General features: G+C 67.6%; 105 protein-coding genes and 1 tRNA gene (2 of these 106 only partly in view). 63 read left to right on the forward strand and 43 right to left on the reverse strand.

Annotated elements, in window-relative coordinates:
• The 7 genes from G539_RS0119585 to argE form a co-directional block, all read left to right on the forward strand.
• On the forward strand, nt 1-983 hold the 3' portion of the coding sequence (locus G539_RS0119585; RefSeq protein WP_156912050.1) for an ABC transporter substrate-binding protein. It extends 595 nt beyond the left edge of the window; the window shows 983 of its 1578 coding nt (coding positions 596-1578); the start codon falls outside the window, past its left edge; its stop codon occupies nt 981-983.
• A gap of 70 nt (nt 984-1053) precedes the next feature.
• Nucleotides 1054-2007: an ABC transporter permease gene (locus G539_RS0119590; RefSeq protein WP_029076703.1), complete on the forward strand. Its 954-nt coding sequence runs from the start codon at nt 1054-1056 to the stop codon at nt 2005-2007.
• Nucleotides 2007-2840, forward strand: a complete 834-nt coding sequence (locus tag G539_RS0119595) for an ABC transporter permease (protein WP_029076704.1) — start codon at nt 2007-2009, stop codon at nt 2838-2840. The genes G539_RS0119590 and G539_RS0119595 overlap by 1 nt, the downstream gene beginning before the upstream one ends.
• Nucleotides 2841-2845: 5 nt before the next feature.
• A complete protein-coding gene (locus tag G539_RS0119600) occupies nt 2846-3676 on the forward strand; it encodes an ABC transporter ATP-binding protein (protein ID WP_029076705.1) in 831 nt (276 codons plus the stop codon).
• The gene (locus tag G539_RS25545; protein ID WP_035832095.1) at nt 3673-4473 is read left to right on the forward strand and encodes an ATP-binding cassette domain-containing protein; all 801 of its coding nucleotides are present in this window, start codon (nt 3673-3675) and stop codon (nt 4471-4473) included. Before G539_RS0119600 ends, G539_RS25545 begins: the two co-directional genes overlap by 4 nt.
• Complete coding sequence (locus G539_RS0119610) at nt 4470-5207, forward strand: DUF1028 domain-containing protein (protein WP_029076706.1); 738 nt, start codon at nt 4470-4472, stop codon at nt 5205-5207. The genes G539_RS25545 and G539_RS0119610 overlap by 4 nt, the downstream gene beginning before the upstream one ends.
• A gap of 31 nt (nt 5208-5238) precedes the next feature.
• Nucleotides 5239-6387: an acetylornithine deacetylase gene (argE, locus tag G539_RS0119615; RefSeq protein ID WP_029076707.1), complete on the forward strand. Its 1149-nt coding sequence runs from the start codon at nt 5239-5241 to the stop codon at nt 6385-6387.
• An 18-nt stretch (nt 6388-6405) separates the two neighbouring features.
• Here the strand turns inward: argE and G539_RS0119620 are convergent, their stop codons facing one another.
• From G539_RS0119620 to G539_RS0119635, 4 genes are read right to left on the reverse strand one after another with little or no spacing between them, the layout of a single operon-like run.
• On the reverse strand, nt 6406-7380 hold the full coding sequence (locus G539_RS0119620; protein WP_029076708.1) for an ABC transporter permease: 975 nt from the start codon (nt 7378-7380) through the stop codon (nt 6406-6408).
• Entirely contained in the window at nt 7377-8345 is a 969-nt protein-coding gene (locus G539_RS0119625; protein ID WP_084640087.1) for an ABC transporter permease, read from the reverse strand. The genes G539_RS0119620 and G539_RS0119625 overlap by 4 nt, the downstream gene beginning before the upstream one ends.
• Entirely contained in the window at nt 8342-9844 is a 1503-nt protein-coding gene (locus tag G539_RS0119630; protein WP_210162831.1) for a sugar ABC transporter ATP-binding protein, read from the reverse strand. Before G539_RS0119630 ends, G539_RS0119625 begins: the two co-directional genes overlap by 4 nt.
• Nucleotides 9845-9862: 18 nt before the next feature.
• Nucleotides 9863-10861: a substrate-binding domain-containing protein gene (locus G539_RS0119635; protein WP_245576923.1), complete on the reverse strand. Its 999-nt coding sequence runs from the start codon at nt 10859-10861 to the stop codon at nt 9863-9865.
• Nucleotides 10862-11153: 292 nt separating this feature from the next.
• Here G539_RS0119635 and G539_RS0119640 point away from each other — a divergent pair, with 292 nt between their 5' ends.
• The 3 genes from G539_RS0119640 to G539_RS0119650 all read left to right on the forward strand — a co-directional run bounded on the left by G539_RS0119640 (nt 11154) and on the right by G539_RS0119650 (nt 14011).
• On the forward strand, nt 11154-11954 hold the full coding sequence (locus G539_RS0119640; protein ID WP_029076712.1) for an IclR family transcriptional regulator: 801 nt from the start codon (nt 11154-11156) through the stop codon (nt 11952-11954).
• 95 nt (nt 11955-12049) lie between these two features.
• Nucleotides 12050-13060 (forward strand): LacI family DNA-binding transcriptional regulator, encoded by a 1011-nt coding sequence (locus G539_RS0119645; RefSeq protein WP_029076713.1) that lies wholly within the window; start codon nt 12050-12052, stop codon nt 13058-13060.
• Nucleotides 13061-13111: 51 nt separating this feature from the next.
• A complete protein-coding gene (locus G539_RS0119650) occupies nt 13112-14011 on the forward strand; it encodes a sugar phosphate isomerase/epimerase family protein (RefSeq protein WP_035831620.1) in 900 nt (299 codons plus the stop codon).
• A 78-nt stretch (nt 14012-14089) separates the two neighbouring features.
• Here G539_RS0119650 and G539_RS0119655 read toward each other — a convergent pair whose 3' ends face one another.
• Nucleotides 14090-14710: a GntR family transcriptional regulator gene (locus tag G539_RS0119655; protein ID WP_051231698.1), complete on the reverse strand. Its 621-nt coding sequence runs from the start codon at nt 14708-14710 to the stop codon at nt 14090-14092.
• A 512-nt stretch (nt 14711-15222) separates the two neighbouring features.
• Between G539_RS0119655 and G539_RS0119660 the strand changes: the two genes are divergently transcribed.
• The 12 genes from G539_RS0119660 (at nt 15223) to G539_RS0119725 (ending at nt 27415) form a co-directional block, all read left to right on the forward strand.
• Nucleotides 15223-16005 carry an SDR family oxidoreductase gene (locus G539_RS0119660; protein ID WP_029076716.1) on the forward strand — a complete coding sequence of 261 codons (783 nt, stop codon included), beginning with the start codon at nt 15223-15225 and terminating at the stop codon, nt 16003-16005.
• A gap of 29 nt (nt 16006-16034) precedes the next feature.
• Nucleotides 16035-17168: a pyridoxal phosphate-dependent aminotransferase gene (locus tag G539_RS0119670; protein WP_029076717.1), complete on the forward strand. Its 1134-nt coding sequence runs from the start codon at nt 16035-16037 to the stop codon at nt 17166-17168.
• 13 nt (nt 17169-17181) lie between these two features.
• A complete protein-coding gene (locus G539_RS0119675; protein WP_029076718.1) occupies nt 17182-18063 on the forward strand; it encodes an alpha/beta fold hydrolase in 882 nt (293 codons plus the stop codon).
• Nucleotides 18060-19352 (forward strand): hydantoinase/carbamoylase family amidase, encoded by a 1293-nt coding sequence (locus G539_RS0119680; protein WP_029076719.1) that lies wholly within the window; start codon nt 18060-18062, stop codon nt 19350-19352. The genes G539_RS0119675 and G539_RS0119680 overlap by 4 nt, the downstream gene beginning before the upstream one ends.
• Nucleotides 19349-20854, forward strand: coding sequence for an aldehyde dehydrogenase family protein (locus tag G539_RS0119685; protein WP_210162832.1), 1506 nt, complete (start codon nt 19349-19351; stop codon nt 20852-20854). The genes G539_RS0119680 and G539_RS0119685 overlap by 4 nt, the downstream gene beginning before the upstream one ends.
• A gap of 29 nt (nt 20855-20883) precedes the next feature.
• Complete coding sequence (locus G539_RS25550) at nt 20884-21711, forward strand: ABC transporter ATP-binding protein (RefSeq protein WP_051231820.1); 828 nt, start codon at nt 20884-20886, stop codon at nt 21709-21711.
• Nucleotides 21695-22516 carry an ABC transporter permease gene (locus tag G539_RS25555; protein WP_051231704.1) on the forward strand — a complete coding sequence of 274 codons (822 nt, stop codon included), beginning with the start codon at nt 21695-21697 and terminating at the stop codon, nt 22514-22516. The genes G539_RS25550 and G539_RS25555 overlap by 17 nt, the downstream gene beginning before the upstream one ends.
• A 61-nt stretch (nt 22517-22577) precedes the next feature.
• Nucleotides 22578-23588, forward strand: coding sequence for an ABC transporter substrate-binding protein (locus tag G539_RS0119705; RefSeq protein WP_169516673.1), 1011 nt, complete (start codon nt 22578-22580; stop codon nt 23586-23588).
• 74 nt (nt 23589-23662) lie between these two features.
• Nucleotides 23663-24610 carry an ABC transporter substrate-binding protein gene (locus tag G539_RS0119710; protein ID WP_029076722.1) on the forward strand — a complete coding sequence of 316 codons (948 nt, stop codon included), beginning with the start codon at nt 23663-23665 and terminating at the stop codon, nt 24608-24610.
• The gene (locus G539_RS0119715; RefSeq protein ID WP_029076723.1) at nt 24604-25755 is read left to right on the forward strand and encodes an NAD(P)/FAD-dependent oxidoreductase; all 1152 of its coding nucleotides are present in this window, start codon (nt 24604-24606) and stop codon (nt 25753-25755) included. Before G539_RS0119710 ends, G539_RS0119715 begins: the two co-directional genes overlap by 7 nt.
• 14 nt (nt 25756-25769) lie before the next feature.
• Nucleotides 25770-26018: a (2Fe-2S)-binding protein gene (locus tag G539_RS0119720; protein ID WP_029076724.1), complete on the forward strand. Its 249-nt coding sequence runs from the start codon at nt 25770-25772 to the stop codon at nt 26016-26018.
• The gene (locus tag G539_RS0119725) at nt 26015-27415 is read left to right on the forward strand and encodes an FAD/NAD(P)-dependent oxidoreductase (RefSeq protein ID WP_029076725.1); all 1401 of its coding nucleotides are present in this window, start codon (nt 26015-26017) and stop codon (nt 27413-27415) included. The genes G539_RS0119720 and G539_RS0119725 overlap by 4 nt, the downstream gene beginning before the upstream one ends.
• A gap of 21 nt (nt 27416-27436) precedes the next feature.
• On the opposite strand, the gene G539_RS27225 is transcribed toward G539_RS0119725, so the two are convergent.
• The 9 genes from G539_RS27225 to G539_RS0119770 all read right to left on the reverse strand — a co-directional run bounded on the left by G539_RS27225 (nt 27437) and on the right by G539_RS0119770 (nt 35462).
• Nucleotides 27437-27613, reverse strand: coding sequence for a hypothetical protein (locus G539_RS27225; protein WP_156912051.1), 177 nt, complete (start codon nt 27611-27613; stop codon nt 27437-27439).
• A gap of 200 nt (nt 27614-27813) precedes the next feature.
• The gene (locus G539_RS0119735) at nt 27814-28800 is read right to left on the reverse strand and encodes an acetamidase/formamidase family protein (RefSeq protein ID WP_029076726.1); all 987 of its coding nucleotides are present in this window, start codon (nt 28798-28800) and stop codon (nt 27814-27816) included.
• A 26-nt stretch (nt 28801-28826) separates the two neighbouring features.
• Complete coding sequence (locus G539_RS0119740; RefSeq protein WP_029076727.1) at nt 28827-29537, reverse strand: ABC transporter ATP-binding protein; 711 nt, start codon at nt 29535-29537, stop codon at nt 28827-28829.
• Entirely contained in the window at nt 29530-30246 is a 717-nt protein-coding gene (locus G539_RS0119745; RefSeq protein WP_029076728.1) for an ABC transporter ATP-binding protein, read from the reverse strand. Before G539_RS0119745 ends, G539_RS0119740 begins: the two co-directional genes overlap by 8 nt.
• The gene (locus G539_RS0119750) at nt 30246-31307 is read right to left on the reverse strand and encodes an ABC transporter permease subunit (protein ID WP_029076729.1); all 1062 of its coding nucleotides are present in this window, start codon (nt 31305-31307) and stop codon (nt 30246-30248) included. Before G539_RS0119750 ends, G539_RS0119745 begins: the two co-directional genes overlap by 1 nt.
• Before the next feature lie 18 nt (nt 31308-31325).
• Complete coding sequence (locus G539_RS0119755) at nt 31326-32198, reverse strand: ABC transporter permease subunit (protein ID WP_029076730.1); 873 nt, start codon at nt 32196-32198, stop codon at nt 31326-31328.
• Between the two features lie 197 nt (nt 32199-32395).
• Nucleotides 32396-33634, reverse strand: coding sequence for an urea ABC transporter substrate-binding protein (locus G539_RS0119760; protein ID WP_029076731.1), 1239 nt, complete (start codon nt 33632-33634; stop codon nt 32396-32398).
• A 20-nt stretch (nt 33635-33654) separates the two neighbouring features.
• A complete protein-coding gene (locus G539_RS0119765; RefSeq protein ID WP_029076732.1) occupies nt 33655-34314 on the reverse strand; it encodes an ANTAR domain-containing response regulator in 660 nt (219 codons plus the stop codon).
• The gene (locus tag G539_RS0119770) at nt 34311-35462 is read right to left on the reverse strand and encodes a transporter substrate-binding domain-containing protein (protein WP_029076733.1); all 1152 of its coding nucleotides are present in this window, start codon (nt 35460-35462) and stop codon (nt 34311-34313) included. Before G539_RS0119770 ends, G539_RS0119765 begins: the two co-directional genes overlap by 4 nt.
• A 402-nt stretch (nt 35463-35864) precedes the next feature.
• Here G539_RS0119770 and G539_RS0119775 point away from each other — a divergent pair, with 402 nt between their 5' ends.
• The 4 genes from G539_RS0119775 to G539_RS0119790 are packed head-to-tail and all read left to right on the forward strand — an operon-like array spanning nt 35865 to nt 40614.
• Nucleotides 35865-36137: a YtcA family lipoprotein gene (locus G539_RS0119775; protein WP_029076734.1), complete on the forward strand. Its 273-nt coding sequence runs from the start codon at nt 35865-35867 to the stop codon at nt 36135-36137.
• Between the two features lie 2 nt (nt 36138-36139).
• Nucleotides 36140-37183, forward strand: a complete 1044-nt coding sequence (mdtN, locus tag G539_RS0119780) for a multidrug transporter subunit MdtN (RefSeq protein WP_084640092.1) — start codon at nt 36140-36142, stop codon at nt 37181-37183.
• Nucleotides 37184-37187: 4 nt separating this feature from the next.
• Nucleotides 37188-39047, forward strand: a complete 1860-nt coding sequence (locus G539_RS0119785) for an FUSC family protein (protein ID WP_029076736.1) — start codon at nt 37188-37190, stop codon at nt 39045-39047.
• 43 nt (nt 39048-39090) lie between these two features.
• The gene (locus G539_RS0119790) at nt 39091-40614 is read left to right on the forward strand and encodes a TolC family protein (RefSeq protein WP_051231822.1); all 1524 of its coding nucleotides are present in this window, start codon (nt 39091-39093) and stop codon (nt 40612-40614) included.
• Between the two features lie 14 nt (nt 40615-40628).
• Here the strand turns inward: G539_RS0119790 and aspT are convergent, their stop codons facing one another.
• Together aspT and G539_RS0119800 are read right to left on the reverse strand one after the other, a co-directional pair.
• Nucleotides 40629-42320: an aspartate-alanine antiporter gene (aspT, locus tag G539_RS0119795; RefSeq protein WP_029076738.1), complete on the reverse strand. Its 1692-nt coding sequence runs from the start codon at nt 42318-42320 to the stop codon at nt 40629-40631.
• A 117-nt stretch (nt 42321-42437) separates the two neighbouring features.
• Entirely contained in the window at nt 42438-43154 is a 717-nt protein-coding gene (locus G539_RS0119800) for a LuxR family transcriptional regulator (RefSeq protein ID WP_029076739.1), read from the reverse strand.
• A 492-nt stretch (nt 43155-43646) separates the two neighbouring features.
• On the opposite strand from G539_RS0119800, the gene G539_RS0119805 reads away from it, so the two are divergent.
• The 9 genes from G539_RS0119805 (at nt 43647) to G539_RS25560 (ending at nt 51409) form a co-directional block, all read left to right on the forward strand.
• Entirely contained in the window at nt 43647-43949 is a 303-nt protein-coding gene (locus G539_RS0119805) for an urease subunit gamma (protein WP_029076740.1), read from the forward strand.
• 39 nt (nt 43950-43988) lie between these two features.
• A complete protein-coding gene (locus G539_RS0119810) occupies nt 43989-44492 on the forward strand; it encodes an urease subunit beta (RefSeq protein WP_029076741.1) in 504 nt (167 codons plus the stop codon).
• A 39-nt stretch (nt 44493-44531) separates the two neighbouring features.
• The gene (locus G539_RS0119815) at nt 44532-46253 is read left to right on the forward strand and encodes an urease subunit alpha (RefSeq protein ID WP_029076742.1); all 1722 of its coding nucleotides are present in this window, start codon (nt 44532-44534) and stop codon (nt 46251-46253) included.
• A gap of 31 nt (nt 46254-46284) precedes the next feature.
• The gene (locus tag G539_RS0119820; RefSeq protein ID WP_029076743.1) at nt 46285-46896 is read left to right on the forward strand and encodes an urease accessory protein UreE; all 612 of its coding nucleotides are present in this window, start codon (nt 46285-46287) and stop codon (nt 46894-46896) included.
• Entirely contained in the window at nt 46880-47596 is a 717-nt protein-coding gene (locus tag G539_RS0119825) for an urease accessory protein UreF (RefSeq protein ID WP_156912078.1), read from the forward strand. Before G539_RS0119820 ends, G539_RS0119825 begins: the two co-directional genes overlap by 17 nt.
• 18 nt (nt 47597-47614) lie before the next feature.
• Nucleotides 47615-48247, forward strand: a complete 633-nt coding sequence (gene ureG / locus G539_RS0119830) for an urease accessory protein UreG (protein WP_029076745.1) — start codon at nt 47615-47617, stop codon at nt 48245-48247.
• Nucleotides 48247-49155, forward strand: a complete 909-nt coding sequence (locus G539_RS0119835) for an urease accessory protein UreD (RefSeq protein ID WP_029076746.1) — start codon at nt 48247-48249, stop codon at nt 49153-49155. The genes ureG and G539_RS0119835 overlap by 1 nt, the downstream gene beginning before the upstream one ends.
• Nucleotides 49156-49229: 74 nt before the next feature.
• A complete protein-coding gene (yut, locus tag G539_RS0119840; protein ID WP_029076747.1) occupies nt 49230-50249 on the forward strand; it encodes an urea transporter in 1020 nt (339 codons plus the stop codon).
• A 59-nt stretch (nt 50250-50308) separates the two neighbouring features.
• Nucleotides 50309-51409: a hypothetical protein gene (locus G539_RS25560; protein WP_051231710.1), complete on the forward strand. Its 1101-nt coding sequence runs from the start codon at nt 50309-50311 to the stop codon at nt 51407-51409.
• An 88-nt stretch (nt 51410-51497) separates the two neighbouring features.
• On the opposite strand, the gene G539_RS0119850 is transcribed toward G539_RS25560, so the two are convergent.
• Nucleotides 51498-53471 (reverse strand): FUSC family protein, encoded by a 1974-nt coding sequence (locus G539_RS0119850; RefSeq protein ID WP_029076748.1) that lies wholly within the window; start codon nt 53469-53471, stop codon nt 51498-51500.
• 154 nt (nt 53472-53625) lie between these two features.
• Entirely contained in the window at nt 53626-54618 is a 993-nt protein-coding gene (locus G539_RS0119855) for a GGDEF domain-containing protein (RefSeq protein ID WP_029076749.1), read from the reverse strand.
• 310 nt (nt 54619-54928) lie between these two features.
• Here G539_RS0119855 and G539_RS0119860 point away from each other — a divergent pair, with 310 nt between their 5' ends.
• Complete coding sequence (locus G539_RS0119860; protein WP_029076750.1) at nt 54929-55924, forward strand: P1 family peptidase; 996 nt, start codon at nt 54929-54931, stop codon at nt 55922-55924.
• A gap of 114 nt (nt 55925-56038) precedes the next feature.
• Nucleotides 56039-56851, forward strand: coding sequence for a bestrophin-like domain (locus tag G539_RS0119865; protein WP_029076751.1), 813 nt, complete (start codon nt 56039-56041; stop codon nt 56849-56851).
• A 321-nt stretch (nt 56852-57172) separates the two neighbouring features.
• Here G539_RS0119865 and G539_RS0119875 read toward each other — a convergent pair.
• Nucleotides 57173-57247: transfer RNA gene (locus G539_RS0119875), tRNA-Val, on the reverse strand.
• A 103-nt stretch (nt 57248-57350) separates the two neighbouring features.
• The gene (gene cpdR, locus G539_RS0119880; RefSeq protein WP_244670002.1) at nt 57351-57713 is read right to left on the reverse strand and encodes a cell cycle two-component system response regulator CpdR; all 363 of its coding nucleotides are present in this window, start codon (nt 57711-57713) and stop codon (nt 57351-57353) included.
• 255 nt (nt 57714-57968) lie between these two features.
• On the opposite strand from cpdR, the gene G539_RS25565 reads away from it, so the two are divergent.
• Together G539_RS25565 and hisN are read left to right on the forward strand one after the other, a co-directional pair.
• Complete coding sequence (locus tag G539_RS25565; protein WP_156912052.1) at nt 57969-58817, forward strand: N-formylglutamate amidohydrolase; 849 nt, start codon at nt 57969-57971, stop codon at nt 58815-58817.
• A gap of 344 nt (nt 58818-59161) precedes the next feature.
• A complete protein-coding gene (gene hisN, locus G539_RS0119890; RefSeq protein WP_029076753.1) occupies nt 59162-59941 on the forward strand; it encodes a histidinol-phosphatase in 780 nt (259 codons plus the stop codon).
• Between the two features lie 52 nt (nt 59942-59993).
• Here the strand turns inward: hisN and G539_RS0119895 are convergent, their stop codons facing one another.
• The 3 genes from G539_RS0119895 to G539_RS0119905 all read right to left on the reverse strand — a co-directional run bounded on the left by G539_RS0119895 (nt 59994) and on the right by G539_RS0119905 (nt 62360).
• Nucleotides 59994-60731 carry an SDR family oxidoreductase gene (locus tag G539_RS0119895; RefSeq protein WP_029076754.1) on the reverse strand — a complete coding sequence of 246 codons (738 nt, stop codon included), beginning with the start codon at nt 60729-60731 and terminating at the stop codon, nt 59994-59996.
• Nucleotides 60732-60813: 82 nt separating this feature from the next.
• The gene (locus tag G539_RS0119900; protein WP_029076755.1) at nt 60814-61758 is read right to left on the reverse strand and encodes an alpha/beta fold hydrolase; all 945 of its coding nucleotides are present in this window, start codon (nt 61756-61758) and stop codon (nt 60814-60816) included.
• A 182-nt stretch (nt 61759-61940) separates the two neighbouring features.
• A complete protein-coding gene (locus G539_RS0119905; RefSeq protein WP_029076756.1) occupies nt 61941-62360 on the reverse strand; it encodes a hypothetical protein in 420 nt (139 codons plus the stop codon).
• Between the two features lie 280 nt (nt 62361-62640).
• On the opposite strand from G539_RS0119905, the gene G539_RS0119910 reads away from it, so the two are divergent.
• Nucleotides 62641-63105 carry an Hsp20 family protein gene (locus tag G539_RS0119910; protein ID WP_029076757.1) on the forward strand — a complete coding sequence of 155 codons (465 nt, stop codon included), beginning with the start codon at nt 62641-62643 and terminating at the stop codon, nt 63103-63105.
• Nucleotides 63106-63160: 55 nt separating this feature from the next.
• Here the strand turns inward: G539_RS0119910 and G539_RS0119915 are convergent, their stop codons facing one another.
• Complete coding sequence (locus G539_RS0119915) at nt 63161-64219, reverse strand: threonine aldolase family protein (protein WP_029076758.1); 1059 nt, start codon at nt 64217-64219, stop codon at nt 63161-63163.
• Between the two features lie 610 nt (nt 64220-64829).
• Here G539_RS0119915 and gltB point away from each other — a divergent pair.
• Complete coding sequence (gltB, locus tag G539_RS0119920) at nt 64830-69515, forward strand: glutamate synthase large subunit (protein WP_029076759.1); 4686 nt, start codon at nt 64830-64832, stop codon at nt 69513-69515.
• Between the two features lie 9 nt (nt 69516-69524).
• Entirely contained in the window at nt 69525-70946 is a 1422-nt protein-coding gene (locus tag G539_RS0119925) for a glutamate synthase subunit beta (RefSeq protein ID WP_029076760.1), read from the forward strand.
• Between the two features lie 346 nt (nt 70947-71292).
• Here G539_RS0119925 and G539_RS25570 read toward each other — a convergent pair whose 3' ends face one another.
• From G539_RS25570 to galE, 3 genes are all read right to left on the reverse strand, one after another.
• Nucleotides 71293-72579 (reverse strand): DUF459 domain-containing protein, encoded by a 1287-nt coding sequence (locus G539_RS25570; RefSeq protein ID WP_051231712.1) that lies wholly within the window; start codon nt 72577-72579, stop codon nt 71293-71295.
• Between the two features lie 60 nt (nt 72580-72639).
• The gene (locus G539_RS0119935) at nt 72640-73893 is read right to left on the reverse strand and encodes a lytic murein transglycosylase (protein ID WP_029076761.1); all 1254 of its coding nucleotides are present in this window, start codon (nt 73891-73893) and stop codon (nt 72640-72642) included.
• Nucleotides 73894-73961: 68 nt separating this feature from the next.
• On the reverse strand, nt 73962-74954 hold the full coding sequence (galE, locus tag G539_RS0119940; protein ID WP_029076762.1) for a UDP-glucose 4-epimerase GalE: 993 nt from the start codon (nt 74952-74954) through the stop codon (nt 73962-73964).
• A gap of 148 nt (nt 74955-75102) precedes the next feature.
• On the opposite strand from galE, the gene galU reads away from it, so the two are divergent.
• Nucleotides 75103-75981: a UTP--glucose-1-phosphate uridylyltransferase GalU gene (galU, locus tag G539_RS0119945; protein WP_029076763.1), complete on the forward strand. Its 879-nt coding sequence runs from the start codon at nt 75103-75105 to the stop codon at nt 75979-75981.
• 334 nt (nt 75982-76315) lie between these two features.
• Here galU and G539_RS0119950 read toward each other — a convergent pair whose 3' ends face one another.
• The 7 genes from G539_RS0119950 to G539_RS0119980 all read right to left on the reverse strand — a co-directional run bounded on the left by G539_RS0119950 (nt 76316) and on the right by G539_RS0119980 (nt 83064).
• Nucleotides 76316-76903 (reverse strand): NAD(P)H-dependent oxidoreductase, encoded by a 588-nt coding sequence (locus G539_RS0119950; protein WP_029076764.1) that lies wholly within the window; start codon nt 76901-76903, stop codon nt 76316-76318.
• A 4-nt stretch (nt 76904-76907) separates the two neighbouring features.
• Nucleotides 76908-77489, reverse strand: coding sequence for an NAD(P)H-dependent oxidoreductase (locus G539_RS0119955; RefSeq protein ID WP_029076765.1), 582 nt, complete (start codon nt 77487-77489; stop codon nt 76908-76910).
• A gap of 1 nt (nt 77490) precedes the next feature.
• Nucleotides 77491-78903: an FAD-binding oxidoreductase gene (locus tag G539_RS0119960; protein WP_035831629.1), complete on the reverse strand. Its 1413-nt coding sequence runs from the start codon at nt 78901-78903 to the stop codon at nt 77491-77493.
• A 2-nt stretch (nt 78904-78905) separates the two neighbouring features.
• Nucleotides 78906-80219: a cytosine deaminase gene (locus G539_RS0119965; RefSeq protein ID WP_029076767.1), complete on the reverse strand. Its 1314-nt coding sequence runs from the start codon at nt 80217-80219 to the stop codon at nt 78906-78908.
• Nucleotide 80220: 1 nt separating this feature from the next.
• A complete protein-coding gene (locus G539_RS0119970) occupies nt 80221-81012 on the reverse strand; it encodes an ABC transporter permease (RefSeq protein ID WP_051231824.1) in 792 nt (263 codons plus the stop codon).
• 83 nt (nt 81013-81095) lie between these two features.
• A complete protein-coding gene (locus tag G539_RS0119975; RefSeq protein WP_029076769.1) occupies nt 81096-81914 on the reverse strand; it encodes an ABC transporter ATP-binding protein in 819 nt (272 codons plus the stop codon).
• A 142-nt stretch (nt 81915-82056) separates the two neighbouring features.
• Nucleotides 82057-83064, reverse strand: a complete 1008-nt coding sequence (locus G539_RS0119980) for an ABC transporter substrate-binding protein (RefSeq protein ID WP_051231714.1) — start codon at nt 83062-83064, stop codon at nt 82057-82059.
• Nucleotides 83065-83428: 364 nt separating this feature from the next.
• On the opposite strand from G539_RS0119980, the gene G539_RS0119985 reads away from it, so the two are divergent.
• The 10 genes from G539_RS0119985 to G539_RS0120030 all read left to right on the forward strand — a co-directional run bounded on the left by G539_RS0119985 (nt 83429) and on the right by G539_RS0120030 (nt 94178).
• Nucleotides 83429-83821, forward strand: a complete 393-nt coding sequence (locus G539_RS0119985) for a RidA family protein (RefSeq protein ID WP_035831631.1) — start codon at nt 83429-83431, stop codon at nt 83819-83821.
• Nucleotides 83822-83959: 138 nt separating this feature from the next.
• Complete coding sequence (locus G539_RS0119990) at nt 83960-84895, forward strand: metallophosphoesterase (RefSeq protein WP_035831633.1); 936 nt, start codon at nt 83960-83962, stop codon at nt 84893-84895.
• Between the two features lie 116 nt (nt 84896-85011).
• The gene (locus G539_RS0119995; RefSeq protein WP_029076773.1) at nt 85012-86376 is read left to right on the forward strand and encodes an 8-oxoguanine deaminase; all 1365 of its coding nucleotides are present in this window, start codon (nt 85012-85014) and stop codon (nt 86374-86376) included.
• Between the two features lie 191 nt (nt 86377-86567).
• Nucleotides 86568-87374: a creatininase family protein gene (locus G539_RS0120000; protein WP_029076774.1), complete on the forward strand. Its 807-nt coding sequence runs from the start codon at nt 86568-86570 to the stop codon at nt 87372-87374.
• Between the two features lie 65 nt (nt 87375-87439).
• On the forward strand, nt 87440-88417 hold the full coding sequence (locus tag G539_RS0120005; RefSeq protein WP_051231719.1) for an NAD(P)-dependent oxidoreductase: 978 nt from the start codon (nt 87440-87442) through the stop codon (nt 88415-88417).
• Nucleotides 88418-88559: 142 nt separating this feature from the next.
• Nucleotides 88560-90149, forward strand: a complete 1590-nt coding sequence (locus tag G539_RS0120010; RefSeq protein WP_029076776.1) for an ABC transporter substrate-binding protein — start codon at nt 88560-88562, stop codon at nt 90147-90149.
• 109 nt (nt 90150-90258) lie between these two features.
• The gene (locus tag G539_RS0120015) at nt 90259-91269 is read left to right on the forward strand and encodes an ABC transporter permease subunit (protein ID WP_029076777.1); all 1011 of its coding nucleotides are present in this window, start codon (nt 90259-90261) and stop codon (nt 91267-91269) included.
• Entirely contained in the window at nt 91259-92170 is a 912-nt protein-coding gene (locus tag G539_RS0120020) for an ABC transporter permease subunit (protein WP_035831635.1), read from the forward strand. Before G539_RS0120015 ends, G539_RS0120020 begins: the two co-directional genes overlap by 11 nt.
• 2 nt (nt 92171-92172) lie before the next feature.
• On the forward strand, nt 92173-93180 hold the full coding sequence (locus G539_RS0120025; RefSeq protein WP_029076779.1) for an ABC transporter ATP-binding protein: 1008 nt from the start codon (nt 92173-92175) through the stop codon (nt 93178-93180).
• Nucleotides 93177-94178 carry a dipeptide ABC transporter ATP-binding protein gene (locus tag G539_RS0120030; RefSeq protein ID WP_029076780.1) on the forward strand — a complete coding sequence of 334 codons (1002 nt, stop codon included), beginning with the start codon at nt 93177-93179 and terminating at the stop codon, nt 94176-94178. The genes G539_RS0120025 and G539_RS0120030 overlap by 4 nt, the downstream gene beginning before the upstream one ends.
• 21 nt (nt 94179-94199) lie before the next feature.
• Here the strand turns inward: G539_RS0120030 and G539_RS0120035 are convergent, their stop codons facing one another.
• Nucleotides 94200-94703 (reverse strand): cytochrome b, encoded by a 504-nt coding sequence (locus G539_RS0120035; protein ID WP_029076781.1) that lies wholly within the window; start codon nt 94701-94703, stop codon nt 94200-94202.
• 203 nt (nt 94704-94906) lie between these two features.
• Here G539_RS0120035 and G539_RS0120040 point away from each other — a divergent pair, with 203 nt between their 5' ends.
• Both G539_RS0120040 and G539_RS0120045 read left to right on the forward strand, forming a co-directional pair.
• Nucleotides 94907-95992, forward strand: coding sequence for a CobW family GTP-binding protein (locus tag G539_RS0120040; RefSeq protein WP_029076782.1), 1086 nt, complete (start codon nt 94907-94909; stop codon nt 95990-95992).
• A gap of 83 nt (nt 95993-96075) precedes the next feature.
• Entirely contained in the window at nt 96076-97059 is a 984-nt protein-coding gene (locus G539_RS0120045) for a WD40 repeat domain-containing protein (protein ID WP_029076783.1), read from the forward strand.
• A 256-nt stretch (nt 97060-97315) separates the two neighbouring features.
• On the opposite strand, the gene G539_RS0120050 is transcribed toward G539_RS0120045, so the two are convergent.
• The 5 genes from G539_RS0120050 to G539_RS0120070 form a co-directional block, all read right to left on the reverse strand.
• Nucleotides 97316-97696: a hypothetical protein gene (locus G539_RS0120050; RefSeq protein WP_029076784.1), complete on the reverse strand. Its 381-nt coding sequence runs from the start codon at nt 97694-97696 to the stop codon at nt 97316-97318.
• A 379-nt stretch (nt 97697-98075) separates the two neighbouring features.
• A complete protein-coding gene (locus tag G539_RS26810) occupies nt 98076-98222 on the reverse strand; it encodes a DUF1127 domain-containing protein (RefSeq protein ID WP_084640095.1) in 147 nt (48 codons plus the stop codon).
• Between the two features lie 397 nt (nt 98223-98619).
• Nucleotides 98620-100065, reverse strand: coding sequence for a homospermidine synthase (locus G539_RS0120060; protein ID WP_029076785.1), 1446 nt, complete (start codon nt 100063-100065; stop codon nt 98620-98622).
• A gap of 123 nt (nt 100066-100188) precedes the next feature.
• Entirely contained in the window at nt 100189-100761 is a 573-nt protein-coding gene (locus G539_RS0120065) for a GNAT family N-acetyltransferase (protein ID WP_029076786.1), read from the reverse strand.
• 13 nt (nt 100762-100774) lie between these two features.
• The gene (locus tag G539_RS0120070) at nt 100775-101905 is read right to left on the reverse strand and encodes a type III PLP-dependent enzyme (RefSeq protein ID WP_029076787.1); all 1131 of its coding nucleotides are present in this window, start codon (nt 101903-101905) and stop codon (nt 100775-100777) included.
• A 750-nt stretch (nt 101906-102655) separates the two neighbouring features.
• On the opposite strand from G539_RS0120070, the gene G539_RS0120075 reads away from it, so the two are divergent.
• The 5 genes from G539_RS0120075 to G539_RS0120095 all read left to right on the forward strand — a co-directional run bounded on the left by G539_RS0120075 (nt 102656) and on the right by G539_RS0120095 (nt 108210).
• The gene (locus G539_RS0120075; RefSeq protein WP_425402367.1) at nt 102656-104245 is read left to right on the forward strand and encodes a gamma-glutamyltransferase family protein; all 1590 of its coding nucleotides are present in this window, start codon (nt 102656-102658) and stop codon (nt 104243-104245) included.
• Between the two features lie 113 nt (nt 104246-104358).
• Nucleotides 104359-105543 (forward strand): amidase, encoded by a 1185-nt coding sequence (locus G539_RS0120080; RefSeq protein ID WP_029076789.1) that lies wholly within the window; start codon nt 104359-104361, stop codon nt 105541-105543.
• Between the two features lie 8 nt (nt 105544-105551).
• Nucleotides 105552-106454, forward strand: coding sequence for a LysR family transcriptional regulator (locus G539_RS0120085; protein ID WP_029076790.1), 903 nt, complete (start codon nt 105552-105554; stop codon nt 106452-106454).
• A gap of 110 nt (nt 106455-106564) precedes the next feature.
• Entirely contained in the window at nt 106565-107209 is a 645-nt protein-coding gene (locus G539_RS0120090; protein ID WP_035831637.1) for a DUF1007 family protein, read from the forward strand.
• On the forward strand, nt 107206-108210 hold the full coding sequence (locus tag G539_RS0120095) for a nickel/cobalt transporter (RefSeq protein ID WP_029076792.1): 1005 nt from the start codon (nt 107206-107208) through the stop codon (nt 108208-108210). Before G539_RS0120090 ends, G539_RS0120095 begins: the two co-directional genes overlap by 4 nt.
• 2 nt (nt 108211-108212) lie before the next feature.
• Here G539_RS0120095 and G539_RS0120100 read toward each other — a convergent pair whose 3' ends face one another.
• Nucleotides 108213-108995 carry a gamma-glutamyl-gamma-aminobutyrate hydrolase family protein gene (locus G539_RS0120100; protein WP_029076793.1) on the reverse strand — a complete coding sequence of 261 codons (783 nt, stop codon included), beginning with the start codon at nt 108993-108995 and terminating at the stop codon, nt 108213-108215.
• A gap of 241 nt (nt 108996-109236) precedes the next feature.
• Between G539_RS0120100 and G539_RS0120105 the strand changes: the two genes are divergently transcribed.
• Nucleotides 109237-110364: a TRAP transporter substrate-binding protein gene (locus G539_RS0120105; RefSeq protein WP_029076794.1), complete on the forward strand. Its 1128-nt coding sequence runs from the start codon at nt 109237-109239 to the stop codon at nt 110362-110364.
• A 16-nt stretch (nt 110365-110380) separates the two neighbouring features.
• On the opposite strand, the gene G539_RS0120110 is transcribed toward G539_RS0120105, so the two are convergent.
• Nucleotides 110381-111892, reverse strand: coding sequence for a bifunctional metallophosphatase/5'-nucleotidase (locus G539_RS0120110; protein WP_029076795.1), 1512 nt, complete (start codon nt 111890-111892; stop codon nt 110381-110383).
• 170 nt (nt 111893-112062) lie between these two features.
• Between G539_RS0120110 and hemH the strand changes: the two genes are divergently transcribed.
• Nucleotides 112063-113121, forward strand: coding sequence for a ferrochelatase (gene hemH, locus G539_RS0120115; protein ID WP_051231721.1), 1059 nt, complete (start codon nt 112063-112065; stop codon nt 113119-113121).
• Between the two features lie 62 nt (nt 113122-113183).
• Here the strand turns inward: hemH and G539_RS0120120 are convergent, their stop codons facing one another.
• Nucleotides 113184-114182, reverse strand: coding sequence for a KpsF/GutQ family sugar-phosphate isomerase (locus tag G539_RS0120120; protein ID WP_029076797.1), 999 nt, complete (start codon nt 114180-114182; stop codon nt 113184-113186).
• Between the two features lie 184 nt (nt 114183-114366).
• Between G539_RS0120120 and G539_RS0120125 the strand changes: the two genes are divergently transcribed.
• On the forward strand, nt 114367-114513 hold the beginning of the coding sequence (locus G539_RS0120125) for an outer membrane beta-barrel protein (protein ID WP_029076798.1). It continues 1299 nt past the right edge of the window; only the first 147 of its 1446 coding nucleotides appear in the window; its start codon is at nt 114367-114369; the stop codon falls past the right edge of the window.

Raw genomic sequence — 114513 nt, forward strand, 5'->3', positions numbered from 1 at the left:
TCGGCAGCGGCCCGTTCAAGTTCGTGTCCTACACGCCGCGCTCGATGGTCAATTTCGAGCGCAACGCGGACTTCTACGAAGAGGGCAAGCCCTATTTCGACGCGATCGAGATGCATCTGATCGCCGACGTGACGGCGCTGACCAACGCGCTGATCTCCGGCACGGTGAACTTCTCGAACGAGATCCCGGCCAAGGACTGGGCGACGATCTCGGCCACGCCTGGCCTCGTCGGCCAGACGCTGGAAGGCTCGCGCTACTACTGGCTGCTGCCGAACAACACGACGGCGCCGCTCGACAATCCGAAGGTCCGCCAGGCCATCGCGCATGCGATCGACCGCCAGGCGATCACCGCCGGCACCTTCTTCGGCCAGGCGACGCCGATCCTCGGCGGCGTCATTCCGGAGTGGAACTGGGCCTATGCCGACCTGAAGGAATTCACGCCGGCCGCCAATCCCGAGAAGGCCAAGGCGCTGCTCGCCGAGGCCGGCTTCCCGGACGGCTTCGAGACCTCGCTCACCATGGCCTCCTCCTTCCCGGCCATGGTCGCGATGGCGCCGATCATCCAGGCGAACCTCGCCGCCGTCGGCATCAAGGCCAAGATCACGACCATGGAAATCCCGCGCTACTGGGATGAGGTCTGGGGTCCGAGCAAGTTCGACATGACGGCGATGTACTGGGTCAGCCCGCTCGCCGATCCGGACGATTTCGTCACCAGCAACTATTCCTGCAACACCGGCATCAACGTCCAGAAGAGCTGTTCGGACCCGATGACGGCGATCCTCGACGAGGCCAAGTCGGGCACGACGGAGGAAGCCCGCAAGGCCTCCTACAAGCGCCAGCAGGAATTGTCGCTCGAAGAGATGCCGATCGTGCCGCTGGTCAATGCGTGGATCCTGACCGCGCACACCGATCAGCTGAAAAACTACAAGCCGATGCGCACCGGCTTCCTGAAGACCATCAAGGACGCCTGGCTGGCTCCCTGATCCTTTCAGAGCCCGCCGTCCGGAATCGATCCGACGGCGGGCTTCCTCTTTTCCAGGTCGCTCCCTCTCCATGATCAGGCTCGTTCTGACCAGGCTGTCCGGCTTCGTGCTGACCTTGTTCGCGGCGTCCGTCGTGCTGTTCGTCACGATCAACGTCCTGCCCGGTTCCGCCGCCAAGTCCGCGCTCGGCATCCACGCCACCGCCCAGGCCATCCAGCGCTTCGAGGCGCAGCACGGCCTCGACCGTCCGCTCGTCGTCCAATACGGCGAATGGCTCGGCCGGACGCTGCGGGGCGATTTCGGCACGTCGTTCCAGAACGGAGTCGCCGTCGGCCCCGAGCTCTTGAAGCGGCTGCCGGTCACGCTGGAACTGGCCATCTTCGCCTTCATCATCGCCAACCTGATCGCCATCCCGCTCGGCGCCTGGGCGGCGCGCCGGCACCAGAAGGGTGCCGACCGCTCCATCACCTTCCTGGCGACGATCCTCGGCGCGATCCCGAATTTCTGGCTGGCGACGCTGCTGGTCCTTGTCTTCACGCTGACGCTGCGCTGGCTGCCGCCGGGTGGCTTCACGCCCTTCACCGTCAATCCGGTGATGAACTTGAAGCAGATGATCATGCCGGCACTGTCGCTCGGCATCGTCTCGTCGGCGCTGCTGATCCGCATCATGCGCGCCTCGATGCTCGAGGTGCTGTCGACCGACTATGTCCGCACGGCCGAGGCCAAGGGCGCCAACAGCCGGACGATCGTGTTCCGCCATTCGATGCGCAACGCCTTCATTCCCTATCTGAACGTCGCCGCCGTCGAGTTCGGCTTCCTGTTCGGCAGCGTCGTCGTCATCGAGGACATCTTCCTGCTGCCGGGCGTCGGCTCCTTCGTGCTGGTCGGCATCATCAACCGCGACTATCCGGTGCTGCTCGCGGGCGCGCTCGCCATCACCCTCTTCGTGCTGACGCTGAACCTGCTGGTCGACCTGATCGCCAGCCTGCTCGACCCGCGCCAGGTCAAGGCGAGGAATTCATGATGGCCGCGACTGCAGGCTTCGATTTCCGCCGCTGGCGGCTGGTTCTCCTCGGCGGCTTCTTCGTCGGCGTCATCCTCTTCGCGGCGATCTTCGCGCCGTGGGTCGCCCCCTATTCGCCGCTCGAGCTCGACGTCACGCAGATGCTGCAGGGGCCGAGCGCCGCGCACTGGCTCGGCACCGACGAGCTCGGCCGCGACGTGCTCTCGCGCGCCATCTACGCCGCGCGCGTTTCGATGCAGGTAGCGCTGCTCGCCGTCAGCGTCGGCCTCGTCGGCGGCACGCTGATCGGCATGACGGCCGCCTATTTCGGCGGCATCGTCGAGCAGGTGCTGATGCGGGCGATGGACCTCCTGTTCTCGTTCCCGGCCATCCTGCTCGCCGTCGTGCTGATGGCGAGCCTCGGCACCAGCGTGCTGAACGCGATGATCGCGATCGGCATCGTCTTCATCCCCGGCTTCTCGCGGCTCGCCCGCGCCTCGACGCAGGCCGTGCTGCGCCAGCAATATATCGAGGCGGCGCGTTCGATCGGCATGAGCGACGCGCGCATCATCTTCCGCGAGATCCTGCCCAACATCATGGCGCCGCTGATGGTCGAGGCGGCCGTCGCCTTCGCCTATGCGGTGCTGCTTGAATCCGCCCTCTCCTTCCTCGGCCTCGGCGCGCAGCCGCCGGATCCCTCCTGGGGCAACATGCTGAGCACGGGCCGCGGCTTCATGGCCCAGGCGCCCTGGCTCTCGATCGTCCCCGGCATGGCGATGTTCATCTGCGTGCTCGGCTTCAACCTGCTCGGCGACGGCCTGCGCGACGTCACCGATCCGCATATGAGGGAGTGACCGACATGGACATCCGCTCCCGCGCCGTCGAAGACGGGCGCCCCACCCTTTCGATCCGCGACCTGACGGTCGATTTCCCGAAGCGTAGCGGCTCGTTCCGGGCGGTCGACGGCGTATCGCTCGATGTCTGGCCCGGCGAGATCGTCGGCGTCATCGGCGAATCCGGCTCCGGCAAGACGATGACGGCGCTCTCGACGCTGCGCATGCTGCCGAAGCGCGCCATCGTTTCCGGCTCGATCGAGCTCGGCCAGCGCCGCATCCTCGACCTTTCGCCGGCCGAGATGCGCAAGCTTCGTGGCGACCGGCTGTCGTTCATCCCGCAGGACGCCATGCGGGCGTTGAACCCGACCATGCGGATCGGCCGCCAGGTCGGCGAACCCTTGGTGCTGCACCGGAACCTCTCCTTCAAGACCGCCATATCCCGCGCCGTGGATCTACTCCGGGCCGTGCATGTGCGCGAGCCGGAGCGCCGCGTCGCCGACTATCCGCACGGCTTTTCCGGCGGCATGCAGCAGCGCGCCATGATTGCCATGGGCCTCGCGCTCGAGCCGGAACTGATCATCGCCGACGAGCCGACCACGGCGCTCGACGTCACGGTGCAGGCGCAGGTGCTGAAGCTGCTCAAGGAGATCCGCGACCGCGAGAAGACGTCGATCCTGTTCATCACCCACGATCTCGGCGTCGTCGCGGAACTCTGCGACTGGGTCTATGTGATGTATCGCGGCAAGGTGGTCGAGCAGGGCTCGGTCGAGCGCATCTTCACGGAACCGCGCGAGGATTACACCCGCATGCTGCTGGCCGCGACGCCGACTCTGTTCCCGAAGGTGGCGTCATGAACGACACGGTGATCCAGGTTGCCGGCGTGACGAAATCCTTCGTGCGCGGCGTCAACGCGGTCGACGACGTGACCCTGTCGGTCGCGCGCGGCGAGACGCTCGGCATCGTCGGCGAATCGGGCTCCGGCAAGTCGACCCTGCTCCGGATGATCCTGCGCCTGATGCGACCGAGCGCCGGCACGATCACGCTGGACGGCGGCGACGTCTGGGCCGCCCATGGGCGCGACCTCAAAGCCGTCCGCCGGCAGATGCAGGCCGTGTTCCAGGACCCCGCCTCGTCGTTCAACCCGCGCCAGAGCATCGGCACGATCCTCTCGGCGCCGCTCGAGGTGCACGGCATCGGCGACCGCGCCTCGCGTGCAAAGCTGATCGGCGAGACGCTGGAGCGCGTCGGGCTGCCGGCCGCGACCGTCTCGCGCTTCCCGCATCAGCTTTCCGGCGGCCAGCGCCAGCGCGTCGCCATCGCGCGGGCCGTCATCATGCGCCCCGCCGTGGTGCTCGCCGACGAGCCGACCTCGGCGCTCGACGTCTCCGTGCAGGCGCAGGTCCTGAAGCTCTTCCGCGAGATCAAGGACGAGCTCGGCCTGACCTCGGTCTTCGTCAGCCACAACCTCGCGGTGATCCGCGAGGTCAGCGACCGCGTCGCCGTGATGCGGCATGGCAAGCTGATCGAGATCGGCACGGCCGAGCGCGTCTTCAACTCTCCCGAAAGCGACTATACACGGGCGCTGATCGACGCCGTGCCCGACCCCTTCCGCCGCTTCCGCGCGCCCGTTGAACTGGAATCCGGATCATGATCGAGCTGAACACCTTCTCCATCTCCGCCCGCTGCCCGCGCACCGGCATGCTCGGCGTCGCCGTCTCGACCGCGGTGCCGGCGGTCGGCGGCATCTGCATCTTCGCCGATGCCGGCGTCGGCGCGATCGCCACCCAGTCCTGGGTCAATCCCTATCTCGGCATCGATGGGCTGGAACTGCTGCGCAAGGGCATGTCGGCGCCGGAAGCGCTCGCCAAGCTGATCGCCGAGGATCCCGGCCAGTCGGTGCGCCAGCTCGGCATCGTCGACAACCAGGGCCGCACCGCCGCCCACACCGGCAGCGACTGCGTCGACTGGGCCGGCCACATCGAGGGCGACGGCTTCACCGTGCAGGGCAACATGCTGGTCGGCGCGGCGACGATAGACGCCATGGCCGAGGCTGCCGCCCGCAGCGCCGATTTCGACCTGCACGAACGGCTGATGCTGGTGCTCGAGGCCGGCCAGGCGGCCGGCGGCGACAAGCGCGGCAAGCAGTCGGCGGCGCTCAAGGTGTTCAAGAAGGAATCCTTCGCCTGGCTCGACATCCGCGTCGACGAGCACCGCAACCCCGTCGCCGAACTCCGCCGCGTCTTCGAGGTCGCCAAGCACCAGCTGCTGCCCTTCATCGACGGCATGCCGTCGCGCGAGGATCCGATCGGCGGCATCCCCGCGCCCGTCACTGCCATGCTGCTGACGCCGCCGCCCTACCGGCCCGGCGGCAGCGGCGGCGCGTGATCGCCTGGATGCAGCCTGAATAGTGAAGAGCATGACCAAGACCCAGACCACCCGCGAGATCCTCGCCGATCTCGTCGGCTTCGACACCACCAGCGCCCGCTCCAATCTCGCTTTGATCGAGCATGTCCGCGCCTATCTCGCCGGCCATGGCGTGACGGCCGAGATCTTTCCGTCGGAGGATGGCACCAAGGCCAGCCTGTGGGCGACCATCGGCCCGGCCGGTCCCGGCGGCATCATCCTGTCCGGCCACACCGACTGCGTCCCCGTCGAGGGCCAGGCCTGGTCGAGCGATCCCTTCACGCTCACCGAACGCGACGGCCGCCTCTACGGCCGCGGCGCCTGCGACATGAAGGGCTTCGACGCCGCCGCGCTGGCGATCGTGCCGGAGCTCGTCGCGGCGAAGCTGGAACGCCCCGTCCACATCGCCCTTTCCTATGACGAGGAAGTCGGCTGCACCGGCGTGCGCGGGATGATCGCCGCCCTTTCCGCGCGCGGCGAGAAGCCGGCGGCCTGCCTGGTCGGCGAGCCGACCAGCATGCAGGTCGTCGTCGGCCACAAGGGCGGCCGCGGCTATCGCTGCCACGTGACCGGGCAGGAAGCGCATTCGAGCCTGGCGCCGCGCGCCGTCAACGCGATCGAGTACGCGGCCGAGCTGATCGTCTATATCCGCGATCTCGCCGGCGAGCTGGCGATTGGTCCGCGCGACGACGAATATGACGTCGTCCACACCACGATCTCGACCGGCCTGATCTCGGGCGGCACCGCCGTCAACATCGTGCCGAACGCGTGCTCTTTCACCTTCGAATACCGCAATCTGATCGAGGTCGATCCCGACACGGTCATCGATCGGATCCGCGATTTCGCCGAGACCAAGCTGCTGCCGGAGATGCGCAGCCGCGCCCCACAGGCGAACATCACCTTCGAGCAGTTCTACGACTACCCGGCGCTGGCCATCGACCCGTCGCATCCGCTGGTGACGCGCCTGAAGGGCGTCGTCGGCCATAACGGCCACGGCAAGGTCGCCTATGGCACCGAGGCCGGGCTGTTCCAGCGCGACCTCGGCGTGCCGACGGTGGTCTGCGGCCCCGGTTCGATCGACATGGCGCACAAGCCGGACGAATACGTCGCGATCGAGCAGCTCGACCGCTGCGACGCGATGCTCCGCAAGCTGCTGCTCTGACGAAGGACCGGCGCGCCGTCAGCGGCGCGCCGCCTCGCGACCCGAGAGAAGCAACAAGACCAGGATCAGCGTTCCGAACAGGATGCTGCGCCAGCCGGGCGAGGCGTTCACCACCGTGATCAGCGCGGTGATCGTGACGAGCAGGATGGCACCCGGGATCGAGCCGGCATAGGTGCCGAGACCGCCGAGGATCGAGGTTCCGCCGAGCACGACGGCGGCGATCGAGGCGAGCAGGTACGGGTCGCCGATGCCGACATAGCCCTGGCCGTTCATGCCGAGCACGATGATGCCTGCGAGGCCGGCCATGAAGCCGCTGATGCCGTAGACGGCCATCGTCGTCGTCGCGATCGGTACGCCGGAAAGCTTGGCGGCAAGCGGCCCCGCGCCCATGGCGAACAGCCGCGCGCCGAACGGCGTCGCGTGCATCACCACCAGCACGACGACCGAAACCACGACCCAGACCAGGATGCCGGCCGGCACCCCGAACGGCCTGGCATTGCCGACCCAGCTGACCAGCGGATTGGAGGCGGTGACGGCGCTGCCGCCGGCGATGATGATCAAAAGGCCCTGCAGGAAGGTCGCCATGGCGAGCGTCATGATCATCGGATGCACGCGGAGCAACGCCACGCCGAGCCCGTTGACGAGACCGATCACCGTCGTCATGGCGAGCACCGCGAGGATCGGGGTCAGTCCGGTCGGGTCGGCGTCTATCGCGAACAGCGGCAGGCCGACGGCGGCAACCGTGACGATCGCCGCGACCGAGAGGTCGATGCCGCCGGCGATGACGACGAAGGTCTGGCCCGCCGCGACGATGCCGATCACGGCGGCGAGCTCGACCAGATAGCGCAGATGCCCATAGGCGCCGAAGCCGCGCGAGACGAAGCTCGCCACGATCCAGACCAGCGCCACGATGGCGAAGGTCAGGAAGGGACGACTGGTGACGATGGTCCGGATGCGGGACCTGGACAGGATTCCGGCGTCGCTGATGCTCATTTCGCCCTCATGCGGAACTGGGGAAGCGCGACGGCGCCGATGATGATCAGGCCCTGGGCGACATATTGCGCGACAGGCGTGAAGCCGAGGAAGAACATGACCGAGATCATCAGGCTGAGCAGCAGGCTGCCGGCGAGCGCGCCGCGCATGGTGCCCTGCCCTCCGAGGAAGCCGATGCCGCCGAGCACGGCCGCGGCGATCGAGTTCAGCGTGAAGGAATTGCCGATGATCGGATCGCCGGAGCCGGTCTGCGCCGCCACGAACAGGCCGGCGCCGGTGCAGAGCAGCCCGCTGATCGCGTAGGCCGCGATGCGCGCCGCGTCGACCGGAACGCCGGAACGATAGGCGCCGACCGGATGCTCGCCGGCGGCATAGAGGCTGAGGCCAAGCGGCGTCGCCAGATAGAGCTTCCAGGCGAGCACGATGACGACGAGGACGCCGAAGGCGGCCGGCGTGTTGCCGGCGAGCGAGTTGGAGAGCCAGTCGGGAATGGCGCCGCCCGGACGTGGCAGCACGAGCAGCGCAGCACCGGCGATGATGAACGAGCCTGCCAAGGTCACGACGATCGCCGGCAGGCGCAGCTTGACGACGATCAGCCCGGTCGCCGCGCCGATGCCGAGGCCGACGACACAGACGAGTAGCGTGCCGCCGGTGACGCCGAGCGGGCCCGTCATGGTAGTGGCGGCAACAACCGCGCCGAGGCTGACCAGCGCGCCGATGGCAAGGCTGATACCGCCGGTCAGCATCAGGATCGCCTGCGCCATGGCGACCAGCGCGAGCGGGAACCAGCTCTGGGTGAACTTGGCGAAGCCCGTCGCGGTGAACAGGCCCGGGAAGAGGACGCCATAGGCGACGAGGAAGGCGAGCACGACCAGGAACAGGCTGCGCACGCCGATGTTGCGCTTGCGCTGGATGGCGAGATAGAGCGCGGTCCCGCTCTGGGAAGCCAGTGACGTATCGCTCATGCAGCTTCCCTTTCGCGTTCCGCGCCCATGGCGGCGGCGACGATCGCCTCCTCGCTCAGTTCGCCATGATCGAGGACAGTGGCGATCTTCCCCTCGCGCACGACGGCGACGCGATCGCAGAGATGCACGAGTTCCGGCGTATCCGAGCTGAGCAGGATCACCGCCTTGCCCGAAGCCGCGAAGCCGCTCAGCATGTTGTAAATCTCGCGCTTGGTCTCGACGTCGACGCCGCGCGTCGGGTCGTTCAGGAGCAGCACCGACGGATCGTGCGGCATCCACTTCGCCAGCGCGACCTTCTGCTGGTTGCCGCCCGAGAGCGCCTGGGCGGCACGGCCGAGATCGCCCTTGATGGCGAATTGCGTGGCAAGCCGCATCGCGGTCTCGCGCTCGGCCGAACGGCTGCGCAGCTTCAACGCCGGCATGCGGGCAAAGGCCGGCAGCATCAGATTGGTGATGATCGGATGGATCAGGTGCAGGCCTTCGCGCTTGCGGTCGGCCGGCACATAGGCGAGCCCGCGCCGGTTGGCGTCGGGCACGTTGGCCGGCAGGCCCGGCGCGCCGTTCACCGTCGCCGAAGCCACCTTGGCGGGGATCGCGCCATAGAGCCCGAGCAGCAGGTCTTCCTGTCCCTGCCCGACCAGCCCGCCGATGCCGAGCACCTCGCCGGCCTTGATGTCGAGCGCGACATCCTGCATCGCGCCGGCCGAGAAGCCGGATATCGCGATCGCCGTGTCGGCCGTGCGCGTGCTGGTCCAGTGCGGGAACAGGTCACCGGGATCGCGCCCGACCATCAGGCGGACAAGGCCGGCGGCGTTGACGCCCTCGAGCGAACGGTCGGCGGTGCAGGTGCCGTCCTTCAGCACGGTGACGTGCTGGCACAGCCGCATCACCTCCTCGAGCCGGTGCGAGATGTAGAGGATGGCGACGCCCTCGGCGCGCAGCCGCTCCAGCAGGCCGGTCAGGATACGCGTCTCGGTCGCCGACAGCGAAGAGGTCGGCTCGTCGAGGATCAGCACGCGGGGCTTGCGATAGAGCGCCTTGGCGATCTCGACCATCTGCCGCCGGCCGAGCGACAGATCGCCGACCGGCGTCGCCAGCGGCTCGTGCAGGCCGACCAGATCACAGGCGGCCCCGGCGCGCGCGGCGAGCGCGCCATAGTCGACGAGGCCGTGCCGGCGCGGATAGGCGCCGAGGCCGATATTCTCGGCGATCGACAGCGAACTGGTCAGGCTCAGTTCCTGCTGCACGACGGCAATGCCCGCGCGCCGCGCCTCGGAAGGGCTGTGGTGGCCGACGGCCTGGCCGTCGATCTCGATGGTGCCGCTGTCCGGACGCAAGGCGCCGGACAGCAGGTTGATGAGGGTGGACTTGCCCGCCCCGTTCTCGCCGAGAAGCGCATGCACGCGCCCCGGCATCAGTTCGATGGAGACGGACCGCAGCACCGGATTGCCGAAGAAGCCCTTCGACACCCCGCGCGCGGCGAGAATGGGGGCGGACATCGTCACGACAACGCCGACTTACTGCTGCGCCAGGAGCTTGGCGAAGAGTTCGCGGTCATACGGCGAGTAGATATAGCCGTCGGCCGGGAAATCCTTGGCGCGGGCCAGGTACTCGTCGATGTTGGAGTTGTCGATGATCGGCAGCGGCACCTTGACGAAGGCCGGCACGTCCTTGCCTTCCAGCGCCTGCACCGCCGTATAGGCCGCGAACGCGCCGAGCCAGTTCGGCTGCATCGTCGCCCAGCTCTTCAGGCCCTTTTCCTTCCAGAGCTCGAGGAACTGGCGGGCGTTCTCGCCGGTGATCGGCACCTGCTCGCGGCCCTGCTTGTCGAGCGCCAGAACGGCGCCGGCCGACAGCGCGCCACCGAAGGAGAGGATGCCGTCGATCTCGGGATTGGCGAAGAGCAGGCTGGTGACGGCCTCCTGCGCCGGGGCGACGTTGTAGGCGGTGTTGGTCTCGGCCAGGATCTGGATGTCCGGATTGGCCTTCAGCAGAGCCTCGCCGCCGGCGCGGCGATCGTCGCTGACCGAGACGCCGGCCGGGCCGTTCAGGATCAGGATCTTGCCCTTGCCGCCGAGCGCGTCGATCATGAACTTGGTCGCCTGCTCGCCCCACTGGGCCGAGTCGGTGTTGACCTTGGCGGTGACGTCGTTGCTGTCGACCAGGCTGTCGAAATTGATGATGGCGATGCCCTTGGCGCAGGCATCGGCCAGCACGCGCGCCGGCGCCGTCGACGAGCCGGCGATCAGGATGATCGCGTCGACATCGGCGTCGATCATCGACTGGATCTGCTGGATCTGGACGTTGGAATCGCCCTGCGCGTCGGTGACGACGAGCTTGTCGACCAGCCCTTCCTTCTTCAGCTGCTCGACCTCGGCCTCGATCGTGCCCTGCGTCTGCTTCATCCAGGTCGGCACGGAATAGATGTTGGCCCAGCCCAGCGTATAGGGGGCCTTGCGGTCGCCCTTGATGCAATTGGCGGCGGCATCGGCCTGGGAAATGCCCGCCGCGCTCATGACGAGGCCGAGTCCCAGCAAGCTTGCGGATGCAAAGAGAGAGGTCTTCTTCATCACGTTCCCCTGAAAGGTTATGCCGCGATGCGCTGAAAACAGGACATGTCAGTACAGCGCCGCCGACGACGCCGCATTCCCCTGCCAAGTGCCCCAGATTCTCCGCCCGGGCCCCATGCTTGTCCGATATACTGTACACCTTGCTTATATATCGGACAAAGACGAAGCTAGACCCAGTCCTCGAATCTTTCAAGCGTCTTGCAGACGCCAACCCGATACATGAACGAGCAGGCCTGACATGAGGGAAACGGCGCATCTCAACGAAACGCGGCAAGAGGCTGCGGCATCGACAGGGGGCGAGCGCAAGCGCGGCATCGACCGGGTGATCATTCTGCTGGAGGCCTTGCTCCGCCAGCGCGCGCCGATGCGGGTCGGCGACATCGCCCGCCTGATCGGCGCGCCGCGCTCGACCACCTACGAGATCGTCAACCGCCTGCTCGAGGCGGACATGCTGGAGACGGTGGGCGGCGACGGCCATGTCTATTTCGGCCGCGCCATGCATCTGTTCGGCTGGGCCTACAGCCATCACAACGCCCACTACCCGCGCATCGTCGAGGCGCTCGACCGGCTCGCCGCCGAGACGGGCGAGACGGCCCAGCTCTGCGCGCTGCGCGGCAACAAATATGTCGTGCTCGACTGCCGCGATTCGACCGGCCCGTTCCGGATTTCGAGCCAGGTCGGCGTCGAGGTGCCAATTCCGTGGACCGCGTCGGGCCGCTTGCTGCTGACGCATATGAGCGACGCGGCGGTGCGCGCCTTCGTGCCGGCCGAGGATTACCGCCTGCCGGACGGTCGCGTCATTCCGCAGGATGAATTCCTCGCCGATATCGCGCTGGCGCGCCGGCAGGGCTACAGCGAAAGCGCCGGCCTGGCCGACCGCTTCACCTGGTGTCTCGCCGCGCCGATCCGGGATGCGCGCGGCGGCGTCCCGCTGACGCTCTGCTTCGTCCTGCCGGTCGATACGCCGCAAGAACGTCGGCTGGCCCTGCTCGCGCAATTGCGCGAGCGGGCGGCGAGCCTCGACCTGACCGGCGAGTGACCCTGCGCCGAACGAGCGCGACCTTGCTAGGATGAAATCAACGAGATAAAACGATTTACGTAAATCGATTTATCCATCCTCAGCAGGCGTGATCCGTGCCCAAGAAGCCCGCTTCCATCCGCGACGTCGCCGAGCGCGCCGGCGTCTCGCCCGGCACCGTCTCGAACGTCCTGAATGGCAGCCGGCCGGTCAACGCGGCGCTGGCGGAGCGGGTGCGCGAAGCCGTCGAGGCGCTCGGCTACCAGGCAGACCGCGCCGCCGCCCTGCTCAGGACCGGCAAGGCGCGGATCATCGCGGTTCTGGTGCCCGATCTCGACAACCCGTTCTTCACCTCGCTGGTCTCGGCGATCGAAGCCTGCCTGCGCGACCAGGGCTACGAGATCATCGTCGCCAGCTCCAACGGCTCGGACGCGACGGAGCAATCCCGCCTCGCCGCGATCCTCGCCTGGCGACCGGCCGGGCTGGTGGTCGTCCCCTGCTCGGATTCCTTTGCCCCCCGCGCGCTGATCGAGCGGGCCCGCGTTCCCTATGTCATCGCCGACCGCATCACGCAGGATCCGACCGCCGACACGGTGTCGGTCGACAATTTCGACGCCGGCGCCATCGGCATGCGCCATCTCGTCGAGAACAGCCATCGCGCCATCCTGATCGCCGCCTCGGAGCTTCGCCTCGCCAACATGCGCGCGCGCTGCACGGGCGCCAACACGGTGCTCGACCAGCACGGCCTGCCGCCGGCGCCGGTGATCGAGGCCGGCGGCGACGCCGCCCTGGCCGCGACGCGGATCGGCGGCTGGCTCGATGCCCACCCGCACCCGACCGCCATCCTGGCGCTGACGAACTTCACCACGCTGGGCGCCCTCGCGGCGCTCGCCGAGCGCAACATCGCCATCCCGCACCAGATCTCGCTGATCGGCTTCGACGACTATGCCTGGATGCGGGCGCGGGCGACGCCGCTGACCGCGATCCGCCAGCCGGTGGAGGAGATCGGCGCGAAGATCTGGGAGCGCCTCAAGGCGCGGATCGAGGGCGAGGACAGCCGTCCCGTCCATGTCGCGCTGCGCTGCGAGCTGCATCAGCGCGCTTCGACGGCGCCCCCGGCAATCTAGGACAGGGTTCATCGGGGCCGACGGCCCCATTGGATTGGAAACGAGGGAGGAATGACCATGAAGAACAAGCTCGGCGTCCACGCGCAGGTCTGGGTCGGCGGCTGGAGCCATGGCGAGGCGGAGCGCGCCATCGCCAGCACCGCGTCGCTCGGCTACGACTACATCGAGGCTCCGGCCCTCGATCCGTCGCGGATCGACATCCCCTTCACGGTGAAGGCGCTGGAAAAGCACGGCATCGGCATCACGACGTCGCTCGGCCTCGACGACAGCTGCGACATCTCCTCGGGCGACGCCGACAAGAAGGCGCGCGGCGAGGCGCAGCTGATGAAGGTGGTCTCGACGACGCGCGACCTCGGCGGCACCCACATCACCGGCATCCTCTATTCCGGCTTCCAGAAATACTTTACGCCAGCCACGCCCGACGGCGTCGCCGGCGCCGTCGAGGTGCTGCGGCGGGTGGCGGAGGAAGCCGCCAAGAGCAACATCACGCTCGGCCTTGAGGTGGTGAACCGCTACGAGACAAACGTCATCAACACGGCCGCCCAGGGCGTCGAGCTCTGCAAGCGCGTCGGCATGCCGAACGTGAAGGTGCACCTCGACTGCTACCACATGAACATCGAGGAAGCCGACGCCGAGCGCGCCATCATCGAGACCGGCGACTATCTCGGCTACTTCCACACCGGTGAATCGCACCGCGGCTATCTCGGCACCGGCTCGATCGACTTCACGAAGATCTTCCGCGGCCTGGTCAAGGCCAACTACCAAGGCCCGATCTGCTTCGAATCCTTCTCCTCCGCCGTCGCCGGCGAGCCGCTTTCCGGCATTCTCGGCATCTGGCGCAATCTCTGGACGGATTCGACCGATCTCTGCCGCCACGCCATGCAGTTCACGCAGGCGCAGATGAAGGCGGCCGAGGAAGCCCAGGCGATCCGCACCGGCGCCGACTGGTAGTCGGAACCGGCCCCGGACACGGCCCGATCCTTGCGAACCGGCGCGGAGCTCAGCTTCCGCGCCGGCCTATCGAGGCGCCTAAGCGCCGGTCTCGAACATGGCGGTGATGTCATCGCGGAGCGTCACGAGATGCTGCCGCATCGCCCTGCCCGCTTCCGCCTCATCCATGCTGAAAATCGCGTCAACGATCTCGCGGTGTTCCCGGTTCGATTTGCCGATCAGGCCGGGATGATAGGTCACGCGGTGGCGATAGGCGTCCAGACGCTGCCGCAGGCTGGTCGTCTGAGCGATCAGGAATTCATTGTGGCTGGCGCGATAGATCGCGTCGTGCAGGCCGCCATTGGCGTCATAGAAGGCGCGTGGGTCGTCATTGTTGACGGGATCCTCGCAGCGCGCCTGCCAGTCCGCGATCCGCTGCCGGTCCTCCAGCGTGTGCCGCCGCGCCGCGAGGGCGGCGCAGGACGATTCGAGGATCGCCATCACCTCGAACATCTCGATCAGCGCCTTCAGCGACAAGGCTGCGACATAGGCGCCCTGATGCGGTCGAAGCTCGACCAGATTGGCCGAGGCGAGCGCCTGGAACGCCTCCCGCACCGGCGTGCGGGACAGCCCGAACCGCGCCGCGATCTGCGTTTCGTCGAGCTTCTCGCCCGGGCGCAGCCGCCCCGTCAGGATCTCTTCCTCAAGCTGAAGGCGCAAGCTCTCCGCTCGCGTGCGGGAGGCAGGCAATGGAAGCGGAGACGTCACGTGGATGAACCCGGGTTCGAGGGCGCGGCGAACCAGGAGAGCCTCGCGCTCCTTGGCCTGCCCGACGCGAAATCCGGCCCGAGGCGCCGGCGCTTGTCAAGATGCCGGGCCCGCGCCGCGGGCGTCCGGCGGCGCGGGTCCGATTGGCGTAATTGATACAGGGCTGAGCCGCGACCCGGCGGCGGATGGATCGGAAAGGCGAGGCTGAAACGGACGTCCATCGGCAATCTGGGCTTCTCAAAAAACTGGTTGCGTCCATTCCATACAATGCTAACGTCATTGCATGCAATAATCCGATAAAGCATACAAAACGGATAATTTGCGGGGAACGGACAGACTTACGTCGTTGATTTGGTTTTGATTTCGTCGCCACGGGCGGCGATCTCCGCTGGTGCACGCCTGCACTCGACGACATCCAGGATCCATTCCTCGCGCACCATGTTCGACGAAGGGTGGATCAGTTTATGAAGCTTGAACTAGAGGGAAAGAGCGTCCTGATCACGGGCGCTTCCAAGGGCATCGGCCTGTCGACGGCGCGCGCCTTCGCCGCCGAAGGATGCTCGCTGCATCTGGCGGCGCGCTCGAAGCCTGAGCTGGAAGCCAACCGCGACAGCATCATGGGCGAGTTCGGCGTCGACGTTCAGGTCCATGCCGGCGATCTCTCGGACACGGCCGTCCTCGACAAGCTTGGCGCGGCCTGCGCCGATGTCGACATCCTCGTCAACAATGCGGGCGATATTCCCGCCGGCGACATCGTGTCGGTTTCGGACACCGCCTGGCGCAAGGGCTGGGACCTCAAGGTCCATGGCTACATCTATCTGACCCGCCTGCTCTATCCGCGCATGCAGGCCCGCGGCAGCGGCGTCATCGTCAACGACATCGGCAATTCCGGCGAGAACTGGGACGCCAACTACATCGCCGGCGCCTCCGGCAACGCCAGCCTGATGGCGTTCACCCGCGCGCTGGGCGGCGTCAGCCTCGACCACGGCGTCCGTGTCGTCGGCGTCAATCCCGGCCCCGTCGCCACCGACCGCATGATCAAGATGATGAAGCGCCGGGCAACCGACTGGTACGGCGACGACAGCCGCTGGGAAGAGCTGAACGACAAATATCCGGGCAAGCGCCCGGCGACGCCCGAGGAAGTGGCGGACCTGATCGTCTTCCTGTCCTCGGTCCGGGCCGGCTACATCACCGGCACCATCGTCACCATCGACGGCGGCATCGCCTCCCGTCGGTCGATCATCTGACCGCGCCGGATCACAGGAGGCCATTCCCCATGCAGCCCTTCGAACGGCGCAACGAGCACTTCGATCGCCTGGTCGCCAATCCCGATCTCCGGTGGATGGGCCAGAACACCAACCACTATCCCGCCCATCCGGATGTGCGCCGGGCGATGGTCGACTGCATCGAGAACGACCAGTTCCACGCCTATGCGCCGCCGGCCGGCCTCGAGGAACTGCGCCAGCTGATCCTCGACGATCTCGGCCTTGAGGGCCTGTCGCCGATCGTCACGGATGGCGCGGTCTCGGGCCTCTACCACCTGGTCAGGACGCTCTGCGGCCCCGGTGACGAATTCGTCACCACCGACCCGACCTGGGCCTGGCCGATGGCCTTCGCCAGGGCCGCCGGCGCCGACGTCATCCAGATCCCGATCTATGGCGAGGAGCATGGCTACCGGCTGGCGCCGGAACGGCTGCGCGCCGCCGTGACCGAGCGGACCAAGGTCATCTACATCGTCGATCCCAACAATCCGCTCGGCACCTGCTGCACGGCGGAGGAGATCGAGGCGATCGCGGCGATCGCCCGCGAGGCCGGCGCCTATCTGATCCACGACAGCACCTATCGCGACTTCGCCTATGAGCATCATCTCGCGGCCAAGCACTATCCCGAGCGCACCATCACCGTGTGGAGCTTCTCGAAATGGCTGGGCTTCGCCGGCCTGCGCGTCGGCGCGCTGATTGCGCATCCGGAAGTCGCGGCGAAGCTCGCGGCAGCGCCTCCGAACAATCTCGGCTCCAGCATCCTGGCCCAGCGCGGCGCCATCGCCGGGCTCAAGGTGAAGAAGGAGTGGTTCGCCAACGTGCTCGCCTCGCAGCGCCGCAACCAGCAGCGCGTCAAGGAAGCCGCCGAGGCGATCCCCGGCCTGCACGTGCCGGTCTATCCCTCGAACGGCAACTTCCTGATCATCGAATGCGACAAGGCCGGCATCCGGCCGGAGGCGATCGTCGCGGCGCTCGACCGTCACAACATCCAGATCCGCCACGGCAGCTACCACACCAAGGCGTTCGGCGACCGGTTCGTGAAGGTCAGCGTCACCGTGCCGGAAGAATGGGTCGACGAATTCTGCCAGTTCCTGCCGCAGGCCGTCGAAGAGGCGCGCGGCATGAACATGCCGATCGAGCTGTTCTGAGCGGAGCCGGACCATGCCCTTCATCACCGCCAGCGACGGCGTCCAGCTGCATGCGGAAGAGGCCGGCAGCGGCACGCCGCTGATCTTCGTCCACGAGTTCGGCGGCGATCACCGCAGCTGGGAACCGCAAATGCGGTTCTTCGCCCGGCGCCATCGCTGCATCACCTTCGCCGCGCGCGGCTATCCGCCGTCCGATGTGCCGACGGATCTGGAATCGTACTCGCAGGCCCGCGCCGCGCAGGACATCGCCGACGTCCTGACCGGTCTCGGCATCGACAAGGCCCATGTCGTCGGCCTTTCCATGGGGGGCTTCGCCGCGCTGCATTTCGGTCTCGACCATGGCGCCCGCGCCCTGTCGGTCACGGCCGCCGGCACCGGCTATGGCGCGGAGCAGGAGCACGAGGCGTATTTCCGCGGCGTATCGGAGAATGTCGCGCAGAACTTCCTCTCGCAGGGCAGCCGCGCCTTCTCCGAGATCTACGCCGCCGGCGCGTCGCGCGTGCAGTTCCAGAACAAGGACCCGCGCGGCTGGAGCGAGTTCCGCGACCGGCTTGGCGAGCACTCGGCAGAAGGCGCTGCCAACACGATGCGCGGCGTCCAGAGCCGCCGTCCCTCGCTCTACGCACTGGAAGAACGCTTCCGGCAGATGCAGGTCCCGACGCTGGTCATGGTCGGCGACGAGGATGATCACTGCCTGCAGCCCGGCATCTTCCTGAAGCGGACGATCCCGGCCTGCGGCCTGCTCGTCCTGCCCAAGTCTGGCCATACGCTGAACCTCGAGGAACCGGCCGCCTTCAACGCGGCGCTGGCCGAGTTTCTCGCCATGGTCGAGGCCGGCGCCTGGGCCCCGCGCGACGCGCGCGCCGATCCAACCCAGATCATGCGCACCAAATGACCGAGCTCGCCGCCCCCATCCAGCGTCTCGACGCGCATGTCAGCCGGGATCGCCTCTGGTCGCGCCACATGGCGCTCGCCCACCATGGCGCTTTCGGCGAGACCGGCGTCAACCGGCAGGCGCTGTCGGCCGAGGACATCGCGGCGCGCGCCGAGCTGGTGCGCTGGGGGCGCGAGATCGGGCTCGAGCCGGCGGTCGATCCGATCGCCAATTTGTTCCTGCGCCTGCCCGGCCGTGAGCCGGAACTGCCGCCGGTATTGATCGGATCGCATATCGACAGCCAGCCGACCGGCGGCCGTTTCGACGGCGCCTTCGGCGTGCTCGCCGCGCTGGAAGCGCTGGAGGCCATGGTCGAGGCCGGCATCCGGCCCCGTCGCTCGGTCGAGCTGGTGGCCTGGACCAACGAGGAAGGGTCCCGCTTCGCGCCGGGCATGATGGGCTCCGCCGCCTTTTCCGGAGCGCGAGCGCTCGCAGACATCGTCGCGCTGAAGGATCCGGACGGCGTTCGCGTGGCGGAGGCCCTTGACGCCGTCGCCGCTGCGGAAGCGGAGCTGCCGCGCCGCCCGCTCGGCTTCGCCGTCGCCGCCTATGTCGAGCCGCATATCGAGCAGGGTCCGATCCTGGAGGCGGCCGGCATCCCGATCGGCATCGTCAGCGGCATCCAGGGCAAGCGGACCTTTCGCGTCGAGATCGACGGCGCCGAGGCGCATGCGGGCACCGCCCCGCACAGCGGCCGCCGCGACGCGCTCATGACGGCCGTCGACACGCTGGCGGCGCTCCGGACGACGCTCCATGACGATGATGACGTCACCCGCTTCACGGTCGGCCGGTTCACCGTGTCGCCGAATGCGCCCTCCGTCGTTCCGGGCCGCGTCGTGTTCTCGATCGATCTCCGTCATCCGGACGCCGCGACGTTGCAACGGCTTGGCGACGCCGTGGCGCCGACCTGCCGCGCCGCGGCCGGGTCGTGTCAGGTCGGGGTGACGGAATTGCTGCACGACCAGCCGCTCGAGTTCTCCGCCGGCCTTCGCGCCGTGATGCGGACGCTCGCCGGCGAACTCGAACTGTCCCGGCAGGACATCGCCTCCGGGGCCGGACACGACGCGCGCCATCTCGCGCCGCTCTGCCCGGCCGGCATGATCTTCATCCCCTGCCGGGGCGGCGTCAGCCACAACGAAGCCGAATATGCAGCCCCCGACGATCTCCATGCCGGCGCCAGGCTCCTGGCCGCGACCGCGCTCTGGTTCGCCGAGGCATCCGATGACGAATTGAAGGAGATGTGCCGGTGACGACAGCCACGGACCCGCAGGTCCAGCACTACGACCTCCACTATGGCGGCGCCTGGCAAAAGCCGCTCGGCGGCAACCGCCTCGAGGTCCGCAGCCCGGCCAGCCGGACGCTGCTCGCCACCGTGCCGGATGCCGGCGATGCCGATGTCGCCGCCGCCGCCGCCGCGGCACAGGCCGGCTTCGAAACCTGGCGTGCGATCGATCCGTTCGAGCGCGCCCGCCACCTGCGCGCGCTCGGCGAGCTCATCCGCTCGCGCACTGGCGAACTGGCGGAACTCGAATCCGCCGTCACCGGCCGGCCGATCCGCGAGATGCGCGCCCAGATGGGCCGCATTCCGGAGTGGCTCGACTATTTCGCCTCGATCGCGCTGGGCCTCGAAGGGGAATCGAACCAGGTCAAGGGCGGGCTCGTCACGCTCACCCATTACGAGCCGCTCGGCGTCTGCGCCCTGCTGACGCCGTGGAACCACCCGATCCTGATCCTGGTGAAGAAGTTCGCGGCGGCGCTGGCGGCCGGCAACACCTGCCTGGTCAAGCCGTCGGAACTGGCGCCGGTCTCGACGCTGCTCTTCGCCGAATGGTGCCGCGAGGCGGGTCTGCCGGCCGGCGTCATCAACGTCGTCACCGGCGGCGGCGCGACCGGAGCCCGCATCTGCGCCGAGCCGCTGGTGCAGCGCATCGACTTGACCGGCGGCACGGCGACCGGCCGGCGAGTCGCCGCTGCCGCCGGCGAGCGCCTGGTGCCCTGCACGCTGGAGCTCGGCGGCAAGGCGCCGATCCTCGTCTTCGACGACGTCGACATCGATGAAGCGGCGGCGGGAGCCGCTTTCGCCGCCTTCGTCGCCTCGGGGCAGACCTGCGTATCGGCGACCCGCTTCATCGTCGCCGCGCCGATCTACGAGCGCTTCCTCGACGCCCTGAAACGCCGCGCCGAACGGCTTCTCGTCGGCGATCCGGCCGATCCGCGCACCGACATGGGCCCTGTGATCTCTGCCGTATCGCGCGCCCGCGCCAACGAGCACATCGCGGCGGCGACGGCGGAAGGCGCCCGGCTCGTTTCCGGCGGAAGGCCCCCGGACCTGCCCGCGCTCTTCGCCGACGGCTTCTATGTCGCGCCGACGATCTTCGCCGACGTCCGGCCCGAGATGCGCCTGTTCCGCGAGGAGGTCTTCGGTCCCGTCGTGGCGGTGACCCCGTTCCAGGACGAGGCCGAGGCGCTGGCGCTCGCCAATGACAGCCCCTTCGCGCTCGGCGCCGCGATCTGGACGCGCGACGTCGCCCGCGCCCATCGCCTGGCCGGCAAGGTCAAGGCCGGCGTCGTCTGGATCAACGACCATCACAAGAACGATCCGCGCTCGATCTGGGGCGGACATGGCGAGAGCGGCTACGGCAAGGAAAACGGCTGGGACGCCCTCAAGAGCTATCTGCGCAAGCGGAGCGTCGTGGTCCGGACCAATCCCGGTTTCGACGACTGGTTCGGTGGCGGGGCACGGTACGGATGAGAACGGAATCAAGGATGACAGGCGGCGCCATGACATCGACAGCAAAGGGCGTCGCGCCGGCAGGCGGACAGGCGCAGGTGGTCTTCGACGGCATCGACGTGGCCTATGCCACGGGCCGCGACAAGATCGTCCATGCGCTCGACGACATTCATCTGACGCTCGGCGAGGGCGAGTTCGTCTCGCTGATCGGCCCCTCGGGCTGTGGCAAGAGCACGTTGCTGCGCGTCGCCTCCGACATCATCACGGCGCGCAAGGGCATCTGCTCGGTCGGTGGCCGGACGCCGCGCACCGCCCGGCTGAAGCGCGAGATCGGCTTCGTCTTCCAGGACTCGGCCCTGCTCGAATGGCGCGATGTCCTGCAGAACGTCGCCCTGCCGCTCGAGATCGAGGGCATGGGCCGTCGCGAACGCGAGAGCCGCGCCCGCGAGCTGATCGCGACCGTCGGCCTGAAGGGGTTCGAGAACGCCTTCCCGCGCCAGCTCTCCGGTGGCATGCGCCAGCGCGCCTCGATCGCCAGGGCGATGTCGACCTCGCCCAAGCTGCTGCTGATGGACGAGCCGTTCGGCGCGCTCGACCAGATCACGCGCGACCGGCTGAACCTCGAACTGCTCGAACTGTCGCAGCGCGAGCGGATGACGGTCCTGTTCGTCACCCACTCGATCCGCGAGGCGATCCTGCTGTCGGACCGCGTCGTGGTGATGACGCCGCGACCGGGCCGCATCAAGCGGATCCTCGACATCGACCTGCCGCGCCCGCGGCAGCTCTCCGTCCGCGATTCCGCGGCCTTCCAGGCACTCGCACGCCTCGGCGTGGCCGAACTCGAGCAGGGCTACGAAGTTCATGACACAGACCACTGAAGTCCTGCCCCCGCAAGCGCCGTCCCGCCTCTCGGGCTTCGTCAGCGAGGCGCTGCCGCCGACGCTGACCTTCATCGCGATCATCGCGGTCTGGCAGGCCGGGGTCACCTGGGCCGGCACGCCGGCCTATATCCTGCCGTCGCCGAGCCGGATCTGGCAGGCGCTGTGGGCCGGTGGCGGCTCGATCTTCTACCATTCCGGCGTGACCATGGTGGAGGCCGTCGCCGGCTTCCTCCTCGGCTCGATGATGGGCGTGATCCTGGGAACGGTCTTCGCCTATTCGCGCCTCGTCACCCGCAGCCTGATGCCCTTCATCATCGCCGCCAACACGATCCCGGTCGTTGCCATCGCGCCGATCATCATCCTGTGGTTCGGCAACGGCCTCGTCTCGAAGATCGCGGTGACGGCCTTCCTCTCCTTCTTCCCGCTCGCCCTCAACATGATGAAGGGCCTGCAGTCCTATGACCGCACCGTGATGCAGGTGTTCCACGTCGCGGCGGCCACCGACGTGCAGCGCTTCCTGAAGATGCGCCTGCCGAGCTCGCTGCCCTATGTCTTCGTCGGCCTGAAGCTGAACGTGACCTTCTCGGTCATCGGCGCGATCGTCGCGGAGTTCGTCCAGGCCGATCGGGGTCTCGGCTTCGTCATCATGGCCGCCTACCGCACGCTGAACATGCCGCGCCTCTGGGCCGCCATGCTGATGTCGGCGGTCATCGGAATCGTCTTCTTCGCAATCGTCGCCCTGCTCGAGCGCTGGCTGATCCCCTGGCACAGCTCGATCCGGGACGACGCCAAGACCGGCTGATCACGGCCAAAGAGAAAACAAGACCGGCAAACGGCTTATCTCCAGAGCAAGGAAAAACATGATGACGACTTGGACAAGCAAGTTCGCCGGGGCGGCCTTCGCCGCCGCCATGGCTATCCCGATGGCGGCCCACGCGGAAGACACGCTGCGCCTCGAATGGTTCGTGCAGGGCCAGTTCGCAGGCCCGATCGTCGCCTACGACAAGGGCTACTACAAGGAAGCCGGCATCGACCTGAAGTTCCTGCCGGCCGGCCCCGACATCAAGCCGGCCGTCACCGTCGCCCAGGGCCTCGACACTTTCGGCCTCGGTCATCCCAACCAGGTCATCACGGCGCGCAGCAACGGCGTGCCGCTGGTGATGGTGCTGCAGGTCGGCCAGCGCAGTTCCAGCACCTACATCGCCCGCAAGGACAGCGGCATCGCCCGCGCCGAGGACATGCCGGGCCACAGCGCCGGCCTCTGGTTCGGCGGCGACGAGCACGAGTTCCTGGCGATGCTCGGCGCGGCCAAGGTCAACGTCAACGACGTCAAGATCATCCCGCAGGCCTATGACATCGTCGGCTGGCTCAACAAGGACTACGACGTCATGCAGGTGACGTGGTTCAACGAGCTGCTGCAGGTCTACGAGCAGGGCTACAAGAAGGAAGACCTGACCTTCCTCGATCCGGCTCAGTATGGCGTCGAAATGATCGGCAACGGTGTCTTCACCACCGAAGACACCATCAAGAACCATCCCGAGAAGGTGCAGGCCGTGGTCGACGCGACGATGCGCGGCTGGCAGGAGGCCCTGGCCGATCCGGCCGCCGCCGCCGACATCGTGCTCAAGTACAATGACGAGCCGAAGCGCGACCAGCAGATCGCCCAGATCGAGGCGATGGGCATGGTGATGTGCGCCGGCCCGACGCTCGAGGGCAAGTTCGGCCTGTCGCGCCTGGAGGCCTGGCAGACGATCCAGAAGGTGCTGCTCGCCGCCAACCTGATCGAGAGCGAGATCCCGCTGGAGGAAGGCTTCACCAACGCCTTCTGGGACAAGGCGCCCGCCGCCAGCAAGTCGATCGCCTGCAAATCCTAATGTCATCACGGGGCGCCCCTTCGGGCGCCCCGTTCCCCACCGCCTGTCCAGCCAGCCAGCAAGAAGACGCCACCATGACCCCGATCCGCATTCGCCTTCTCTGGCAGCCCCAAGCGCAATTCGCCGGCTATCTCCTGGCCCAGCATGCCGGGATCGCCGCCCGGCGCGGCATCGCGCTCGAATGCGTGCCACTCGATTTCTCGCTCGGCGGGATCGAGGCGGTCCTGCGGGGCGAGAGCCAGCTCGCCGTGACCAGCCCGTCGCACCTGGTCGAAAGCCGGGCGCCGGACCAACTGTCCCTGCTGCTCGCCATCCAGCAGGAAAGCCCGCTCGTCTATCCGGTCCGCCGGGCCGACGGCATCGAAACCGTGCAGGATCTCGCCGGCTGCCGCATCGCCGTCTGGCCGGGCGAGGAAGATCTCGAGATCCGCTGGATGCTGCACCGCGCCGGCGTCGACACCAGCGGCATCCGCCGCGTGCCTGTCCCCGACACGGTCGACGCCTTCGCCAGCGGCGAGGCCGATTGCGCCCAGATGACCGGCTATCACGAGGCCCACGAGCTCGAGCATCGCCTCGCCGAACTCGGCCAGACCTCGGCCGACGCACTCGTCTGGTTCCGCGCCTCCGACCATGGCGCCAGCCTGCTCAAGGACGGCCTGGTCGCGCAGAAGGACTGGATCGCGACCCATCCGGATATCGTCCAGGCCGTGGTCGACAGTATCCTGGAAGGCTGGACGCTCGCTTTCGATGACCCGGAAGCCGCCGTAGCACTTTGCAGCCGGCTTCGTCCCGACATGACGCGCGAACAGCAGGCGAGCCAGCTCGCCGATATCCGCGCCCTGTCGGTCCAGGGCGCCACCCTGACCGAAGGGCTCGGCTATCCGGACCGCGAACATGTCGTACGGGCGCTGGCGGCGCTCCGCGACGTCGAAGGTCACGCGCCCGCCGTCGAACCCGACGACGTCGTCGACGCGCGCTTCTGGCAGGCGGCGCCCGCCGCCGCGCGGCGCACGTCATGGTGAAGACGGTCGACGCCATCGTCATCGGCGGCGGCATCGTCGGCGCCATGACGGCGGCGACCCTGGCGCGCCGGGGCCTCGCCGTGCACCTGCTCGAACGCGGCGCCTTCGGCGGCGCCGTCTCGGGCGGCAGCCTCGCCTGCATCAACGCGCACATGAACTCGCTCGACGAGCTCGAAACGCTGAAATGGTGCGGCGACGCATGGGCCGGGCTCGACGATAGGCTCGGCCATTCTTTCGAGTACAACCGCAGCGGCAAGATCACCTTCATCCTGCGCCAGGCCGATGTGGCGCGGGCCGAAGCGTGGATCGCGGCCGAGACGCCGCGCGGTGTCGCCGCCCGCCTGCTGACGCCGGCCGAGGTGCGGGACGTCGAGCCCGGGCTGACCGGGCCGATCGTCGCCGCCACCTGGCATCCCGAGGCGGCCACCGTGAACCCGTTCTTCGCGGTCCGCGCGATGCTCGCGGATGCCGCCGACCACGGCGCGACGATGGCGTCGCACACCGCCGTCGACCGAATCCTCGTCCAGAACGGCAAGGTCAGGGGCGTCGCGACCGCGACCGGTACCGTCGAGGCGCCGCATGTCGTCATCGCCGCCGGTCCGTGGACCGCGGACGTTGCGGCGACGGCAGGCGTCACCCTGCCGATCGTGCCGCGCAAGGCCCAATGCCTCGCCACCACGGCGCAGCCGCCGACCATCCTGCGAGTCATCGGCGCCTGTGAGTCCGACGGCGGCATCGAGGCGGGCTACACGCAGATCCAGCAGGCCAGGAGCGGGCAGATCCTGTTCAACACCGTCCTGTCCGGCGGACAGGGCGACCCGAGCGGACGCAATGCCGTGCCCGAGGTCGACCGCCGCTTCGTCTTCGATTCGATCGAGATGCTGATGCACCTCTTCCCCGCCACGCGCGGCATCGAGCTGATGCGTTCCTGGGTCCGCTACGAGGCCGTGACCCCGGACGACCGTTTCGTCATCGGCCCGGCAGGGCCGGAAGGGCTGCTGATCGCGGCAGGCGATGGCGGCACCGGCTTCGTCCGTTCGCCGGCGATCGCCGAAATCATCGCCGACCGGATCGAGGGCCGGGAATCCCACTTCCGGACCGACATCTACGCCCCCTCGCGCTTCGACGCGCTCGTTGAGCCGTGAGGTAGGAGAAAGCCATGGCAGCCACTGTGAGGCTCATCGTCAACGGCAAGGCGATCGACGCACCCGAGGGCATCAGCGTCGGCGCGCTCCTTCATGCGCGCAATGGCGCGGTCTTGCGCCAGACGCAGCACGGCGCGCCGCGCGGCCTGTTCTGCGGCATGGGCGTCTGCTTCGACTGTCTCGTCAAGGTGGACGGGCGGCCGAATGTGCGCGCCTGCATGACGCTGGCCCGGGACGGCATGATCGTGGAGATACCGGCATGACGACGCTTCGCCCCGACATCCTGATCGTCGGCGCCGGACCGGCCGGATTGTCGGCGGCCCTTGCCGCCCGCCAGGCCGGCGCCACCGTGCATGTGATCGACCAGTTCCCGACCGCCGGCGGCCAGTACTGGATGCAGCCGCCGTCCGTGGCCGCCGAACAGAAGACGACGCAGAGCGCCGAGGGCGCCGCCGCCATCGCGGCGATGCGGGCGGCCGGCGCGGTCTGCCATCTCGGCACCGAGGTCTGGGGCGCGTTTCCCGACCTGACCATCTGCGCGGTGCAGAATGGCGAGCCGCTCGTCTTCGCGCCCCGCGCCCTGATCGTCGCGACCGGCGCGCATGATCGGGTCATTCCCTTCCCGGGCTGGACACTGCCCGGCGTGATGACGGCCGGCGCCGGCCAGCGCCTCGCCAAGACATCGGGCGTGGCGGCGGGGAGCCGGATCGTACTCGCCGGCAGCGGCGCGTTCCTGCTCGCCGTGCGGGGCGCCATCGCCAAGGCGGGCGCCGACATCATCGCCCATGTCGAGGCGCGCGGCCCGAGCCTCGCGATCGCCCGCCTGCTGCTGGGTCATCCCGAACGCTGGGGCGAGGCCTGGAAGCTGATGCGGCCGCTCTTGGCCAGGCGTGAGACCTTGCGTCTTGGCCACATCGTCACCGAAGCGCTCGGCCAGGATCGTGTCGAGGCGGCGCGGATTGCCCCGATTGCCTCCGATGGCGAGATCGACAGACGGCGCAGCCAGACGATCGGCGGCATCGATGCGCTTCTGGTCGGCTACGGCTTCCGGCCGTCGATCGAGCTGACTTCACTGCTGCGCTGCAAGCACGCCTTCGACGACGCGCGTGGCGGCTGGTACTGCGAAATCGACCGCGCGACGGGCAGGACCTCGGTCGCCGGCGTCTATGCGGCTGGTGAAATCACCGGCATCGCCGGCTCGATGCCCGCGCGCCTCGCCGGCGAAATCGCAGGCCTCGCCGCCGCCGCCGATCTCGGCTTCGCGGCCCATACCGACCGCGCCGACCTCCTGCGCCGGCTCGCCCGGGCACGCGGTTTCGCCGAGGGCCTCAATGCCGCCTTTGCGCCGATGCCCGCCTTCGACACGCTGGCGACCGACGCAACCCTGCTCTGCCGCTGCGAGGAGGTCACCAAGGGCGAGGTGATGGCGGCGATGCAGTCCGGCGCGTCGTCCGCCTATGCGGCGAAGCTCTGGACCCGCGCCTGCATGGGCCGTTGCCAGGGCCGTATCTGCGGCTGGGGCATCGCCCATATCATGGCGGCGGCCACGGGCCGCGATCCGGCCGAACTCGGCGTCAACCAGCCTCGCATCCCGATCCGGCCCGTGCCGATCGAGATCGCGGCGACGGCGCTTGATCCGGGCCGCGACGCCGCGGCGTGAGCCGTCGCCTCGAAAGCGCGGCTATCCCGGGCCGATGTCGATGCCCTTGGTATTGGGATCCGGCAGAGAGCCGGTGCCGGGCGTCTTGTCGTAGTCGGTCAGGTCGGGGCGCGCATGCGGTCCCTCCGGTGGCATCGGCGGGGTCTGGCTGGGCGTCTTTTCCTTCGGCTGCTTGCCCGCGTCCTTGGCGTCCGCCATGCGAAATCTCCTTTCGCCCCTCAGCACAGTCAACGCCGGCACGACCGAATTGTTGCGGGGACCGCCCGAAACGAAGCTTCAAAAGCGGAACGGCGCCGCGCTGCCGCGCGACGCCGTCTCCAGTCGTCCGAGAACTCGACCTCTCTTGTACGGTCGCGTCTTACTCACGCGAACCGGTACCCGCTTCGCTCGAAAACGCCCTAGACCAGGTACGACTTCAGGATCGAGGCGCCGAGCGTGTATTTCGGGTCGACCATGTTGCCGACGCGGACGCGGCCGCACTGGGTCAGCAGCATATAGGCCTCCATCTCGTCGAAGCCGTAGTCGGCCGCCATCCAGCGAACCAGATCGCGATAGGCTATGCGGGCCGCGTCTTCCATGGGACGGCTGGAGCCGATCGACATGATGAACTCGCTCGTCTCGAGCCGCGGCCACTTGATCGACCAGCCCTTGATCAGGTCAACCTGCACCGTCGTCACGGTCGGATGCTCGATGGCGACGCCGCAAAGCTCGCCGTCGCCCTGCGCCGCGTGGCAGTCACCGAGATAGAGCAGCGCGCCCTTGGTGTTGACCGGCAGGTAGATCACGGAATCGACGCCGACATCCGGCAGGTCCATGTTGCCGCCGTAATAGTCCGGCTGCAGCGCCGAGATCGCCTCGATCTCCGGCGAGGTGCCGATCGTGCCGATGAACGGCTCGTAGGGCAGCGTGATCTTGTCGTTCCACTTCGTGCCGTTCTCATCGATGTGGAGCTTCTTGACCCGCTCCGGCAGCGGCGCGTTCAGCATGGCGGTGTCGCCGGTCGGCACCAGACCGCCGAAGTCCGGCATGATCACCGTGGTGCCGCGCGGCTGTTCTCCGCGCGGAACGATGCTCTTGATGTAGACGGCGAGCGTGTCGCCCTTCTCGGCGCCATTGACGAAGATCGGGCCGTTCTGCGGGTTCAGGAACGGGAAGTTCAGGATCTCGGACGGCTTGTCGGTCTCGTGCCGGATCTGCCCCTCGAACGCGTCGTGCGTCTCGGCCGAAACGACGGCGCCGGGATCGACCGTCAGGACCGGCTCCACATAGGGACCGTAGACATAGTGGTACTTGCCCTGATCCGCCTCGGTGATCGAATGGGTCGACCCCACCTGCCCCTTGGCGAGACCCTTGCGGGCCATGATGGAATCCGCGAGCCACGACATCGTTTTCTCCTTGTTGATGGCTTTGTTCAGACGGCGAGGTGACGGCGCATGGCTTCGCCATCGGCGAGCGCATCCCGGTCGAGGGCGGCGACGATCCGGCCCTTGTCCAGGACGTAGCAGCGCTGGGCCATGGCCCGGATCATGTCGATGTTCTGCTCGACCAGCACGACGGTGACGCCGGTCGACCGGTTCAGCTCGACCATGATCCGCGCAATGTCCTGCACGATGTTCGGCTGGATGCCCTCGGACGGCTCGTCGAGCAGGATCAGCTCCGGATCGGCGATCAGCACGCGAGCGATGGCGAGCTGCTGCTGCTGGCCGCCCGACATGGTGCCGGCGCGCTGCGACCAGCGCTCGCGCAGGATCGGGAAATAGTCGAGCACGCGCTCGCGCTCGGTGTCGCTCGCGGCGTGGCGAAGCTCGCCGACGGCCATGTTCTCGGCGACGCTGAGGCGGGGAAAGACGTCCCGTCCCTGCGGCACATAGCCGATGCCGAGGCGGGCCCGCTTGTGCGCCGGCAGCGCGTCGATCGGCTGCCCGCGATAGAGGATGGAGCCCTCCATCGACGGGATCAGCCCGATCAGGCTCTTCATCAGCGTCGACTTGCCGACGCCGTTGCGGCCGATGACGGCGACGATCTCGCCCTTGCGCACGTCGAGATCGAGGCCCTGCAGGACCGGCTTGCCGCCATAGCCCGCGCGCAGGCCCTTCGTCGAAAGCAGCGTTTCGTTAACCATGGGCTTGCCCCAGATAGATGGCCGCCACGCGCTCGTCGGCGACGATGTCGTCGATCGACCCTTGCGCGAAGACCTGGCCGAGATGCAGGACGGTGACCTTGTCGGCGACCTGACGGACGAAGGCCATGTCGTGCTCGACCGCGAGCACGGTCATGCCGTCGGCGTTGAGACGCCTGACCATCTCGCCGGTGGCGTATGTCTCGTCCGGCGACATGCCCGCCGTCGGCTCGTCGAGCAGCAGCAGTTTCGGCTTCAGGCTGATCGCCATGCCGATCTCCAGCCACTGCTTCTGGCCATGGCTGAGATTGCCGGCGAGCTGCCGGGCTTCACCGGTCAGCTTCAGGAACTCGAGCAGCCGGTCGATCTCCTCGTGCAGCGACGCGGCGGGATAGTGGTGCTGCATCGCCGTCTCGAGGTTCTGCCGCACGCCGAGCGCCTTGAAGATGCCAGGCACCTGGAACTTGACGCTCATGCCGCGCCGGATGCGCTGGAACGACTTCAGCGCGGTGATGTCCTCGCCGGCGAACAGGATCTGGCCGCTGCTCGGACTATGCTCGCCGAGGATGAGGCGGAACAGCGTGCTCTTGCCGGCGCCATTCGGCCCGATCAGGCAATGCACCTCGCCGGCCTCGAGCGAGAGGTCGACATTGTTGGTGACGTGCAGGCCACCGAAGCGCTTGTTCAGCGCGCGGGTCTGAAGGATTGCCATCACGCGTCTCCCCGCTTGGACTTGCCGAGGCGGCCAAGGAAACCGGCCAGCGCCAGGATGATGCCGCGCGGCGCCAGCAGCACCGTCAGCACGAGCAGGAAGCCCATGACGACGAGCGCATATTGCGCGCCATGGATCGTGAGGGCCTGGAAGGCGGCGAGCACCACCAGCGTGCCGATCAGCGTCGCGGTGAGATCGGAGCGGCCGCCGACGGCGACCCAGACGATCGGCAGCGCCGCTGCCGTCATGCCCATGCTGGAGGGCGTGATGTACTGGCCCCAGCTCGTGTAGAGGACGCCCGAGAGACCGGCGAGGACGGCGCCGATGACGAAGGCGCCGAGCTGGAACTTGCGGATGTCGTAGCCGAGCATCTCGGCCCGCTCCGGATTTTCGCGAATGGCGACGAGGACGTTGCCGAAGGCCGAGTTCACCAGGATGCGCAGGCCGAGATAGACCAGCACCAGCAGGCCCAGCACGACGTAGTAGAGCTGGACGTCGGGGTAGAGCACGATGTCGCCGCCCGGCCACGGGATCGTCAGCGGCGGCATGTTGCTCATGCCGTTGAAGCCGTTGAGGCGTGCCTTGCCGATCGCCCATTCCGGTCCGGCGGTCTGCGCCATGAAGCGTTCGAGTACCAGCGTCACCGACAGGGTGACGATGCCGAGGAACACGCCCGAGATGCGGCCGAAGAACAGGAAGTAGCCGAGCAGCAACGCCGCGAGCGCGGCGATGACCAGCGCGATCACAACGGCGACGAGGGTAAAGCCGTAGGCGGCGCCGAAGTTCAGCGTCAGCACGCCGTAGCTGTAGCCGGCGATGCCGAAGAAGGCGGTCTGGCCGAAGCTGAGCGAGCCGCCATAGCCCCAAATCAGGCTGAGGCCCAGGGCCATGAAGACCCAGGTGAAGAAGTAGACCGTGTTGCCGACGGTGTAGCCGTCGCTGAACATCGGGTAGGCGCAGGCGCCGGCCAGGACGATCAGGAAGCCGGTCCAGAAGACGGGCCCCCTGCCGATCGTCTGCGGGCCTTCCAGCCTGGCGAAGAAACGAGACAATGCGTTCATGCTGATGTTCCCTCCGGCTCAGGCGCGTTCGCGCAGCAGGAAGCCGGAAATGCCCTTGGGCAGCACCCGGATGACGACGATGACGGCGAGCAGCAGGCCGATCTGGCCGAAGAGCTGGCCCTGCCAGGAGGTCATGGCCGACTTGACGATGGCGAGGATGACGGCGGCGGGCGCCGTGCCGAGGAAGACGTCGGCGCCACCGACGACCACGGTCACGAAGGCCTCCATGATGAAGGTCGTGCCCATGGTCGGCACCAGCGTCATGGTCGGCGCATAGAGACCGCCGGTGAGGCCGGCGAGACCGGCGCCGAGCGCGAAGGTCCGGCTGTAGACCGAGCGCGTGTCGACGCCGAGCGCGGCGGCCATGTGCGGCACCTGGATGGTGGCGCGCGCCATGACGCCGAAGCGCGTCCAGTTGAACAGGACATAGAGCCCCGCCAGCACCACGATCGCCATGACGAACAGGACGAGGCGATAGACGGAATAGGAGTATCCGCCGATCTGGAAGCTGCCGAGCGGCGTGCCGATGCCCGCCATTGTCGAGCCGAGCACGATCAGCGTGCCCTGGGTGGCGATCAGGCTGAGGCCCCAGGTGGCGACGATGGTGTCGAGCGGGCGCTCATAGAGGTGGCGCACGACCAGCCGCTCGACCAGCGCGCCGACCGCGGCGGCCACCAGCGCGCCGAGAAGGATCGCCAGGGGCAGCGGTAGCCCGGCATTGGCGCCGGAGACCGTCACATAGGCGCCGCACATGATGAACTCGCCATGGGCGAGATTGATCACGCCCATCATGCCGAAGATCACGGCGAGGCCGCAGGCGGACAGAACGAGAAAGGCGAAGGCGTCGCCAAATTGGTAGAGCGCCGCGAAGGCGACAGTGATGGCGTCCATCGTCAATGGGCCTTTGAGTTCGAAAGTTCGCTGCCGTGAAGGACCGCGCCGCTCCGGACAGCCGACATGGCACGACACGCCTAGCGGCGTCGGGCCATGCCGGGCAGTCCCGCGAAGTCGGGGTTCGGCTTCACGCCGAGGGCGGGCGTCCGGCGCCGGGCCGGGCACCCGCTCTCTTCAGTCGGAGCGCGTCGCGATCAGGACTTCGACGGCGGATTCGAGGGCGTGTACTGCTCACTCGGATCGCTCTTGGTCAGGTCGCAGCCGGCCTCGCCCAGCCAGTAGGGCTTGATGTCCTGCCACACCTTCGGGAAGGTGATCGAGTGATCCGCGCCGACCTTCGCCAGGTAGATGGTGTGCGACATGTGCTGGCTCTTCGGATCGAGGCAGACCTTGCCCTCCGGCGCATCCATGCAGACGTCGCCCTTGGCGATCTCGGCGCGCAGGTCGTCGCGCTTGGTCGACTTCGCCCGCTCGACCATCTGCTTGTAGAGATAGACGGCGAGGTAGGAGTTCTCGGCCTCCTGGTTGACATAGGGCTCGTCCGGATAGGCGGCCTTGAACTTCTCGACGAACGCCTTGCTCGCCGGCGTATCGACTTCCTCGATGTAGTTGGTGGTGACGTACATGTCCTTCAGGCTTGGCGGCTTGAAGCGCTTGTGCTCGTAGCCCTGGCCGACATTGACCGAAGAGGCCATCGGCAGGTTGAGGTTGGCGGCGGCGGCCTGTTCGTAATAGGAGGCCTGCGGCGTGCCGACGAGCAGCGTCACGACGAAGTCGGGCTTCGCCTTCTGGATGTTCTGGATCGATTGCGAGAACTGCGAAACGCCGAGCGGGATGAACTCCTCGCCGACCATCTCGCCGCCATGCTCCTTGACGATGTTGCGCACCCACTCGGCCGAGATCTGGCCGAAATTGTAGTCGGCGGCGAGCGTGTAGACCTTCTTGCCGTAGGTCTCCATCATGTACGGGATCAGCGTCGAGAACTGCTGCTCGGGCACGGCGCCGGTAACGATCATGTTGGCGTCGCAGACGCCGCCTTCATACTGGTTGTTGTAGAAGGCGAGCCCGTCGAACTGGTTGACGATCGGCCGGTAGGCCTCGCGCGAGGCCGACGAGAAGCCGGCGAAGACGGCATCCACCTTGTCGCGCTGCAGGACGCGACGCATGAATTCCTGGTAGCGCGTGTTGTCCGACTGCGTGTCGTAGATCACGAGCTCCAGCGGCCGGCCGTCGATGCCGCCGGCCTTGTTGATCTCGTCGGCGGCGATCTGGATGGCGTGCACCTTGCCGAGCGTCGCGGCGGCGAAGTCGCCGGACTGGTCCTCCAGCACGCCGAGCTTGATCGGATCGGCGGCGAAGGCCGAGCCGGCGCCGAGCAATATCGTCCCCGTGAGGGCCGCGGCTCGCAGCCCCCCTACAAACTTCCCTGACATTTTAGCTTCTCCTCTGTGGTCTAGTCCCGGTTGGCGCGTCTTTCCGGCATGTCGCCTTGCGCCAGTCGTGTGGGCTCGTTGGCCCGCCTGCGGAGGTATTCCTCGCAGTAGTCTTCGAGGCTCATTCGCGATCGCATGCTCTCGCGCCTGAGCAGGTCGTAGGCCGCATCGTCGTCGATGCCGGCCTGGCTCATCAGGCGAACGATCGCCTTGATGACGAAGCGGCGGCCGTGACGGCGACGCTCCATGTCTTCGATCCGCGCGCGCAGACCGCCGCGCAGCTGGAACTGGTTCACGCCCAGGAAGAGCGCCATGTAGACGGCGGCCCCATGCACGGGCTTGCGCAGAAACGACGTCGCGCCGAGATGGATCAGGCTTTTCAGCCGGCTCGGCGCCTCGACGCCGACGAGACCGATCACCGGGACGGCCGGCAGGCGACCGCCCGGGCCGCTCTCCAGATCGAGGACACCCTCGAGGTCGCCGTCGACGAACAGGATGTCGCGCTCGGGATCGAGCTGCGCGAGATCGAGCTGCGCGCGCCCGTCGCGGATCTCGGGGAACTCCGAGACCACACCGAGCTTGGCGAGCGTCGATTCCAGCGCCTCGACGGCGGCGCGGTTCGTCGTGACGACCAGCGCCCGGGCGCCCTTGAAGTTCTGAAGCAATCGCGAAACGGTCATTTCACCACCTTCAGCTCAGGCGTGCGCGCGAGCGCGTAGCGCGGCGACGATTGGACGAGATAGGGATCGGGCCGGGTTGGGGCGGCCTCCTCGACGATGACTTCGAAACGGGCATCCCGCGTCGACCGCCCGATGCGCGGCGTCAGCCAGGCATGCAGCGTCTGCGGATCGATCCAGACGTCGCCCTGCGGCGCGCTCAGACGCTGACGCGTCACCGCGGCCTTGACCGCGCGCACCTCCTCCGTCCCGGCGTCCGCGAGCGACTGGACCAGCAATCTGACCGCGTTGTAGGAGGCCTCGGCATCGGCCGACACGGCCGGCCCGTCGGGATAGGCAGCCTGGTAGCGCGCCGTGAAGGCGACATTGGCCGGCGTCGTCAAAGACGAGAAATAGACGCTCGAGCTCAGATGGCCGTCGACCGCATCCGCGCCGATCTCCTCCAGTTCGGGCTCGGACAAGGAGCAGCTGGCGATCGGAATCTGGCGCGGCTGATCGATGCCGCGCGCCACGCAGGCGGCGCGGAACAGCCGGAAGAACGAATAGGCGCTAGTACCGATCAAGGTGTTGAAGACGAAATCCGGCCGCGCCTCGAGAATCTCGTCGACGACATGCTGCAGCTCGGTGTCGCCGACGGCGAAATAGCGCTCGGCCAGAACGCGACCGCGCCGGCCGGTCAGCGCTTCGCGGAGGATCCGGTTGTTCTCCCAGGCCCAGATATAGTTGGAGCCGACGCAGAAGGCGCGCCGCCGCCCCTCGCCGAGCAGGTGATCGACCAGGAGGGCGACATGGTGATTGGGCGAGGCGCCGGTGTAGATGACGTTGGCCGAGCTTTCGAAACCCTCATAGTGCGAGGGATACCAGAGCAGCGCGTCGTGCTTCTCGAAACACGGGATCACCTCCTTGCGGCTCGACGAGGTGTAGCATCCGACGACATGGCGGATCCCCGAGGCGATCAGCTCCTGGCTCAGCTCCGCGTAGCGCGACAATTCCCCGTCCGGGTTGACCACGACGGGATCGACGCGAATGTCCGACTGCTCCGCCGCCTCGCCGAAGGCCAGCAGCGCGCCGTTCAGCATGGAGCGCGCGACGACGCTGTACGACCCCGTCGTCGAGAACATCACGCCGATCCGATGGTGCTGTGCCGACATTCCCCGTCCCAAAACAAAAAAGCCCGACGATCGAAAGATCGCGGGCTTCGGTGCCACCAACCAAGCCCTCGCAGGACTACAAGGGTCGTTGGGAATTTAATTCATATGGCGCAAAAATAGGCAGCTTTGCCCTGCGCTTGATTTTTAGACTATCCCGGCCAGCCGCATTGTCAAGCGGGATTCCACGCCGGCGATTCCTCCCGCGATGGCGGCCGCCAAGGAGGGGCGAGACCCGCCGGATGCCAGGCGGATCCAGCCGCCGCGTCCCCGGCGCCCGGCCCTGCGACCGCCGGACGCAGCAACAGGCTCAGGTTGCAGAGGCCGGACCGAAACGACTATTCTGCGCACACGACATGTACGAGCCGCCGGCTCGAAATCGGGGGCTGGCGGCTCGTGAAATCCATGAAATCCCTGTGTTGCGCGCGAATCGCGCCCTTGGCGGCGATCGTGCTGGGTGGCTGCGCCGAGGCGCGCGCGCCCTCCATCCCCCTGTTCGGCGCCTACTTCCCGGCCTGGCTCGCCTGCACGACCGCCGGCATTCTCGGCGCCGTCCTGTTGCGCGCCATCTTCGTCCCGCTCGGCATCGATGATCGCCTGCCCCTGCGCCTGCTGGTCTATGTCAGCCTGGCAGCGGCCATCGCCTTCGCCACGTCCCTCACAATCTTCGGTCGCTGAACATGGAAAAGCCCGGCTGGCTCGGCAAATCGCTCGGCGGCATCCTTGCCATCGCCATCGTCGCCGGCGCCGTCGCGCTCGGCTGGAAATATCTGCGCACGAGCGAGGAGAACCCCGCCTCCGAAGACGCCGTGGTGCAGGCCAATCTCATCAACGTCTCCTCCACCGTGCCCGGCCGTATCATCGAGATCGCCATCAAGGACAATGCGCGGGTGAAGAAGGGCGATCTCCTGTTCAAGATCGACCCTGTCCCCTATGAGCTGGCCGTCGCCCAGGCCAAGGCGGATCTCGGCATCGCCGAGGCGGCGCTGTCGGCCCAGGAGCGCACGATCCGCGCCGAGACCTCGAACGCGGCGATCGCCGTCGAGCAGGCCGCGCGCGCGCAGGTCAATCTGGACCTCGCGACCCAGACGCTCGACCGCCTCACCGCGCTCCGCCCCAAGGGCTATGTCACGGCCCAGCAGGTCGACGATGCGACGACGGCCAAGCGCGACGCCACGATCAGCCTGAAACAGGCGATCGCGCAGCGGCAGGCGGCCGAGGCGCTGGTCAGCACGGCCGACGGCGCCGAGGCGCTGGTCGCGGCGCGCAAGGCGGCGCTCGCGCTCGCCGAGCGCAACCTCGCCGACACCGTGGTGCACGCGCCGCAGAATGGACTGATCGTCGGCCTCAACATCTCGACCGGCGAGTTCGTGATCACCGGCCAGTCGGTCTTCACCCTGATCGATACAGATGAATGGTTCGTCATGGCCGCCTTCCGAGAGACGGATCTGAAGCAGATCGAGGTCGGCGACTGCGCCACCGCCTATGTCATGGCCAACCAGTCGATCCCGATTAAGGGTCGCGTCGTCGGCATCGGCTGGGGCGTCAGCTCGGACGAGCTGCTGCCGATTCCGCGCAACCTGCCCTATGTGCCGAAGACGCTGAACTGGGTGCGCGTCTCGCAACGCTTCCCCGTACGCATCCTGCTCGACAATCCGCCGGAGAACCTGATGCGGGCTGGCGCCTCGGCGATCGCCGTGGTCCACAGCGCCGGCTCCTGCTGATCCGATGGCCCATTCGGTCACCCGCCAGGTCCTGGACGACCTCAAGCCCTTCGAGGGACGGTTCGGCATGACCTGGCGGATCGCCCTGCTCTGCGCCCTCGTGGCCGCGGTGGCGATGATCTACAAGATCCCGGAGCCGGCCATCGGCTGCTACCTGATCATCTACCTGATGAAGCAGGACGCCTCGACCAACATCGTCATGGGGATCGGCTGCGCGATCCTGGTTACGATCTTCATCGCGCTCGTCCTGTTCCTGACCAAGCTGACGATCGAGGTCGCTTTCCTGCGGCTCGCGGTCATGGCGCTCGCCTCCTTCGCCTTCGTCTATCTCGGCGCGGTCAGCAAGCTCGGCGACCTCGGTTCCGACATGGCGCTGGTGATCACCTTCGCGCTCACCCTGGTCAGCGGCCTTCCGGTCGGCGAGGCCGTCACGCGCGGCCTTCTCTACGCCTGGCAGATGGTGACCATGCCGATGGCGCTGATGGTCTGCTTCAACCTGGTCGTCGGGATACCGCCGTCGCGCCTGCTACGCGCCACGGTCCGGGACCGGGTCAAGGCCGTGGCGGACGCCCTGACCGCGAACGATGCGGAGAGCCGGGACCGCCTGAAGGCCCTGCTCGACGAGGGCAATGCCGAGCACGACCAGCGCGCCCTGCTGACCCGCATCCTGCATTACGTGCCGAAGCGCGACACCAACTGGCTAGCGCGCTCGATCGAGCAGAGCTACCGGCTCCTGCTGGCGGCTTTCGCCCTGCCGAATACGACCGCGCCGGAGATGCGGGCGCGCCTCGCCGCCCATGCCGATGCCGTCGTGGCCGCGATCGCCGCCAAAACGCCGATCCCGGCGCCCGACGCGGAAGCGTCCGACGACACCGCCGTTCGCGAGATGTGGCAGACCTTCGCCGAACTCGCCGACCGCAACCCGACCTGGCCGAAGATCGCGCAGGAGCCGTTCTTCGTCGCCGACGCGCTCCGCAACCCGACCTATCAGGGCTTCGCCCTGAAGACGACGCTGGCGGCGATGCTCAGCTACATCATCTATGCCGGCATGGACTGGCAGGGCATCCACACGGCGATGATCACCTGCTTCGTCGCGGCGCTCGGCACCACCGGCGAGACGGTGCACAAGCTGACGCTGCGCATCGTCGGCTGCCTGATCGGCGCGGCGATGGGCATCGCCGCCATCCTGTTCATCATTCCGAACCTCACCAGCGTCGGCGGGCTGATGGTACTGGTCTTCGTGGCGCTTCTGCCGGCGGCCTGGGTCACGTCGGGCAGCGAGCGGATCTCCTATGGCGGCGTCCAGATCGGCCTCGCCTTCCTGCTGACGGTCCTGCAGGGCTTCGAGCCGGGCATCAGCATGGATTCCGCCCGCGACCGCATCATCGGCATCCTGCTCGGCAATGTCATGGTCTATGTGATCTTCACCCAGATCTGGCCGGTCGGCGTCATCGACGGGGTCCGCGGCCACCTGTCCAGGGCCATGTCGTCATTGGCCCGCCTCGCGGCACTGCCCGCCGACGACCGTCGCGGCGCCGTCGACGCCGCCTCGGCCGCGATGATCAACCTCCGGCAGGCCGAGGACCAACTGGCCCTGGCGCATTTCGAGCCGGACAGCCTGCGACCGGACGAGAGCACCATTCGCCGCCTCAAGGCGGTGATGGCCGAGGCCGATCACCTCGCCGCCGATCTCGTGGTCGGCCCGAAGGATCCGGGCGACGCGGCGCGCCTCCAGGGGCTGGCCGCGTCGATCGCGACCGCAAGGCCCTCCGCCGCCGATCCGGCCGCAAGCCTTCCGTCATCCATTCCGGATACACTGGCCGCGCAGCGCATTGCGCGAATCGAGCATGTCCTGGTGAATTGAGAGCATGATGGCGAGTCCTTCCGAAACATGCCGGCGCAACCGCGTGATCCTCCGCCTCGTCGCGTCGACCGGCCTGCTCGCCCTGATCTCCGGCTGCGCCCAATATGCGGAGCAACTGGCGCCCGATTCGCCGAGCGAGCCCTGGCAGCAGGGCCGCAAGACCGGCCCGAGCCTGCTGCCCCAGCCCGCCTCGGCCCGGCAAGGCCCCGCCGCGACCGATTTCGGCGTGCGCGGCATGACCGAGACGACGGCGCTGTCCGCGCCTCCGGAGACGCAGCCCGGCAAGGTCTACCAGCTCCCCGAGCTGATCGACATTTCGGCCCGGCACAATCCGGCGACGCGCGTCGCCTGGGAACAGGCGCGCCAGGCGGCGCTCGCCGTCGGCATCGCCGAATCGACCTTCCTGCCGACGCTCTCCGCCAACGTCATCGGCGGCTCGCAGCAGAACGTCACGCCCGTCGACGTCCTCGGCCAGACGCGGGACATCAAGACCACCGTCGACGGCTCGACCTCCGCCGTCGCGCTGCAATGGCTGATCTTCGATTTCGGGCAGCGCAGAGCCGCCGCCAATGTGGCGAAGCAGCTCTCGACGGCCGCCAACATCAACTTCAATGGCGCGCATCAGCTGCTCATCTTCAACGTCACCCGCGCCTATTACCAGTACGGCGCCACCCAGACGGGCGCCGAGATCGCCGGCCAGTCGCTGCGCAACAGCCGCGCGATCCTCGACGCGGCCGTCGCGCGCGAGAAGAACGGCCTCGGCACCACCGTCGAGGTGGCGCAGGCGCGCCAGCAGGTCGCGCAGTCCGAGCTGCGCCAGGTGACGGCGGCCGGCCTGAAGCAGGACGCCTACCAGGCGCTGCTGGCGGCGATGGGCGTTTCGCCCACGATGCAGATCAAGGTCGCCGGCTCCGGCAGCCGCCGCCTGCCGGCGCCTTCCGACGTCTCGACCGAGGAGATGATCGAGCAGGCCCTGGCGCGACGCCCGGACGTGCTCGCCAGCTACGCGGCGATGAAGGCCGGCCAGGCCGGCATCGACGTCGCCAAGGCCGACTTCATGCCGAAGGTCTACATGGCCGGCGTCGCCGGCCAGGGCACGGGCGGCTTCGACGCCTCGGGCCTGCCGACCATCGGCCAGCAGACCTCCGGCACCGGCATCCTCGTCGGCGCGGCCGTGCCGCTCTATGATGGCGGCCTGCGCGCCGCCAATTTGAAGGCGGCCGAATCGCGCGCCGCCGCCGCGCGCGCGACCTTCCACAAGACGCAGGAAGAAGCCGTCCGCGAGATGGTCGTCGCCTCGAACACGCTGCGCTCGGCGCTGGCCTCCTATCGCGCCGCGAGCAAGCTGACCGACGCGGCCAGCGTCACCTATGACGCCGCGCTCGACGCCTATCGCAACGGCCTCGGCACGGTGACGGCGGCAACGGCGGCCGACAGCGGCCTGCTGGACGCCCGCCAGGCCCGGACCGACGCGCACGCCGCCTCGCTGATCGCGGCGGCGAATCTCGCCTTCGTGCTCGGCACGATGACGTCGCCGCAGGCGGCCGATTCGATCCGCTATCGCTAGGTTTCGGCCGGCCTTCAGGACGCCAGCAGCACGATCAGGATGCCGCCGATCGTCAAAAGCGTGTTGGCGACGGCGCAGCTGACGGTGAAGCCGAGCGCCGGCGTCTGGCTCTTTGCCCGCGCCGTCAGCATGCCGAGCGAGGCCGTCGAGGCGCGCGCGCCGGCGCAGCAGCCGAGCACGATCGCGTCGTCGAATCGGAAGATGTATTTGCCGATATAGAGGGCGAGGATCAGCGGAACGGTGGTCACCGCCATGCCCCAGAGGAACAGGCTGAAGCCGAGCTGCTGGACGCCGGCGACGAAGCTCGGGCCGGAGGACAGGCCGACGACGGCGATGAACATGTTGAGGCCGAGCGTGTTCATCAGCCAGTTGGCGGCCGGCGGGATGCGCCCGAAGGTCGGATGGACCGAGCGCAGCCAGCCGAGCGCGATGCCGGCGAGCAGCACGCCGCCCGACGACGACAACGCGACCGGCACCGAGCCGATACGCAGCACGGCGCTGCCGATCAGCGCGCCGATGACGATCGCGGCGGCGACGAGCCCGATGTCGGTCTCTTCGGTGGCGCGGTCGGCGCGGCCGAAATCGGCGAGCGCCCGGGTGATCTCCTGCGGCCGCCCGACGACGGTCACAACGTCGCCGCGGTGCAGTTCCGTCGCGGGCAGGATCGGGATCTCGACTCCCGTCGCGCCGCGCTGGATCCGGCGCAGGAAGATGCCGCGCGTGCTCGGCAGTTCAGCAAGCTCGCCGAGCGTCTTGCCATTGGCCTTGCGGCTGGTGATGAGGATCTCGGTACCCTCGACGGGCACGTCCAGCAGATCCGCGTCCTCGACCTCGATCACATCCGCGCCGGCCAGGCCCATGACGCTCTGGCGACTGCCGGCGACGGCGATCCCGTCATCCACCTGCAGCACGAGGTCGGCTGTCGCCTCGATGATCTTGCCATCGCGCCGCACGCGCTCGATGAAGATGCGGGCATGATCCTGCGCGGCCTCGACCTGCACCGTCGTGCGGCCGACAAGGCCGGACCCCGCCTCAATCCGATAGGCCCGGGCAATGAAATGGTGCCACGCCGTCTGGCCATGGCCATGCCGGCGATGGCCGCCCATCTTGACCTCATAGGCCCGGCAGGCGGCGACGAGGTCGAAGCCGAGCAGCTTCGGCCCGATCACGCAGATGATCATCGTCGCGCCGATCGTGCCGAAGATGTAGGTCATGGCGAAGGCCGTCGGCACGGCGTGCTCGAGCTTTGTCGCCTCCGTGGCGGAGACGCCGAGCTGGCCGATCGCGTCAACGGAAAGCGGGAGCGCCGAGGAGATGGTCGCGGCGCCGGCGAACAGGCCCGCCGTCGAGCCGACATCATAGCCGGCGATCCGCCCCGCCAGCCACGCCGAACCCAGGCAGAGCGCCGAAACCATGACCGCGAACAACGCCTGCGGCAGGCCGTTCTTGGCGATGCCCTGCACGAATTGCGGACCGACGCCGTAGCCGATCGCGAACAGGAACATCAGGAAGAAGATGGAGCGGACGTCGTTGGAAACGGTGATGCCGAGCTGGCCGACGGCGAGCGCCGTGAGCAGCGTCCCGGTCACCGCGCCGAGACCGACGCCCCGGTAGGTCAGCTTGCCGACATAGGCGCCGATCGAGAGACAGACGAAGACCGCGATCTCCGGATTGGTCCGCAGCGTATCAACAAGCCAGTTCCACATGTGATTCATTCTCGACAATTGCGCGCGCCGGCACCGGCGCAACTCGAAGAAGGCCGCAGCCGGAATAGCAGCGCCGCATGACGGGCCGATATCGCCCGGGCCGCATGCGGCGCGGGGTCAGAGCGATGCGTAGATCGCCGCCGCCTGGGCGCGGGAGCCGACCTCCAGCTTCTTCAGGATCTCGATGACGTGATAGTCGACCGAGCGCTTGGATTGCCCGACGATCAGCGCGATCTCGGCATTCGACTTGCCATGCGCGACCCATTTGAGGATTTCGCGCTGCAGGCAGGAAAGCGATCGAAACTTGGCGCCAGCGCCGGATGGCTGTCCGGTCACCAGGCCGATCGCCGCGCCGCGGGACCTGGCCACCATGCCGAGGATCGACGCGGCGTGCAGCGCATCGGCAGGCGGCTCGCGGTCGGAGAAAGTCAAAAGCGTCAGCGCCCCGATCCGTTCCGCGCCGCCCCGAAGCGGGATGGTCAGCCCGCCCGTGATGCCCACATGCTTGATGTATTCGTGATATTCCGACCGCGCGGGATCGTCCCAGGTTCCCCGTCGCCAGCACAGCGGGCCAGCTCCGGTCGCGGCGTATTCGAGCAGCGGATCCCTCTCCGACCACCCCTCCCGCTCATAGGCGATCAGCTCATCGCAGGACCAGTTGGTCAGCGTCGGATCCGTCATGAACTCGTGCTTGGCGCGTTTCTCACAGGCCAGGTTGAAACTGTCGAACCCAAGCGCGCGAACGGCCGCATATACTACCGATTGCAACTCAAGCTTGTTTCCAGCATCGCATATACTTGAAACATACCTCGCGGTGACTTCAAGCAAATGCAATGCGCAGCTCCATTCAATGCCGCAGCAAAAAAGCCGCACCAACGAAATAATCAAGCCGAAATATTATTATAAGCAAACAAATATATCAAGGCAACCATTGGTTGGCAAGCGGTTGACCGATCAGTTGCTGCGCGACAGTTCCGCTCCTATATTGGCAAACCCGGGATGGAGCATCGTCCCGCAAAGCGGCGCGATTTCATAAGGTCGCTATAAAATAAATGTGACCGGGGTAATTGTGGGGATGTCGTGTTTTCCCACCGCTTTCGAATGGCTAGGAGCGACAAAACGTCGTATCTCTACCAGATGCGAGACGGGTAGCGGAGACCGATCGGAGGCGGCGAACGACTATCAAGCGATCGAGCGGCAGCTCCACTGCCTTCCCTGCGCCACCGCCAAGCTACCGCCGACTGTCACATACCCGAAGCACGCTATGCCTAAGCATAGTCAGATGTCGATCAGCGTAGATTAGCTGCAACTTGTTTGGAGACGACGATGCATTTGACACCGCGGGAGTTTGACAAACTCATCATCCACACGATGGCGGACGTCGCGCTCAAGCGTAAGGCCAAGGGGCTGAAGCTGAACCACCCCGAGACGGTCGCCGTGCTGTGCCAGTACGTGCTCGAGGGCGCGCGCGAGGGCAAGTCGGTGGAAGAAGTCATGGATGGCGCGCGCCACGTCCTCACCGTCGACGACGTCATGGACGAAGTCCCCGCCATGCTCGGCATGATCCAGGTCGAGGCCGTCTTCACCGATGGCAGCCGCCTCGTCAGCCTGCACAGCCCAATCGTCTGACCCGGCTCTAGGCCGTCTAAAACGTTTCAGGAGGTTGCCTTGGCCAAGAAATCCACGCCCGCCGACGCTCCGAAGGCCGCGGCGAAGTCCGCCGCTGCGAGCGCGCCGAAGTCCGCGGCGAAGGCCGCTCCCACGCCGCCCGGCGGCTATGTCGTCGCCCCCGGCTCGATCGAGCTCAACCCCGGCCGGCCGCGCACCGCGATCACCGTCCGCAACACCGGCGACCGGCCCATCCAGATCGGATCGCACTTCCACTTCTTCGAGGTGAACCGCTACCTCGAGTTCGATCGCGCCGCCGCCTTCGGCCAGCGCCTCGACATCCCCGCCAACACGGCCGTGCGCTTCGAGCCGGGCGACGAGAAGGACGTGACGCTCGTGCCCTATGGCGGCAAGCGCTTCGTCTATGGCTTCAACAATCTGGTCGATGGCTGGACCGGTGAAGGGCCGAAGCCCGGCTATACACCGAACCGGGACCATTCGATCGCGAAGGCAGAGGAACTCGGATTCAAGTCGCGCGCGCAGAAGTCGAAGCCCGCGAAGTAATCCCGCCTCCCTCCCACCAGATTCCAAAGGTACGGCGTCATGACCCAGATATCCCGTCAGCAATACGCTGATCTTTACGGTCCCACGGTCGGCGACAAGATCCGTCTCGGCAACACCGATCTCTATGTCGAGATCGAGCAGGACCTGCGCGCAGTCTACGGCGACGAGCTCCAGTACGGCGGCGGCAAGACCCTGCGCGACGGCATGGGCTCGGAGAACCAGCTGACCCAAGAGGCGGGCTGCCTTGATCTCGTGATCACCAACGTCACGGTCATCGAGCCCACGCTCGGCGTGGTCAAGGCCGACGTCGGCATCCGCAACGGCCGCATCGTCGGCCTCGGCAAGGCCGGCAACCCCTCGACCATGGACGGCGTCACGCCCGGCCTCGTCACCGGCGCCTCGACCGACGCGATCTCGGGCGAGCACCTGATTCTGACCGCCGGCGGCATGGACACGCACGTCCACTACATCTCGCCCCAGCAGGTCTACGCGGCCCTCTCCAACGGCATCACCACGCTCTGGGGCGGCGGCATCGGCCCGGTCGACGGCAGCAATGGCGTCACGACCACCAATGGCCCGTGGAACCTCGAGATGATGCTGCGCTCGATCGAGGGGCTTCCGATCAATATCGGCCTGCTCGGCAAGGGCAACTCGACCGGCCTGGGCCCGATGATCGAGCAGCTGCATGGCGGCGCCGCCGGCTTCAAGGTGCACGAGGACTACGGCGCGACGCCGTCGGCGATCCGCGCCTGCCTTTCCGTCGCCGACGACTATGACGTCTCGGTCGCCGTCCACACCGACACGCTGAACGAATCCGGCTATGTCGAGGACACGATCGCCGCGTTCGACGGCCGTACGATCCACACCTTCCACAGCGAGGGCGCCGGCGGCGGCCACGCCCCGGACCTGCTGAAGGTGGTCGGCCAGAGCAACGTGCTGCCGAGCTCGACCAACCCGACCCTGCCATGCGGCAAGAACTCGGTCGCCGAGCTCTTCGACATGATCATGGTTTGCCACAACCTCAACCCGAAGATCCCGTCCGACGTGGCCTTCGCGGAAAGCCGCGTTCGCGCGGAAACGATCGTCGCGGAGAGCGTGCTGCACGACCTCGGCGCGATCTCGATGATCGGCTCGGACTCGCAGGCCATGGGCCGCATCGGCGAGACCTTCCTGCGCGCCCTGCAGACCGCGGACGCGATGAAGAAGGCCCGCGGCCAGCTCGACGAGGACGCGCCGGGCAACGACAATTTCCGCGTGCTCCGCTACGTCGCCAAGGTGACGATCAACCCCGCGCTCACCGCCGGCCTGGCGCATGAGATCGGCTCGATCGCGCCCGGCAAGTTCGCCGACCTGGTGCTGTGGGAGCCCGCCTTCTTCGGCGCCAAGCCGAAGATGGTGCTGAAGGGCGGCTTCGTCGCCTGGGCCAATATGGGCGACCCGAACGCCTCGCTGCCGACGCCGCAGCCGATGTACTACCGGCCGATGTTCGGCGGCTTCGGCAGCGCGCTGCCGAAGAGCTCGATCACCTTCGTCTCGCGCGCCGCATATGACGACAAGATCGGCGAGAAGCTCGGCCTCGAGCGCAACATCTCCGCCGTCAACGGCACGCGCACGCTCGGCAAGCGTCACATGGTCCGCAACGACTACCTGCCCAACATCGACGTCAACCCGGAGACTTTCGCGGTGACCATCGACGGCAAGCACGTGACCGTCGACCCGCCGAAGAGCATTTCGCTGAACCAGCTCTACTTCTTCAGTTGATCACCCGCATTTCGGTGCGGCAGAGGCACACATGAAAATCATCGAAACCACCCTCGGCAACGCGCGCGATCCCGAATGGATCAAGACCCTCGAGGGCGCCACGATCGACTGGCTCGAACTGGATCAGTGGGAGGCTCAGAAAAGCCGCCTGCGCAAGGCCACCCAGCAGGAGGTCGAGCTGGCGCTTTCGCTCGACCGCAACACCCACCTGCATGATGGCGACATCCTCGCCTGGGACGCGGACAAGCGGGCGGCGATCGTCGCCCGCATCTCGCTGCGCGAGGTCATGATCATCGACCTCGCCGACGTCGTCGGCGAGAACATGGAGAAGATGGTGCAGACGCTGTTCGAGCTGGGTCATGCGCTGGGCAACCAGCACTGGCCGGCCGTCGTCAAGGGCACCAAGGTCTATGTGCCGCTGACCGTCGACCGCAAGGTGATGGCCTCGGTCATGAAGACCCACGCACTGCCGGGCGTCCGCTACGAGTTCACGCCCGGTTCGGAGGTGATCCCCTACCTGGCGCCGCATGAATCGCGCCGCCTCTTCGGCGGGGCCAGCGACACGCCGCATTCGCATCACAGCGACTCGCAGCGCCACGAACACGGGCATGGTCACTCTCATTCGCATGGCCATGGACACTGAGGCCCTGCCCGGCAGGTCCATGGCAGGTCTGCTGTATCTCCTGCAGTTCGGCGATTCCGCGTTTCCGGTCGGCGGCTTCTCGTTCTCTCACGGACTTGAATCCGCCATCCAGCTCGGGCTCGTCGACGGACCGAAGACGCTGCGGGCCTTCACCGAGACCACGATGCTGCAGGCGGCGTCGAGCGACGGCGTCGCCCTTCTCTGCGCCCACAGGGCGGTGGAGGCGGGCGACATCGACGAGCTCATCCGCATCGACCGGATGACGCATGAGCGCAAGCTCAACGAGGAGACGCGCCTGATGACGCTGCGCATGGGGCGCAAGCTCTGTGAGCTGGCATCGGGCATGATCGACGCCGAGCTTCCGCGCGACTGGTTCGCGCGGATCAAGGCCGGCGGCACGCCGGGCACCCACCCGGTCAGCCTCGCCATCGCGCTCGGCGCGCTCGGCGCCAACCGTTTCGACGCCTTCGGCGTCCAGCAGTACGGCGTCGCCAACGCCGTGCTCAGCGCCGCGCTCCGCCTCATGCGGATCTCGTTCGTCGATACCCAGAAGATCCTTCTGGACGTTACTGCCCTCGCGGGACCGGCGTATAATCGGGTCGCCGACGCGACCATCGACGAGATGGCCAGCTTCGCCCCGACCGTCGACATCCTCGCGGCCGTGCACGTCAAGGGTCACGTGCGCATGTTCATGAACTAACTCTGGCTGGATAGCACAATGAAAAAGATCCCCCGTATCGGCATCGGCGGCCCCGTCGGATCCGGCAAGACCGCGATCATCGAAGCCGTCACGCCCCTGCTGGTGAACCTCGGCTACCGGGTTCTGGTCGTTACCAACGACGTCGTGACCACCGAAGACGCCAAGCACGTGCAGCGCACGCTGCGCGGCATCCTGCACGAGGATCGCATCATCGGCGTCGAGACCGGCGGCTGCCCGCACACCGCGGTCCGCGAAGACCCGAGCATGAACCTCGCCGCCGTCGAGGAGATGGAAGCCAAGTTCCCTGATTCCGACATTGTGCTGATCGAGAGCGGCGGCGACAACCTGACGCTGACCTTCAGCCCGGCGCTCGTCGACTTCTTCATCTACGTGATCGACGTCGCCGCCGGCGACAAGATCCCGCGCAAGAACGGCCCCGGCATCAGCCATTCCGACATCCTCGTCATCAACAAGACCGATCTCGCCCCCTATGTCGGCGCGAGCCTCAAGGTCATGGACGATGACTCGCGCATGATGCGCGGCAAGAAGCCGTTCGTGTTCACCAACTGCAAGACGAATGAAGGCATCGAGGAGCTGACCAAGCTCATCCGCCAGAACGTCCTGTTCGAGACGATGGAAGCCAGCGCGTAATGATCAGCGGCGCCAGGGAGCTGGGGGCTTACCAGGACGAGCCCCCGCAGTTGCCAAGCGGTTCCTTCGGTAAGAACGCCCTTTTGCGGCTCGGCTTCGTGCCGGGCCCGCACAAGAGCCTGCTTCGCACCTTGCATCGCCGCGCGCCGCTGATTGCGCAGCAGGCGCTCTACTGGGATGAGGAGATGCCGGGCCTGCCCTGCGTCTCCATCATCTCCAATGCCGGCGGCATCCTGCAGGGCGACCGCAACATCATCGAGATCGACATGGCCGCCGACGCGCAGGCCCATGTCACGACCCAGTCGGCGACCCGCATCCACGAGATGGACGCGAACTACGCCAGCCAGACCCAGCTGCTGACGCTGGCGGCGGGGTCCTATCTCGAATACATCCCGCGGCCGATCATCCCGGCCCGCAATTCGCGCTACATCCAGGCGACGCAGATCTCGATCGATCCGACCGCCACGCTGATCTATTCCGACATCATGATGCCGGGACGGAAGTACTACGGCGAGGGCGAGATCTTCGTCTACAAGCTGTTCTCGTCGACGATCGCGGCCGCACGCCCGGACGGCACGTCGCTCTTCACGGAGAAATTCGTGCTGGAGCCGGAGCAGGACGACCTCACGCGCCTCGGCGCGATGGGCGGCTTTCACGTCTTCGGCAACGTTGTCGTGCTGACGCCGAAGGACAAGGCCGACGCCCTGTTCGAGCTGGTGCAGCCGGTGTTCGACGCCGAGAACGAGATCGCCTATGGCGCCAGCCGCCTTCCCAATGATGCGGGCATCATCTTCAAGGTGCTGGCGATGGAGTCGGCCCCCGTGATGGCGAAGATCCGCGAATTCTGGTCCGAGGCTCGCCAGATCACCGCCGGGCACAAGGTACCCGAGAATTTCCTGTGGGCGTGAGGCGCCCGCAGCCCTGAGACCATTCTCGCCGCAGGAGCCAGCGGCGGCGCCGCATCAGATATGAAGGGGACGATATGTCGGATGCACTTTCCAAATGGACGAACACCGCGTCGAAGAACCCGGTCCTCCATTTCCTGGACATCAACCTGCGCGGCGCCGGCCAGGTCATCTTCCAGAACAATCCGCTGACGGGCCTGTTCTTCATCGCGGCGATCACCTGGGGCGCCATCGTCGGTGGCCAGATCGACATTGCGATCGGCGCGGTCGTGGCGCTCGTCATCGCCACCGCCACGGCGATGCTGCTCGACGTCGACGAGCCTTCGCTCAACCAGGGCCTGTTCGGCTTCAACGGCGTCCTTGTCGGCGCCGCCGTCCCGACCTTCCTGGTCGATGGCCCCGGCATGTGGTTCATCCTCGTCGTCGGCGCCGCGGTATCGACCGTCGCGATGCTCGCCATCGCCAAGGTCATGAAGACCTGGGAAGTCCCCGCCCTCACCTTCCCCTTCGTGCTGACCACCTGGTTCCTCGTGCTCGGCGCCTATTCCTTCGGCCATCTACCGATCGCCTCGATGGGACCGCCGGCGCTGCCGCAGGCCGCCGCGGCCGCCGCCGAGCCCGCGCTTTCGGCGAGCGAGCTTTTCGTCGCCTGGCTCAAGGGACCGGCCCAGGTCTTCCTGATCAACAATCCGGTCAGCGGCGCGCTGGTGCTGATCGGCCTGTTCGTCTCCACGCCCTGGGCGGCCCTGTTCGCCGGCCTCGGCGCGGCCGTCGCGCTCATCGTCTCGCTGCTGCTGGGCGCCAGCCTCGCCTCCATCAATGCCGGCCTCTACGGCTTCAGCGCCGTGCTGACGGCGGTGGCGCTCGGCTGCGTCTTCTACACCCCGTCGATGCGCGTCACGGCGTTCGCGCTGCTCGGCACGATCTTCACCGTGCTCGTGCAGGGCGCGCTCGATACCGCGCTTGCGCCGATCGGCATTCCCTCCTTCACCGCCCCCTTCGTCTTCGCGACCTGGCTGTTCCTGCTGCCGAAGGCCGATCTCAAGCCGCATCCGCACGCGCAGATGCCGGGCGGCCTTTTCAAGAAAAGGACGTGACGCCGCGAAGGCGTCCGTGACGGACTCCCAAGCCCCCTCGCAACCAAGGCGGCCCAACCATGTTTGTCCTCTATGTTCTGGCGGCCGTCGTCGGCGTCTTTCTCCTGGTCCTCTATTTCCGCTCGATCGTCGTCGTCGCCCTGCTGAATTCGAAGAGCAGCGACATCTTCGAGCGGACCGCGCGCAAGACCGCCGTGGCGATCGTGCAGCGCTTCATCGCCGATGACGCCAGCTACGAGGAGGCCCAGCGCCGCCAGGCCTGGATCATGCCGCTCTTCACGCTGTTCTCGGTCGTGACGTGGTTCCTGCTGGTCCAGCTCGCCTTCACGGGCATCCTCTGGGGCCTCCGCATCGAGCCGGAGTTCTGGCGCGCGCTGAGCGCCAGCGGCTCGGCCCTCAGCACGCTCGGCTATCTCACGCCGTCATCGCTGATCGGCGAGTACCTGGCCGTGTTCCAGGCGGCGATCGGCCTCGCCGTCGTCATGCTGCTCTTCACCTTCGTGCCCGGCTACCAGACCTCGGTCCAGACCCGCGAGCGCAAGGTCGGCTGGCTCTACGCGCGGGCGGACCACGAGGCCAATAGCGAGCGCTATCTCAGCTGGCTGCTGGCGAAGAAGCACGCCGATGCGATCGGCGAAGGCTGGGAGGACTGGGAGCACTGGTTCCGCGGCATCCGCGAGACCCATACGCTCTCGCCGATCCTCTCCTACGTCCCCTCGATCTATCCGGGCACGAGCTGGCTCGCGACGTCCTCCGCCGTGCTCGACGCGGCGACGGCGGTGACCGCCTGCCTTGGACCGAATACCCCCTCGGAAGTGCGCATCTGCCAGCGCGAGGGCACGGTGACGATGCGGCTGATCGCGGCGTCGCTCGGCATCGGCGCGCCGGAGATGAGCGAAGCGCTCTCCAGCGCCATGCTCCGTCGTTTCGACGGCCTCTACGACGCGCTCGTCGCCGCCGGCCTGCCGGTACCCGCCGACAAGGCCAAGTGCCTCGAGGACTACACCGCCATGCGGGCGGAATATGCACCCTGGATCCGCCAGGTCGCCGCCGCCACGCTCACGCCGATGAAGCGGCTCGACCTGTCGGATCGCGACCGCGGGCACCATCCGAAGCCCGCGGCCGAGCAGGGCCCGCGGAGCGCCGAGCCGCACCACTAGAACCGTCTCCGCCAAGGCCGGTTCGCGCCACGGAAGCGCGATCGAACCGGCGCCTAGATCCCGGCCGCCCGCTTGCGGCGACCCGGATCTAGGCGGGCGACAGCAGCTGCGCCAGCCGGACCAGCCCGCCGTCGATCTCGCGGAAGGCCGCGTCGTCGCTGGCCGCCGCCGCGCCGGTCCCTGCTTCCGCCTCCTTCGCCGTCGCCGAGCTTTCCCCGCCCAGTTGCTCGAGCGTCGCGACGCGCTGCGCCACCGCGGCCGGATCGAAGCTCGCCCCGCCCGACAGGTTGAGCTGCGCCATCGCCGCCATGCGATCGCAAAGCCGCTCCATCTCGACCACGACGGGGAACCACGCGGCCGCCTCCCGGCTCGCCGGCGGCGGTTCGGCGATCGCCCGCTGCAGCGTGGTGCGGACATTCGACACGCTGCGATAGGCGTCGAGGGTCGCCAGCGTGATGTCGGCCTCGGCCGGCTCGCGCGCGGTGGCCGCCTGCAGCAGCGCGGTGGTGGCGGCCATGGCCCGGGAAAAGGCCATGTGGATGCGCGGCGCCGGGTCGCGCGGCCAGATCAGATAGCCGAACACCAGGGAGATGCCGGATCCGATCAGCGTGTCGACCAGGCGCTGCGGCCCGAAATCGACCGTGGCGCCGGGAACCGACAGGTCGATCAGGATCAGCACGAGCGGCGTCAGAAGCGCGCATTGCATCGCGTAGCCGCGCAGGCCGGCGGCCGGCAGCAGAAAGCCGAGCACGCCCATGCAGGCGATGAGCCACACTCCCTTGGGCACCAGAATCAACAGAACCACGCCGATCCCGACGCCGATCACCGTGCCGATCGAGCGCTGGACCGCCCGCACGAAGACGGAGCCGAAATCAGGCTTCATCACGATCACGACGCAGAGCGGGATCCAGTAGGAGCGAACCCCGCCAAGATAGATCTGCGCGGCGAAGGCGATGGCGAGGCACAGGGCGATGCGAAAGGCCGAGACGACCACCTCGTGGCCGAGCGTCAGATGCCCGGCCAGTTCGGCGAACGATGCCGGGATCCGCCACCGCGCCCGACGGACGGCGCGGCCGGTCTCGCCACGCTGGACGCGCGGCTCGTCGGCCGCCGGCGAATCCGGCCAGAGCTCGTCGAGCAGGCCATCGATGGTGGCGGCGCCCGCCTGGGTGACCGCGGGATCCGGGTCGAACACCGGCCTCGGTCCGCCCCTGGCCTGGGCGGCGGCGATCGTGTCGAGCCAGCGGCCGATGCTGCGCTGTTCCGCGGCCGTGCCCTGCCTCGCCACCAGCCGGGAAAAGATCGCGTCGATCGTCGACAGCAGCGCCGCCCGCCTGTCGCTGTCGCGCGTGCTGCCCTCGCTGTTCAGCCGGGCCTCGAGTAGGTTCGAATAGGCCGCCTGCATCGCATCCGTGACGTGGCGGCGCTGCTGTTCGAACGGGGTCGCCAGCGAGGCCGTGGTCGGCTTGGGTGGATCGGCGGCGATGCGCGCCAGGTGGGCCAGCGCATGCAGCAGGCGGGAGAGCGCCTGCCGTTCGGGGAGGTGGCGGTCGAACAGCGCCTCGACCGCGATCAGCGCGGCCGCGAACGCGGCGCCGGAGGCGAACAGGAGCGGCGACTGCCACAGGGACGACGAGCCGGGATGCGCGGCGCCGATGACGGCCAGCACGAGCATCTGCATGGCGCCTGTCGAGAAGGCGGCGCCATAGCCGCTGACGAGCCCCGACACGAGGGCGACCAGGATCAGGAACAGCAGGGTCAGCAGCCCATGCCCGGCGACCAGCGAGCCAAGCACGAAACCGGCCATCGCCATCGGGACGACGATCAGGAAGTTGAGCAGGCGCTGCCGGTACGGGTCGGTCTGGACCTTGGTCGAATTGAGCAGCGCGCCGAGGCAGACGAGCATCGACGCCTCGACCTGGCCGACCAGCACGCCGACCAGCATCGGCACGGTGATCGCGATCGCCAGGCGGGTCGAATGCCGCCAGGGCCAGCTCGACTTGGGATTGAGGCGCGTCAGACTGACAAGCCAGCTGGCCGGGCGATATTCTCGGGGCCTCATCAACGCATCATCCCTCCGTCAGGCCAGCGATCGAACGACCGCTTGGGTCGTACGCCAAGGCCGCGCGAAATCCGACATCACCACACTAGGCGATGGATGTGACAGCCGGGGCCTCGCCACCCCGGCTGGAGCCGCAAGGGCGGCGCGGGCGCCCTCACGCGCTGCGGCAACGGTTGCGGCCGGCATGCTTGGCCGCGTAGAGCGCCCTGTCGGCACGCGCCATGACGTCCGAGATCGCCGCGTCGCCGGACCCGAGGGTCGCCACGCCGATGCTGACCGTCACCGCCGGCAGGTCGGGCGCCGCCAGGCTGGCGGCATGGATCTGCACCCGAAGCCGCTCCGCGATGGCCAGGGCGCCTTCCGCCGCGACGCCGGGCAGCATCACGCAGAATTCCTCGCCGCCGACCCGGCCGGTATAGTCGCCTGCGCGACAGAACGACTTGCAGACCCCGCCGATCAGCGCGAGCACCTGGTCACCCTTGGCATGGCCGAAGCGATCATTGACCAACTTGAAGTGGTCGGCATCGATCATCAGGCAGCTGAGCGCCTGTCCATTGCGCGCCGCGCGCTGGAAGTCGCGTCCGGCCTCGCTCAGGAAGGCGTTGTGGCGCAGCGCCCCGGTCAGCCCGTCCAGCGCCGCCGCCAGATGCAGCTCGATGCGATCCATCACCAGCGCGGCCAGGTCGGTCAGGATCTCGACATGGCGCTCCTGGATCTCCTGCGTCCGGTCGTCGACCGCGCAGAGCGCCCCGACGACGAAGCCCTCGGCCGTCCGCAGCGGCACGCCGAGATAGAAGCGGATGTCCGGATGGCCGGTCACGAGCGGATTGCCGGCGAAACGAATGTCCCGCCGCGCATCGGGCACGCCGACATGCTGGTCGAGCGCCACGACGTGCGAGCAGAAGGAATCGCAGCGCGGGCTGGCACAGCGCGTCAGTCCATAGGTCGACATCAGCCACTGCGTTTCCTTGCCGATGACGGAGATGGCCGACGAGCGGACTTCCAGAGCGGTCGTCACGAGCCGCGTGATTCGGTCGAGGGCATCGTCGGTGTAGCCGTCTTCGAGGCCGTAGCGCTCCAAAGCCTCGAGGCGCTCCAGTTCGCGCGCCGTCAGCGCGAGATGGTCATAGTCCGTCCGACCGTGCATTGGCATTTCCACAGCGATGGGGGGAACCATCGGTCACTAGCATCAAGTCTGGTGTGGACCAAGGCGTCTCAACCCCGGCGCGACAAGGTCCCGCCGCGTCGAGGGGAGCCAGTCGCCGGAGTGGGGGGCCAGGATGGACAGCAAATGGACCGCCGGCCGCCGTCCTACAGGGGCACTTGGCAAGAGGCCCCTTCGAGTCACATGGCATTTGCACGCGCGGGACCGCATGGCACAGTCGCCGGGCCGATCGACGCCACCGGACGCGAATGCGGGCGCCGGGGCGACACAGTTCCCACGGGGCGAGAATCGCATGCAGAACCTGATCACCGACGTCGCAGGCCTCAAGGTCGGCAACGCCACGGACCTCGCGCTCGCCTCCGGCGTGACGGTGGTCGTCTTCGACGCGCCGACCGTCGCCTCGGTCGATGTGCGCGGCGGCGGGCCCGGCACGCGGGAGACCGACCTGCTGGCGCCGGACGAGACCGTCGGCGCGATCCACGCCATCACGCTGTCGGGCGGCTCCGCCTTCGGGCTCGACGCGGCCGCCGGCGTCATGGCGGCGCTGGCCGAGCGAGGCATCGGCTTCGAGGTCGGGACGGCACGCGTGCCGATCGTGCCCGGCGCGGTGCTGTTCGACCTGATCAATGGCGGCGACAAGGACTGGGGCCGCTTCCCGCCCTATCGCGATCTCGGTTATGCCGCCGCGAACGCCGCGGCGCGGGATTTCGCGCTCGGCACCGCCGGCGCCGGGACCGGCGCCACCACCGTCGACCTGAAGGGCGGCCTCGGCTCGGCCTCGATGGTCGCCGCCTCCGGCCATACGGTCGGCGCGCTCGTCGCCGTCAACGCCTGCGGCGGCGTCAATCTCGGCGACAAGGGGCATTTCTGGGCGGCGCCGTTCGAGCAGGCGGAAGAATTCGGCGGCCTCGGCCTGCCGCATCCCCTGCCCCGGCTGCCCGAGCGACCACCGCTGAAGGGCCTGCCGCCCGGCGCCAACACGACCATCGCCGTCGTCGCGACGGACGCCATACTGACCAAGGCGCAGTGCAAGCGCCTCGCCGTGATGGCGCATGACGGCTACGCCCACGCCATCTGGCCGGTGCACACGCCGCTCGACGGCGACACGATCTTCGCCGCCGCCACCGGCCACAAGCCGCTCGCCGACCCGGTCTTCGACCTGGCGCTGATCGGCGACGCCGTGGTGCGGACGCTCGCCCGCGCCTGCGCCCGCGCCGTCTACGAGGCAACCGCCCTTCCCCAGTCGGGCACGCTGCCGGCCTGGCGTGCGCTGCATGGAAGGGGCTGAACTGCGCCGGGATGCCAGGCGCGACGGCCAGTGCTAGCCTGCGCTTTCGAGCGCCGGATGGGCCTGCTCCGGCGGCCGCCTCGAAACGCAGAGCCAGAGGAGGCAAATTCCATCATGGAGTTCCTGGTCTCGGTCGCCACCATCAGCGTCTTCCTGCTCGGTGCCCTGCTTTTCGTGGCCCAGTTGGCGTCGCATGAGATCGGCTTTCGCCTCGGCCTCTGGCGACGGCGCGTCGACGGGCAGGCGGAAACGGTCGGCATCGTCGTCGGCGGCATGCTCGGGCTGCTCGCCTTCGTGTTGGCCCTGACGCTGACCTTCGCCAACACGCGCTATTCCGAGCGGCGCCAGGGCACGCTGACGGAGGCGAACGCGATCGGCACCGCCTGGCTGCGGGCGAAGGCGATCGGCACGGCGCGCGGCGACGAGATCGCCCGCCTGCTCGTGGACTATACCGCGCTGCGCCGGGCCTTCATCCTCGCCGAACACGGTTCCGGCGAGATCTCCGAGATCAACGACCGCACCAGTGCCATGCAGTCCGAGATCTGGGGGCACTTGTCCGCGGTGGTTCGCGATCAGCCCGGGCCGATCTCGGCCACGCTCATGACGTCCCTCAACGACGTCTTCGACGCCGCGACGGCCGAGCGCTTCGCCTTCCAGATGCGCCTGCCATCGCAGATCGTCTGGCTGCTCCTCCTGATAACCCTGCTCAGCATGGGATGTCTCGGCTACCAGCTCGGGCTCAAGCGGAAACCGGCCCGGCTCCTGATCGGGTTGCTATCGGTGATGTGGACCACGGTGATCGTCGACATTCTCGACCTATCCGCCTCGCGCGCCGGCAATTTCCGGACGGACACGGTCATCTATGACTGGACGGCGCAGGGCTTCGAGGGCGGCGTGACGGTACCGCCGTTGCCGGGCGGGCCGTAACTGGTTCAAGTTTCGAGGCGAGTGTTGCCGGCCTGCAATCGACTGCAACCGTCGAAGCAAGCAAGCTAGGCAGGTCTGAAATTATGGAGGGCTACAAATGAAGAAGACTTACGAGAAGCCGTCGATCCTGAAGGCGTCGCAGCTTCAGGCGATCGCCGCCGGGGTGCTCAGCAACCCGGTTTAAGCTCAGCCCGCCGGGCCCTGTCCGGCGGGTCACCCGCCCACGACATCATCGCCTGCGAGCAGCCCTCGAGGCGACTTTTCGCGGCAGGTGCGCCGCGCGGTCGATTTGGCAATGTCTTCAAGGTGGAGGAGGAAGGATGGTGGGCGTGACAGGGATTGAACCTGTGACCCCTACGATGTCAACGTAGTGCTCTCCCGCTGAGCTACACGCCCATCCTTCAGAACGCGACCGGCGGGACCGGCGGCGTGAGCGGGGGTATACAAGGTCATTTCCGAAGCTTCAAGCCCCGTGTTTTCGACCCTGTTGAAAACTTCGTCAGGCGGCGAGCAGGCGTTCCACCTCGTTGACGAGATCGCGCAGGTGGAACGGCTTCGACAGCACCTTGGCATCCTTGGGCGCGTTCGAATCCGGGTTGAGCGCCACGGCGGCGAAGCCGGTGATGAACATCACCTTCAGGTCGGGATCGAGCTCGGTGGCGCGGCGCGCCAGCTCGATGCCGTCCATCTCGGGCATGACGATGTCGGTCAGGAGCAGCGTGAACGGTTCCTCGCGGATCCGCTCATAGGCGCTGCGGCCATTGTCGAAGGAAACGACGTCGTAGCCGGCATTCTGCAGCGCCTTCGCCAGAAAGCGGCGCATGTCGTTGTCGTCTTCGGCGAGCAGGATGCGGTTCATCAGGGAATCCATGGCTGGATGGTCGGTCTCGTGCATCTTCGAACGGGCGCCTCGCGACACCCTGGCGATTTGGTTATTGAATTATGGCTGAACGAAGTAAAGATCAGGTGAAGAGGGCGCGCCACCCGCCGCCGCGGCCCTTCGGATGGCCGCAGAACCCGCCGGCATCCTCAGTCGCGCCGCGATCCCGCCGCGGTCGAAGAAAGGAGAATCATCATCGACGTCGCGCTCGACATTCCGAATGCGCTTCCCTTCGAGGTGGTAGCTCCCGCCGAGCAGCGCATTCCGTTCGTCTTCAACTCGCCCCATAGCGGGCGCGTCTATCCGGTCGATTTCCTCGAGGCGTCGAAACTGGACGAGCGGATGATCCGCCGCTCCGAGGATACCTTCGTCGACGATCTCTTCGCCTCCGTCGTGCCGCTCGGCGCGCCCTTGATGCGGGCGCATTTTCCCCGCGCCTGGCTCGATGTGAACCGCGAGCCCTACGAGCTCGACCCGCGCATGTTCGAGGGTGAACTGCCGCCCTACGCCAATGTCCGCTCGCTGCGCGTCGCCGGCGGGCTCGGCACCATCGCCCGCGTCGTCTCGGAGAATGTCGAGATCTACGCCGAGCCGATCCCGGTCGCCCAGGCGCTGCACCGCATCGAGACCGTCTACAAGCCCTATCACGAGACCTTGCGCCAGCTGCTGACGGTCACCCACCAGCGCTTCGGCTTCTGCGTGCTGATCGACTGCCACTCGATGCCGTCCTCGGTGCGGGCGGCGCCAGGCCGGGCCCGCGCCGACATCGTGCTCGGCGACCGCTACGGCACGAGCTGCGCCCCGGCGCTGACCGAGGCCGCCTACGCGATCCTGAGCGATGCGGGCTATGCGGTGGCGCGCAACAAGCCCTATGCCGGCGGCTTCATCACCGAGCATTACGGCCGGCCGGCCGGCGGCCTGCACGCGCTGCAGATCGAGATCAATCGCGGCCTCTACCTGAACGAACGGACGCTGCAGCTGAATGCCGGCTTCGAGCGCCTCGCCGCCGATCTCGCCCGGTTCACCACGGCGCTTTCGAGCGTGCCGGACGCGACCCTCTACCCGCAGGCCGAGGCGGCGGAATAGACCATCCCTCCCCACCGACCGGGCAGAAAAAAGGGCCGCTCGTGGATACGAGGCGGCCCAAGTCTAGGGAGGAAACGCCCAAGAAGGGCAGCGGCAGGTCGACGCCAATCGAGCTGCCGCACTGCAATAAGTTGCGCTTGCACTGCAAAAATATCAAGACCTTTTCCGCAGCGTCCGCCACGCTGCGACAATTCCGCAGCCCTCGCCGCGCCACGGCCCCGAACCGGCGCGGAAGGAATAGAATTCGACAATTGAAATCAGCCTGTTAGACAAAGGCTTCCCGCACCGGAACGGCCATGCGAAATGCGCATGGCACCCATGCGGCCGCCCTTCAGGAGCTCAGCATGACCGATCCGAACCTGATCGCCTTTCTCGACCGGCTCGCGGATTCTGCCGGAAAAGCGATCATGCCGCATTTTCGCGCACTCGATTCGGTGGAGAACAAGGCGAGCGCCGGCTTCGACCCGGTGACCGTCGCCGACAAGGCTTCCGAGCAGGCGCTGCGGGCGCTGATCAACTCGCATTATCCCGATCACGGCATCATGGGCGAGGAGTTCGGCGACGAGCAGACGGATGCGGAGAATGTCTGGATCCTAGACCCGATCGACGGCACGCGCGCCTTCATCTCCGGCCTGCCGGTTTGGGGCACGCTGATCGGCCTCGTCTCGGGCGGCAAGCCGGCGCTCGGCATGATGGCGCAGCCCTTCACCCGCGAGCGCTTCGCCGGCGACGGCACGCGCGCCTGGTACAAGGGCCCCGAAGGCGAGCGGGCGCTGAAGACGCGCGCCTGCGCCGAGATCGCCGACGCGGTGCTGTTCACCACCACGCCGGCGCTGTTCAAGGGCGCCGATCGCAAAGCCTATGAGCGGGTCGAGAACCAGGTCCGGCTCGTTCGCTATGGCTGCGACTGCTACGCCTATTGCATGGTCGCCGCCGGCTTCGTCGACGCTGTCATCGAGGTCGGCCTGCATCCCTACGACATCGTCGCCCTGATCCCGGTGATCGAGGGCGCCGGCGGCCGCGTCACCAACTGGGAAGGCGGCCCGGCGACGAGCGGCGGCCGCGTGGTGGCGAGCGGCGACGCCCGCCTGCACGACAAGATTCTCGAAACGCTGAACCGCTGATCCCGGACGAGAGGCAGGGGTGCCATGGCGCCCCCTGCCCCCCCCCCCCGCGTCAGATCGACTGCAGCAGGCCGCCGTCGACGGCGATCGCCTGGCCGGTGATGTAGCCGGCGCGCTCCGAGGCGAGGAAGGCGGCGAGCGCCGCGAATTCCTCCGGCTCGCCGATGCGGCCGGCCGGCACCTTCGGCCCGACGGTCGCGCTGGTGACGCCGAGTTCGGCCATGCGGTCGGTATTGGTGTAGCCCGGCAGCAACGCGTTGACGGTGATCCCCGCCGCCGCGACATCGCGGCTCAGTGCGTTGACGAGGCCGAGCAGGCCCGCGCGCAGGCCGTTCGAGACGACGAGCCCGTTCATCGGCTCCTTGGCGGCGACCGAGGTGACGGCGAGGATCCGGCCCCAGCCCTTCTCCCGCATCGCCGGCAGCGCCGCGCCGACGCTCTCGACGAAGCTCATCCAGAGATTGTCGAAGCCCGCTTGCCAGGCGGCGTCCGAGATCGCCTCGAAATTGCCGGGCGCCGGTCCGCCGGTGTTGGTGACGAGAATGTCGGGACCGCGGCCAAGCAGCTTCGCCGCCTGCTGCACCAGCGCGCGGCTGGCGCCCGGCTTCGACACGTCGCCCGGCAGGCCGATGGCGCCGATCTCGGCGGCGACCTTCTCGACCCGCGCCGCGTCGCGCGCGACGATCACCACCCGGGCACCCTCGGCCGCGAGTTCCGCTGCGACGGCGCGGCCAAGACCGCGCGAGCCGCCGAAGACGAGAGCGGTCTTGTCGGAAAGTTTCAGATCCATGGGTCCAGTCCTGCGGTTCGAAGCATGCCGCAAGCTCGCAAAAACCGTTCGTCGGAACAAGGGCTTGCCCGCGGCAGGCCCGTCAGAGGTCCGAGCCGGGGATGAAGGCGTCGAAGGCGGCCCAGAACAGGCTGCGGATCGGGTCGCGCTCCATCAGGATTTCGTGGCGCGCGCCGGGAATGACGATCTGGGAGCCGATCCGCATCTCGCGCGCGAAACGCTCGATGGCGAGCGGCGACACCACCTTGTCCTCGCCCGCCGCGATCATCAGCGTCGGAATGCGGATGCTGGCGGCGAACGCGGGATCGGCCGCCTCGTTCATCGCCCGGCAGGCGGCATGCAGCCAGGAGATCGTCGGCGCGCCGACCGTCAGCTCCGGATGCGCCTTGCCAATCGCGGCGGTGCGGGCAAAGCGGCGCGGATCGCTGGTCAGCGGATTGAATCGGAAGCCGCGCTCGTCGACCTCGGCGATCTTGCCGCCCGGCGGGAAGGCATCGCCGAGACCGAGCAGGGAGAAGGCGCCGGCGGTGAAGTTGATCACGCTGCGCGACGGCGCGAAGCCGCCGAAATCCAGCAGCGGCGACGCCAGCACCATGCGCGAAAAAGTCTGGCGCGAGCGACGGGCGACGCGGAGACAGATCAGCCCGCCGGTCGAATGCGCCAGCCCGAAGAAGGGCGGCGGGCAATCCGGCAGCGCGACCTGCTGCATGAACGCCTCGAGATCGCGTTCATATTCGGAGAAATCGTCGACATGGCCCTTGCGCGGATTCTCCAGGCGCCGGTCCGAACCGCCCTGCCCGCGCCAGTCGAAGGTGGCGACGGCGAAGCCCCGGCCGAGCAGGTCGCCGACCACCTCGTAATATTTCTCGATCGCCTCGGCGCGGCCATGGACGAGGCAGACGGTGCCCTTGAGCCGGCCGGGCGGCCGCCAGGTCGCGGCGCGCAAGGTCACGCCGTCGGCGGTCGTCACCTCCTGGGCGACGGCGCCATGGGGGATCGGGTTCTCGGGAAAGGAAAACAGGTTCATCCGCCGCGTCGATCCGCGTTCGAGGGTCCTCCGGTCTTAGCCGAGCCGCCCGGAGCCGACAAGCAAGGCCGGCAAACGAAAACCGGCGACATCTCGCGATGCCGCCGGCTGACAGGCCGATCCCGCGCGGGGGGCGGATCGGGACCGACCGACAGGGAAGCCGGAGCGCCCGGCCGGCGCGACTACCAGCGGCGCCAGTCCTCGCCCCAGCCGCCGTGCCAGCCGCGATCCCGCCGCCAGCCATTGTCGACGATGCGGCGGCGCAGGATGTCGCCGGAATAGGCGTCGACGACGAGGATCCATTCGCGGCCACGCGCCACCGCACGGACGATCGAGACGTCGCGGCGATCGCGGAGGATGTTGATGTCGCGATAGCCCTGGGCGCGAATCGCCCGGTAGAGCTCGCGGGTGCTGAGCGGATAGCGGCGGCGATCGTTGCGATAGCCGTCGCGCGGACCGGAGCCGCGCGGGCCGCTATAGCCGCCACGGCCATCCTCGTAGCCGCCGCGGCCGCCTTCGAAGCGATAGTCCTGGGCCTGGGCGGCCAGCGGAACGAGCAGCGCCCCGACCAGTGCCGACGTTGCGAGAATGCCCTTGATCATGCTCTGTCTCCTTGCCGGCAGACGGGGGCGTCGCCGGGATTGATGGCGACGATGCCACCCGGCGGCTGAACACCATCCGAATTGGTCGTTCATGTGGCGTTCAGCGAAAGCCCGGCGCTCGCCCACAGCCGAACCACGCCTCCCCTTGAAGACGCAGAACGGGCCCCCCACATCGAAGTTGCGGATGCCGATATCGGGTCCGCGAGGCACGTGGCACTGGCCAAGAATGGCGGCGCGGCGTGGTTTTTACCTCTATGTCGCTCTGAAGGAGGACACCGATATGCGTACATTTGACCTGAGCCCCCTCTATCGCTCCACCGTCGGTTTCGACCGTCTCTTTTCGCTGCTCGACCAGGCCTCCGGCGTCGAGGCGGGCGTGCCCGGCTATCCGCCCTACAACATCGAGCGGACCGGCGAGAACGCCTACCGCATCACCATGGCCGTGGCCGGCTTCAACGACAGCGAACTCTCGATCGAGTCGCGTGAGAACACGCTGACCGTGAAAGGGGAGAAGAAGGCCGAGGACGGCAAGGACGCCGAGGTTCTGTATCGCGGCATCGCCGCGCGGTCGTTCGAGCGCCGATTCCAGCTTGCCGACCATGTCGAGGTGAAGGGCGCCCGGCTCGAGAACGGCCTGCTCCATGTCGAGCTCGTGCGCGAGATCCCGGAAGCGATGAAGCCCCGCACGATCACGATTACCAGCGGCAAGTCCGCCGGCCAGCAGATCGAGGCGAAGGCCGCCTGACGAGCGGATACAGACCTGTGGATGGGGCGCCCCGCGAAAGCGGGGCGCCTGTTTTTTAAGCGGCGTCTGCCGAAATAATGCGCAGGAACCGATCGACCTCTTCGGGCCTCGTCCGGAAGCTCGTCACCAGCCGGATCGCGATGAAGCGATCCCGCTCCGCCGGCGCCACCATGCCGTCGGCCGGCCACTCGTAATAGGTCGCGCCGGCCGCCCTCAGGCGCCGGTCCTGCTCCCTGGAAACCACCGCGAACACCTCGTTGCCGTCCGGCGCCCGCACACGCCGCGCGCCTTCCGCCTCGTCGAGGCCCTCGGCCAGCCGGCGCGCCATCGCATTCGCGCGCCCGGCCAGCTCGAGCCAGTGATCGCCCTCGAGATAGGCCGCGAACTGCGCGGAGACGAAGTGGCTCTTGGAGAAGAGATGCCCGGCGCGCTTGCGGTGGAAGGCGAAGCCATGCGCCTTGCCGGGATCGAAGAAGACAACGGCCTCGGCAGCGAAACAGCCGTTCTTGGTGCCGCCGAACGACATCACGTCGACACCGGCGCGCCAGCTCGCCTCGGCCGGCGTGACGCCGAGCCCGGCGACGGCATTGCCGAAACGGGCGCCGTCCATGTGCAGCGGCAGGCCGGCGGCATGAGCGACCGCGGCGATCCCGGCGATTTCCGCCGGCGAATAGGCCGTGCCCGCCTCGGTCAGCTGGCTGATCGACACGGCCGCCGGCTGGCCGTGATGCACGGCGCGCGGCGGATAGCGCTCGATCGCCGCCCTGAGCGCCGCCGGCTCGATCTTGCCGTCGGCGCCGTCGATCGCATGCAGGCGCGAGCCGCCGAAAAACTCCGGCGCGCCGCCCTCGTCGACCGCGATATGCGCATCGCGATGACAGAAGACAACGCCGCCGGGCCGGCCGAACTGGGCCAGCGCCAGCGCGTTGGCCGCGGTTCCCGTCGCCACGAAGAAGGCCGCCACATCGCGTTCGAAGACGCGGTTGAACGCGGCCCCTACGGTTGCCGTCACCGGGTCGTCGCCATAGGCCGGCGTCTCGGCGCCAGCCGCTCCGACAAGCGCGGCCGCCACACGGTCGGACGCCCCTGCCCAATTGTCGCTTGCGAAGATCATCCCTCCATATCGCGACCGGAAGGGCCCAAGCGCAAGCCCCTTCCCGACCGGAAACCCGCCTCACAAACGCGCAGCCGCCTGCCTAAAATTAATGCAAGAAAATCGCCCCGCGCGGCGCCGGCCATTCCGCAACGTCACAAGGGCGTCCGGCAACTTTGTTACGTTGCCGCCACGCGTTCGTGAACGAAAGTGTGATGGCGGCCGACATTACGAAATAAACATAATGCGTGATCGCGAGGGCGCTTGCCGTACGGAAAGAGTTCTGGCATTTTGGCGCGCCTCGAATTAGGACAGTCTTACTGTCCCATTATCGAGTGTAACGACAAGCGTTTCGGCGCATTGGCGAGAAAGGCGGCAGAGTTCGGAACGAACCTTGCTTGCTGAACGGACCCGGCCGAGGCGGCCGGTCGCAGCCGGAGCAAAGCCGGCGCGGTACTGATGGGACGCGATGCGGCCCAAGTTTCGAATACGGCGGATCCGCCGGTTGGTCATCCAAACGTCCCCGAGGGGACAGGCGGGCGAGCGGCCGGTCGAGACGTCGAATGATGAACCATAGAGGATGAGAGAGGGCACGAAGATGCCAAAGGTCTTGCGCGAAGCGGAAATGCAGATGGCAGCAGCGGCGACGGCCCGCGCGGCCAAAAGCACCGCCGCACGCAACAAGGCCGGCGGAATCGGCGCCCAAGGCCTGTATGATCCGCGAAACGAGCACGACGCCTGCGGCGTCGGCTTCATCGCGAACCTGAAGAACGAGAAGTCGCACCGCATCGTGCAGAGCGGCCTGCAGATCGTTCGAAACCTCGAGCATCGCGGCGCCGTCGGCGCGGATCCGCTGATGGGCGATGGCGCGGGCATGCTCGTGCAGATCCCGCATCGGTTCTTCGCGGCCGAGGCCGACCGGCTCGGCTTCGAGATCGGCGCGCCCGGAACCTACGCCGTCGGCTTCCTCTTCCTGCCGCAGGACGCGGAGACGCGCGCCGGCATGGAGAAGATCGTCGAGGAGGTCGTCGCCTCCGAGGGCCAGGCGCTGCTCGGGTGGCGCGACGTGCCGGTCGACAATTCCTCGCTCTCCAAGGCGCCGGACATCGTCGCCACCGAGCCCTATCACCGGCAGGTCTTCATCGGACGCGGCAAGGATATCGGAAGCGACGACGCCTTCGAGCGGCGGCTGTTCATCATCCGCAAGGTGATCTCGAACCGCATCTACGCGGCCTATTCCGGCCTCGACAACGACTTCTACGTCGTGTCGCTGTCGTCGCGGACGATCGTCTACAAGGGCATGTTCCTGGCGGAGCAGCTCGGCGCCTATTATCGCGACTTCCACGACGAGCGCTTCGAAAGCGCGATCGCGCTCGTGCACCAGCGCTTCTCGACTAACACCTTCCCGTCCTGGCGTCTCGCCCACCCCTACCGCATGGTCGCGCACAACGGCGAGATCAACACGGTGCGCGGCAACGTCAACTGGATGGCGGCGCGGCAGGCTTCCGTCGACTCGGAGCTCTACGGCAACGACATCTCGAAGCTGTGGCCGATCTCCTATGAGGGGCAGTCGGACACCGCCTGCTTCGACAACGCGCTCGAGTTCCTCGTGCAGGGCGGCTACTCGCTGCCGCATGCGGCGATGATGCTGATCCCCGAGGCCTGGGCGGGCAACCCGCTCATGGACGAGCAGCGGCGCGCCTTCTACGAGTATCACGCCGCCCTGATGGAGCCCTGGGACGGCCCGGCCGCCGTCGCCTTCACCGACGGCCTGCGGATCGGCGCCACGCTCGACCGCAACGGCCTGCGCCCGGCGCGCTACCTCGTCACCGAGGACGACGACGTGCTGCTCGCCTCCGAGTCCGGCGTGCTGCCGATCGACGAGGAGAAGATCATCACCAAGTGGCGGCTGCAGCCCGGCCGCATGCTGCTGATCGACCTCGAGCAGGGCCGCATCGTCTCCGACGAGGAGATCAAGACCGAGCTCGCCACCAAGCTCCCCTACCAGGAGTGGCTGGCGCGCACCCAGATCGTGCTCGAGGACCTGCCGCCGGTGCCGCCGCGCGCGCCGCGCACCGACGTGACGCTGCTCGATCGCCAGCAGGCCTTCGGCTACACCACCGAGGACCTGAAGCTGCTGATGGCGCCGATGGCGACCACCGGCCAGGAAGCGGTCGGCTCGATGGGCACGGACACGCCGATCTCGGTGCTCTCCGACAAGTCGAAGCTGCTCTACACCTACTTCAAGCAGAACTTCGCCCAGGTGACGAACCCGCCGATCGACCCGATCCGCGAGGAGCTCGTCATGAGCCTCGTCTCGTTCATCGGGCCGCGGCCGAACCTGTTCGACCTGCAGGGCGCCGGCCGCCGCAAGCGGCTCGAGGTGCGGCAGCCGATCCTGGAAAACCCGGATCTCGAGAAGATCCGCGCCATCGGCGAGCTGGACGACAACCCGTTCCAGTCGAAGACGCTCGACGTCACCTACGCGATCGCGCAGGGCGCCGAAGGCATGGCCGACGCGCTCGAGCGGCTCTGCGAGCGCGCCGAGGCGGCGGTGCATGGCGGCTACAACATCATCATCCTGTCGGACCGCATGATCGGCCCCGACCGGATCCCGATCCCCGCGCTGCTCGCCACCGCCGGCGTGCACCATCACCTGATCCGCAAGGGTCTCCGGACCTCGGTCGGCCTCGTCGTCGAGACCGGCGAGGCGCGCGAGGTGCATCATTTCTGCGTGCTGGCCGGCTTTGGCGCGGAGGCGATCAACCCCTATCTCGCCTTCGAGACGCTGACCGACATGAAGAAGGACTTCCCCGAGGAGGTCGACGACGAAGAGATCGTGCATCGCTACGTCAAGTCGATCGACAAGGGCATCCTCAAGGTCATGTCCAAGATGGGCATCTCGACCTACCAGTCCTATTGCGGCGCGCAGATCTTCGACGCGATCGGCCTCGCCTCGGAATTCGTCGACCGCTACTTCTTCGGCACCGCCACCACCATCGAGGGCGTCGGCCTCAAGGAGATCGCGGAAGAGACCGTGCGTCGCCACACCGCCGCCTTCGGCAACGGCGCGATCCTGCGCAACACGCTCGATATCGGCGGCGAGTACAACTACCGCATGCGCGGCGAGAAGCATGCCTGGTCGCCGGACTCGGTGGCGACCCTGCAGCACGCCGTCCGGATCGGCTCGTGGGAGCGCTACGAGGACTTCTCCAGGGCGATGAACGAGCAGTCGAAGTCGCTGCTGACGCTGCGCGGCCTGTTCGAGATCAAGATGGCGGAGGATGTCGGGCTGACGCCGGTGCCGCTCGACGAGGTGGAGCCCGCCTCGGAGATCGTCCGGCGCTTCGCCACCGGCGCCATGTCGTTCGGCTCGATCTCGCGCGAGGCGCACACCACGCTCGCCATCGCCATGAACCGGATCGGCGGCAAGTCGAACACCGGCGAGGGCGGCGAGGAGGCCGAGCGCTTCCTGCCGCTGCCGAACGGCGACTCGATGCGCTCGTCGATCAAGCAGATCGCCTCCGGCCGCTTCGGCGTGACGACGGAATATCTCGTCAACGCGGATGTCATGCAGATCAAGGTGGCGCAGGGTGCCAAGCCCGGCGAGGGCGGACAATTGCCCGGCCACAAGGTCGACGCGACCATCGCCAAGGTCCGGCATTCGACGCCGGGCGTCGGCCTGATCTCGCCGCCGCCGCACCATGACATCTACTCGATCGAGGATCTGGCCCAGCTGATCTTCGACCTGAAGAACGTCAACCCGACGGCCGATGTCTCGGTCAAGCTCGTCTCGGAGGTCGGCGTCGGCACGGTTGCCGCCGGCGTCGCCAAGGCGCGCGCCGACCACATCACGATCTCCGGCTTCGAGGGCGGCACCGGCGCTTCGCCGCTGACCTCGCTCAAGCATGCCGGCAGCCCGTGGGAAATCGGCCTCGCCGAGACGCAGCAGACCCTCGTCCTGAACGGCCTGCGCTCGCGCATCGCCCTGCAGGTCGACGGCGGCTTCCGCACCGGCCGCGACGTCGTCATCGGCGCGCTGCTCGGCGCCGACGAGTTCGCCTTCTCGACCGCGCCGCTGATCGCGGCCGGCTGCGTGATGATGCGCAAGTGCCACCTGAACACCTGCCCGGTCGGCGTCGCCACCCAGGACCCGGTGCTGCGCAAGCGCTTCAAGGGCGAGCCCGAGCACGTCATCAACTACTTCTTCTTCGTCGCCGAGGAAGTGCGTCAGCTGATGGCCGCGATGGGCGTGCGCAGCCTGGTGGAGCTGATCGGCCAGTCCGACCGGCTCGACAAGGTCGCGGCGATCGATCACTGGAAGGCATCGGGACTGGACTTCACCAAGCTGTTCCACAAGGTCGAGGCCGGCCCGGACGAGATCCGGCACACCGAGACCCAGCAGCACCCGATCCACCACATCCTCGATCGCAAGCTGATCGAGGCGGCCGCCCCGGCGCTCGCCACCGGCAAGCCGGTCGCGATCGAGGCCGAGATCCGCAACACCGACCGGTCGGCCGGTGCCATGCTCTCGGGCGAAGTCGCCAAGCGCTACGGCAATGACGGCCTGCCGGACGGCACCATCGCGATCACGCTGCGCGGCACCGCCGGGCAGAGCTTCGCGGCCTTCCTGGCGCGGGGCGTCTCGATCGACCTGATCGGCGAAGGCAACGACTATGTCGGCAAGGGCCTGTCCGGCGGCCGCATCGTCGTGCGTCCGTCCGAGACGAGCCGCATCGTGCCGGAGCAGTCGATCATCGTCGGCAACACCGTGCTGTACGGGGCGACCGAGGGCGAGGCCTATTTCCGCGGCGTCGCCGGCGAGCGCTTCTCCGTCCGCAATTCGGGCGCGATCGCCGTCGTCGAGGGCTGCGGCGACCATGGCTGCGAATACATGACCGGCGGCATCGTCGTCGTCATCGGCAAGACCGGACGCAACTTCGCGGCCGGCATGTCGGGCGGCATCGCCTATGTGCTCGACGAGGACGAGACCTTCGCCGAGCGCTGCAACCTGTCGATGGTCGAGATCGAGCCCGTCCAGGAAGAGGACGACCTGCTGGAGAAGCTGCACCACCATGGCGGCGACATCGAGCACAAGGGCCGGATCGACATCACGTCGAACATGAACCGTCACGATGACGAGCGCCTGCACACGCTGATCTCGCAGCATCTCCACTACACCGGCTCGAGCCGGGCCAAGGAGATCCTGGAGAACTGGGAGAGCTATCGTCCGAAATTCCGCAAGGTCATGCCGGTCGAATATCGGCGCGCCCTGATCGAGATGGAACGCGCGCGCTACGGCGTGGCGGCGGAGTGAGGGAAAGAAATGGGTAAGGTAACGGGCTTCCTCGAAATCGACCGCCAGGACCAGAAGTACCAGCCGGCTGCGGACCGCATCCGGCACTTCCGGGAATTCACCCTGCCGCTGAGCGACCAGGACGTATCGCGCCAGGCGGCGCGCTGCATGGATTGCGGCGTTCCGTTCTGCCATGGCGACACCGGTTGTCCGGTGCACAACCAGATTCCGGACTGGAATGACCTCGTCTATTCCGGCGACTGGCAGCAGGCCGCGCGCAACCTGCATTCGACCAACAACTTCCCGGAATTCACCGGCCGCATCTGCCCCGCGCCCTGCGAGGAAGCCTGCACGCTGAACCTGGAAGGCATCCCGGTCGCCATCAAGTCGGTCGAGCAGTCGATCGCCGACAAGGCGTGGGACCAGGGCTGGATCAAGCCGGAGATCGCCGCGGTCAAGACCGGCAAGAAGGTCGCGATCGTCGGCTCCGGCCCGGCCGGCCTTGCCGCCGCGCAGCAGCTCGCCCGCGCCGGCCACGACGTCCATGTCTATGAGCGCGAGCCGAAGGCCGGTGGCCTGCTGCGCTACGGCATCCCGGACTTCAAGATGGAGAAGCACTACATCGACCGCCGCGTCGCGCAGATCGAGGCCGAGGGTGCGACCTTCCACTACGGCCAGAACATCGGCGTCAACAAGCCCTTCGCCGAGCTGGTCGCCGACCACGAGGCGGTGCTCCTGACCGGCGGCGCCGAGGCGCCGCGCGATCCGAAGCTGCCGGGCTCGGAGCTGGAGGGCGTGCACTACGCCATGCCGTTCCTGGTCCAGCAGAACCGCCGCGTCGGCCGCGAGGAGATCCACGAGGAGCCGATCATCGCGACCGGCAAGCGCGTGGTCGTCATCGGCGGCGGCGACACGGCGTCGGACTGCGTCGGAACCTCGTTCCGCCAGGGCGCGCTGGCCGTCACCCAGCTCGACATCCGCCCGATGCCGCCGCTCAAGGAGGACAAGCTGACGGTCTGGCCGTACTGGCCGACGAAGTTCCGCACCTCCTCCTCGCAGGCCGAGGGCGCCGAGCGCGAATTCGCCTGCGCCACGCTGCGCGTGGTCGGCAAGAACGGCAAGGTCACGGGCGTCGAATGCGCCCGCGTCGACGAGAAGCGCCGGCCGATCGAGGGCACGGAGTTCATCATCCGCGCCGACCTCGTCTTCATGGCGATCGGTTTCGCGCACCCCTTGCATGAGGGCATGCTGGCCGAGCTCGGCGCCGATCTCGACCGGCGCGGCAACCTCGCCGCCAACACCAAGGACTACCGCACCTCGGTCGACAAGGTGTTCGCCGCCGGCGACATGCGCCGTGGCCAGTCGCTGGTGGTCTGGGCGATCCGCGAGGGCCGCCAGGCGGCGCACGCGATCGACAAGGCGCTGATGGGATCGACCACCCTCGCCTGGTAAGGGCGCGGCCCGGAAACAAGAAAGCCCTCGCCGGCCACCGGCGAGGGCTTTTTTTTCGTGCCCGGACAGAACTGCAAGGTAACTCGGCCATCATCCTGAGGTGCCCGGCGAAGCCGGGCCTCGAAGGAGGGTCCAGGGAACGCCCCGGATCGAGATCGGACGAAGCTCGTCTGCCGGCCGCCTTGCTCCGCAGGATCCTCCTTCGAGGCTTCGCTCACGCGAAGCACCTCAGGACGATAGCGGAGCCGGTCGATGGGCCAGTTAGATCTTCCCGCTCAGCATTTTGATCGGGCCCTCCTCTTCACCTCTCCCTGAGCGAGAGAGATGAAGGGAACCGCATCAACCGCTATCGCAGCGCCGGCGCCATGCCGGGGACGCCGGCGGTCGGCGCCGGCAGGATGACGATGCCGTCGACGATGCTGCCCGGCGCCTCGGCCTTCTCCTCCTCGGCATGGCGCGGCTTCCAGGCGAAGTCGTCGACCCGGCCCGGCTGCGCGTCGGGCGACTGGCCCTCGACCGTCAGCTTGTACTGCAGGCTGTCGGCGGCGGGGCCCGGAATCCTCTGGTCGGCCGCGCCGATCAGCTTGCCCTCGGTGCCGGGCTCGGGATCGGTGAGCGAGACGACCGGCCCCACCTGACGCTCCTTGCCGTCCGGCCCGATCTCCATCGTGGCGTTGGGATTGGTCGGCGTCGCCGCGCTCATCGGCAGGCCGAGGCCACTGTCCTGGCGGATGTCGCGCTCGACGAAGAAGGCGAGCTTGCGCCGGCCCGACTTGGTGAAGTTGATGCCGTCATTGCCGCGCAGGAGCCGCGTCTGGCCGTCCACGTCCGGCCCGCGCGCGACAAACTTGCCGCTCTCGTCGGCGAAGCCGTCCCAGACGTCGATGAAATTCCCGCCGACCGCCTCGACGCGGCTCTTGAACACCGTGTTCAGGAAGGCCATGTCGGCCGAGGCGTCGTTGGAGCGCATCGGCGGCGCCCCGACCCAGTAGACCGGCTTGCCATAGGTCTGCAGCGCCAGCAGGAAGCGCTCGACACGCTGCTGGTAGGCCTTCTGCCATTCTTCCGAGCGCGGCGCGAAGCGGCCGTCCTTGGTCTTGATCTGCTGTCGGTCATTGGCGCCGATCATGACGACGACCATGTCCGGCTTTTCCGAAGACAGCATCTCGGAAATCTTGCCGGCCCAGTCGAAATGGTCCTCGCGCACGAAGCCGGACGGGCTGTCGGCCCGATTGACGACGGCGAGACGCGGCTCCTCGGCAAAGGCCTGGTCGAGCCCCCAGGCGAGGCCGTCGGCGACGAAATCGCCGACCACCATCACCTTCTTGGCGTCGGGATTCTTGGGCAGGACCTCGAGCGCCGTATAGACGGGCTCCGCGGGCGCCGCGGGGCGCTTCTTGCGCGGCTGGGCGGCCTTGCCCTGGTCCTGCCGGCGCTGCGCGCCGGGCGGACGCCCGCGGCCGAGATCCTCCGGCGGGACCATCATCTCGCGCGGCGGCGGCCGTTCGATGCCGAACAGGCGGTCGAGGAAGCCGCCCGGCCCGCCGCGAAACTGCGCATGGGCGGGACCGGCGCCGATCAGGACCGGCACCACCAGGAGAACAGCGAAGGCGCGGAGAAAACGAACCAACATGGCCAAATCCTCGGGGAAGCGACCGCCAGCCCTCGACGGGCTTCCCCAGAGGAAGTGATCTTATCTGCCGGACCGCAGCCGCTGCAACAGTCCCGTTGAGGCATAGCCGTCCGGGATCATGCCGGCCGAGGCCTGGTAGGAGCGGATCGCCTTCTTGGTGCCGGCGCCGATCTTGCCGTCGACGCTGCCGCCATAATAGCCGTGCCGGCCCAGCAGCGACTGCAGCTCCGCCCGCTCCGACGCCGCCAGCGGACGCACGTCGCGCGGCCAGCCGGAGACGAATTCGTTGCCGCCGCGCAGCCGGTCCGCCAGATGGCCGACACCGAGCGCATAGGCGTCGGCATTGTTGTAGCGCTTGATGACGCGGAAATTATGCAGGAGCAGGAAGGCCGGTCCGCCGGCGCCCGCCGGCGCATAGAGGCGCGCCGTCTCGTTCGAGGCGGGGAACGAACGGTTGGCGACGCGGTGCACGCCCATCTTGCGCCACTGGTCGAGCGGCAGCGACTTGCCGGAATCGGCGTGGTGCCAGTCGAAGCCGGCCGGCAGCTCGACCTCGTAGCCCCAGGTCTGGCCATGCCGCCAGCCCATCTTGGCGAGATAGTTCGCCGTCGAGGCGAGCGCGTCGATTTCCGAGGTCCAGATGTTGCGCTTGCCGTCGCCGTCGAAGTCGACGGCATAGGCCTGGTAGGTGGTCGGGATGAACTGGGTGTGGCCCATCGCGCCGGCCCAGGATCCGACCATGCCGCGCGGGGTGACATCGCCGCGCTGCAGGATCTTCAGCGCCGCGATCAGCTGCTCGCGGCCATATTTGGCCCTCCGGCCGCCCTGATAGGCGAGCGTCGCCAGCGAGCGGATCGTGTTCTTGACGATCTTGTCGTTGGTCAGCACCTGGCCATAGGAGGATTCCATGCCCCAGATCGCCACCACGACGCTGCGGTCGACGCCGAAGGCCTGCTCGATCTGGCGCAGCTGGCGGTCATACTGGCGCAGCATTTCGCGGCCGTTCTCCAGCCGCTTGGCCGAGACGGCCCCGTCCAGATACTCCCAGAGCGGCTTGACGAATTCGGCCTGCGCACTGGCCTTGGCGAGCACGTCGGGATCGGGGGTGAAATTGCCGAGCGCGGCGTTGTAGACGCTGCGCGAGATGCCGGCCTTCTGGGCCGTCGGCCAGAAGCTCGCCACCCAGCGCGCACCGGCGGCGTCCGCCAGGGCGGGGACCAACCCCGCCAGAAGCAGCGCGATCAGCAGGACGGCGCGGGTTCCGGCAGCCTTCATGGAAAGGACTGCGGAAACGGGCGGGCTCCAGAATGCCATGTCTTGATAGTCTCCTCGATTTGTTCGTTCAGATCTCCGGCCCCCCCGGTCCGGAATTCTCGTCTGCGTCAGTCGCGCTGATTGCGTCGACCCAGCGCCTCTTCCCACGCCAGCGCCGTCGCAACGCACTGGTCGAGATCATCATGTTCCGGCCGCCAGCCAAGCTTTGCCCGCGCCCGTGTCGAATTTGCGACAACCGCCGGCACGTCACCGGCGCGGCGCTCGCGCGTCGCGACCTCGAAATCGCGCCCGGAAACCCGTCGTACGGCGTCGATCACCGCGCGCACGCTGTAGCCATGGCCATAGCCGCAATTGGCGACGAGGCTGTCGCCGCCGGCGCGCAGATAGGCGAGCGCGTCGGCATGGGCGTTGGCGAGGTCGGTGACGTGGATGTAGTCGCGCACGCAGGTTCCGTCCGGCGTGTCATAGTCCGTGCCGAAGATCTCGATGCGGTCGCGCTTGCCAAGCGCGGTCTCGCACGCGACCTTGATCAGATGCGTCGCGCCTCGGGTCGACTGGCCAGTACGGCCGCGCGGATCGGCGCCGGCGACGTTGAAATAGCGCAGCGCCACATAGCGGAAGTCATGCGCGCGCGACGCGTCCTCCAGCATCATCTCGGTCATCAGCTTGGAGCGGCCATAGGGCGATTGCGGCGAGAGCGGCGCGGTCTCAACGACCGGCTCGGTGCCGGCGTCGCCATAGACGGCGGCGGTGGAGGAAAAGATGAAGTGGCGCACGCCGGCCCCGATCGCGGCGGCGATCAAGGCGCGCGATTTGACCGTATTGTTCAGGTAGTATTCTAAAGGATCTGCAACCGAGTCCGGAACGACGATGGAGCCGGCGAAATGGATGATGGCATCGATGCCATGCTCCGCCACCAGGCGCACGACCAGCGCCTCGTCGGCGATGTCGCCTTCGACGAGGGTCGCTTCGGGCGCGACGGCCCAGCGGAAGCCTGTGGACAGCCGGTCAAGCACCACGACGGCCTCACCGGCGTCAACAAGACGCCACACCATATGGCTACCGATATAGCCGGCTCCGCCCGTTACCAGAACAGCCACTTCGAAACTCCGAACAGATTCGCAGTGTTAATGAACTATGAATAGGTGAACGAAGTCTTGATGCGACGGATTTTCCCGCTTTTTCATTAGCTTTGTCGCGAGAAATCTGCCGTTATGCTCTCCGCACCGATGCATCTATGAGGCGTCTATGAACCCTAAGATTCGCAAGGCCGTATTTCCTGTTGCCGGTCTTGGCACCCGCTTCCTGCCCGCGACCAAGGCCATGCCGAAGGAAATGCTGACGGTCGTCGATCGCCCGCTGATCCAATACGCCGTCGACGAGGCGCGTGAGGCGGGGATCGAGCACCTGATCTTCGTCACCGGCCGCAACAAGGCGGTCATCGAGGACCATTTCGACGTCCAGTACGAGCTGGAAGCGACGCTGTCCGATCGCGGCAAGAAGGACGCGCTGAACCTCCTCGCCAAGGATCTGCCGAAGCCGGGCTCGACCTCGTTCACCCGCCAGCAGGTTCCGCTCGGCCTCGGCCACGCCGTCTGGTGCGCGCGCGAGATGATCGGCAACGAGCCTTTCGCCGTGCTGCTGCCCGACATGGTGATGAAGGGCGAGCCGGGCTGCCTGAAGCAGATGGTCAAGGTCTACGAGGAGTGGGGCGGCAACGTCCTCGCCGTCGAGGAATGCGATCCGGCGCAGACGCACCAGTACGGCATCGTCGGCATCGGCGCCGAGATCGGCGGCCCGGCCTTCCGCATCAACGCCATGGTCGAGAAGCCGAAGCCCGAGGTGGCGCCGTCCAACCTCTACATCAACGGCCGCTACATCCTGCAGCCGCAGATCTTCGACCTCCTGTCGAAGCAGGAAAAGGGCGCCGGCAACGAGATCCAGCTGACCGACGCCATGCTGCGCCTGATGGACCGCCAGTACTTCTATGGCTGCCGCTTCGACGGCCAGACCTATGACTGCGGCAACAAGGTCGGCTTCCTGGCGGCGAACGTCGCCTTCGCGCTCGACCGCGCCGACATCGCCGACGAGTTCCGTCCCGAGCTCGAGCGCCTGCTCGCCCGCTGAGGCGGACCTGTCCGGAATGCAGAACGGCGGCTCCCGTGGGGCCGCCGTTTCTATTTGGAAATAAGGCGGCGCCTCGCCGCCTCTGCCCCCTTGTGGGGAGGGACGGGGTGGGGGTCCAGCTCGATGCGGGGAGTTCCCCTCGGCGTTCGGGCCAACACGCTCCCGTCATCCCGGGCGAAGACCCGGGATCCATTCAGCCGGGTTGCCGGGCGTTTTCTCCCTGCGAGGCTTCGGCGGCATGGATCCCCGCCTGCGCGGGGATGACGGCGAGCTTGGGGTTGCGCTGGCGCGCCCCAGCAAGCGAACCAGTATCCGCTTCGCTCGAAAACGCCCCCTACAGCCTGCCGATCTTGCGGTCGACCTTGGCGAGGTAGCGCGCCCGGCTCTCGGGCGTGGAGCTGTCCATCTTGTAGTGCGCCATGTAGCTGGTGCGGCAGAGCGGATGGCACAGCGTACGAATGCCGCGCAGAAGAATGCGCCTGCCCGGCTCGCCGATGATCTTCGACAGCGTCCAGCTGGCGCCGCAGGTGGTGACCACGGCGAGTTTGCGGATGTTCTTCATGCCCGGGCGCGAGCCGCGCGTCGCCGTCGGCATGATGAAGGTGGCGTGCGGCACCCAGACCCGCTCCAGCCAGCCCTTCAGCATGGCCGGCGGGCTGAACCACCAGGTCGGATAGACGAAGACGAGGATCTCGCACCATTTGATCAGGGCGAGATGATCGGCGATCGGCACCTCGTTGACGACCGGGTCGTTGTAGACCCGCCGCTCGTCGGCGCCCATGACCGGATTGAAGCCCGACGCATAGAGGTCGAGCAGGCGGACCTCGTGGCCGGACCGGTTCAGTGCGGCGACGACCGTGTCGCGGACGGCGGCGCCGAAGCTTTCCGGCACGGGATGGGCGAAGACGACGAGCGCGCGCATGGTCCTAGAAGCGTTCCATCTCTTTCGATACGCGCTTCAGAAACGCCGATCGCGTCGCTTCCGTCGAGCGGTTCATGTCGTAATGCGTGAGGTAGGGGATCCGGCCGAGCGTGCCGATCTGCGCGCGAAGCACGCGCTTGACGCTGCGCCGCGGCGGATCGCCGAGGACGAAGGCCCGCCAGCGCGGGCCGCCATAGGTGGCCACCGCCGCGAGCTTGCGGATGTGGCCGAGATTGCCGCGGACCGCGCCGTTCTCCATCCGGAACGACACGCCGGGCAGGAACACCCGGTCGAAGAAGCCCTTCAGCATCGCCGGAAAGCCGAAATTCCAGACCGGATAGACCAGCACCAGCGCCTCGGCCCGCATCACGCGCTCGACATAGGCGTCGACGTTGCGGCGGTTGGCGTCGAGGTCGTGGTAGTCGATCCGCTCCTGTCGGGACAGGACCGGATCGAAGCCTTCGGCATAGAGGTCGCAATCATCGACCTGGTGCCCTGTCCGCGTCAGCGTTTCGACGACGGTGCGATGCACCGCCGCCTGGAAGCTGGTCTCGACGGGATGCGCGTAGAGCACCAGCACGCGCATGTCAGCTTGCCTGCTGCAGGCCCGGGAACAGGAAGGTCTTGGTCGAGGTGAAGTCGAAGTCCGGATCTTCCCAGGCGATCATCTTGCCGGGGTTGAGCAGGCCCTTCGGATCCGCCTCGCGCTTGAAGGCGAGCTGGGTCAGGTCGGTCTGCTTCATGCCGCCCTCTTCCAGCGTGTAGCGGTGCGGATTGAAGATCGGGCAGCCATGATCCTCATGGATGCGGATGATCTCCTCGAGCCGCTCCTCCGTCGTGTAGCGCACCATCGGCAGGCCCATCGGCGTGATCTTGCCGTCGAAGCGGACGAATTCGAGATGGCCGGGAACCTCGTCGCCGAGAAGCTTGGTCAGCGCCTCGATCTTCTCGATGTGGTGCGGCGGCGGATACATCGACTGCAGATAGGTGATCGACGGATCGACGCGGATGGCGCGCAGCGTCGTGTGGTTCCAGCCGAGCTCATAGTTCGGCGGGATGCCCTTGAGGTCCTCGGCCGTATCCGAACGGAACACCACCTCGCCCTTGCTGCGCGAGGTCAGCGCCAGGAAGGCATCGACCGCATGCGCCGCGACGGTGACGATCGCCACCGACTGGCCGGGCTTCAGGAACTTCTGGTGACGCAGGAAATAGTCGTAGGGGATCGGCGCCGCGACGGTGGCGAGCTCCTTGACCAGCAGGCCGTCGGCATTGCCGACGCCATCGGCGTAGCGAACCGCGTCCATGTAGTCGTCGAAGCCGACCAGCACGTCGACCCAGTCATAGGCTGTTGTCAGCGGCATCTCGACTTCGGTGATGATGCCATTGGTGCCGTAGGCGTGCATCACCTTGTGCAGTTCCCAGCCCGTCAGCTCGAGGATGCGGGGCTCCGCCTCCATGGTGACGACGCGCAGCCGCAGCACGTTGCCGATGTCGCGCAGGCCGCCCCAGCGGATCGAGCCGACGCCGCCGGAGCCGCCGGCGATGAAGCCGCCGATCGTCGCCGTCTTGGCGGTCGAGGGATGCAGGCGCAGTTCCTGGCCGGAATGGGCGCGCGTCTCGGCGTCGAGCTGCGCGATGACGACGCCCGGCTCGGCGATGACGCGGCCGGGGTGGATCGCCTTGACCTTGTTCATCTCGGCGAGGTTGAGGATCAGGCCGCCGGAAAGCGGCATCGCTTGGCCGTAATTGCCGGTGCCGGTGCCGCGCGGCGTGACGGGCACCTCATGCTTGAAGGCGGCCTTCAGGACGCGGATCACCTCCGCCTCGTCCTTCGGCGTCGCCACGAGATCGGCGGTGATGTGGTCGAGCTGGGCCTTGAGAACCGGCGAATACCAGAAGAAGTCGCGGCTCTTCTGCTTCACCAGAGCCGGGTTCTCCTCGAGCGCGATGCCGTCGAGATCGGCCTTCAGCGCGGCGAGGTCGTTCTTGAATTGAGCCATGATCAATGTCCAAACAGAGAATCGAGTTCGCGATAATCCGGCAAAGTCCGGTCGATCGCCTTGCCATAGCGCAAAACGATGCGATCGGATTGCGGGCGCGACAGGAGTTCGGACCAGCTGCGGGCCCGGAACAGCACCAGATCGGCGGGATCGCCAACCCGGATCCGCCCGACATCGGGACGGCGCAGGATGGCGGCGGGATTGGTGGTGACGACGCGGGGCGCGGCGTCGAGCGGGTGGTCGAGATGCAGGATCCGGACGGCCTCGCGGAACACCTCGACGGCGTCGAGGTCGCCATAGGCGTAGAACGGATCGCGCGTGTTGTCGGAGGCGACGGCGACGCGGATGCCGCGCTCCTCCATCTCGTTCAGGAGCGTCACGCCGCGCCAGCGCGGCGTCCGGCCGGGATGCCGATCCTGCAGATAGAGATTGCACATCGGCAGCGAGACGACGGCGAGACCCGCCTCGGCGACGAGATCCATCGTGCGGTCCGCCTCGCTCTCGTCCTGGCGGGCGAGCGAGCAGCAATGGCCGACGGTGACCTGGCCCTGGTAGTCGGTGCGGATCGCGGCTTCCGCGATCGCCTTCAGCGAGCGGGCGTTGGGATCGGCGGTCTCGTCGACATGGAGGTCGATGTCGAAGCCGTTCTCGGACGCCATGGCGAAGAGATGGTCGAGCGCCGTCTCCAGCCCCGGCGCCATGTAGGTGAAGCCGCCGATGGCGCCGCCATATTCGAGCAGCGTCTGCGTCAGCCTGGTGCGTACCGTCTCGTCGAGGAAGAGCTCGATCGGCGACAGCGCCACCGCCTCGAGGTCGACGCGGCCGGCCCAGGCGTCGCGCGCCGCGGCGAAGGCCGGCCACGAAGCCGGGAACTGCGGCGGAACGCAGTCGATATGGGTGCGGATCAGCTTGGTGCCATGCGCATAGGCGCTGCGCAGCGCGAACTCCATCCGCGCCCGGACGTCTTCGGTGGTCCAGTGCGCCTCGCGGTCGGCGTCGACGGCGGCGAGCGCATCGGCGAAGCTGCCGGTCGGGTTCTGGCGCCGCGCCCAGATGTGGCCCTTGTCGAGATGCGTGTGCATGTCGACGAAGCAGGGCCAGACCTGGCCCTTGTCCATGTCGAAGACCGGCAGCTCGGCGACGCTGCCGGCCGGCCGCAGCGCCTCGATCCTGCCGCCGGATACGACGATGTCGGCACGCATCAGGCCTTCGCCGACATCGCGGCCGTCGAAGCCATCGACGGTCGCCGATGGCAGCGTGGCGTTGGCGAGCACGTAGCGATCCGCATCCGGGATCGCGGCGAAGCCCTTCGTCATCTCAATTCTCCCGCCGGATCGCGCTCTCGTGCCAGCGACGCAGCGCCAGATGCGAGATCAGGCTGGTCGCGGCATAGATCACGACGCCGGTGGCGCAGAGCAGGATGAGCGCGGCGAACAGGCGGGGGATGTTGAGGCGATACTGCGATTCGAGCAGGCGGAAGGCGAGGCCCGAGCCGGCGCCGGCGGAACCGGCGGCGAACTCCGCCACCACGGCCGCGATCAGCGCCAGGCCGCCGGCGATCCGCAAGCCGGCGAGGAAATAGGGCAGCGCCGCCGGCAGCTTCAGGTGGATCATCGTCTGCCAGCGACTGGCGCCGTAGAGCTCGAACAGGTTCAGGAGATTGTGGTCCGTGCTCTTCAGGCCCTGCGTCGTGTTGGAGAGCACGGGGAAGAAGGCAACGATCCAGGCGCAGATCAAGAGCGCCGACTGCGTCGACGGCGCATAGATCAGGATCAGCGGCGCGATGGCGACGACGGGCGTCACCTGCAGGATGACCATGTAGGGCGACAGCGCCAGCTCGATCCATTTCGACTGGGTGAGCAGGATCGCCAGCGCGACGCCGCCGACCAGCGCGATGGCGAGCGCGGCGAAGGTGATCTTCAGCGTCACCAGCAGCGCCATGCCGAGGATCGGCCAGTCATTGACCAGCGACTGCGCCACCAGGCCGGGACCCGGCAGGATGTATTTCGGGATGTTGTAGGCGGCGACATACCAGGCCCAGAGGCCGATCAGCATGGCGAGCATCACGAGCGGGATGAGGACGCGCAGGACGCGCTCGCTCACCGGCATGGACGGGGCGGGCACGGGCGCGGCATCCTGATGCGCTGCCGTCGCCGGGGTTTCGGCCGTGGCGGGGCCGTGATCGATGCTGGTCATAGGTGGTCGGCCGTTCCGATGGCGGAAAGAAGGGATTCCGAGGCGCGGCGGCAATAGTCGCCATAGGCCTGCGAGGTACGGAAGCCGATGCCGCGCGGATGCGGGGCGTCGACCGCGATCTCGTCGATGACCCTGCCCGGACGGGCGGCCATGACAACGATCCGGCTCGACAGATAGACGGATTCGAAGACCGAGTGCGTGACGAAGACGATCGTCCAGCCGAACTGCTCCCAAAGGCGCAGCAGGTCATCGTTCAGCTTCTGGCGGGTGATCTCGTCGAGCGCCGCGAAGGGCTCGTCCATCAACAGGATGCGCGGCCGCGTCACCAGCGCGCGGGCGATCGAGACGCGCATCTTCATGCCGCCGGAAAGCTCGCGCGGGTAGGATTCGGCGAACTTGTCGAGGCCGACCATCTCCAGCGCTTCCATGATGCGCGGGCGGGCCTCGGACTGCGAGATGCCCTTGAGGCGCAGCGGCAGCCAGACATTCTTGAACACGGTTGCCCAGGGCATCAGCGTCGGCTCCTGGAACACGAAGCCGATGTCGCCACCCTTCTTGTCGCCGGCGACATGCGAGCCGTCGGGCCAGACGATGCTGCCCGAGGACGGCTCGCCGAGCCCCGCCAGCATGCGGAGCGCGGTCGACTTGCCGCAACCGGACGGTCCGAGCAGGCTGATGAACTCGCCGGCGCGGATCGAAAGCGACATGTCTTTCAGCGCGATCGTACCGTTCGAGAACGTCTTCGAGACATGGTCGAGACGCACGATGGGCCGTCCGGCTTCAACGGATGGCGGGCTGCTGGTTGCGAGAGACAAGTATTCCGTTTCCTCAACTGCGTGGCCAGGCATTGCCACGATTCCGGCCCTGGCGCCTACCCGCCGCGGCCGCAAGCAGAAATGGCATTGCCGGGACCGGTCCGGCAATGCCCGGGAGCGCGGACGCCCCCTGTCGTGATCGTTACTTCTTCAGGTCCAGTCCGACCTTCTTGCAGACGAACTGCGTCGTGTAATACTTCGAATAGTCGAGGTCCGCCTTGACGACGCCGGCCTTGACCATCTTGTCGTAGAAGTCCTTGACCCGCGCATCGGTCATGCAGCCGATGCCCTTTTCGAGCGTGTCGCCGGAATCGACCAGGCCGTAGTCCTTCATGGTCTGGATCGAGTAAGCGATCTGCTCGTCGGTGATCTCCGGATTATCCTTCTTGATCAGATCGTTGGCGGCCTTGTTGTCGCCGTAGAGGTAGTTGTACCAGCCCTCGATCGAGGCATCGACGAAACGCTGGGTGATGTCGGGGTTCGCCGCGACATACTCCTGCGTGCCCTCGATCAGCGTCGCATAGGTGCTGAAGCCCTCATCGGCGAGCAGGAACAGCTTCGGCTTGAAATCGGCCTGCTTGGCGATCTCGAACGGCTCGGAGGTGATGTAGCCCTGCTGGGCGGACTTCGGATCGGCCAGGAACGGCGCCGGATTGAACGTGTAGGGCTTGAACTGCTCGTCGCGGAAGCCCGGGAAAGCCGACTTCATCCACTGGAAATAGGACGCATAACCGTCCTTCGACAGCAGCAGCGTGTCGAGCTTGGCCAGATCCTCGAACTTCTCGACATCCGGATGGGCGATGATGACCTGCGGCTCCTTCTGGAAGATCGCAGCGACCTCGACCAGCGGAATTTCCTCGGCAGCGGCCGAGAAGGTCTCGATCATGTTGCCGGCCATGTTGAACTGGGTCTTGCCGGCGAGCATCAGCTGGCGGTTGGCCGCCTGCGGGCCGCCCTGCACGATCGTCACCTTGAGGCCGTGCTTCTCGTAGGTGCCGTCGGCAACCGCCTGGTAGAAGCCGCCATGCTCGGCCTGGGCCAGCCAGTTGGTGCCGAAGGAAACCTCGTCGAGAGCGAAGGCCTGGCCGGCAAAAGCCACTGCCGCGGTGCCGGCCGCCATGCCGATGAACCGTGTCCTGAGCGATGTCATGTCGTTCTTAGCCTTCCCCTTGTCGCGACAGCCCCGGCGGTCGCCATGTTGTTCTTTCCTGACCGGCGCGCCGGCTTCCTGCCGTTCGCGTCCGAAATCCCACCCTTCCTGTCGCAAGAGGTATGCCATGAAGCGCTTCGGGCCCCGGCCGACGCGCAACACCGATCAAGCATTCCGCCCCGACGCCGGAAAGTGGCGGCATATTATGCGACGAACCCTGCGCACGATAGCGGCAGATGCCACGAAATCGAGCATTTCGCACCCGCGCCGGTGTGGATCGCCCGCATCGAGCCCGGCGGCGGCCTTGCCATGCCGCGCGGGCGGCCCCTACCCTTCCGCTTTCCATGCCGAACCGGAGCGCCCCATGGTGAACACGCCCCTGACCCCGAAGGACATCCGCCCGCCCTTCGGCCAATACAGCCACGGCGTCGAAGCGCCCGCCGGCAGCCGCTTCATCTTCACCTCCGGCCAGCTCGGCATCCGCGACGACGACAGCGTTCCGGAGGACATCGAGGCGCAGGCGGAGATCTGCTTCGAGAACATCCGCGCCATTCTCGCCGCGGGCGGCATGGAGCTTTCCGACATCGTCCGCCTGAATGCGTTCGTGACCAAGCGCGAGGACATGCGCCGCTACATGAACGTGCGCGACCGCTATGTCAGCCAGCCGCTGCCGGCGTCGACGCTCTATATCGTCACGGGCTTCACGCGGCCGGAATTCCTGGTCGAGATCGAGGCCGTGGCGGCCCGGCAGGACTAGCCGCCCGCAGCCGCGACCGGGGCCTCCGCGCGGGCGCCGCCGCGCATTGTCAGCCAATCGTCATCGAACCGTCTCCCGGCTGTCAGCTGCGGGACCTATCGCAGGTCCCGCAGCTTTTCATCAATCGGGAGACCGCTCGTGCTCACGCGACGCAACCTGCTCAAGATCGGCGGCACCGCCGCGATCTTCGCCCCCTTCGCCGGCTTCACCATCGATTCCGCCCGCGCCGAGACCGACCCGCTGTTCCGCTTCGGCATCGTCGCCGACCCGCAATACGCCCCGGTCGTGCCGAACCTGAAGTCGAATCGCTACTACGCCAACAGCCTCTGGAAGCTGTCCGAGGCGATCGACACGCTGAACAAGCACGACCTGCAGTTCGTCGCGACGCTCGGCGACATCATCGACCGGCACTGGGAGAGCTTCAGTCACGTGCTGCCGCTCTACGACAAGCTCGACCATCCGAACGTGCTGCTGCTCGGCAACCACGACTATGACGTCGCGGCCGAATATCTCGACTCCGTGCAGCGCACCACGGGCCTCGACAAGGCCTATTCCGACTTCGCCGGCGGCGGCTACCGCTTCATCCTGCTCGACGGCAACGACGTCAGCCTGTTCGCGCCGCCCAAGGACGATCCGCGCCGCGAAGTCGCGGCCAAGCGCCTCGACGAGCTGAAGGCCAAGGGCGCGCCGAACGCCCAGACCTGGAACGGCTCGCTCGGCGACGAGCAGTTCGCCTGGCTCGAGGCGACGATCCAGAAGGCCGAGGTGGCCGGCGAGAAGGTCATCGTCATGTGCCACTACCCGGTCTATCCGGCGAACGAGCACAATCTCTGGGATTCCGACCGGATCGTCGATCTCATCGCCAAGTCGAAGAATGTCGTCGCCTATTTCAACGGCCACAACCATGCCGGCAATTACGGCGAGCTGAGCGGCAAGCACTTCGTCAACTTCAAGGGCATGGTCGACACGCCGGACACCACGGCCTTCGCCGTCGTCGAGGTCTATCCGGACCGGATCGAGATCCTCGGCCATGGCCGCGAGGAAAACCGCACCCTGAAGCTCGCGACCGCCTGAGGCCGGCTTCCGGCGGATCGGCGCTCGCGTCGGTCCGCCACCCGATGCGCCGCCGCCCGATTGGGCTTGCGGCGCACCGCGCTCTCCTGTTTCCTGCGCGCAGGCAGGAAACAGGCATGACCCACCGCATTTGGCTCAAGGATCCGATCGCCGTCCTCGCGGCGGGCGCCGAGCGGGGCATCGTCGTCGAGAACGGCCGCATCGCCGAGCTGGTCGGGCGCGGCGGCGAGCCGCTTCATCCCGTGCAGAAGATCTTCGACGCCTCGCGCCATGTGGTGACGCCGGGCCTCGTCAACACCCACCACCATTTCTTCCAGACGATGACGCGGGCCCACCCGAAGGCGATCAACAAGTCGCTCTGGCCGTGGATCACGACGCTCTATCCGATCTGGACCCGCCACGTGAACGCCGACAATTTCCGCCTCGCCGCCCGGCTTTCGGTGACGGAACTGCTGATGTCGGGCTGCACCTGCGCCTCCGACCACCACTACATGTTCCCGACCGGGCTGGAGCACGCGCTCGACATCGAGGCCGAGGAGGCCGCCGCCGTCGGTATCCGCATGACGCTTTCGCGCGGCGCGCTCGATCTGGTCGGCGATCAGGCCGGCGACGACAGCCAGGCTGTCGCGCCCGGCGGCGCCATCCAGGACACCGACACGATCCTCGCCGATTGCGAGCGCGTCATCGCCCGCCACCACGACCGCGCCGACGGCGCGATGACCCGCGTCGCGCTGGCGCCATGCGCGCCCTTCGACGTCTCGCTGCGCTTGATGCGCGAGACGGCGGCGCTCGCCGAGAAGCACGATTGCCGGCTGCACACCCATCTCGTCGAGACGAAGCAGGAGGCGGACTTCGCGCATGAGAAGCTCGGCATGTCGGCGGTCGACTATCTCGACGAATGCCACTGGCTGACGAACCGCACCTGGCTCGCCCACGGCATCCATTTCGACGATGCGGAGATCGGCAAGCTCGGGCGGCACGGCGTCGGCATCTGCCACTGCCCGACCTCGAACATGGTGCTCTCGTCCGGCATCTGCCGGACCCGCGAGCTGGAGGCGGCCGGCTGCCCGGTCGGCCTCGGTGTCGACGGCTCGGCCTCGAACGACAATTCCAACCTGATCGAGGCGGCCCGGCACGCGCTGATGATCGGCCGGCTGCGCTACGACGCGTCCGAGGTCACCCATCTCGACGTGCTGCGCTGGGCGACGGAAGGCTCGGCGCGTTGCCTCGGCCGCGACGACATCGGCACGATCGCGGTCGGCAAGCAGGCCGATTTCGCCTTCTGGACGCTGGACGAGCTGCGCTTTTCCGGCGCCGGCGACCCGCTCGCCGCCCTCGTGCTGTGCGGAGCGCACGCCGCCGACCGCGTCATGGTGAAGGGCGAATGGCGGGTCGAGGACGGCCAGCCGGTCGGCGTCGACCTGGCGCGGCTCCGCCACGAACACCATCAGGCTTCGAAACAGTTCCTGGAGGCGCTCTGACCCGATGGAAGCGCGAGCCGATTCCCTCCCCCTTGTGGGGAGGGTCAGGGAGGGGGTACCTCCTCCCCCTTGAAAGACGGACCTGCCCTTGCTCAGTATCGCCAACGCCCGAGGCCGGCGCTGGTACCCCCACCCCGCCCTCCCCACGAGGGGGAGGGAGCAGAACAAGCCACCGAGAAAAGAGACTTCCGATGTCCCTTCCCCGCCCCTATTGGCACGAGATGCAGGCCCCCGACTTCCTGGGCGGCGACAAGGACTGGATCGCGGTCCTGCCGGTCTGCGCCATCGAGCAGCACGGCCCGCATCTGCCCGTCTTCACCGACGCCTGCATCGGCGAGGGCATGATGAAGCGCGTCGTCGAGATGCTGCCGGAAGGCCTGCCCGCGACCTTCCTGCCGGTGCAGTCGGTCGGCAAGTCGAACGAGCACATCTCCTCGCCGGGCACGCTCACCTTCACCTGGGACACCGTCATCCGCATGTGGCTGGAGATCGGCGACAGCATCGCGCGGGCCGGTGTCAGGAAGCTGGTCATCGTCACCTCGCATGGCGGCAACATCCCGGCCGCCGAGATCATCGCCCGCGAGCTGCGCATCAAGTACGACATGCTGGTGGTCACCACCGGCTGGACCGCCGTCGGCGAGCCCGAGGGCATGGTGCCGGACGAAGAATATCTCTACGGCATCCATGGCGGCGACGTTGAAACCTCGATCATGCTGCATTTCCGGCCCGATCTCGTGAAGATGGACAAGGCCGAGGATTTCCGCTCCAGCCAGCTCGACCTGCTGAAGGAATTCAAGCGCCTGCGCTTCCACGGCGCGCCGGCGCGCGCCGCCTGGAAGGCGCAGGACCTGAACCCGAAGGGCGCCGTCGGCAACGCCTCGCGCGCCACCGCCGAGCGCGGCCGCCAGATGGTCGACTACCAGGCCGCCGCCTTCGTCGAGCTGCTCGAGGAGATGGCCCGCTTCGACCTCGCCCGGCTCTGGAAGGCGCCCGCCTGACATCAGGCGGAATCGTGATCTCGACCTAGGAAAACGCTTGGGCATGCCGCGACCCTGTTGCTAGCATGTCCGGCGTTGCGACGGCGCGGGACCGGGCGCATGTCCGGGGGGCCGGCGTGGTCGAGATCGTCATTTCCGAATTCATGCACAAGAACGCGGTCGCGGATCTCTCCCGCGACTTCGAGGTGCTCTACGAGCCGACGCTGGGCATGGACCCGCTCGGGCTGGCGAAGGTCATCCGCCAGGCCCGCGCGCTGCTGATCCGCGACCGGACCGTGGTCGACATCCCGCTGATCGCCCGCGCCAATGCGCTCCGCGTCGTCGGCCAGATCGGGGCGCTCGCCGACAACATCGACATGCGCAGCTGCGAGGCGCGCGGCGTCTCGGTCGTGCGCGCGCCCGACCAGATGGCGGACGCGGTCGGCGAATATGTCATCGCCACCGCCATGATGCTGACGCGCGGCGCCTTCTTCGCCGCCCGCGACGTGATGGCCGGCAAATGGCCGCGCGGCCACCTGCTCGGCCGCGAGATCGGCGGCCGCACGCTCGGCCTCGTCGGCCTCGATTTCGGCGCCCGGGCGGCCGCGACGCGGGCCCGCGCCCTCGGCATGCGGGTGATCGGCTGGGATCCGCTGCTGAAGCCGAGCCATCCGGCCTGGAACGAGATCGAGCCGGCGGAATTCGACCCGCTGCTTTCAGAAGCCGACGTGGTCAGCGTCCATCTGCCGGCCCGGCCCGAATTCATCGGCAAGCTCGGCACGGCGGCGCTGGCGCGGCTGAAGCCGACGGCCGTCCTGCTGTCGCTCGGCGGCGGCGGCGTCGTCGACGAGGCGGCCGTCGCCAACATGCTGGCGATCGGCCGGCTGCGCGGCGCCGCCTTCGACGGTTTCGAGACGGAGCCGCTGACCAGCGAGGCCGGCTCGATCTTCGCGGCCGTCCCCAATCTCATCCTGACGCCGCGCATCGCCGATCTGACGCTGGAATCGCACCTGCGCTCCTCGGCCGCCATCGTCGCCAAGGTGCGCGGCGTGCTCGATCCTTGATCAACTGGAAAAATCCCTCTTGCATTCGGACCGCGCCTCGGTTGGATTGAGGCTTTCCCGCCTGCGAGAGGCTCCAGCAAAGGAACCCCAGCTGCCAGGCGGATTTAAAGCGCTTTGAAGCGCGAGTTCAGGGGAGTCCAGCATGAAAACCTTTGCCCGCCTGCTGACGGCGACGATGCTCGTGGCAGGCCTCGCATCGGCCGCGGAAGCCAAGACCCTCGTCTATTGCGCCGAGGGCAGTCCCGAGAATTTCAACCCGCAGATCAACACCACCGGCACGTCGCTCGACGCGGCCCGGCCGGCCTATAACCAGCTGGTGCAGTTCGAGCCGGGCACGACCAACGTCATCCCGGCGCTGGCCGAGAAGTGGGACATCTCGGAAGACGGCAAGGAAATCACCTTCCACCTGCGCAAGGGCGTCAAGTTCCATTCGACCAAGAATTTCACCCCGACGCGCGACTTCAACGCCGACGACGTGATCTTCTCGTTCGAGCGCCAGTGGAAGGCGGACAACCCGTTCCACAAGGTTTCGGGCGGCGCCTATGACTATTTCAACGACATGGGCATGCCGGACCTGCTGAAGTCGATCGACAAGGTCGACGACTACACGGTCAAGTTCACGCTGTCCCGCCCCGAGGCGCCGTTCCTGGCCAATCTCGCCATGGACTTCGCCACCATCATGTCGAAGGAATTCGCCGACGCCATGCTGGCGGCGGGCACGCCGGAGCAGGTCGACCAGGTGCCGGTCGGCACCGGCCCATTCTCCTTCGTCGCCTACCAGAAGGACTCGGTGATCCGCTACAAGCCCTTCCCGGACTACTGGGGCGGCAAGCCGAAGATCGACGGCCTCGTCTTCGCGATCACCAAGGATCCGACGGCGCGCTGGTCGAAGCTGCAGAAGGGCGAATGCCACATCATGCCCTTCCCGAACCCGGCTGACCTGGATGCCATCGGCAAGGACCCGAACATCAACCTGCTGCAGCAGCCCGGCCTGAACATCGGCTACCTCGCCTTCAACGTCGAGAAGAAGCCGTTCGACGACAAGCGCGTCCGCCTGGCGATGGCCCACGCCATCGACAAGAACGCGATCATCAAGGACGTCTATCTCGGCGCCGGCCAGCCGGCCAAGAACCTGATCCCGCCGACGATCTGGGGCTACAACGACGCCGTGGTCGACTATGGCTACGATCCGGAGAAGGCGAAGGCCCTGCTCAAGGAAGCGGGTCTCGAGGGCGGCTTCGAGACCGACCTCTGGTGGATGCCGGTGCAGCGTCCGTACAACCCGAACGCCAAGCGCATCGCCGAGATGATCCAGGCCGATCTGGCCAAGCTCAACATCAAGGCCAATCTCGTGTCCTACGAGTGGGGCGAGTACCGCAAGCGCATGCAGGCGGGCGAGCACCAGATGGGCCAGCTCGGCTGGACCGGCGACAACGGCGATCCCGACAACTTCTTCTTCCTGCTCTCCTGCGAGGCGGCCCGCCCCGGCGGCCAGAACCTCTCCAAGTGGTGCAACAAGGAGTTCGACGATCGCCTGAACAAGGCCAAGTCCCTGTTCGACAAGGCCGAGCGCACTAAGCTCTACGAAGAGATGCAGGTCATCCAGCACGATGACTATCCGATGATGCCGATCGCCCACTCGGTCGTGTTCGAGCCGGTGCGCAAGGAAGTCAGCGGCTACAAGGTAAGCCCGCTCGGCCGGCATGAGTTCACGGATGTCGAGCTGAAGTAACGGCTCGGAAGCGAGATCGGGGCGGGCGGCGGCGACGCCGTCCGCTCCGGTCATCCAACTAGGACCAGGCGGCGCAGGCTCTGCGCGCGCCCATCACGGGTCCCCCAAAATGCTCGGTTTCGTTGTCCGGCGAGTCCTGCTCGTCATCCCGACCTTCATCGCGATCGCCTTCCTGACCTTCATCGCCATCCGCCTCGTGCCCGGCGACCCGATCGAGGTGCGCACCGGCGAGCGCGGCATCTCGCCGGAACGGCTCGCCCAGTTCCGCCACGAGCTCGGCCTCGACCAGCCGGTCTGGAAGCAGTTCCTCGACTATCTCTGGCAGCTCGCGCACGGCAATTTCGGCACGTCGATCTCGACGCATGCGCCGGTGCTGACGGAGTTCCTGACGCTGTTCCCGGCGACGCTGGAGCTCGCCATCAGCGCCATGCTGTTCGCCACCATCCTCGGCATCCCGGCCGGCGTCATCGCCGCCACCCGGCGCGGCACCTTCATCGACTACACGCTGATGGGCGCGGCGCTGACGGGCTTCTCCATGCCGATCTTCTGGTGGGGCCTGCTGCTCGTCCTGTTCTTCTCGGTCAATCTCGGCTGGACCCCGGTCTCCGGCCGCATCGACCTGCTCTATTATTTCGAGCCCGTCACCGGCTTCATGCTGATCGACAGCTGGCTGTCCGGCGAGGAAGGCGCGTTCCGCTCGGCGGTGATGCACCTGATCCTGCCGGCGATCGTGCTCGGCACCATCCCGCTCGCCACCATCGCCCGCATGACCCGCTCGGCCATGCTGGAGATCCTCGGCGAGGACTATGTCCGCACGGCCCGTGCGAAAGGCCTGTCGCCGTTCCGCGTCGTCGGCTTCCATGCGCTCCGCAACGCGCTGATCCCGGTGGTGACCGTGATCGGCCTGCAGGTCGGCGCGCTGATGGCCGGCGCGGTTCTGACCGAATACATCTTCTCCTGGCCTGGCATCGGCACCTGGCTGATCGAATCGATCAACCGTCGCGACTATCCGGTTCTGCAGGGCGGCATCCTGCTCGTCTCCGGCATCGTCATCCTGATCAACATCCTCGTGGACCTGCTCTACGGCGTGCTCAATCCGAGGATCCGCCATGCCCGCTGACCGCACCGTGACCGCCGCCGCGCCGACGGTGAAGGCGCCGCCCGGCCCCTTCGTCGCCTTCTTCCGCGACTTCTCCGAGAACCGCGCGGCTCTGGTCGGCCTGATCATCCTGTCGCTGCTCGTCTTCGTCGCGATCTTCGCCAACTTCCTGGCGCCCTATTCGCCCTACGAGCAGTTCCGCGACTTCGTCCGCACCCCGCCGGCCTGGGCCGAGGGCGGCAACAGCGCCTTCCTGCTCGGAACCGACGAGATCGGCCGCGACATGCTCTCGCGCCTGATCTTCGGCGCCCGGCTGTCGCTGTTCATCGGCCTCTCGGTCGTCGTCGCCTCGATGGCGGTCGGCATCGTGCTCGGCCTCGTCGCCGCCTTCGCGCCGGGCTGGCCATCGATCGTCATCATGCGGGCGATGGACGTGATCCTGTCGGTGCCGAGCCTGCTGCTCGCCATCGTCATCGTCGCGATCATCGGCCCGAGCCTGACCAACACGATCATCGCCATCACGGTGGTCTACCTGCCCTATTACGTCCGCCTCGTGCGCGCCTCGGCGCTGCAGGAAAAGACGCGCGACTATGTGACGGCGGCGCGCGTCGGCGGCGCCGGCACGCTCCGCATCATGTTCAAGACGGTGCTGCCGAACTGCATGGCGCCGATCATCGTGCAGGCGGCGCTGACCATCTCGAACGCCATCCTCGAGGCCGCGGCGCTCGGCTTCCTCGGCCTCGGCGCCCAGCCGCCCTCGCCCGAATGGGGCGCCATGCTCGCCTCGGCCCGCGAATTCCTGCAATCCGCGCCGTGGATCGTCACCGAGCCCGGCCTCGCCATCCTGATCACCGTGCTCTCGATCAACCTCGTCGGCGACGGGTTGCGCGACGCGCTCGATCCGAAGATGCGGAGGAGCTGATCATGCCGCTTCTCGAAATTGACGACCTGACGGTCGAGTTCAAGACGGCCTCCGGCCAGTTCCGCGCCGTCGACGGCGTCTCGCTGACCGTCGACCGCGGCGAGATCCTCGCCATCGTCGGCGAGAGCGGCTCCGGCAAGTCCGTGGCCATGCTCGCCGTGATGGGGCTCCTGCCCTGGACCGCCACCGTCTCGGCCAAGACGCTTGCCTTCGACGGCCGCGACCTGCTGACGCTTTCGCCGCGCGAGCGCCGCAAGGTGATCGGCAAGGACATGGCGATGATCTTCCAGGAGCCGATGTCGAGCCTCAACCCGTGCTTCACGGTCGGCTACCAGATCGGCGAGAGCCTGAAGGTGCATCTCGGCCTGTCGAAGAGCGAGCGGCGCAAGCGCTCGATCGAGCTGCTCGAGGCGGTCGGCATTCCCGATCCGGAACGCCGCCTCTCCGCCTTCCCGCACCAGCTTTCCGGCGGCATGAGCCAGCGCGTCATGATCGCCATCGCGCTCGCCTGCCGGCCGAAGCTGATCATCGCCGACGAGCCGACGACGGCGCTCGACGTCACCATCCAGGCGCAGATCCTGGAGCTGCTGGTGTCGCTGCAGCGCGAGACCGATACCGGCCTGGTGCTGATCACGCACGACATGGGCGTCGTCGCCGAGACGGCCGAGCGCGTCTCGGTGCATTATGCGGGGCAGAAGATCGAGGAGCAGCCGGTCGGTCCGCTCTTCGCCGATCCGCACCATCCCTATACGGCGGCGCTGCTCGCGGCCCTGCCGGAGCGGGCGAAGGGCAAGCACCTGCCGTCGATCCCCGGCGTCGTGCCGGGCCAGTTCGACCGGCCGCCGGCCTGCCTGTTCGAGCCGCGCTGCCGCTTCGCCACCGATCGTTGCCGCACCAAGGTGCCGCCGCGCCAGGGCGCCATCGCCGGCTTCGCGCTCTGCCACTATCCGCTGACGCATGGCCGCCCGATCGGTCATCCCAATCCCGAAGGCCGGGAGGTCGCAGCATGAACGCGCCCGTCGTCCTCAACGCCTCCAAGCTGGCCCGCTTCTATGCCGTGCCGCGCGGCGCCTTCAAGGCGCCGGCCACGGTGAAGGCGCTCGCCGAGGCGAGCTTCACGCTGGAAGCCGGCAAGACGCTCGCCGTGGTCGGCGAATCCGGCTGCGGCAAGTCCACCCTCGCCCGTCTCGTCACCATGATCGAGGAGCCGAGCGAAGGTCACCTGATGATCGGCGACACCGACGTCGTCAACGCCGACCGCGAGGCGCTCCGGAAGCTGCGCTCGGAAGTCCAGATCGTCTTCCAGAACCCCTATGGCTCGCTCAATCCGCGCCAGAAGATCATCGACGCGCTGGCCGAGCCGCTGATCATCAACCGCAAGGAGATGAGCGCGGCCGATCGCAAGGCCGCCGTGCTCGACATGCTGAAGCGCGTCGGCCTCCGGCCGGAACACGCCAACCGCTATCCGCACATGTTCTCCGGCGGCCAGCGCCAGCGCATCGCGATCGCCCGCGCGCTGATGCTGAAACCGAAGATCCTCGTCCTCGACGAGCCGGTCTCGGCGCTCGACGTTTCGGTGCAGGCGCAGGTGCTGAACCTGCTGGTCGAGCTGCAGGAAAGCCTCGGCCTCTCCTACCTGTTCATCTCGCACGGCCTCTCGGTCGTCCGGCACATGGCCGACGAGATCCTCGTCATGTATCTCGGCCGCGTGGTGGAACGGGCACCGCGTGAAAAGCTGTTCGAGCAGCCGCTGCATCCCTACACGCAGGCGCTGCTCTCGGCGACGCCGATGGCCGATCCCGAGCGCCAGCGCGAACGCATCCGCCTGAAGGGCGAGCTGCCCTCGCCCTTCAATCCGCCGACCGGCTGCGCCTTCCATCCGCGCTGCCCGCGCGCCTTCGACAAGTGCAAGGTCGAGCGGCCGGAGCTTCGCTGGCACGGCGAGACGGAGGTCGCCTGCTGGGCGGTCGAGCGCGACGAGGCGCTCGTCGCCACCCAGGCCGGATGAGAACCGCGAGCCCGAACGCCCTCAGGATTCGCCGGGAACCAGCATCCGGCGCAGGGTTCCGTCGCGGAGCCAGAACTGATGGTAGAGTGCCGCGGCGGCGTGCAGCCCGATCAGGATGATGAACAGCGGCTTGCCGAGTTCGTGGATGCCTCCGAACGAAGGCGAGGCATAGACCGCCAGCAGTCCGGTCACGGGGACCGCCACCAGAAGAACATAGAAGGCGACATGGGCGGCGCTCGCCAAGCGGGCGGCCCAGCGCCCGGCCGTTTCCAGCGGCGCGGGAACCTTGAGCGTCAGCCGCAGCACCAGGCGGAGCAGGACGAGCGCCAGAATCGCGATGCCGACCCAGTAATGCGCCGTCGCCAGTCCCGCCTCGGTTCCGCTCACCGCGATGCCGCGCGCGGTGGCGCGCTGGACTTCGCCCATGCTCTCGCCGAACAGCAGTTGGAACAGGACCAGGGCGGCGATCCCCCAGTGCAGGCCGACCTGCAGGGGCGAATAGCCGAGAACATGGGAACGGGTCATGCTGAGTTCTCCAGGCATGCCGGCCGGCAGGCGGCCGACCGCGATATCCAGAACAGGCTTGGAATTGTTCCAAATTATGGCGGGCGGTCAAGTCCGCGCCCCATCGGAAGCCACCCATCGCAATCGGCGCCGACATCCCTTATATCAGGCGGCAACCCATTCCCCCTTTTGCGCGGGCTGACGTTCCGCGCCGGAGATCTCTCATGACGGAAACCCAGATCCCGGTCACCGTGCTCACCGGCTATCTCGGCGCCGGCAAGACGACGCTTTTGAACCGCATCCTGTCGGAGAACCACGGCAAGAAATACGCCGTGGTCGTCAACGAGTTCGGCGAGATCGGCATCGACAACGACCTCATCGTCGAGAGCGACGAAGAGATCTACGAGATGAACAATGGCTGCGTCTGCTGCACGGTGCGCGGCGACCTGATCCGCGTCGTCGAGGGCCTGATGAAGCGCCCTGGCGGCTTCGACGGCATCCTGGTCGAGACCACCGGCCTCGCCAACCCGGCCCCCGTCGCGCAGACCTTCTTCATGGATGACGACGTGCGCGCCAAGTCGCGCCTCGACGCCGTCGTCACCGTCGCCGACGCGATGAACCTCCTGACCCGGCTCGACGACGCGCCGGAAGCCGAGGAACAGATCGCCTTCGCCGACGTCATCCTGCTGAACAAGACCGACCTCGTCGAGCCGGCGCATCTCGCGGCCGTCGAGCGCCGCATCCGCGACATCAATCCGCACGCCACGATCCACCGGACCGAGCGCTGCGCCATCGACCTCGACAAGGTGCTCGATCGCGGCGCCTTCGATCTCGAGCGCATCCTGTCGCTCGATCCGGAATTCCTCGAGGGCGAGGATCATGACCATGATCACGTCCATGACGAGAATTGCGGCTGCGGTCACGACCACCACCATGATCACGATCATGACCACCACCATCATGACCATGATCACCACGACCATCACCACCACCATCCGCGCCACGACGACTCGGTCTTCTCGGTCTCGCTGCGCGGCGGCTCGCTCGATCCGAACAAGTTCTTTCCCTGGATTCAGGAAGTCACCCAGGTCGAGGGTCCGAACATCCTGCGCCTGAAGGGCATCCTGTCGATGGACCGCGACCCCGACCGCTACGTGCTGCAGGGCGTTCACATGATCATCGAGGGCACGCATCAGCGCCCCTGGGCCGAGGACGAGACGCGCGAGAGCCGCCTCGTCTTCATCGGCCGCAAGCTGAACGAGGACGCGCTGCGCAAGAGCTTCGAAGCCTGCCTGATGCCAGCGGCCTGACGGCCGCCTTCCTTTCGAACGCGTCGCTCCGGCTCAGGCCGGAGCGATCGACGCCCCTGCACGTCACCGACCGGAACCGTCTCTTGCCCACGATCCAGACCTTTCCCCTCGACGCCTTCGTCGTGGCGGCGCAGTTCATCGACGACACGCCGGCCTTCGCGCTCGGCGACGGCACCGTTGCCGTCACCGACGGGCCGACGGCCGAGAAGCTCGGCGTGCATACCGGCGGCCTGCTCGCCGCCGCCCGCTCGCAGGACGGCAGCCTCCTGGTCACGACGGGCGATGACGGCCGCGTCTGCGCCATCGACGCCGAGGGCCGGGTCGGCGAGCTCGCCAGCCAGCCGAAGAAGTGGATCGACCAGGTTGCCTGCGGCCCGGACGGCATCATCGCCTATGCCAGCGGCAAGCAGGTGTTCGTGCGTTTCGCCGATGGGCGCGAGCGCGTGCTGCAGCACGAGCGCACCGCCGCCGGCCTCGCCTTCGCGCCGAAGGGGCTGCGCCTCGCCGTCGCGCGCTACAACGGCGTCTCGCTCTGGTGGGTCGGCACCGACGCCAAGCCGACCGAGTTTGAATGGAAGGGCTCGCATCTCGGCGTTACCTTCTCGCCGGACGGCAAGAACGTCATCACCACCATGCAGGAGAACTCGCTGCATGGCTGGCGCGTCGCCGACGGCGGCGGCCATATGCGGATGTCGGGCTATCCCGGCAAGGTGAAGTCGATGTCGTGGTCGGCCAAGGGCCGCTTCCTGGCGACGTCCGGCGCCGAGATGGCCGTGCTCTGGCCGTTCCACTTCAAGGACGGCCCGATGGGCAAGCAGCCGCTGCAGCTCGGCACGCGCGACCAGATCGTGACCTTCGTCGCCTGCCACCCGACCGAGGAGGTCGTGGCGATCGGCTACAAGGACGGCATGGTGGTGGCGGTGCGCTTCGCCGACGGCGACCAGGCGATCCTGCGCAAGCCCGACGAAGGCGGCGCGATCAGCGCGCTCGGCTGGGACAAGAAGGGCGTCCGCCTCGCCTTCGGCACCGAGGGCGGCATGGCCGGCGTGGTCGACCTCGCCGGCTGAGGGTTCGGCCCTGCGCCTCGCTTGGAGAAGCGGGACAGCGGCCGAATGCTGGCGGGCGCAGGTCTTCAGCCTCGCCCCTACTGCCCCCCTCCACGGACTAGAGCATCATCCTGAGGTGCCCGGCGCAGCCGGGCCTCGAAGGAGGGTCCGGGGAACACCTGAACCGATTTCAAGCCGGAAGCCCGCTGGATCCTCCTTCGAGGCTTCGCTCAAGCGAAGCACCTCAGGATGATGGCGGAGCCTGTCGACCGGCCGCTCACGCCCGGCCGGGGGCGCGGCGGAAGATCGCGACGGCGAACAGGATCATGCCGATCAGCGTGATGATCGAGCCGGCGATGACGATCGGCTCGCCCGCCGGCACCATGCGCAGCGCCAGCACCAGGCCGGGGATCATGATCCAGAGGCCGATCGTCGAGACCCAGAACTGGACCGTCGCCAGGCGGGTCTCCGCCTTCTCGCGATTGGCGTTGTAGTAGAAGCCCATCAGCGCCAGGCTGACCCAGCCGATCAGGTTGAGATGGGCATGCGCTGGCGCGAGCGAGAAGTCCTGCTTCGCGCCCATGATGATGCCGCCGACCATGCCGATGATGACATAGATGACGGCCGTTCCGATGAACCACTGGCTGATGCGCGGCATGTCGCCCCCCGTTTGGAAGAAGGGCCGACTCAATCCCCCTGTCGCCCTCCGGAAACGCGAGTACGACGTTGCGTAAGGCGAGTCAAAACCATTCTAGACCGCGGCTGTGACGGCGGTCACAGCGGCGGCCGGGATGGTGCGGAGGGAGCCTGAAAAAGGCGACGCCGGCGCGCGACCGGGAGCTGGTTGTGAGCTCGACACGGTCGCGTCAGCCGGCGTCATACGCGGTCTGCGCAGAAAGAAAAACGCCCGTCGGGGGAGGAGATCGACGGGCGTCTTAAGGGTGGCGCCTCGCTGGGGAGGAGGTCAGCGCGGCGCCGATCACCGGGAACAGGAGGGAGGGAGATGTTCCCGGCGAATTCCTTTGTATTTGTAAGTCTTAGTAACCGACCGCCTGCTTGGCAACGCGCTCGATTTCACCACGATGGATGCCGAGGTCAGCAAGCTCGCGGTTGTTGAGGCGAGACAGCTCGTTGTAGGTCTCGCGGAACTTGCGCCAGGTCTTGTAGGAATTGATGATGTTCATAGCCGTTTCCTTCGAATTCTCGTGATCTCTTGCGAACCAGCGCCGGATTTCTCTGTCGCCGTTCTGTTGACGTTGATATAGGCGGTTGCTTCCGGATTGAGCAGTATGAAAAAGCTCATGCCAGCGATGCACTGGACGCAGAGCAGCATCAATTCCGGCTGAATTTGTGCGGCGCAGCATTAAGCCGTGTGACGGAATTGCGGCGTTTTGGTATCGGAACAACGACGGCGCCGCCGCCTCGCCCGCCCTGCCATGATCCTGACGCATGGCGCGACCGCGCTGCACGCGCACAAATTCGAGGCGCGAACAAATTCCGCCCCGCCGGCATGAGCCGGGCGCATAAAAAAAGACCGGGCCGAAGCCCGGTCTCTTGGCATTGTCTCGAAGACGACCGAAGTCAGCCCTTCTGGTGCACCAGCACGTTGCGGAACTGCCAGGGGTCGCTCTCGTCGATGTCTTCCGGGAAGAAGCCCGGACGATCGGTGAGCGGCGTCCAGTCGGTGTAGACGCCCTCGACGGTGCCCAGATAGGGCCGCTGGGCGGTCAGGCAGACGTCGAAGTCGAGCTCGTCGGATTCGACGATGCCGGCCTCGGGGTTCTGCAGCGCCCAGACCATGCCGGCCATCACGGCCGAGGTCACCTGCAGGCCGCTCGCGTTCTGGTAGGGCGCGAGTTGGCGGGCTTCCTCGATCGTCAGCCGCGAACCATACCAGTAGGCGTTCTTGGCATGGCCATAGAGCAGCACGCCGAGCTCGTCGCGACCGTCGACGATCTCGTCCTCGCGCAGGATGTGGTGCTTCGGCTGGAACTGCGGCTGCGCCGCATAGCCGAACATCTCGTGCAGCGACAGCAGCGCGTCATTGGCCGGATGGTAGGCGTAGTGCACCGTCGGGCGGAAGGTCACCGTATCGCCGTCGCGCGCCGTGAAATAGTCGGCGATGGTGATCGCCTCATTGTGCGTGACGAGATAGGCGAGCTGCGAGCCCGGCGTCGGGCACCAGCTGCGGACGCGCGTGTCGGCGCCGGGCGACAGCAGGTAGATCGCCGCGCCGCTGCCCTTTTCATGGGTGCGACCGAAGCTCGGCATCCAGCGCTCATGCGTGCCCCAGCCGAGCTCGGCCGGCTGCAGCGCCTCGGCGATGAAGCCCTCGACCGACCAGGTATTGATGAAGGTGCCCATCGGCTTCGGATCGCGGGCGCGCTGGGTGTCGCGCTCGGCGATGTGGACGCCCTTGACGCCCGCGGCCTTCATCAGCGCGGCCCATCCGGCCTGCGTCTTCGGCACTTCGTGCGGGATGCCGAGGTCGGTGGCGATGTTCAGCAGCGCCTGCTTGACGAACCACGACACCATGCCGGGATTGGCGCCCGAGCAGGAAACCGCCGTGGTGCCGCCCGGGCTGGCGCGCCGCGCCGCCAGCAGCGTCTCGCGCAGCGCATAGTTGGAGCGCCCTGCCGCGTCGACGTCGCCGGCGTCATAGAAGCCGGCCCAGGGCTCGACCACGGTATCGATGTAGAGGCTGCCGATTTCGCGGGTCAGGCCCATGATCTCGACCGAGGAGGTATCGACCGAAAGGTTGACGCAGAAGCCCTGGCCTTCGGAGCTGGTCAGGAGCGGCGTCAGGATCTCGCGGAAATTGGCCGGCGTCAGTGCAGCCTTGACGTGCGTGACGCCCTCGCTGGCCATCAGTTCGGCGAACTCGTCGCTCGGCTCGACGATGGTGATCTGCGGTTGGTCGAGAGCGAAGTGGCGCTTCAGCAGCGGGAGGAAACCGCGTCCGATCGAACCAAAGCCAATGATGACCACGGGGCCGGTGATGCGACCGTAGGTTGGCCAAGTCGTCATAGCGAAACACTCCTGAAAGTCGAAATCAACAAGTGGGGTACCGTACCCTTCCTTCGTGACAAACAAAAAGCCGTGGAAGTAGGGGTTTCCCCCTTCCCTCCACGGCCCGCGGGCAGCTGGAACCTAACGGCTTGCGTCGGCGAGGTCGAGCCCGGAAGGGCTCGCGACGGTCGGAAAGTCCGGACCGGCAAGCGGCGGGACCGACCAGTCGCCGGTGGCGACGAGCATTCCGGCGGCGCCGGAAAGCGCCCCGTCGCGCAGCTCGAGCGCCAGGAAACGGGCCCGGTCGACCGGCCCCGGCATCATCAGGCTTCGCGTCGCCTCGGCCGAAAAGCCGAAGCGCGCATAGTATTCGGCGTCGCCCACCAGGATGACGGCGCCATGGCCGAACATGGCGGCGCGGTTGAGCGCGGCGCGCATCAGCTTGCCGCCGAGCCCCTCGCCCTGGCGCTCCGGCGCGACCGCGAGCGGGCCGAGCAGCAGCGCGTCGCGGCCGCCGGCCGAGACGTTCCAGAGCCGGACCGAGCCGACGATCGCGTCGCCGTCGCGGGCGACCAGCGCCAGGCCGGAGGCCGGCAGGCGGTTCTCGCGCAGTCGCTCGGAGGTCTTCAGGTGGCGGTCCGGACCCATCGTCCGGTCGAGCAGCATCTCGCGGGCGCCGGTTTCACCCGGCGCCTCCACACCAATCTGGATCATCGATGGCGGTCCTTCAGATCACGAAGGCTTCGAGCGGCTTGAAGCCGTTGAAGGCGACGGCCGAATAGGTCGTCGTATACGCGCCCGTGCCTTCGATCAGCACTTCGTCGCCGATCGAGAGCGAGACGGGCAGGTGATACGGCGTCTTCTCGTAGAGGACGTCGGCGGAATCGCAGGTCGGGCCGGCGAGCACGCAGGGCGTCTTCTCGTCATTGTCGTGCATCGTGCGGATCGGATAGCGGATCGACTCGTCCATCGTCTCGGCGAGGCCGCCGAACTTGCCGATGTCGAGATAGACCCAGCGGATGTCGTCCGTGTCGTTCTTCTTCGAGATCAGCACGACTTCCGTCTTGATGATGCCCGCATTGCCGACCATGCCGCGGCCCGGCTCGATGATCGTCTCGGGGATGCGGTTGCCGAAATGGCGCTTCAGCGCCGCGTCGATCGACGAGGCATAGTTGTCCACGCCCGGAATCTCCTTGAGATAACGGGTCGGGAAGCCACCGCCGAGATTGACCATCGCGAGCTGGATGCCGCGCTCGGCGAGCGTGCCGAAGATGCCGGCGGCCGAGGCGAGCGCGCCGTCCCAGGCCTCGGTGTTGGCCTGCTGCGAACCGACATGGAACGACACGCCATAGGCGCGCAGGCCGAGGCGGTGCGCATGCTCGAGCACGCCGACGGCCATCTGGGGCTCGCAGCCGAACTTGCGCGACAGCGGCCACTCGGCGCCGGCGCCGTCGCAGAGGATGCGGCAGAACACGCGCGTGCCGGGAGCGGCGCGGGCCACCTTCTCGACCTCGGCCTCGCAATCGACCGCATAGAGGTCGATGCCGCGGGCGAAGGCGGCGGCGACGTCGCGCTCCTTCTTGATCGTGTTGCCGAAGGAGATGCGGTCGGGCGTCGCGCCGGCGGCCAGCGCCATGTCGATCTCGGCCACCGACGCGCAGTCGAAGCTCGAGCCCAGCGAGGCGAGCAGCGACAGCAGTTCCGGCGCCGGATTGGCCTTTACCGCGTAGAAGACGCGGGTGTCGGGCAGCGCATGCGCGAAGGCCAAGTAATTATCGCGCACGACATCGAGATCGACCACGAGGCACGGGCCGTCGGGACGTCGGGTGTTGAGGAAGTCGATGATACGTGCGGTCATTGGAGGGTCTCCCCGTCGGCCTGCCGAGGCCAAATGCGTTGCGAAGCGATGACGAAACCGGAGCGCAGCCCTCGCGCCGAGCGCTATGGACGCGATCGGAACGGTGACAACGAGCCGTTTTTGCCGGGGTGAGCCGGCAGTTTTCGCGGGTGGCAGTCGCAGCGATAAACGGGAGCGTTCATCGGGAGCGCTGCCTTCGCTTGGAACGGGAGACCCGATCCGCACGCCCGGCAAGGATGTAGTGCCTCTTCAGTGACCACGGCCTGTGGAGAGCCGTGCGAGACCAAAAAAGCCCGCTACGTCGTTGCTTCAAGTCGCGTCCTCCGCGGAGACGGAGTTCACCGGTTTCGCTTTCCGGCTGCCGACCTTTTCGGGATCGCTCCCGAACTCCTGGGACCCTCTTGCGGAGGATCTTGGGCGTCGCTTCGGCCTCTTGTCCGAAGCCCCACCGGTCGGCACGCAACCACAGGCACGTGCGATTATTGGGCGAGGTCTAGGTAGGCGGATCGCGGTTAACATTCAAGCGGATTTTCCCTCCGCGGCCCAATTTTGGTGCACAGGGGCGCCAAGCGTGCGCAACCGGGCGGCAGCGCGGCATTTCGGTCACATTTTTCAGCCCCGCCGCGGCTTTTCGGAGCCGCCGCGACCGGGGTTGCGACGACCTCCCGACGCTCTGGTTAACCATGTGATTCGCGCTTCCGGCCCCCGCTTGTTTCGCCTATGCAGAGTGGAGCAACAGGAGAGATGCGCGTGAGCGAGACCATCGTCGGCGAAAGGGGCATGGTCGTCGCCCCGCACCGGGCAGCGGCCGAGGCAGGCGCGGAGATCATCCGCGCCGGCGGCAACGCCATCGAGGCAGCGATCGCCGCCGCCGCCACCATCGCCGTCATCTACCCGCACATGAATTCGATCGGCGGCGACGGCTTCTGGCTGATCCGCGAGCCGGGCAAGGAGCCGCGCTATCTGGAAGCCTGCGGCGGCGCCGGCTCCGGCGCCACGATCCGGGCCTATCGCGACAAGGGCCACGATGCGGTGCCGGCGCGCGGCCCCGACGCGGCGCTGACCGTCGCCGGCGCGCTCTCGGGCTGGAACACCGCCTATGAGCTGTCGCAGAGCCTCGGCGGCCGGCTCGACCGCCCCACCCTCCTCGCCAACGCCATCGCCCATGCGCAGAACGGCATCGCCGTCACCCGCTCGCAGGCGCGGCTGACCGCCGAGCACCACGCCGTGCTATCCGCCCAGCCCGGCTTCGCCGAAATCTTCCTCGTCGACGGCAAGCCGCCGGAGACCGGGGCCGTGCTGCGCCAGGAACGCCTCGCCGACACGCTCGATCATCTCGCCCGCGCCGGCTTCCTCGATTTCTATCGCGGCGACGTCGCCAGCGAGATCGCAAGCGATCTCGCGCGGATCGGCGCCCCGGTGACGCGCGACGACCTCGCCCGACACGAGGCGCGGCTGCGGCCGCCGCTTTCGGTCCGGCTCCAGCAGGGGACGGTCTACAATGCGCCGCCGCCGACCCAGGGCCTCGCCTCGCTGCTGATCCTCGGCATCTTCGAGCGCCTGGGCGTCAAGCGAGGCGAGAGCTTCGAGCATGTGCACGGCCTGATCGAGGCGACCAAGCGCGCCTTCCTGCTGCGCGACAGGCACGTCACCGACCCGATCTTCGCCGGCGACCTCTCCATGCATCTCTCCCCGCGCGTGCTGGAGCGCGAGGCCGCCCATATCGACAAGAGCCGCGCCGCGCCCTGGCCGCAGCCGGCCAGGAAGGGCGACACGGTCTGGCTCGGCGCCACCGACGCGTCGGGGCTTACCGTCTCCTATATCCAGTCGATCTTCTGGGAATTCGGCTCCGGCTGCGTGCTGCCGGCGACCGGCATCACCTGGCAGAATCGCGGCGCCAGCTTCTCGCTCGATCCGAAATCGCTCAATCCGCTCGAGCCCGGCCGCAAGCCGTTCCATACGCTGAACCCGGCGATCGCCCGTTTCGACGACGGCCGCATCATGAGCTACGGCACGATGGGCGGCGACGGCCAGCCGCAGACCCAGGGCGCGATCTTCACGCGCCACGCCCTGTTCGGCATGGATCTCGGCGAGGCGATCGCGGCGCCGCGCTGGCTGCTCGGCCGCACCTGGGGCTCGGACCACACCAATCTGCGCGTCGAGAACCGGCTCGACGCCGACCTGATCCTGGCGCTCGAGCGGGCGGGCCACGAGATCCATGTGCTGGACGAGGCCTATTCCGACACGATGGGCCATGCCGGCGCGCTCGTCCGCCGCAAGGACGGCCGCATCTTCGGCGCCAGCGACCCGCGCTCGGACGGCGCGGCGGTCGCCGCCTGACGGCGCGCCGGCGTCCGCCTTTGGCAACGGCCGCCGAATAGCGCTATGAATCGCAGGAACGCGGCGTCGCTCGGCGCCGATCCGGTATCCCTCCAAGGAAATCGACAGAGCCCATGCTTCTCGCCAATGATCCGGTCAACGCGTTTCTCGACTATCCCGCCGTCGAGGTTCCCTCGTCGCCGACCGGCCCGCTCGCCGGGCTGACGCTGGCCGTCAAGGATCTCTACGACGTCGCCGGCTACCCGACCGGCGTCGGCCATCCGCTGAAGCGGCAGGAAAGCGACATCAAGACGGTAAGCGCCCCCTCGGTGCAGGCGCTGCTCGACGCCGGCGCCCGCTTCGTCGGCAAGGTGCATACCGACGAGTTCGCCTATTCGATGAACGGCGAGAACTATCACTACGGCACGCCGATCAACGTGCGCGCGCCGGGCCGCATCCCCGGCGGCTCCTCCTCCGGTTCGGCCGCGGCGGTCAGCGCCGGCCTCGTCGACATCGCGCTCGGCAGCGACACGGGCGGCTCGGTCCGCGCGCCGGCTTCCTATCACGGCCTGATCGGCCTGCGCCCGACGCATGGCCGGATCGACATCTCGCGCGTCGCGCCGCTGGCCGAGACCTTCGACACGGTCGGCTGGTTTGCCCGCGACATCGACACCTTCGCCAAGGTCGGCGACGTGCTGCTCGGCGACGATGTCGACGGCCCGCCGCTGACCCGCTTCCTCGTCGGCGACGACATCCACGCGCTGCTGCTCGGCGATCTCGAGGAAGCCGCGGTCCGCTCGGCGATGCCGCGCATCGCCGCCCACCTGACGCCGGCCGGCGCCGTCGTCGTCTCGCCGGACGGCCTCGCCGCCTGGCGGATGATCTTCCGCACCATGCAGGCCTACGAGGCCTGGCAGGCGAATGGCGAGTGGATCACCAGCCGCAAGCCGGTGTTCGGCCCCGGCGTGCGCGAGCGCTTCGAATGGGCGAGCCATGTCACGCGCGAGGATTATGAGGCGGCGGCGCAGCGGCGCGCCCAGGTGCGCGAGCGCGTCGAGAGCCTGCTCGGCGACGATACCGTGCTCGCCATCCCGACCTCGCCTGGCATCGCGCCGAAGATCGGCCTCGGCGGCGACGAGCTCGAATCCTACCGCAACCGGGCGCTCGCCATGTCCTGCACGGGGAGCCTGACCGGCCTGCCGCAGATCAGCCTGCCGCTGGCCGAGCATGATGGCTGCCCGCTCGGCGTCTCGCTGATCGCGCCCAGGGGCCGCGACCGCGCCCTGATCGCGCTCGCCGCCAAGATCCTGGCAGGCTAGGCGGCAGCATGGACACGCTCACCCGCATGCGGACCTTCGTCGAAGTCGTCGATGCCGGCGGCTTCTCGGCCGCGGCCCGCAAGATGGGGCGCTCCAAGGCGCTGATCTCGAAATATGTGCGCGAGCTCGAGGACGAGCTCGGCGCCCGCCTGCTCAACCGCACGACACGCACGCTGTCGCTGACCGAGGTCGGCCAAAGCTACGCCCGCGACGCCACCGAGATCCTGCAGCGGATCGAGGACCTGCAATCCTCGATCGGAGACGCCCATGCCGCGCCGCGCGGCCGCCTCAAGGTCTCGGCGCCGCGCACCTTCGGTGACGGCGACCTCGGCCGCGCCATCATGGAGTTCGTCGTCAGCGAGCCGGAGATCTCGCTGGAGCTGCATCTGGAGGACCGCTTCGTCGATCTCGTCGACGAGGGCTTCGACGTCGCCATCCGCATCTCGACGCTGACGGATTCGAGCCTGATCGCCCGCCGGCTCGCCTCGTTCCGGATCGCCATCGTCGCCAGCCCGGAACTGCTGGCGGAGACGGGCAGGCCAGAGGTCCCGGAAGAGCTCTCCGGCAAGCCCTGCGTCATCGATTCGAACGTCGCCTACCGCACCAACTGGCCCTTCCTGATCGACGGCGAGCGCGTCTCCGTGCCGGTCAAGGGACGCGTCGAGGTCGACAGCCCGAACGCGGCGCGCCAGGCGGCGCTCGCCGGCCTCGGCTTCGCCATCGTGCCGCATCTGGTGGTGAAGGACGACCTGGAGGCGGGCCGGCTGGTCGCCGTGCTCGAAGCCTACGAGCCCGCCAGCGCCGCCATCCACGCCGTCTATCCGCATCGGCGCCATCTCTCCGGCAAGGTCCGCAGCTTCATCGACTTCCTGGTGAAGTGGTTCGAGAGCCAGAAGCAGGACGGTTGCTAGGCGTGCGATCGGACGCGACACCCGTTCCGACCGGTTGCGCCTGACACGATCTGGCCGCACTCTTCTGGCCCCTTCGACCATCGCCTTCACCCGCAAAAGATCCGCCGACCATGCTCCGCTCGCTGATCGTCTTCGCCTTCGCCGCGCTCGCCGCGACCTCCGCCGCCGCGCATCCGCACGTCTTCATCGACGCCAAGGAAGAGATCGTCTTCGACAAGGACGGCAAGATGTCGGCGATCCGCCATGTCTGGCAGTTCGACGCCGCCTTCACCGCCTTCGCGGTGCAGGGTCTCGACACCAATGGCGACGGCGACCTTTCCGACGAGGAGTTGCAGCCGCTCGCCAAGGTGAACGTCGAATCCCTGAAGGATTTCCACTACTTCACCCGCCTGAAGGTGAACGGCCAGCGCGCGCCGGTCGACGAGCCCAAGGAATACTGGCTCGATTTCCATGGCGGCCGGCTGACGCTGTTCTACACGCTGCCGCTGCGCAAGCCGGTCTCGCCCGGCCCCAGCACGACGCTCGAAGTGTTCGACCCCGAATATTTCGTCGCCTTCAACTTCATCGCCGAGCAGCCGATCACGCTCGCCGACGCGCCGCCCAACTGCAAGGCGCACTTCCAGCCGCCGAAGGAACTGGACGCGCAGACCGCGACCATGCTGGCGGCGATTCCCGCCGACCAGCGCGACCTGCCGCCGGAACTCGCCGAGGCCGCGGCCAGCCTCTCCAGCCAGATCACGGTCGATTGTTCATGAAGTCCCGCCTGCTCGGTTGCCTCGCCGGCGCCAGCGCCGCGCTCGTGCCGGCGCTCGCCCTCGCCGCGCCCAGCCCGTTCGGCATCGCGACCCCGGACAGTTCCGGGCCGACTTCATGGGCCGGACCGCTCGCGCCGCTCTTCCAGTGGATCGCGCGACAGCAGTCGATGTTCTACCGCGACCTGACGACCGCGCTCGGCGACCTGACCCAGAGCGGCCACGCCGCGCTGATCCTCGTCGCGCTCTCCTTCGCCTATGGCGTGTTCCACGCCGCCGGCCCCGGCCACGGCAAGGCGGTGATCGCGACCTATCTGTTGGCGACCGGCGAGAAGCTGAAGCGCGGCATCGCCATCTCGTTCGCCTCCGCCTTCGTGCAGGCCCTGACGGCGATCGTCGTGGTATCGATCGGCACGCTGATCCTGAACGTCACGGCGATGACGATGACGCGCGCCACCGACGCGCTCGAGATCGCCAGCTACGCGCTGATCACCCTGTGCGGGCTGTGGCTGCTCTGGACCCGGCTCTCGGGCCGCGGCCACCACCACGAGCACGGCGCGGCGCATGCGCATGATCACCACGATCACGGCCACGACCATCATCATCACGACCATGGGCACGGCCTCGTCTGCGACTGCGGCCATTCGCACGCGCCGGATCCGGCCGCGCTCGACAAGCCGCTGACGCTGGCGCGCGCCTGGACGGCGATCCTCGCCGTCGGCGTCCGCCCCTGCTCCGGCGCGGTGATCGTGCTCGTCTTCGCGATCTCGCAGAAGCTCTACTGGGCCGGCATCCTGTCGGTGCTGGTGATGGCGCTCGGCACCGGCCTCACCGTCTCGGCGCTCGCGGCTCTTGCGGTCAAGGCCAAGGACCTGGCGCTGCGCTTCTCGGGCGGCGAGAGCCGGACGCAGCTGCGCGTCGTCAACGCTCTGCAGATCGTCGCCGCCAGCGGCATCCTGGTATTCGGACTGCTGATGCTCGGCGGCGCGATGGCGGCGGCCTGATCCTATTCCGCCGCCACGCGCGGCAGGCCGGCGGCGCGGGCCCGCATCGCGTCGCCGAAGGCGCGGAACAGCCGGGCCGAGGGCGCGTCGGTCGCCACCCAATATTCCGGATGCCACTGCACGCCGACGGCGAAGCCCGGCGCGTCGCGGACGCTGACCGCCTCGATCGTGCCGTCCGCCGCCACCGCCTCGACGACGAGGCCATCGGCGAGCCGGCCGATCGCCTGCCGATGCAGCGAGTTCACCGCAATCGTGTCGCGCTCGAGGATCCGGGCGAAACAGCCATCCGGCACGATCTCGACCGGATGGCGGATGGCGAAGCGCTCCTCCTGGAAGTCCGAAACCGGCGAGCGGTGATCGTCGCGGCCGGGCAGGTCCTGGATCTCCGAGGCCAGCGTGCCGCCGAGCGCCACATTCAGCTCCTGCTGGCCGCGGCAGATGGCGAGCAGCGGCACGCCCCTGGCGATCGCGGCGCGGATCAGCGGCAGCGAGGTCGAGTCCCGCGCCTGGTCATAGGGCTCGGTGCTGGCGTCCGGCGTGGCGCCATAGAGCGCCGGATGGACGTTGGAACGGCTGCCGGTGACCAGCACGCCGTCGACCCGCGCGAGCAGCGCATCGATGTCGAGCGCGGCGCCGAGCGACGGCACGATCACCGGGATGGCGCCGGCGCCGGTCAGCGCGGCGCGGATATACGTCTCCGGCGCGGCGTGCCAGCGATAGCCGTCGGCGTCGCGCACATCGGCGGTCACGGCGACGAGGGGCGAGAAAGATGTGGGTTGGGTCATGGTCCAGATCGCAGGCTGTTGGCGCGCCGCTTCCGTCGCACCCGAAGATGGCAGAATACCGGCCTCGGCCGCGCCGGTCACGGGGTTTCCGGAGAACGCCGCGCGGCCGCGCGAGCGGCGACAAGCCGTTCCGGACGCTACGTCACTTTGTCGCCGTGGAACGCGGATACGGCATTGACAGCGCCCGCGCTCCTGACGTTGGTCATGGCGGGGTTTTCGGTGGACAGGCAGGGTCACATCCATGAGTGCGGATCATCTGGATCGGCGCGGCTTCATCAGGACGGCGGGCCTCGGCTCGGGCGTCGCGCTGGCCGGGACGACGCTGTCCGTCCCCGCGCGCGCCGAGGCCGGCGCGCGGCCGGTCGTGAAGTGGCGGCTGCAGTCCGACTTCCCGCGCAGCGTCGGCCCGCTCTACAGCGGCGCCGAGACGCTGGCGCTGATCGTGGCCGGGCTCACCGACGGCCAGTTCCAGATCGAGGTCCAGCCGGCCGAGAGCAAGGCGTTCGAGCCGGTCCGGACGCTCGACGCGGTGCGATCCGGCCGCCTCGAGGCCTGCCATACCAGCGCCTACTACCACGTCGCCGAGAACCCGGCCTTCGCCTTCGGCAGCGCCCTGCCCTTCGGCCTGAACGCGCGCATGCAGAACGCCTGGATCATCGAGGGCGGCGGCCGGCACCTGCTCGACAGCTTCCATGCCGGCCTCGGCCTGGTTGCCTTCGTCGCCGGCAATTCCGGGGCCCAGATGGGCGGTTGGTTCCGCAAGGAGATCCGCAGCGTGACCGAGATCGCCGGCATGAAGATGCGCATCGCCGGCCTCGGCGCGCCGGTGATGGAGCGCCTGGGCGTCGAGACCCTGAGCCTCTCCGGCCAGGCCGCGTTCGAGGCGCTCGAGATCGGGACGATCGACGCGGCGGAGTTCGCCGGCCCCGCCGCCGACGAGCCGCTCGGCTTCTACAAGGTCGCACCCTACTACTACTATCCCGGCTGGTGGGACGGCGGCGCCTCGATCCACCTGTTCGCCAACCAGGCAACCTTCGAGGCGCTCCCGCCCAGCTACCAGGCCGTGCTGAAGGCCGCCGCCGCGCAGGTCAATGACGTGATGCTGGCGCGGATGGACATCGCCAACAATGCCGCCATCCGCCGGCTGGTCGCCAACGGAGCGCAGCTGCGGCCGTTCCCGAACGACCTGCTCGAGGCGGCCTACAAGGCCGCCTTCCAGCTCTATGCCGAGCTCTCGGCCAGCCATCCGGACTTCAAGGCGATCTACGAACCGTGGAAGGCGTTCCGCGACCAGATCTACCAATGGTACCGGGTCGCGGAATTCTCCTTCGACAGCTTCGGCTTCAACCAGCAGGCCAGGGGCCTCTGAGCGAGCGTGCGGCCTCCTAGTTGAACAGGATGCGGCCCTCGACCTTCGGCGCGATCGTCTTCGCCGAGGTGACGTAGTCGATGACGTCGCTCGCCACGAGCCGGGCATCGACCGGGCTGATCAGCCGGGCGGCGTCCTTGAACGCCAGGTAGCCGTCGCCGCCGCCGGCGACATAGTCCGTCGTCGCCAGCGTGTATTTGCGCTCGGGATCGAGCGGCGCGCCGTTCACCAGCACGCTGCGGACGCGCGTGCCCGGCAGCTTGGCGAGATCGACCTCGACCACCATGCCGGAAACCTGCGGGAAGCGCCCGGCGGCGGCCGAGACCAGGCTGAAGCCGCTTTCCAGCGCCGCCCGGAGCGCCGCGCCGGTGACGACGAGCTTCACCGTCTTGTTGCCGAACGGCATCTCCGCGAACATGTCGGCGCGCGTCAGCGTGGTGCCGGCGGGATATTCGCGGTCGGCGCGGATGCTGCCGCCATTCACCAGCGCCACTTCGGCGTCGACGGCGGCGCGCATCGTATCGGCGATCAGGTTGCCGATCGCCGCCTCCTCGCCGCGCACCGTGGCGCGACGGCTGTCGAGCGGCGTCTCGGTCTTGCCGATCTCGACCTTGAGCTCGGCGTCGAGCTTGTCCTGGTAGGACTTCACCACGCCGGCGATCTCGGGATCGGGCGTAACGGTGGCGCTGTCGATGATCTCGAAATGCGGCCGCCAGGCGACATTGGTCTTGCCGTCCTTCTCCTGCTTGTCGACGGTGACGCGAGTGACGACGATGTCCTCGGCCTGCGCGCCGGATTCCGTCAGCACCGTGCGGCCGTCGAAATAGGTGAGCAGGTGCTCGTCATGGCCGGAGAAGACGAGATCGGCGGCGCGGTCGCGCACCAGCATCATGTCGACGGCGAGCGGCGTGTGCACCACCGCCACGACGAGATCGGCGCCGGCGGCGCGCAGCGCCTCGCCCTTCGCCCGCGCCGTCTCGATCGACGACCTGAACAGGGTGTCGCCGGGCGAGGCGACGACGCGCGTATCCTCGGTGGTCAGGCCGTAGAAGCCGATCCGGACGCCGTCGATCTCGACGATCCTGTCGTCGGCCGTGTTCTTCGGCTGGCTGCCGTCCGGCTCGCGGATGTTCGAGGTCACGACCGGGAACGTCGCTTCGCCGATGCGGGCGTGGAAGACCTCGGGCCCAAAATCGAACTCGTGGTTGCCCGGCGTCATCACGTCGACCTTCATCCGGTTCAGGATGTCGACGACGTGCACGCCCTTGTCGATGCCGGAGAGCAGCGACGGCGAGATCGTGTCGCCGGAATGGACGAACACGGTCGGCCCCTTCGCCCGCTCGGCGGCGACCACCGCCGCGAGCCGCGCGAAGCCGCCGCGCCCGTCCAGTTCCTCCATCAGGTCGATGTCGTTGGTCTGGACGAAGGAGATCGTCACCGGCTCGGCGAGCGCCGGCCCGACGAGAAGCGCGGTCAGCGCGAGGCCCAAACCGAAGCGGCGCCCAAGGCCGTGACTGCGTCCGATCATGCGTGCGATCCCCGTGCTGAATGCGATGCGCCAGCATAGCGCCGAAATGTTGCAGCGAGCCAACGCCGCGTGTCCGCCCCGGACGCATCCGGCGCTGCGACAACGCGCGACGGACGAAAATGCACCCGGCCCCTTCGCGTCGCGGCGCCGAACGGCTAAGTTCCGGCACGATGACCAGCCAGCAGACTGCCTCCCCCGCTTCCGTTGCCCCGTCCAGGCCCGCCGACCACCCGCCGGTGGCGGACGGCCGTGTCGGCGTCCTCCTGATCAATCTCGGCACGCCGGACGCGACCGACTATTGGTCGATGCGGCGCTATCTGAAGGAATTCCTGTCGGATCCGCGCGTCATCGAGGTGCCGAAGCTGATCTGGTGGCCACTTCTGAACGGCATCATCCTGACGACGCGGCCGTCGAAATCCGGCAAGAACTACGAGACGATCTGGAACAAGGAGCGCAACGAATCGCCGCTCCGCACCATCACCCGCTCGCAGTCGGACAAGCTCTCCGCCGCCTTCGCCGGCAATGGCAAGATCATCATCGACTGGGCGATGCGCTACGGCACGCCATCGATCGCCGAGAAGATCGACGGCCTGAAGCGGGCCGGCTGCGACCGCATCTTGCTGGCGCCGCTCTATCCGCAATATTCGGCGACGACGACGGCGACGGCCAACGACAAGGCCTTCGACAAGCTCCGCACCATGCGCTGGCAGCCGGCCGTGCGCACGCTGCCGGCCTATCACGACGACCCGGTCTACATCGCCGCGCTCGCCACCTCGGTCGAGCGCTCGATCGCGGCGCTCGATTTCGAACCGGAGGTCGTGCTCGCTTCCTATCACGGCCTGCCCAAGCGCAATCTCGAATTGGGCGACCCCTATCACTGCCACTGCCTGAAGACGACGCGCCTGCTGCGCGAACAGCTCGGCTGGCCCGAGGAGAAGCTGCGCACGACGTTCCAGTCGCGCTTCGGCAAGGCGGAATGGCTGCAGCCCTACACCGACAAGACGGTCGAGGCGCTGGCGAAGAGCGGCGTCAAGCGCATCGCCGCGGTGATGCCCGGCTTCTCGGCCGATTGCGTCGAGACACTGGAGGAGATCGCCGGCGAGAACGCCGAGATCTTCAAGCACAATGGCGGCGAGCATTTCGCCGCGCTGCCCTGCCTGAACGACAGCCCGGAAGGCATGGCGCTGCTCGAGCACCTGGTCCGGCGCGAACTGCTCGGCTGGGTGTAGGCGGGCGCCGCAGGATCTTCACCTCTCCCTCTGGGAGAGGTGAAAAGAACAGCCTCTTCCGTTCACGCCACGCCGATGCGCAGCAGGTCGTGCATGTGCAGCACGCCGACCGGCTTGCCGTTCTCGACGACGAACAGGACGGTGATCTTGGCGCCGTTCAGGCGGTCGATCGCGGCGCCGACCAGCATGTCCGGCGGGATCGTCTTCGGCGAGCGCGTCATCACCTCGTCGACGGTGCGCGCCAGCAGGTCCGGCCCGATGTGGCGACGCAGGTCGCCATCGGTGATCATGCCGATCAGCGCGCCGTCGCGGTCGACGACGCCGAGGCAGCCGAGCCCCTTCGCCGTCATCGTGACGATCGCCTCGGTCATCGGCGAGCCGGTCGGCGCGACCGGCATGGACGCGCCCTTGTGCATGATGTCGCGCACGAAATGCAGGCTGGCACCAAGCTTGCCGCCGGGATGGAACAGGCGGAAATCCTGCGCCGTGAAGCCGCGCGTCTCCAGAAGCGCGATGGCGAGCGCGTCGCCGAGCGCCAGCTGCATCACCGCCGAAGTGGTCGGCGCCAGGCCGTGCGGGCAGGCCTCCTCGGCCCTGGGCAGCGCCAGCACATGCGTGGCCTGGCGGCCGAGCGCGCTTTCGGCGTTCGAGGTGACGGCGATGAGGGGCGTGCGAAAACGGCTGGCATATTCGACGACGGCGCGGAGCTCGGCCGTCTCGCCCGACCAGGACAGCGCCAGGATGAGATCGTCGCGGCCGACCATGCCGAGATCGCCATGGCTCGCCTCGGCGGCGTGGACGAAGAAGGCCGGCGTGCCGGTGGAGGCGAGCGTCGCGGCGATCTTGACGCCGACATGGCCGCTCTTGCCGACGCCGGTGACGACGACGCGGCCGGCATGCTCGCGGATCAGGCGCACGACATCGGCGAAGGGCGCGGCGAGCGGCCCGGCCAGCGCGGCGGCGAGCGCATCGAGGCCGGCGCGCTCGCTCGACAGCGTCCTCAATGCCGATTCGACCGAATGGCCCACGCTGTCCCGGCCCGGCTCGTCTGCAACCCGCATCGTTCACTCCAAACTGTTTGAGCGCGGGCTTTTACCATGCGCGCGCCCGCGGCGCCGCCCGAAAATGCCGCCTGCGATCCGTGGCCGCGACAACCTTCCCTTAACCAACCGCATTTACAGTTCGGAAACCATACGGGTCGGCCCTGCCGGCTCCAGTTCCATGCGAAGGTCACGGCAAGCGGCAATGCGATTTCCTGCCCGGCTCCTCCTGTCGGCGGCGCTTCTTTCGGCGCCGGCCCCGACGACGGTCGCCGTCGCGCAGGACTATGCCGCGCCGGTCGGGACCTTTGCCGGCGACGAGGATTTCGACGTCCTGCGCGGCAGCGACGGC

The sequence above is a fragment of the Kaistia adipata DSM 17808 genome (assembly GCF_000423225.1).
In the GTDB taxonomy this organism is placed as follows: Bacteria; Pseudomonadota; Alphaproteobacteria; order Rhizobiales; family Kaistiaceae; genus Kaistia; species Kaistia adipata.

Coding starts and splice junctions, on each gene's coding strand:
- G539_RS0119590 (WP_029076703.1), top strand. CDS start 1,054: ATGATCAGGCTCGTTCTGACCAGGCTGTCCGGCTTCGTGCTGACCTTG.
- G539_RS0119595 (WP_029076704.1), top strand. CDS start 2,007: ATGGCCGCGACTGCAGGCTTCGATTTCCGCCGCTGGCGGCTGGTTCTC.
- G539_RS0119600 (WP_029076705.1), top strand. CDS start 2,846: ATGGACATCCGCTCCCGCGCCGTCGAAGACGGGCGCCCCACCCTTTCG.
- G539_RS25545 (WP_035832095.1), top strand. CDS start 3,673: ATGAACGACACGGTGATCCAGGTTGCCGGCGTGACGAAATCCTTCGTG.
- G539_RS0119610 (WP_029076706.1), top strand. CDS start 4,470: ATGATCGAGCTGAACACCTTCTCCATCTCCGCCCGCTGCCCGCGCACC.
- argE (WP_029076707.1), top strand. CDS start 5,239: ATGACCAAGACCCAGACCACCCGCGAGATCCTCGCCGATCTCGTCGGC.
- G539_RS0119620 (WP_029076708.1), bottom strand. CDS start 7,380: ATGAGCATCAGCGACGCCGGAATCCTGTCCAGGTCCCGCATCCGGACC.
- G539_RS0119625 (WP_084640087.1), bottom strand. CDS start 8,345: ATGAGCGATACGTCACTGGCTTCCCAGAGCGGGACCGCGCTCTATCTC.
- G539_RS0119630 (WP_210162831.1), bottom strand. CDS start 9,844: ATGTCCGCCCCCATTCTCGCCGCGCGCGGGGTGTCGAAGGGCTTCTTC.
- G539_RS0119635 (WP_245576923.1), bottom strand. CDS start 10,861: ATGAGCGCGGCGGGCATTTCCCAGGCCGATGCCGCCGCCAATTGCATC.
- G539_RS0119640 (WP_029076712.1), top strand. CDS start 11,154: ATGAGGGAAACGGCGCATCTCAACGAAACGCGGCAAGAGGCTGCGGCA.
- G539_RS0119650 (WP_035831620.1), top strand. CDS start 13,112: ATGACCATGAAGAACAAGCTCGGCGTCCACGCGCAGGTCTGGGTCGGC.
- G539_RS0119660 (WP_029076716.1), top strand. CDS start 15,223: ATGAAGCTTGAACTAGAGGGAAAGAGCGTCCTGATCACGGGCGCTTCC.
- G539_RS0119670 (WP_029076717.1), top strand. CDS start 16,035: ATGCAGCCCTTCGAACGGCGCAACGAGCACTTCGATCGCCTGGTCGCC.
- G539_RS0119675 (WP_029076718.1), top strand. CDS start 17,182: ATGCCCTTCATCACCGCCAGCGACGGCGTCCAGCTGCATGCGGAAGAG.
- G539_RS0119680 (WP_029076719.1), top strand. CDS start 18,060: ATGACCGAGCTCGCCGCCCCCATCCAGCGTCTCGACGCGCATGTCAGC.
- G539_RS25550 (WP_051231820.1), top strand. CDS start 20,884: ATGACATCGACAGCAAAGGGCGTCGCGCCGGCAGGCGGACAGGCGCAG.
- G539_RS25555 (WP_051231704.1), top strand. CDS start 21,695: ATGACACAGACCACTGAAGTCCTGCCCCCGCAAGCGCCGTCCCGCCTC.
- G539_RS0119705 (WP_169516673.1), top strand. CDS start 22,578: ATGACGACTTGGACAAGCAAGTTCGCCGGGGCGGCCTTCGCCGCCGCC.
- G539_RS0119710 (WP_029076722.1), top strand. CDS start 23,663: ATGACCCCGATCCGCATTCGCCTTCTCTGGCAGCCCCAAGCGCAATTC.
- G539_RS0119715 (WP_029076723.1), top strand. CDS start 24,604: ATGGTGAAGACGGTCGACGCCATCGTCATCGGCGGCGGCATCGTCGGC.
- G539_RS0119720 (WP_029076724.1), top strand. CDS start 25,770: ATGGCAGCCACTGTGAGGCTCATCGTCAACGGCAAGGCGATCGACGCA.
- G539_RS0119725 (WP_029076725.1), top strand. CDS start 26,015: ATGACGACGCTTCGCCCCGACATCCTGATCGTCGGCGCCGGACCGGCC.
- G539_RS27225 (WP_156912051.1), bottom strand. CDS start 27,613: ATGGCGGACGCCAAGGACGCGGGCAAGCAGCCGAAGGAAAAGACGCCC.
- G539_RS0119735 (WP_029076726.1), bottom strand. CDS start 28,800: ATGTCGTGGCTCGCGGATTCCATCATGGCCCGCAAGGGTCTCGCCAAG.
- G539_RS0119740 (WP_029076727.1), bottom strand. CDS start 29,537: ATGGTTAACGAAACGCTGCTTTCGACGAAGGGCCTGCGCGCGGGCTAT.
- G539_RS0119745 (WP_029076728.1), bottom strand. CDS start 30,246: ATGGCAATCCTTCAGACCCGCGCGCTGAACAAGCGCTTCGGTGGCCTG.
- G539_RS0119750 (WP_029076729.1), bottom strand. CDS start 31,307: ATGAACGCATTGTCTCGTTTCTTCGCCAGGCTGGAAGGCCCGCAGACG.
- G539_RS0119755 (WP_029076730.1), bottom strand. CDS start 32,198: ATGGACGCCATCACTGTCGCCTTCGCGGCGCTCTACCAATTTGGCGAC.
- G539_RS0119760 (WP_029076731.1), bottom strand. CDS start 33,634: ATGTCAGGGAAGTTTGTAGGGGGGCTGCGAGCCGCGGCCCTCACGGGG.
- G539_RS0119765 (WP_029076732.1), bottom strand. CDS start 34,314: ATGACCGTTTCGCGATTGCTTCAGAACTTCAAGGGCGCCCGGGCGCTG.
- G539_RS0119770 (WP_029076733.1), bottom strand. CDS start 35,462: ATGTCGGCACAGCACCATCGGATCGGCGTGATGTTCTCGACGACGGGG.
- G539_RS0119775 (WP_029076734.1), top strand. CDS start 35,865: ATGAAATCCCTGTGTTGCGCGCGAATCGCGCCCTTGGCGGCGATCGTG.
- mdtN (WP_084640092.1), top strand. CDS start 36,140: ATGGAAAAGCCCGGCTGGCTCGGCAAATCGCTCGGCGGCATCCTTGCC.
- G539_RS0119785 (WP_029076736.1), top strand. CDS start 37,188: ATGGCCCATTCGGTCACCCGCCAGGTCCTGGACGACCTCAAGCCCTTC.
- aspT (WP_029076738.1), bottom strand. CDS start 42,320: ATGTGGAACTGGCTTGTTGATACGCTGCGGACCAATCCGGAGATCGCG.
- G539_RS0119805 (WP_029076740.1), top strand. CDS start 43,647: ATGCATTTGACACCGCGGGAGTTTGACAAACTCATCATCCACACGATG.
- G539_RS0119815 (WP_029076742.1), top strand. CDS start 44,532: ATGACCCAGATATCCCGTCAGCAATACGCTGATCTTTACGGTCCCACG.
- G539_RS0119820 (WP_029076743.1), top strand. CDS start 46,285: ATGAAAATCATCGAAACCACCCTCGGCAACGCGCGCGATCCCGAATGG.
- G539_RS0119825 (WP_156912078.1), top strand. CDS start 46,880: ATGGCCATGGACACTGAGGCCCTGCCCGGCAGGTCCATGGCAGGTCTG.
- ureG (WP_029076745.1), top strand. CDS start 47,615: ATGAAAAAGATCCCCCGTATCGGCATCGGCGGCCCCGTCGGATCCGGC.
- G539_RS0119835 (WP_029076746.1), top strand. CDS start 48,247: ATGATCAGCGGCGCCAGGGAGCTGGGGGCTTACCAGGACGAGCCCCCG.
- yut (WP_029076747.1), top strand. CDS start 49,230: ATGTCGGATGCACTTTCCAAATGGACGAACACCGCGTCGAAGAACCCG.
- G539_RS25560 (WP_051231710.1), top strand. CDS start 50,309: ATGTTTGTCCTCTATGTTCTGGCGGCCGTCGTCGGCGTCTTTCTCCTG.
- G539_RS0119850 (WP_029076748.1), bottom strand. CDS start 53,471: ATGAGGCCCCGAGAATATCGCCCGGCCAGCTGGCTTGTCAGTCTGACG.
- G539_RS0119855 (WP_029076749.1), bottom strand. CDS start 54,618: ATGCACGGTCGGACGGACTATGACCATCTCGCGCTGACGGCGCGCGAA.
- G539_RS0119860 (WP_029076750.1), top strand. CDS start 54,929: ATGCAGAACCTGATCACCGACGTCGCAGGCCTCAAGGTCGGCAACGCC.
- G539_RS0119865 (WP_029076751.1), top strand. CDS start 56,039: ATGGAGTTCCTGGTCTCGGTCGCCACCATCAGCGTCTTCCTGCTCGGT.
- hisN (WP_029076753.1), top strand. CDS start 59,162: ATGACCGATCCGAACCTGATCGCCTTTCTCGACCGGCTCGCGGATTCT.
- G539_RS0119895 (WP_029076754.1), bottom strand. CDS start 60,731: ATGGATCTGAAACTTTCCGACAAGACCGCTCTCGTCTTCGGCGGCTCG.
- G539_RS0119900 (WP_029076755.1), bottom strand. CDS start 61,758: ATGAACCTGTTTTCCTTTCCCGAGAACCCGATCCCCCATGGCGCCGTC.
- G539_RS0119905 (WP_029076756.1), bottom strand. CDS start 62,360: ATGATCAAGGGCATTCTCGCAACGTCGGCACTGGTCGGGGCGCTGCTC.
- G539_RS0119910 (WP_029076757.1), top strand. CDS start 62,641: ATGCGTACATTTGACCTGAGCCCCCTCTATCGCTCCACCGTCGGTTTC.
- G539_RS0119915 (WP_029076758.1), bottom strand. CDS start 64,219: ATGATCTTCGCAAGCGACAATTGGGCAGGGGCGTCCGACCGTGTGGCG.
- gltB (WP_029076759.1), top strand. CDS start 64,830: ATGGCAGCAGCGGCGACGGCCCGCGCGGCCAAAAGCACCGCCGCACGC.
- G539_RS0119925 (WP_029076760.1), top strand. CDS start 69,525: ATGGGTAAGGTAACGGGCTTCCTCGAAATCGACCGCCAGGACCAGAAG.
- G539_RS25570 (WP_051231712.1), bottom strand. CDS start 72,579: ATGTTGGTTCGTTTTCTCCGCGCCTTCGCTGTTCTCCTGGTGGTGCCG.
- G539_RS0119935 (WP_029076761.1), bottom strand. CDS start 73,893: ATGGCATTCTGGAGCCCGCCCGTTTCCGCAGTCCTTTCCATGAAGGCT.
- galU (WP_029076763.1), top strand. CDS start 75,103: ATGAACCCTAAGATTCGCAAGGCCGTATTTCCTGTTGCCGGTCTTGGC.
- G539_RS0119950 (WP_029076764.1), bottom strand. CDS start 76,903: ATGCGCGCGCTCGTCGTCTTCGCCCATCCCGTGCCGGAAAGCTTCGGC.
- G539_RS0119955 (WP_029076765.1), bottom strand. CDS start 77,489: ATGCGCGTGCTGGTGCTCTACGCGCATCCCGTCGAGACCAGCTTCCAG.
- G539_RS0119960 (WP_035831629.1), bottom strand. CDS start 78,903: ATGGCTCAATTCAAGAACGACCTCGCCGCGCTGAAGGCCGATCTCGAC.
- G539_RS0119965 (WP_029076767.1), bottom strand. CDS start 80,219: ATGACGAAGGGCTTCGCCGCGATCCCGGATGCGGATCGCTACGTGCTC.
- G539_RS0119970 (WP_051231824.1), bottom strand. CDS start 81,012: ATGCCGGTGAGCGAGCGCGTCCTGCGCGTCCTCATCCCGCTCGTGATG.
- G539_RS0119980 (WP_051231714.1), bottom strand. CDS start 83,064: ATGACATCGCTCAGGACACGGTTCATCGGCATGGCGGCCGGCACCGCG.
- G539_RS0119985 (WP_035831631.1), top strand. CDS start 83,429: ATGGTGAACACGCCCCTGACCCCGAAGGACATCCGCCCGCCCTTCGGC.
- G539_RS0119995 (WP_029076773.1), top strand. CDS start 85,012: ATGACCCACCGCATTTGGCTCAAGGATCCGATCGCCGTCCTCGCGGCG.
- G539_RS0120000 (WP_029076774.1), top strand. CDS start 86,568: ATGTCCCTTCCCCGCCCCTATTGGCACGAGATGCAGGCCCCCGACTTC.
- G539_RS0120005 (WP_051231719.1), top strand. CDS start 87,440: ATGTCCGGCGTTGCGACGGCGCGGGACCGGGCGCATGTCCGGGGGGCC.
- G539_RS0120010 (WP_029076776.1), top strand. CDS start 88,560: ATGAAAACCTTTGCCCGCCTGCTGACGGCGACGATGCTCGTGGCAGGC.
- G539_RS0120015 (WP_029076777.1), top strand. CDS start 90,259: ATGCTCGGTTTCGTTGTCCGGCGAGTCCTGCTCGTCATCCCGACCTTC.
- G539_RS0120020 (WP_035831635.1), top strand. CDS start 91,259: ATGCCCGCTGACCGCACCGTGACCGCCGCCGCGCCGACGGTGAAGGCG.
- G539_RS0120025 (WP_029076779.1), top strand. CDS start 92,173: ATGCCGCTTCTCGAAATTGACGACCTGACGGTCGAGTTCAAGACGGCC.
- G539_RS0120030 (WP_029076780.1), top strand. CDS start 93,177: ATGAACGCGCCCGTCGTCCTCAACGCCTCCAAGCTGGCCCGCTTCTAT.
- G539_RS0120035 (WP_029076781.1), bottom strand. CDS start 94,703: ATGACCCGTTCCCATGTTCTCGGCTATTCGCCCCTGCAGGTCGGCCTG.
- G539_RS0120040 (WP_029076782.1), top strand. CDS start 94,907: ATGACGGAAACCCAGATCCCGGTCACCGTGCTCACCGGCTATCTCGGC.
- G539_RS0120050 (WP_029076784.1), bottom strand. CDS start 97,696: ATGCCGCGCATCAGCCAGTGGTTCATCGGAACGGCCGTCATCTATGTC.
- G539_RS26810 (WP_084640095.1), bottom strand. CDS start 98,222: ATGAACATCATCAATTCCTACAAGACCTGGCGCAAGTTCCGCGAGACC.
- G539_RS0120060 (WP_029076785.1), bottom strand. CDS start 100,065: ATGACGACTTGGCCAACCTACGGTCGCATCACCGGCCCCGTGGTCATC.
- G539_RS0120065 (WP_029076786.1), bottom strand. CDS start 100,761: ATGATCCAGATTGGTGTGGAGGCGCCGGGTGAAACCGGCGCCCGCGAG.
- G539_RS0120070 (WP_029076787.1), bottom strand. CDS start 101,905: ATGACCGCACGTATCATCGACTTCCTCAACACCCGACGTCCCGACGGC.
- G539_RS0120080 (WP_029076789.1), top strand. CDS start 104,359: ATGCTTCTCGCCAATGATCCGGTCAACGCGTTTCTCGACTATCCCGCC.
- G539_RS0120085 (WP_029076790.1), top strand. CDS start 105,552: ATGGACACGCTCACCCGCATGCGGACCTTCGTCGAAGTCGTCGATGCC.
- G539_RS0120090 (WP_035831637.1), top strand. CDS start 106,565: ATGCTCCGCTCGCTGATCGTCTTCGCCTTCGCCGCGCTCGCCGCGACC.
- G539_RS0120095 (WP_029076792.1), top strand. CDS start 107,206: ATGAAGTCCCGCCTGCTCGGTTGCCTCGCCGGCGCCAGCGCCGCGCTC.
- G539_RS0120100 (WP_029076793.1), bottom strand. CDS start 108,995: ATGACCCAACCCACATCTTTCTCGCCCCTCGTCGCCGTGACCGCCGAT.
- G539_RS0120105 (WP_029076794.1), top strand. CDS start 109,237: ATGAGTGCGGATCATCTGGATCGGCGCGGCTTCATCAGGACGGCGGGC.
- G539_RS0120110 (WP_029076795.1), bottom strand. CDS start 111,892: ATGATCGGACGCAGTCACGGCCTTGGGCGCCGCTTCGGTTTGGGCCTC.
- hemH (WP_051231721.1), top strand. CDS start 112,063: ATGACCAGCCAGCAGACTGCCTCCCCCGCTTCCGTTGCCCCGTCCAGG.
- G539_RS0120120 (WP_029076797.1), bottom strand. CDS start 114,182: ATGCGGGTTGCAGACGAGCCGGGCCGGGACAGCGTGGGCCATTCGGTC.